The sequence below is a fragment of the Streptomyces atratus genome, from assembly GCF_040655115.1.
GTDB lineage: Bacteria > Actinomycetota > Actinomycetes > Streptomycetales > Streptomycetaceae > Streptomyces > Streptomyces atratus_D.
This window is the reverse complement of record NZ_JBFAJH010000026.1, coordinates 1-94,399: the sequence shown is the minus strand read 5'-3', so window position 1 is coordinate 94,399 and position 94,399 is coordinate 1. Positions and strand designations below refer to the sequence as shown.

The 94,399-nt window shown below is 69.6% G+C and carries 83 protein-coding genes and 2 pseudogenes; 40 read left to right on the top strand and 45 right to left on the bottom strand.

What is annotated here, in order from left to right:
* The 7 genes from AB0I23_RS25245 to AB0I23_RS25215 all read right to left on the bottom strand — a co-directional run.
* On the bottom strand, positions 1-143 hold a 143-nt coding region (locus AB0I23_RS25245), incomplete at its 3' end, for an anti-sigma factor family protein (protein WP_359112458.1).
* 461 nt (positions 144-604) lie between these two features.
* The gene (locus tag AB0I23_RS25240; protein ID WP_359112453.1) at positions 605-1,417 is read right to left on the bottom strand and encodes an ABC transporter permease; all 813 of its coding nucleotides are present in this window, start codon (positions 1,415-1,417) and stop codon (positions 605-607) included.
* Positions 1,414-2,352: an ABC transporter ATP-binding protein gene (locus tag AB0I23_RS25235; protein ID WP_359112452.1), complete on the bottom strand. Its 939-nt coding sequence runs from the start codon at positions 2,350-2,352 to the stop codon at positions 1,414-1,416. The genes AB0I23_RS25240 and AB0I23_RS25235 overlap by 4 nt, the downstream gene beginning before the upstream one ends.
* A gap of 149 nt (positions 2,353-2,501) precedes the next feature.
* The gene (locus AB0I23_RS25230; RefSeq protein WP_359112450.1) at positions 2,502-3,197 is read right to left on the bottom strand and encodes a response regulator transcription factor; all 696 of its coding nucleotides are present in this window, start codon (positions 3,195-3,197) and stop codon (positions 2,502-2,504) included.
* Positions 3,169-4,440 (bottom strand): sensor histidine kinase, encoded by a 1,272-nt coding sequence (locus AB0I23_RS25225; RefSeq protein ID WP_436846994.1) that lies wholly within the window; start codon positions 4,438-4,440, stop codon positions 3,169-3,171. Before AB0I23_RS25225 ends, AB0I23_RS25230 begins: the two co-directional genes overlap by 29 nt.
* Positions 4,441-5,295: 855 nt before the next feature.
* A complete protein-coding gene (locus AB0I23_RS25220; protein WP_359112446.1) occupies positions 5,296-6,336 on the bottom strand; it encodes a M4 family metallopeptidase in 1,041 nt (346 codons plus the stop codon).
* A gap of 217 nt (positions 6,337-6,553) precedes the next feature.
* Positions 6,554-6,889, bottom strand: a complete 336-nt coding sequence (locus tag AB0I23_RS25215; protein WP_359112445.1) for a hypothetical protein — start codon at positions 6,887-6,889, stop codon at positions 6,554-6,556.
* 215 nt (positions 6,890-7,104) lie between these two features.
* Between AB0I23_RS25215 and AB0I23_RS25210 the strand changes: the two genes are divergently transcribed.
* A complete protein-coding gene (locus AB0I23_RS25210) occupies positions 7,105-7,569 on the top strand; it encodes a Crp/Fnr family transcriptional regulator (RefSeq protein ID WP_359112443.1) in 465 nt (154 codons plus the stop codon).
* 31 nt (positions 7,570-7,600) lie between these two features.
* On the opposite strand, the gene AB0I23_RS25205 is transcribed toward AB0I23_RS25210, so the two are convergent.
* Entirely contained in the window at positions 7,601-8,467 is an 867-nt protein-coding gene (locus AB0I23_RS25205) for a CBS domain-containing protein (protein WP_359112441.1), read from the bottom strand.
* A 520-nt stretch (positions 8,468-8,987) separates the two neighbouring features.
* Positions 8,988-9,866, bottom strand: coding sequence for a universal stress protein (locus AB0I23_RS25200; RefSeq protein WP_359112439.1), 879 nt, complete (start codon positions 9,864-9,866; stop codon positions 8,988-8,990).
* Between the two features lie 250 nt (positions 9,867-10,116).
* Here AB0I23_RS25200 and AB0I23_RS25195 point away from each other — a divergent pair, with 250 nt between their 5' ends.
* On the top strand, positions 10,117-10,539 hold the full coding sequence (locus AB0I23_RS25195; RefSeq protein WP_359112437.1) for an Hsp20/alpha crystallin family protein: 423 nt from the start codon (positions 10,117-10,119) through the stop codon (positions 10,537-10,539).
* 331 nt (positions 10,540-10,870) lie between these two features.
* Here AB0I23_RS25195 and AB0I23_RS25190 read toward each other — a convergent pair whose 3' ends face one another.
* A complete protein-coding gene (locus AB0I23_RS25190; protein WP_359112435.1) occupies positions 10,871-11,584 on the bottom strand; it encodes a TetR/AcrR family transcriptional regulator in 714 nt (237 codons plus the stop codon).
* Between the two features lie 136 nt (positions 11,585-11,720).
* Here AB0I23_RS25190 and AB0I23_RS25185 point away from each other — a divergent pair, with 136 nt between their 5' ends.
* The gene (locus tag AB0I23_RS25185; protein ID WP_359112433.1) at positions 11,721-12,941 is read left to right on the top strand and encodes a saccharopine dehydrogenase family protein; all 1,221 of its coding nucleotides are present in this window, start codon (positions 11,721-11,723) and stop codon (positions 12,939-12,941) included.
* 502 nt (positions 12,942-13,443) lie between these two features.
* Here AB0I23_RS25185 and AB0I23_RS25180 read toward each other — a convergent pair.
* Both AB0I23_RS25180 and AB0I23_RS25175 read right to left on the bottom strand, forming a co-directional pair.
* On the bottom strand, positions 13,444-16,839 hold the full coding sequence (locus tag AB0I23_RS25180; protein ID WP_359112431.1) for a pyruvate carboxylase: 3,396 nt from the start codon (positions 16,837-16,839) through the stop codon (positions 13,444-13,446).
* A 267-nt stretch (positions 16,840-17,106) separates the two neighbouring features.
* The gene (locus AB0I23_RS25175) at positions 17,107-18,519 is read right to left on the bottom strand and encodes an aminopeptidase P family protein (protein ID WP_359112457.1); all 1,413 of its coding nucleotides are present in this window, start codon (positions 18,517-18,519) and stop codon (positions 17,107-17,109) included.
* Positions 18,520-18,760: 241 nt separating this feature from the next.
* Between AB0I23_RS25175 and AB0I23_RS25170 the strand changes: the two genes are divergently transcribed.
* From AB0I23_RS25170 to AB0I23_RS25160, 3 genes are all read left to right on the top strand, one after another.
* A complete protein-coding gene (locus AB0I23_RS25170; protein WP_359112429.1) occupies positions 18,761-19,744 on the top strand; it encodes a LuxR family transcriptional regulator in 984 nt (327 codons plus the stop codon).
* A 162-nt stretch (positions 19,745-19,906) separates the two neighbouring features.
* Positions 19,907-20,137 (top strand): FCD domain-containing protein, encoded by a 231-nt coding sequence (locus AB0I23_RS25165; protein ID WP_359112427.1) that lies wholly within the window; start codon positions 19,907-19,909, stop codon positions 20,135-20,137.
* A gap of 157 nt (positions 20,138-20,294) precedes the next feature.
* Positions 20,295-21,566 (top strand): DUF4032 domain-containing protein, encoded by a 1,272-nt coding sequence (locus AB0I23_RS25160; protein WP_359112425.1) that lies wholly within the window; start codon positions 20,295-20,297, stop codon positions 21,564-21,566.
* A gap of 284 nt (positions 21,567-21,850) precedes the next feature.
* On the opposite strand, the gene AB0I23_RS25155 is transcribed toward AB0I23_RS25160, so the two are convergent.
* The gene (locus tag AB0I23_RS25155; RefSeq protein WP_359112462.1) at positions 21,851-22,261 is read right to left on the bottom strand and encodes a hypothetical protein; all 411 of its coding nucleotides are present in this window, start codon (positions 22,259-22,261) and stop codon (positions 21,851-21,853) included.
* Positions 22,262-22,384: 123 nt separating this feature from the next.
* Positions 22,385-23,014: a hypothetical protein gene (locus AB0I23_RS25150; RefSeq protein WP_359112460.1), complete on the bottom strand. Its 630-nt coding sequence runs from the start codon at positions 23,012-23,014 to the stop codon at positions 22,385-22,387.
* Between AB0I23_RS25150 and AB0I23_RS25145 the strand changes: the two genes are divergently transcribed.
* From AB0I23_RS25145 to AB0I23_RS25130, 3 genes are all read left to right on the top strand, one after another.
* A complete protein-coding gene (locus AB0I23_RS25145; protein ID WP_359112423.1) occupies positions 23,013-23,195 on the top strand; it encodes a hypothetical protein in 183 nt (60 codons plus the stop codon). The genes AB0I23_RS25150 and AB0I23_RS25145 overlap by 2 nt on opposite strands.
* A gap of 691 nt (positions 23,196-23,886) precedes the next feature.
* Positions 23,887-25,587 carry an aa3-type cytochrome oxidase subunit I gene (gene ctaD / locus AB0I23_RS25135; protein WP_359112421.1) on the top strand — a complete coding sequence of 567 codons (1,701 nt, stop codon included), beginning with the start codon at positions 23,887-23,889 and terminating at the stop codon, positions 25,585-25,587.
* A 43-nt stretch (positions 25,588-25,630) separates the two neighbouring features.
* Positions 25,631-25,984, top strand: coding sequence for a hypothetical protein (locus AB0I23_RS25130; protein ID WP_359112419.1), 354 nt, complete (start codon positions 25,631-25,633; stop codon positions 25,982-25,984).
* Positions 25,985-26,000: 16 nt separating this feature from the next.
* Here the strand turns inward: AB0I23_RS25130 and AB0I23_RS25125 are convergent, their stop codons facing one another.
* Entirely contained in the window at positions 26,001-26,543 is a 543-nt protein-coding gene (locus tag AB0I23_RS25125) for a MarR family winged helix-turn-helix transcriptional regulator (RefSeq protein ID WP_359112418.1), read from the bottom strand.
* Between the two features lie 296 nt (positions 26,544-26,839).
* Here AB0I23_RS25125 and AB0I23_RS25120 point away from each other — a divergent pair, with 296 nt between their 5' ends.
* From AB0I23_RS25120 to AB0I23_RS25095, 6 genes are all read left to right on the top strand, one after another.
* Positions 26,840-28,924, top strand: coding sequence for a DUF4139 domain-containing protein (locus AB0I23_RS25120; protein WP_359112416.1), 2,085 nt, complete (start codon positions 26,840-26,842; stop codon positions 28,922-28,924).
* A gap of 8 nt (positions 28,925-28,932) precedes the next feature.
* A complete protein-coding gene (locus AB0I23_RS25115) occupies positions 28,933-30,495 on the top strand; it encodes a mucoidy inhibitor MuiA family protein (protein ID WP_359112414.1) in 1,563 nt (520 codons plus the stop codon).
* Between the two features lie 143 nt (positions 30,496-30,638).
* Positions 30,639-30,986, top strand: a complete 348-nt coding sequence (locus AB0I23_RS25110; RefSeq protein WP_359112412.1) for a hypothetical protein — start codon at positions 30,639-30,641, stop codon at positions 30,984-30,986.
* The gene (locus AB0I23_RS25105; protein ID WP_359112410.1) at positions 30,983-32,080 is read left to right on the top strand and encodes a baeRF2 domain-containing protein; all 1,098 of its coding nucleotides are present in this window, start codon (positions 30,983-30,985) and stop codon (positions 32,078-32,080) included. Before AB0I23_RS25110 ends, AB0I23_RS25105 begins: the two co-directional genes overlap by 4 nt.
* A gap of 130 nt (positions 32,081-32,210) precedes the next feature.
* A complete protein-coding gene (locus AB0I23_RS25100) occupies positions 32,211-32,465 on the top strand; it encodes a hypothetical protein (protein WP_436846993.1) in 255 nt (84 codons plus the stop codon).
* Positions 32,455-33,099, top strand: coding sequence for a protein-L-isoaspartate(D-aspartate) O-methyltransferase (locus AB0I23_RS25095; protein ID WP_359112409.1), 645 nt, complete (start codon positions 32,455-32,457; stop codon positions 33,097-33,099). The genes AB0I23_RS25100 and AB0I23_RS25095 overlap by 11 nt, the downstream gene beginning before the upstream one ends.
* A 5-nt stretch (positions 33,100-33,104) precedes the next feature.
* Here AB0I23_RS25095 and AB0I23_RS25090 read toward each other — a convergent pair whose 3' ends face one another.
* On the bottom strand, positions 33,105-33,557 hold the full coding sequence (locus tag AB0I23_RS25090; RefSeq protein WP_359112407.1) for a YbhB/YbcL family Raf kinase inhibitor-like protein: 453 nt from the start codon (positions 33,555-33,557) through the stop codon (positions 33,105-33,107).
* Positions 33,558-33,668: 111 nt separating this feature from the next.
* On the opposite strand from AB0I23_RS25090, the gene AB0I23_RS25085 reads away from it, so the two are divergent.
* Entirely contained in the window at positions 33,669-34,229 is a 561-nt protein-coding gene (locus AB0I23_RS25085) for a nucleoside-triphosphatase (RefSeq protein WP_359112405.1), read from the top strand.
* Positions 34,230-34,547: 318 nt separating this feature from the next.
* Here the strand turns inward: AB0I23_RS25085 and AB0I23_RS25080 are convergent, their stop codons facing one another.
* Positions 34,548-35,141: a TetR/AcrR family transcriptional regulator gene (locus AB0I23_RS25080; protein WP_359112403.1), complete on the bottom strand. Its 594-nt coding sequence runs from the start codon at positions 35,139-35,141 to the stop codon at positions 34,548-34,550.
* A 277-nt stretch (positions 35,142-35,418) separates the two neighbouring features.
* On the opposite strand from AB0I23_RS25080, the pseudogene AB0I23_RS25075 reads away from it, so the two are divergent.
* Together AB0I23_RS25075 and AB0I23_RS25070 are read left to right on the top strand one after the other, a co-directional pair.
* A pseudogene (locus tag AB0I23_RS25075) lies at positions 35,419-36,060 on the top strand (carbohydrate binding domain-containing protein); the annotation flags it as partial.
* A gap of 238 nt (positions 36,061-36,298) precedes the next feature.
* Positions 36,299-38,629, top strand: coding sequence for an isoamylase (locus tag AB0I23_RS25070; protein WP_359112401.1), 2,331 nt, complete (start codon positions 36,299-36,301; stop codon positions 38,627-38,629).
* A gap of 72 nt (positions 38,630-38,701) precedes the next feature.
* Here the strand turns inward: AB0I23_RS25070 and AB0I23_RS25065 are convergent, their stop codons facing one another.
* The 5 genes from AB0I23_RS25065 to AB0I23_RS25045 form a co-directional block, all read right to left on the bottom strand.
* A complete protein-coding gene (locus tag AB0I23_RS25065; RefSeq protein ID WP_359112399.1) occupies positions 38,702-38,839 on the bottom strand; it encodes a hypothetical protein in 138 nt (45 codons plus the stop codon).
* 321 nt (positions 38,840-39,160) lie between these two features.
* A complete protein-coding gene (locus AB0I23_RS25060; RefSeq protein ID WP_359112397.1) occupies positions 39,161-39,457 on the bottom strand; it encodes a trypco2 family protein in 297 nt (98 codons plus the stop codon).
* Positions 39,458-40,380: 923 nt separating this feature from the next.
* Complete coding sequence (locus tag AB0I23_RS25055; protein WP_359112395.1) at positions 40,381-40,782, bottom strand: hypothetical protein; 402 nt, start codon at positions 40,780-40,782, stop codon at positions 40,381-40,383.
* A complete protein-coding gene (locus AB0I23_RS25050) occupies positions 40,782-41,933 on the bottom strand; it encodes a hypothetical protein (RefSeq protein ID WP_359112393.1) in 1,152 nt (383 codons plus the stop codon). Before AB0I23_RS25050 ends, AB0I23_RS25055 begins: the two co-directional genes overlap by 1 nt.
* A gap of 95 nt (positions 41,934-42,028) precedes the next feature.
* Positions 42,029-43,177, bottom strand: coding sequence for a PAS domain-containing protein (locus AB0I23_RS25045; RefSeq protein ID WP_359112391.1), 1,149 nt, complete (start codon positions 43,175-43,177; stop codon positions 42,029-42,031).
* A 160-nt stretch (positions 43,178-43,337) separates the two neighbouring features.
* Between AB0I23_RS25045 and AB0I23_RS25040 the strand changes: the two genes are divergently transcribed.
* Positions 43,338-43,958 (top strand): transposase, encoded by a 621-nt coding sequence (locus AB0I23_RS25040; RefSeq protein WP_359112390.1) that lies wholly within the window; start codon positions 43,338-43,340, stop codon positions 43,956-43,958.
* Positions 43,959-44,108: 150 nt separating this feature from the next.
* Here AB0I23_RS25040 and AB0I23_RS25035 read toward each other — a convergent pair whose 3' ends face one another.
* The 17 genes from AB0I23_RS25035 to AB0I23_RS24955 form a co-directional block, all read right to left on the bottom strand.
* The gene (locus AB0I23_RS25035) at positions 44,109-44,816 is read right to left on the bottom strand and encodes a GntR family transcriptional regulator (RefSeq protein WP_359112388.1); all 708 of its coding nucleotides are present in this window, start codon (positions 44,814-44,816) and stop codon (positions 44,109-44,111) included.
* A 132-nt stretch (positions 44,817-44,948) separates the two neighbouring features.
* The gene (locus AB0I23_RS25030; RefSeq protein ID WP_359112387.1) at positions 44,949-46,331 is read right to left on the bottom strand and encodes an acetate--CoA ligase family protein; all 1,383 of its coding nucleotides are present in this window, start codon (positions 46,329-46,331) and stop codon (positions 44,949-44,951) included.
* On the bottom strand, positions 46,328-47,134 hold the full coding sequence (locus AB0I23_RS25025; protein WP_359112385.1) for an enoyl-CoA hydratase/isomerase family protein: 807 nt from the start codon (positions 47,132-47,134) through the stop codon (positions 46,328-46,330). The genes AB0I23_RS25030 and AB0I23_RS25025 overlap by 4 nt, the downstream gene beginning before the upstream one ends.
* Positions 47,131-48,288, bottom strand: a complete 1,158-nt coding sequence (locus AB0I23_RS25020; RefSeq protein WP_359112384.1) for a CaiB/BaiF CoA transferase family protein — start codon at positions 48,286-48,288, stop codon at positions 47,131-47,133. The genes AB0I23_RS25025 and AB0I23_RS25020 overlap by 4 nt, the downstream gene beginning before the upstream one ends.
* 18 nt (positions 48,289-48,306) lie before the next feature.
* A complete protein-coding gene (locus AB0I23_RS25015; RefSeq protein WP_359112382.1) occupies positions 48,307-49,518 on the bottom strand; it encodes an acetyl-CoA C-acetyltransferase in 1,212 nt (403 codons plus the stop codon).
* Positions 49,519-49,564: 46 nt separating this feature from the next.
* The gene (gene fabG / locus AB0I23_RS25010) at positions 49,565-50,302 is read right to left on the bottom strand and encodes a 3-oxoacyl-ACP reductase FabG (protein ID WP_359112380.1); all 738 of its coding nucleotides are present in this window, start codon (positions 50,300-50,302) and stop codon (positions 49,565-49,567) included.
* Positions 50,303-50,331: 29 nt separating this feature from the next.
* Complete coding sequence (locus AB0I23_RS25005) at positions 50,332-51,495, bottom strand: acyl-CoA dehydrogenase family protein (protein WP_359112378.1); 1,164 nt, start codon at positions 51,493-51,495, stop codon at positions 50,332-50,334.
* The gene (locus AB0I23_RS25000; RefSeq protein WP_359112376.1) at positions 51,492-53,444 is read right to left on the bottom strand and encodes an AMP-binding protein; all 1,953 of its coding nucleotides are present in this window, start codon (positions 53,442-53,444) and stop codon (positions 51,492-51,494) included. The genes AB0I23_RS25005 and AB0I23_RS25000 overlap by 4 nt, the downstream gene beginning before the upstream one ends.
* A 25-nt stretch (positions 53,445-53,469) precedes the next feature.
* Positions 53,470-53,943 (bottom strand): MaoC family dehydratase, encoded by a 474-nt coding sequence (locus AB0I23_RS24995; RefSeq protein ID WP_359112374.1) that lies wholly within the window; start codon positions 53,941-53,943, stop codon positions 53,470-53,472.
* A 22-nt stretch (positions 53,944-53,965) separates the two neighbouring features.
* Positions 53,966-54,868 carry an HpcH/HpaI aldolase/citrate lyase family protein gene (locus tag AB0I23_RS24990; RefSeq protein WP_359112373.1) on the bottom strand — a complete coding sequence of 301 codons (903 nt, stop codon included), beginning with the start codon at positions 54,866-54,868 and terminating at the stop codon, positions 53,966-53,968.
* A gap of 72 nt (positions 54,869-54,940) precedes the next feature.
* Complete coding sequence (locus tag AB0I23_RS24985; RefSeq protein ID WP_359112371.1) at positions 54,941-56,191, bottom strand: MFS transporter; 1,251 nt, start codon at positions 56,189-56,191, stop codon at positions 54,941-54,943.
* A 2-nt stretch (positions 56,192-56,193) separates the two neighbouring features.
* Positions 56,194-57,939, bottom strand: coding sequence for an ABC transporter permease (locus AB0I23_RS24980; RefSeq protein WP_359112370.1), 1,746 nt, complete (start codon positions 57,937-57,939; stop codon positions 56,194-56,196).
* Complete coding sequence (locus AB0I23_RS24975) at positions 57,929-59,116, bottom strand: ABC transporter ATP-binding protein (RefSeq protein WP_359112368.1); 1,188 nt, start codon at positions 59,114-59,116, stop codon at positions 57,929-57,931. Before AB0I23_RS24975 ends, AB0I23_RS24980 begins: the two co-directional genes overlap by 11 nt.
* A gap of 115 nt (positions 59,117-59,231) precedes the next feature.
* Positions 59,232-60,659, bottom strand: coding sequence for an MmgE/PrpD family protein (locus AB0I23_RS24970; protein ID WP_359112366.1), 1,428 nt, complete (start codon positions 60,657-60,659; stop codon positions 59,232-59,234).
* Between the two features lie 41 nt (positions 60,660-60,700).
* On the bottom strand, positions 60,701-61,732 hold the full coding sequence (locus AB0I23_RS24965) for an ABC transporter substrate-binding protein (RefSeq protein ID WP_359112365.1): 1,032 nt from the start codon (positions 61,730-61,732) through the stop codon (positions 60,701-60,703).
* Positions 61,733-62,007: 275 nt separating this feature from the next.
* Positions 62,008-63,183, bottom strand: coding sequence for a CaiB/BaiF CoA transferase family protein (locus tag AB0I23_RS24960; RefSeq protein WP_359112364.1), 1,176 nt, complete (start codon positions 63,181-63,183; stop codon positions 62,008-62,010).
* A gap of 114 nt (positions 63,184-63,297) precedes the next feature.
* Entirely contained in the window at positions 63,298-64,107 is an 810-nt protein-coding gene (locus AB0I23_RS24955; protein WP_359112363.1) for an SDR family NAD(P)-dependent oxidoreductase, read from the bottom strand.
* Between the two features lie 198 nt (positions 64,108-64,305).
* Here AB0I23_RS24955 and AB0I23_RS24950 point away from each other — a divergent pair, with 198 nt between their 5' ends.
* Together AB0I23_RS24950 and AB0I23_RS24945 are read left to right on the top strand one after the other, a co-directional pair.
* The gene (locus AB0I23_RS24950; RefSeq protein ID WP_359112362.1) at positions 64,306-65,505 is read left to right on the top strand and encodes an acyl-CoA dehydrogenase family protein; all 1,200 of its coding nucleotides are present in this window, start codon (positions 64,306-64,308) and stop codon (positions 65,503-65,505) included.
* 235 nt (positions 65,506-65,740) lie between these two features.
* A complete protein-coding gene (locus AB0I23_RS24945) occupies positions 65,741-66,445 on the top strand; it encodes a GntR family transcriptional regulator (protein WP_359112361.1) in 705 nt (234 codons plus the stop codon).
* A 43-nt stretch (positions 66,446-66,488) separates the two neighbouring features.
* Here the strand turns inward: AB0I23_RS24945 and AB0I23_RS24940 are convergent, their stop codons facing one another.
* The 3 genes from AB0I23_RS24940 to AB0I23_RS24930 form a co-directional block, all read right to left on the bottom strand.
* A complete protein-coding gene (locus AB0I23_RS24940) occupies positions 66,489-67,274 on the bottom strand; it encodes an SDR family NAD(P)-dependent oxidoreductase (RefSeq protein WP_359112359.1) in 786 nt (261 codons plus the stop codon).
* A 17-nt stretch (positions 67,275-67,291) separates the two neighbouring features.
* Entirely contained in the window at positions 67,292-68,614 is a 1,323-nt protein-coding gene (locus AB0I23_RS24935) for an MFS transporter (protein WP_359112358.1), read from the bottom strand.
* Positions 68,615-68,737: 123 nt separating this feature from the next.
* Positions 68,738-69,673 carry an acyl-CoA thioesterase gene (locus AB0I23_RS24930; RefSeq protein WP_359112357.1) on the bottom strand — a complete coding sequence of 312 codons (936 nt, stop codon included), beginning with the start codon at positions 69,671-69,673 and terminating at the stop codon, positions 68,738-68,740.
* A 122-nt stretch (positions 69,674-69,795) separates the two neighbouring features.
* Between AB0I23_RS24930 and AB0I23_RS24925 the strand changes: the two genes are divergently transcribed.
* From AB0I23_RS24925 to AB0I23_RS24900, 6 genes are all read left to right on the top strand, one after another.
* On the top strand, positions 69,796-70,596 hold the full coding sequence (locus AB0I23_RS24925; protein ID WP_359112356.1) for an SDR family oxidoreductase: 801 nt from the start codon (positions 69,796-69,798) through the stop codon (positions 70,594-70,596).
* Positions 70,597-70,679: 83 nt separating this feature from the next.
* Positions 70,680-71,441 carry an electron transfer flavoprotein subunit beta/FixA family protein gene (locus AB0I23_RS24920; RefSeq protein ID WP_359112355.1) on the top strand — a complete coding sequence of 254 codons (762 nt, stop codon included), beginning with the start codon at positions 70,680-70,682 and terminating at the stop codon, positions 71,439-71,441.
* 95 nt (positions 71,442-71,536) lie between these two features.
* Positions 71,537-72,499 (top strand): electron transfer flavoprotein subunit alpha/FixB family protein, encoded by a 963-nt coding sequence (locus tag AB0I23_RS24915; RefSeq protein WP_359112354.1) that lies wholly within the window; start codon positions 71,537-71,539, stop codon positions 72,497-72,499.
* A gap of 41 nt (positions 72,500-72,540) precedes the next feature.
* Entirely contained in the window at positions 72,541-73,977 is a 1,437-nt protein-coding gene (locus AB0I23_RS24910) for an MmgE/PrpD family protein (protein WP_359112353.1), read from the top strand.
* 40 nt (positions 73,978-74,017) lie between these two features.
* Entirely contained in the window at positions 74,018-74,881 is an 864-nt protein-coding gene (locus AB0I23_RS24905) for a hypothetical protein (RefSeq protein WP_359112351.1), read from the top strand.
* Positions 74,878-75,675 (top strand): HpcH/HpaI aldolase/citrate lyase family protein, encoded by a 798-nt coding sequence (locus tag AB0I23_RS24900; protein ID WP_359112349.1) that lies wholly within the window; start codon positions 74,878-74,880, stop codon positions 75,673-75,675. Before AB0I23_RS24905 ends, AB0I23_RS24900 begins: the two co-directional genes overlap by 4 nt.
* Before the next feature lie 51 nt (positions 75,676-75,726).
* Here AB0I23_RS24900 and AB0I23_RS24895 read toward each other — a convergent pair whose 3' ends face one another.
* Positions 75,727-76,947: a CoA transferase gene (locus AB0I23_RS24895; protein ID WP_359112348.1), complete on the bottom strand. Its 1,221-nt coding sequence runs from the start codon at positions 76,945-76,947 to the stop codon at positions 75,727-75,729.
* Positions 76,948-77,083: 136 nt separating this feature from the next.
* Here AB0I23_RS24895 and AB0I23_RS24890 point away from each other — a divergent pair, with 136 nt between their 5' ends.
* The 5 genes and pseudogenes from AB0I23_RS24890 to AB0I23_RS24870 all read left to right on the top strand — a co-directional run bounded on the left by AB0I23_RS24890 (position 77,084) and on the right by AB0I23_RS24870 (position 80,000).
* Positions 77,084-77,632 carry a nuclear transport factor 2 family protein gene (locus tag AB0I23_RS24890; RefSeq protein ID WP_359112346.1) on the top strand — a complete coding sequence of 183 codons (549 nt, stop codon included), beginning with the start codon at positions 77,084-77,086 and terminating at the stop codon, positions 77,630-77,632.
* Positions 77,633-77,805: 173 nt separating this feature from the next.
* The gene (locus AB0I23_RS24885) at positions 77,806-78,717 is read left to right on the top strand and encodes an LLM class flavin-dependent oxidoreductase (RefSeq protein ID WP_359112345.1); all 912 of its coding nucleotides are present in this window, start codon (positions 77,806-77,808) and stop codon (positions 78,715-78,717) included.
* 30 nt (positions 78,718-78,747) lie between these two features.
* Positions 78,748-78,999, top strand: a complete 252-nt coding sequence (locus tag AB0I23_RS24880) for an SDR family NAD(P)-dependent oxidoreductase (protein ID WP_359112344.1) — start codon at positions 78,748-78,750, stop codon at positions 78,997-78,999.
* Positions 79,000-79,099: 100 nt separating this feature from the next.
* Positions 79,100-79,623 (top strand): annotated as a pseudogene (locus tag AB0I23_RS24875) (IS5 family transposase); the annotation flags it as partial.
* Positions 79,624-79,661: 38 nt separating this feature from the next.
* Positions 79,662-80,000, top strand: a complete 339-nt coding sequence (locus AB0I23_RS24870; protein ID WP_359112343.1) for a hypothetical protein — start codon at positions 79,662-79,664, stop codon at positions 79,998-80,000.
* 141 nt (positions 80,001-80,141) lie between these two features.
* Here AB0I23_RS24870 and AB0I23_RS24865 read toward each other — a convergent pair whose 3' ends face one another.
* Positions 80,142-82,385, bottom strand: a complete 2,244-nt coding sequence (locus AB0I23_RS24865) for a serine/threonine-protein kinase (RefSeq protein WP_359112341.1) — start codon at positions 82,383-82,385, stop codon at positions 80,142-80,144.
* 296 nt (positions 82,386-82,681) lie between these two features.
* A complete protein-coding gene (locus AB0I23_RS24860) occupies positions 82,682-84,883 on the bottom strand; it encodes a S8 family serine peptidase (protein ID WP_359112340.1) in 2,202 nt (733 codons plus the stop codon).
* Positions 84,884-85,816: 933 nt separating this feature from the next.
* On the opposite strand from AB0I23_RS24860, the gene AB0I23_RS24855 reads away from it, so the two are divergent.
* The 8 genes from AB0I23_RS24855 (at position 85,817) to AB0I23_RS24820 (ending at position 94,326) form a co-directional block, all read left to right on the top strand.
* Positions 85,817-85,963: a hypothetical protein gene (locus AB0I23_RS24855; protein ID WP_359112339.1), complete on the top strand. Its 147-nt coding sequence runs from the start codon at positions 85,817-85,819 to the stop codon at positions 85,961-85,963.
* A 54-nt stretch (positions 85,964-86,017) separates the two neighbouring features.
* The gene (locus tag AB0I23_RS24850) at positions 86,018-88,039 is read left to right on the top strand and encodes an outer membrane protein assembly factor BamB family protein (RefSeq protein ID WP_359112337.1); all 2,022 of its coding nucleotides are present in this window, start codon (positions 86,018-86,020) and stop codon (positions 88,037-88,039) included.
* A gap of 122 nt (positions 88,040-88,161) precedes the next feature.
* Positions 88,162-89,268, top strand: coding sequence for a substrate-binding domain-containing protein (locus AB0I23_RS24845; protein ID WP_359112334.1), 1,107 nt, complete (start codon positions 88,162-88,164; stop codon positions 89,266-89,268).
* Between the two features lie 114 nt (positions 89,269-89,382).
* Positions 89,383-90,687: an ABC transporter substrate-binding protein gene (locus AB0I23_RS24840; RefSeq protein ID WP_359112332.1), complete on the top strand. Its 1,305-nt coding sequence runs from the start codon at positions 89,383-89,385 to the stop codon at positions 90,685-90,687.
* Between the two features lie 96 nt (positions 90,688-90,783).
* Positions 90,784-91,680 (top strand): carbohydrate ABC transporter permease, encoded by an 897-nt coding sequence (locus AB0I23_RS24835; RefSeq protein WP_359112330.1) that lies wholly within the window; start codon positions 90,784-90,786, stop codon positions 91,678-91,680.
* The gene (locus AB0I23_RS24830) at positions 91,677-92,621 is read left to right on the top strand and encodes a carbohydrate ABC transporter permease (protein ID WP_436846992.1); all 945 of its coding nucleotides are present in this window, start codon (positions 91,677-91,679) and stop codon (positions 92,619-92,621) included. Before AB0I23_RS24835 ends, AB0I23_RS24830 begins: the two co-directional genes overlap by 4 nt.
* Positions 92,622-92,642: 21 nt before the next feature.
* Positions 92,643-93,653: a hydroxyacid dehydrogenase gene (locus AB0I23_RS24825; protein ID WP_359112329.1), complete on the top strand. Its 1,011-nt coding sequence runs from the start codon at positions 92,643-92,645 to the stop codon at positions 93,651-93,653.
* Positions 93,654-93,741: 88 nt separating this feature from the next.
* Positions 93,742-94,326: a ThuA domain-containing protein gene (locus AB0I23_RS24820; RefSeq protein ID WP_359112327.1), complete on the top strand. Its 585-nt coding sequence runs from the start codon at positions 93,742-93,744 to the stop codon at positions 94,324-94,326.
* The last annotated feature ends 73 nt before the right edge of the window (positions 94,327-94,399 follow it).

The following is a 94,399-nucleotide window of genomic DNA, read 5'->3' as shown; positions in this document are numbered from 1 at the left end:
AGGCAGTCGTGTTCGTCCCGGCAATCGGGGCAGGTTGTCAGGTGGGCGCAGACCCGAGTGGCTTCCTCGGGCGCGAGGGCGTTGAGTGCGTATCCAGCCAGCAGCTCACGGACCGTGCGGCATTCCTGCGGGGAGGTGAACATGGCGGGTGTCCTTTCGGTACTGCGGGTCCGCGCGGACGGCGCGGCCATGGGGTTCAGGCGGGGGCGTCATCCGGGTCCTGCCTCGGCGACGTCCGTGGCGGACGTTGTTCGGCGACGACGTCCTGATGGGTGTGGAGCGCCTTCGATGTGCGCGTGAGCCCGACGGGCCGGGCTACCGGATCGTGTGCGGCCGGCGGCGTGTCCCCGTGGCCGAGTGGGGAGGGCGGCAGTGGCACGCGGTGCCGTGGCCGCCGAGCAAGGTGCCTGGCGCGGGCCACACCCGGGGTCCCGCGCCGGCCGTTGGGCGAGCCCCTGCGTCACCTGATGTTCGGGTGTGCCCGCTGCCGGGACCGCAGCCCGAAAGAACGGTGGTGAACGGCGAGGCATGTGCCCCGCGCCCTCCGCCCCCCCGGCGCGGGGACGAGCCTGTGGCGCTCTGGTACGGCTTCCTCGCGCGCTGGTCAGGCGTCGCGTCGCTTGAGGAGCCAGGCGGCGATGCCCAGGAGGGCGGCTGCGTATCCGGCGAAGAGTGACAGACCTGTCCAGGGGGCCATCGCGGGATCGGGGACGACAAGGAGCACGGCTTGTCCGGCGTTGCTGGGCAGGTAGGGGTCGACGAGCTGCGCCCAGTCGGCCGGAAGCAGGGCCCCCAGTCCGGGCAGAACGAGCAGGATGCCCGCCAGCGTGGCGATGGCTCCCGCGGAGCTGCGGATGATGGCGCCCAGCGCGACGCCGAACAGTCCGACGACGGTGAGGTAGAGGGCGGTACCGAAGACCACGCGGGTGACGCCGGGGTCGGAGAGATGCGTGGCCAGGTGAGCGGAGGACAGGACAGCCTGGCCCCCGAAGAAGGCGGCGAAGGAGGCCGCGGTCATCAGGACGAGGACAACACCGGTGAAGACGGCGGCCTTGGCCACCAGCATGGGCAGCCGCCTGGGGACGGCCGTGAGTGTCGCATGAATCATTCCAGTGGAGTACTCGCCCGTGAACACCAGGACTCCGAGAACACCGATGGCCAACTGCGCGGGCCGGTACATGCTCAGGCTGACCTCGGCTCCGTTGAAGTGCGCCAGTTCCCGCGCGTCGAGGTGGCCCGCCCGCAGGTGACTCACCAGCATGCCCAACCCGACCATCGCCGCCACGGCGGTCAGCAAGGTGATCGACGTGGAACGCACGGTGCGCAACTTGATCCATTCGGACGTGAGAACCCGCGGCAGAGTCACCTTGCCGGGGCGCACTGCCGAGGTGGGCGGGCGCGTGAGGCTCGTGGTCATGACGCGCTCCTTGCTGCGACCGGCTCGTCGGTGGTGTTGGCGCGGTACTCGACCGCGTCCCGGGTCAGTTCCATGAATGCCTCCTCCAGGGAAATCCTCTGGGGGGACAGTTCGAGCAGGGTGAGCCCGTGACCGGCGGCGATTGAGCCGATCTGGTCGCTCGTCAGGCCGACGACCTCCATGGTGTACGGCGCGCAGGTGGTGAGAGTGACGTCCGGACCAGCCAGCAGACGCTTCAAGCGAGCGATGTCCGGGCACCGCACGCGCACCACGGTGTGGGCCGCGCTGCGGATGAATTCCTCGACCGAGGTGTCGGCGATGAGCCGGCCACGCCCGATGACGACAAGATGTTCGGCGGTGAGCGCCATCTCGCTCATCAAATGCGACGAGACGAACACCGTGCGCCCCTCCCCCGCCAGGCTCTTCAGGAGATTCCGGATCCACTGGATGCCCTCCGGGTCGAGGCCGTTGACCGGCTCGTCGAGGATGACAGTGGCGGGGTCGCCGAGAAGCGCGCTGGCGATGCCGAGGCGCTGGCCCATGCCCAGGGAGAACCCGCCGGCCCGCTTGTTGGCGACCTCCCGCAGGCCGACGAGGTCGATGACCTCGTTCACGCGCCGGCGGGGGATGCCTGTGGTGGCAGCCAGGGCCAGCAGGTGGTGGTAGGCGGTACGGCCGGTGTGGATGGCGCGGGCCTCCAGCATCGCCCCGACCTCGTGCAGGGGCGCTTCGTGCGATGCGTAAGGACTGCCGTTGACGGTGACATGCCCGGCGGTTGGGGCGTCCAGGCCCAGGATCAGCCGCATGGTGGTGGATTTGCCGGCCCCGTTGGGTCCGAGGAACCCCGTCACGATGCCGGGGCGCACCGTGAAGGACACGTCCTCGACGGCTGTCCTGTCGCCGTACCTCTTGGTCAGGCCGTGGGCCTCGATCATGGCGAAACCTCCGTTCACGACCTCACTTTCGCCCGAAACCGGCCCCTCGCGCATCGTCCCCGCGCAGCGATTCCCGGATACCACGTCCGTGGTACCGAAGACTCCGGCCTACGGCTGGGACGGAACGCGGCGCGTACCCGTGCCGGGGACTACACGGATGCTGATGGACGTTTTGGCTCCATCGCCGTGCTGACCAGACCGCACTGGTAGGCGATGACCACCAGCTGGGCCCGGTCACGAGCCGCCAATTTGGTCATGGCCCGGTTGACGTGGGTCTTGGCGGTCAGCGGGCTGATGACCAGGCGATCGGCGATCTCATCGTTCGACAGGCCCAGTGCGACGAGCCCCAGGACATCGCGTTCCCGTGGCGTCAGGCACTTCAGTCGCTCGTGCATGGCCGCCGGGAACGGTTCCGGCTGCGTCAGGAATCGCGTGATCAGCGCTCGGGTGGCCGACGGGGACAGCAGCGCCTCCCCGGCGGCGACCGTGCGCACGGCATCGAGAAGTTCCTCGGGCCGCGTGCCCTTGCCGAGAAAGCCGCTCGCACCCGCACGCAGCGCCTCAGCAACGTACTCGTCGTTCTCGAAGGTGGTCAGGATGAGGACCTTCACCCCGGCGAGGTCCTCCGACTCACTGATCAGCCTCGTCGCGCCGAGACCGTCCATCTCGGGCATGCGGATGTCCATCAGGAGCACATCCGGGCGCTGCGCATTCGCCAGCTCCACCGCCTCGCAGCCGTTGGACGCCTCGCCCACGGTCTCCATGTCGTCCGCGGAATCGAACAGCATCCTGAACGTGCCCCGTAGCAGGGCCTGGTCATCGGCGAGCAGTACCCGGATCGTCATACCCATCTCTCCTCGGCTGTCTGTCCGTTGCCGGATCGCCCGTTGCCGGATCGCCCGTTGCTGTGCCGGCTCGCAGGGGCAGATCGGCAGTCACGGCGAAACCGCCCTGCGGGCGGGCTCCCGCGTACAGCGTGCCCCCGACGATGGCAGCGCGCTCACGCATGCCGATCAGCCCGTGGCCGGTCCCCTGCTGGGGGTGGTGGTGCGGTCCGACGCGTCCGTCGTCCTCGACGGTGATCGTCAGCCATTCGGGTCGGTAATGCAGGAACAATCGGGCGTGGTCCGCACCGGCGTGCTTGTGCACATTGGTCAGGGCCTCCTGCACGATGCGGTACGCGGCCAGGTCCACCGCCGGCGTCAGCGGTTCGCTGATACCGCGCTGGCTGTGCCGGACAGCCAGGCCGGCGCCTTCGAACGACGCAAGGAGGGCCGGTAGCTGCGTCAGACCCGGCATCGGATCGCGCGGCGCCGCCGGATCACCGGACTGCCGCAACAGGCCTACGGTCACCTGCAGCTCGTCCAGTGCCGACCGGCTGGTGTCCCGGATAGTCTCCAGGGCGGCGAGTGTCTGTTCCGGCTGCCGCTCCGCAAGATGGACGGCGACGCCTGCCTGAGCGTTGATCAAGGCGATGTGGTGCGCGACGACGTCGTGGAGCTCGCGCGCGATCCGGACCCGCTCGGCCGCCACCCGCTGCTGCGCCTCCTGCTCACGGGTCCGCTCCGCGTTCTCCGCCCGTTCCTCCACGGCCGCCACATAGGCGCGGCGCGACCGCACCGCGTCCCCGATGGCAGCCGCCAAAGCCGTCCACGCCAGCATCACCGCCTTCTCCGGCTCCAGCCAGGATCCCGGGGCAAACACCACGGCCGCCCCCACCAGGACGGCAGCCGTGACCCCCACCGTGGTCCAGGTGGTGCGCCGGTCGGTCCGCACGGCCACGGTGTAGACGGACACCACGACCGGGCTCGACACCAGTGGACTTTCCCGGAATCCGAGCACCTGAAATGCGACCCCGCAGCCAACCGCGACAGCCAGTACGCCGAACGGGTGACGACGTCGCCACATCAACGCCGCGCAGCCGATGGCCGCCAGCACCACGCCTGGCCACCGGAACGCAATCCGGTGCTCGTCCGGCACAACAGCAGAAGCCACGCTCGACAACACGAACAGCACAGTCGACACCAGCGCGTCCACCGCGCCAGGCCGGGCTCGTGCTCCGCGTCTCCAACCGTTGATCACTGCCATCCCACCACCGTAAGGGCGGCGACTGGGTCAGGCATCGTGTCGGTTCGGCAGCGCAGCCCCTGGGAGAGGTGAGAATCCCGGCTTCCTGATCGGATTGCGTGAGGGCCTGAACGCCGGGTGACGGCCTCCATCGTGATGGCCTCACCGGTCCGCTCCGACCAGCGGCAAAGCCTGCCGCGGGTGCGGATGGGAGCCCGCGCACTCTGTTGCCCGAGAACGTGAAGGTCTTGTGAAGGCAGTTGTGCGGCACATGCCCAGAACCACTCAAGTGCGAGGCGCAGCCGTTGAATTGGCGGGGACGTACACAGGTCGATGCCGGGTGGTCGGTCGACTTGCGGACCTACACCTCGCACCACGGCGCGACGTCGGCAAGCAGCGGTATATCGTGTCCTGACCTGCGCTTTCGGTAGCGCTCCGGCGCGCGGTGGCATCGTGGTGCCGTCCCCAGGCGGACCAGGTCAGTGCGTCCGTTCCTCCGCCACAGGCCTGACATGACGCGTGCCCCACATGACGGATCGAAGTTGGTCAGTGGCTCCCGACACTCGCAGAGTTGCGCACAGAGCCCGGCCCGCTGCCCGGTGCCGTGGAGGACTGATCCCATCCCGTGCCGCTCGTGTCGGCCGCATCCGCAAGGGGGCCTGGAGTCTCCTCCTGGGAGAACCACGTACCGCTGATGACCGCGTACCGACGCACGAACCTGACAACCACGGCTGCTCTCGCCGCTCTTCGGAATCTCGAACTCCGCGGCCGATCGCATGATTGATCCGGTCGGCGCGTGGCCTCGCAACGGACTTCAGCCCGACGCGAGACCACGCCGAGGGCCGCCGAGGGAAGGGGCGACCGCCGCGGCTCTCCTTACCGGATGCCAGGGATCTCGCGGGCCTTGAACGCGGCACGGGCCGCGTCCGCCGCGCTCTTGCCGTACATGCGCTGCGCCGTCGCGATCGTCGTCAACGCCGCGTCCTCGAAGCTGGTGTCGGGCGCGAAGCCGAACTGCGCGTTGACAATGATGCGGTCGGCCACCCTGGGGCCGAGCGCTCCCCGGATGTCCAGGAGTGCGCGGGACCAGATCTCGCCGTCCGCGTGCACCTCGCCCATCCGGTCCCCGTACACCTTGTTCCCGTCGATGCGGCGCAGGCAGTGCGGGGCGGCACTGTAGGTGACCGAGTCCCAGTCGGCGACGCATGCCAGGTCGGTCTTCATGGGCCAGCCGTACCGGGCGTCCGCATGGGCGCCGACCTCGACCGCCAGGTAGTCGCCGAAGGCCTCACCGATCGCCCCCGCCTCCGGTGAGGTACCGAAGCCGGGCACCTGGGCGTTGTGCACCGCGTGTCCGTACTCGTGAACGATCACCTCGGCGTCCTCGGCGTCGTCCACGCCGCCCTTGCCGAAGCGGATCTCGGCCTTCTTGTCGGTGAAGAAGGAGTTGTCCGCACCCCACTGGTTGATACGGACGGGCTGCGCACGGTTGTTGGCACCGGGCAGTTCGCTGCCAAAGCCGAGGCCCTGCAGGTACTCCTGTGCCTCGTTGACCCAGAAATAGGCCATGACCTGCTCGAACTGGTCGTCGTGCCGGGTATACGTGCCGGCGTCGGCAGTCCTTACGGGGGCGCCGGTCTCCGACCTGATGGAGGCCCATCGTCCGGAGAGTCCGCCACTGCCGTCGAGATTGCGCAGCGCGGCGGAGGCATAGCTCGAGGCGGGGACCGCGTCGGCCGAGTCCTTCGCATCGGAGAGCGACTGATCGCCCGAGGACTGGACGGGGTTGACCATGAATATGCGGGCCTGTGGGTCGGCCGGGGCGGTGCCCGAGGCCGAGGCCGCTCCGGCCGGAGCGAGCAGAGCCACGGTGGCGGTGGCCGCGGCGATCAGGCCGCGGGGTGTGCGGCGAGCCATGTACACCTCTCGTGGTGGGATGTGGTGCGTGGTGTGTCGAACAGCGGGGGGTGACTTCGTGGTGCGAGCGTGATCCTTGCGCACGGGCCCTTCTTTGGCCAGGCCTTGAACGCGATTGCGACTCGCAGCGGCGAGTGCCCCACCACGCGGCGGGGCTCTGTTCGTGTGCCGGGACAGTGAGTGTCAAGTCGCCTGTGGTTTTCCTGCGGCGCATCCCTCACCCGAGGGTTCCGCCGGCCGCGGCAGGGGCGGTGGCGATGCCCGTGATCGGTCCGACGGAGGTGCTGGAGCAGGTGTCGACGAGGTCACCGTCCGGTCCCTCGCCTGGCGGCGTGGACGGGGCCCGCAGGGCGGGGCGCAACTCGGCGCCGAGGAACACGTCAGGTTCGACAGCCGACTGCAGGCGGGTGCACGCGGGCGCGCCGCCCGGATGCTCCTCGAGCAGGGACGCGGAGGGGGCTTCCGCGACTTCGAGCGGATTGCCGAGTGGGCCGTGCGCATCGCCGCCGGCCTGGTGGCGATCGAACCGTGACAGCGCTGAGCGGATGGCCACCCGGCTGTGGTGAGAGTTCCCCGGAGCACTGCTTGCAGGCCACGCTGCAGCCCCTGGCCCAAGGAATCGTGGACGTGGACAGCTACCGGGTTCCGGCACGACCGGGCCGTGACGGGTCGCGGGTGGGCCATTCGGCCCCTGCCCGGCGGTCGACCGCTCGACGACCCTGGGAGCAGAGCAGAGACAAGGCGCCGCACTCAAGACGGAGGCCCGCGATGAGCACCCCCACCCCCACCCGCATGACGGCCGTCCTGTCCGCCGAGCACCGTGCACGGCTGCTCGGGATCGCGCGGGAGGTCAACATTCCCGAGGGGACCCACATCTTCGAGGAAGGCAGTCCCGCTGATCATTTCTGGATCATTCGCTCGGGAACAGTCACGCTCGACGTCCCCGTCCCCGGACAGCGCCCTGCTGTGATCGAGAGCCTCGGCTTCGGTGAACTCGTGGGCTGTTCCTGGCTGTTCCCACCGTATGTCTGGCAGTTGGGCGCCAAGGCGATGACACCGGTCCGCGCCGAGAGGTTCGACGCCGTGACCGTACGCATGATGATGGATGCCGACCCGGCGTTCGGCTCAGCGATCGGTCAGTGGGTGGGCCGGGTTCTCGCCCACCGGCTGCAGGCGGCACGTATCCGCCTCCTTGATCTGTACGCGCCCCACGGGAGCGGCAGCACACTGTGACGCCGAGCGCACGCGCCCTCGTCGGCCTGTCTCACACGCGGCTCACGTGATCGATCACTTCGGTCACGTCTCCGATGCCCTTGATCTGCGCAAGGAGCCGCGGAACATCGGCTTCCGCCATCCGGCCACCGAGGTCCACCACGCCGTCGCGTACGGTGACCTCCAGGGTGGTCCGCGCGTCCGGGAAGTCCTTGGCGAGGATCCTGGAATCGATCTCCTCGCGAATCCTCGTGTCATCACGTATCAGGGCGTTGAGCAGCGCGTTCCTGTGGACAACACCGACCAGACGACCATCCTGGTCCGTCACCGGCAGACGCTTGAGGCGGGACAAGGAAACCAGCCAGGCCGCTTCCGCGACCGCCGATCCGGGGAACACGGTGACAGCCGGAGTGGTCATCAGAACTTCGGCGGTTTCCGCGCGGGCCTTGTCGTGCAGCCGCCTTTCCCTCAGCCGGCCGATCGGGCCCGGGCTGTACCCGGACGCCTCCACCGCGGCCTTGGCCAGCAGGTCGGATTCCGACACCACGCCCATCACCCGGCCCTCGCCGTCGACCACCGGCAGGGACCCGACGTGTTCACGGCTCAGGCTCCGGGCGATGTCCAGGAACGGCATGTCGCCCCGCACCGACGCGGCCGGTACGTCCATGACGTCACGCACCAGTAGCGGGGCGGGTTCGACGCCGGACACGGCGGCGGCTTTCTCTCCCACCTGCTCGGTCGGAGCCGCCTCGGGAGCTGTCGGGCGCCGTGCCGCGGCCCGCTCCGCAGACACCGTGGTGACCGCGCCGAGGTAGCGGAGCAGCATGTCCTGCCGCAGCGGTTCGTCGGGCCGCGGCGCCTTCCCCGGCGCCTCGCGCCGGGCGTCGGCCCCTGCCGAGAATTTCTCGTGCTCAGACACGGTGGGCTCCTTACTCGGCCGGGTTGGCCTACGTTCCCAGTCTTCCGCTGCCGGGGCCGGGGCCAAGGGCCGGTCGGCCCATGCGCCGCGGCGGACGGCCCCATCAGGAGCGACAGGACACAAACGGGTGGCGAGAAGGGAGAAGGGGCCGAATGACACGAAGCGTCGCAGGCGTCCCGTCAGGACGTGCGGGACGCCTGCGCCTGCGGCGCAGCCTGGGCACCGCTGGAGCGCACGCTCCGAATCCTGCTGGACCGCGCACACCTCCTCGCGGCGGGCCGAGGAGACGGCGGGCCTCGCCGGGCACCAACAGCTGGCGGAAGCCGGGACCTGGCTGCAGCGCGGACTGTTGCCGGGCGGGGAGCAGGCCTGTCGGCGGCAGCGTCGGAACGGGGCGAGGTCACCGTCGACGGGACCACCTCCATGGGGCTGCGCCACCCCGTCCCACCTCTTCTCGGCGCCCGCTGAAACGCTCGTCGGTCGCGCAGTCGGCCGGTGCGGTAAGCGGTCGGACCCGGTCTCAGATCCCTTCGTCGGCCGGCGGAGGCACAGTGATCACGGGGCAGGCGGCCCTGTGGAGCAGACCGTGCGGGACGGAGCCCAGCCGCATACCGGTGAAACCCTCCCGGCCACGGCGGCCGACGACCACAGCGAGCGCATGCTCCGAAGCCTCCGCCAACGCCTCGACAGGATGCCCCCGCAGCACCGCGTGGCTCAGCGGAACATCTCGGTAGGCAGGGGACCGCCCCGCGGTTGCTTCATGCAGCTGCCTGTGGCAGGCCTCAAGCGCAGCGTCCTCATCGAAAAGCCCCGGCAGACGCCTCTGCCACACCCACACCGCACGCACGGAGGCGCCTCGCGAGGCAGCGGCCTCCAAGGCGTGATCCAGCGCGGCATCGGCCGACCGGCTGGCGTCCACCCCGACCACCAGGTACGGCGGCTCGTCCTCAGTGCGCCCGGCTTCCGGCACCACGGCCACCGGGCACGCAGCGTACGCACTGACCGGAACGGTCGTCGAGGCAGCACTGAGCATCTCCCCCAGCCGGCCCAGCCGACGCGAGCCGAGGACCACCAGCCGCGCGTGAGCAGACCTCCGAACCAGGACCTGGGCCGGATTGCCATCCGTGATGAAGGTCGTCACCTCAAGACCCGGATGCCGCTCATGGGAACGAGCCGTCGCCTTGTCGAGCGCCTCGTCGCCCAGCTGGCGCAAGGCCTTGTGGTGTGCCGTCTCCTCGACGCCGCGTACGTGATGGGTCACGGGCAACACCGCGTGGACCAGATGAAGGCGCACCCCACGGCGGGCGGCTTCGTCGGTGGCCCAGGCCAGGGCCGCATCGGCCGGCTCCACGGCGTCGATGCCGACCATGATCGGGAGTGGTTCACTGGCAGCTGTCATGGCTTCCTCCACTGTCTGCGTGCGCGGGGCAGCAGCCATGGGCTGCGGCCACAGCTCATACCTGCACGGTACGCACATGGACGGCGAGGCGGAGGACCGAGCGGCCCCCGTTCAGAGAGCTGTTCCCCCAAAGAAAGGGCGAGCTCCAGGGACCTTCGGACCCACGTTGCGGACTGTTCGGCCCCTGCGTTCGAGAGCCTGGCGCGGTGGACTGGACATGTCGTAACCGCAAAACCGAGGAGGTCTGGGCATGGCTGTACTCGCACGCAAGCAGAAGTTCCCGTTCCCAGATCTGCCGGACTGGTTCGAGGCCTTCCCCACTCGATTCACCATGCCGGCAATGGCCGATCTGTACACCATGAGAATCGAGGAGTTCACCGAGAACGGCCGGTACGTCGTTCGCGCGGAACTCCCGGGCATCGAGGTCAAGGATCTGGACGTCACGGTCGAGGACGGCATCCTCACCATCAAGGCCGAGCGCACCGAGCGCGAGGTGGACAAGAATCGCAGCGAGATCCGCTACGGATCCCTCACGCGCAGTCTCACCCTGCCCAAGAGCGCGGACGAGAACGACGTTCAGGCCGAATACGTCGACGGCATGCTGACCGTCAGCGTCGGCCTCGGCGAGGAGAAGGCGGAGGCGAAGCACATCGAAATCAAGCACACCACGTGACCTGCACGGCGTGGTCGCCCGGCTTTCCGGCCGGGCGGCCCGCGTCGGGCCGAGCAAGCCCGTCCGGCCCTCCCGCGTGGCCCTGGCAGCCGGTATGCTCCGGCGCCCGCTTCCGGCAGGTCGGTTTCCCGATGAGCCGGCTCCCCTGGCGAGATGCCACCTTCATGACGCCGCTGCTCTCGCCCTGTGCGCGGCCGGCAGCGGTGGCCGCGGCCTGCGCCGGCCCGGTCGCGACGACCGACCGCATGGCCGGGGGCCTGGGAGTGCCAGGAAGGCCTCTGGGTCGGCCGGGGCGGAGGGGTCCGCCGCAACGACCCCGGACGATCCTCCTCTATCGCCGGGCACTCAGTGCCTCCCACTGCGCTGCGGCGCCGTCCAGCAGCATCTCCAGGGCCGTGGGATAGGCGCTGTCGACCATGCGGGTCGCCAGGAGGGGCGCCGCCTCGGCGATCCGGGGGTGTGTGGTGCGCGGCAGGCGGGCGTACGTCGAGCGCCACATGTCCTCGTCGGCGCTGAGGCTTTCGCGTGGCAGGGCCAGCGAGGCGGCGTCGAGCGCGGCGAAGGCCAGGGTCTGGTCGATGAAGGCGTGGTAGATCCGTACCGTGTCCGGCAGCGGGAACCCCGCCGTGCGGAGTACGTCAAGGATGGCCTCGTCGGCCGCCAGCTCGTGGGCCCGGCCTGTGACCCGGTTCGCGGTCAGCAGTGCCGCCTGCGGATGCCCGACATACACGGCGTGGATGCGCAGCCCGAGGCCGCGCAGATCCGACCGCCACTCCCCCGTGGGCCGCCAGCCCTGCAGGGCCTGCCCAACGAGGGCGTCGCCGATGGCAAGGGTCAGATCGTCCATGCCGCGGAAGTACCGGTAGAGGGTGCTGGGGTCGGCGTCCAGAGCCAGGCCGAGACGGCGGGCGGTGAGTCCCGCGCTGCCGTGCTCGCGCAGCATGCGCAGGGCGGTCTCGACGATCAGTTGCTCGGACAGCACGGTGCCGCTCCTGGTGGGACGGCGGCGCCGCCGTTTCTCCTCGGGCACCACCGCTTTCGCCACTGCCGCCTCCTCTCCCGGTCCTTATGCCAACACCATTGACCTTATCCGAGTACCCGGCGTTGGATCTCCCGGCAGGGGCGCCGCATCTCCGGTCCGCGCGGGCATGCCCCTTTTCCACAGAGAGGAAGTCCGTGTCATGCGTGTTCTGCTTGTGGGAGCCGGCGGAGTGGGCACCGCGATCACCCGGATCGCGGCCCGGCGATCGTTCTTCGACGAGATGGTCGTGGCCGACTACGACCTGAGCCGGGCCGAGGCGGCGGTCGCTGCCCTCGCGGGCAGCGCGGGCCGCTTCCGTGCCGAGCACGTCGACGCGTCCGATCAGGACGCGGTGACGGCGCTGCTGACGCGGCACGGGTGCGACGTCCTGGTCAATGCCACCGACCCGCGGTTCGTGATGCCGCTTTTCCAGGCGGCGCTCGCGGCCGGCGCAACCTATCTCGACATGGCGATGTCTCTGTCGCGCCCGCACCCCGAGCGGCCGTACGAGGAGTGCGGGGTCATGCTCGGCGACACCCAGTTCGCGCAGGCCGCCGACTGGGAGAAGGCGGGCGCGCTGGCCCTCGTCGGCATGGGCGTGGAGCCGGGGCTGTCCGATGTCTTCGCGCGGTACGCGGCCGACGAACTCTTCGACGAGATCGAGGAGATCGGCATCCGCGACGGCGCGAACCTCACCGTCGACGGCTACGAGTTCGCACCCTCCTTCAGCATCTGGACCACCATCGAGGAGTGCCTCAATCCGCCGGTCGTCTACGAAGCGGACCGCGGCTGGTTCACCACCGCGCCCTTCAGCGAGCCGGAGGTGTTCGACTTCCCCGAGGGCATCGGCCCGGTCGAGTGCGTGAACGTGGAGCACGAGGAGGTGCTGCTTGTCCCCCGTTGGATCGACGCACGGCGCGTGACCTTCAAGTACGGCCTGGGCGAGGAATTCATCCAGACCCTCAGGACGCTGCACCTCCTGGGCCTGGACCGCACCGACCCGGTGACCGTGCCGAGCGCTGCGGGCCCGGTGGGTGTGTCGCCCCGCGACGTCGTGGCCGCCTGCCTGCCGGACCCGGCGACGCTGGGCGAGCGCATGCACGGCAAGACCTGCGCGGGCACCTGGGTGCGCGGCACCAAGGACGGCGCGCCGCGCGAGGTCTACCTCTACCACGTGGTCGACAACCAGTGGTCGATGGCCGAGTACGGCTCCCAGGCGGTGGTGTGGCAGACGGCCGTCAACCCGGTCGTCGCCCTCGAACTCCTGGCCACGGGCGCGTGGACCGGCTCGGGAGTCCTCGGCCCGGAGGCCTTCCCCGCCCGCCCCTTCCTGGACCTGCTCAGCGCGTATGGCTCTCCGTGGGGCATGCGGGAGCAGTGACCGTCCTCGGCTCACGAGGGGATCTGACGTCCCTCGGTGAGGGCGGGCGTCAGACAGCCGATCCACTCGCCACTGTCGGGGTACTCCCCGTTGTCGGCGTCGGCCGGGAGCACCGGCAGTTCCTCCCCTGCAAGGGGCGTGCCGTGCCGGCAGCCGTGCCTCCCGTCGGGAGCGGTCCAGGGAATGACAGGGCACGCCTCGATCCAGCCCCGGTCGACGATGGGCGGCAGGGCGGCCGCCGGCTCCGCGGCAGGTGCGGGAAACCAGCGGCTCGTCCAGTCACCTCGTACACCGGGCAGGATGTCGACTCCAACGCGTTGGTCATGAAGGCGCGCTCTGCGACGGAATGACGGTCGGGAGGATTCACCGCGGGATCGTCGCATGCGCGGTGAACCCTCCCGGCCGGTGCATCTCCCGGCCATGGCGTCCCGGAGCGGGGCGGGCGACTGCACGGCCCCTGAGTCCCTGGCGATCACTCTCACAGGGTCCAAGGGCTGTGCCGTCATCCCTGGCGGGACAGCCCTTGGTCGATCACCATCAGGAGGTCACCCGCCTCGACCTGTTGAACGGAGTTGATGGCCAGACGGTGCACCGCTCCGGCGACCGGAGCGGTGATGGCGGCCTCCATCTTCATCGCCTCGATCGTCGCGATGGTCGCGCCCGCCTCGACGCGGTCTCCGGCCGCGACCGACAGCGTCACCACCCCGGCGAACGGCGCGGCAACATGTTTCGGGTCGGACTTGTCGGCCTTCTCCGCGGCCGGCAGTTCCGAAGCCACCGAGCGGTCGCGCACCTGGATGGGCCGGAGCTGCCCGTTGAGCGTGGCCATCACGGTGCGCATACCGCGCTCATCCGCTTCGCCGATCGCCTCCAGTGCGATGAGCAGCCGCACCCCGGGCTCGAGGTCCACCTCATGCTCCTCGCCCGGCCGCAGGCCGTAGAAGAAGTCCGTGCTCGGCAGGACTCCGGTGTCTCCGTAGGCCTCGCGGTGCGCCTCGAACTCCTTCGCCGGTCCGGGGAACAGCAGCCGGTTGAGGGTGGCGCGCCGGTCCTTTTCCAGTCCGTCGCGGTCCCCGGCGGACAGTTCGGCGACCGGCCTGGGCGCGGCGCGGCCCTTGAGGGCCTTGCTGCGGAACGGCTCCGGCCAGCCGCCGGGCGGGTCGCCCAACTCGCCGCGCAGAAACCCGATCACGGAGTCCGGGATGTCGTACGCGCCGGGCTCGGCCGCGAACCGCTCGGGTGGGACGCCGGCGCCGACGAGGTGCAGGGCGAGGTCGCCGACCACCTTGGACGACGGTGTGACCTTGATCAGGCGGCCGAGAATACGGTCGGCCGCGGCGTACATCGCCTCGATGTCCTCGAAGCGGTCGCCGAGGCCCAACTCCCTTGCCTGGACGCGCAGGTTGGACAGCTGGCCGCCGGGGATCCCGTGGTCGTACACACGCCCGGTGGGCGAGGCCGGGCCGGCCTCGAACGGCGCGTAGATCCTGCGCACGATCTCCCAGTACGGTTCGAGGTCGCCGACCGCCCGCAGGCTCAGCCCGGTCGGCCGCTCGGAGTGGTCGGTGGCCGCGACGATCGCCGACAGCGAGGGCTGCGAGGTGGTGCCCGCCATCGAGGCCACCGCTCCGTCCACGGCGTCGGCGCCCGCGTTGATCGCGGCCAGGTAGGTGGCCAGCTGACCGCCGGCCGTGTCGTGGGTGTGGAGGTGGACGGGCAGCTCGAACTCCCTGCGCAGCGCGGTCACCAGTTTCGCGGCGGCGGGTGCCCGGAGCAGCCCGGCCATGTCCTTGATCGCCAGGACGTGCGCGCCGGCCTCGACGATCTGCTCGGCGAGCCGGAGGTAGTAGTCGAGGGTGTAGAGATTCTCGGCCGGGTCGGACAGGTCCGAGGTGTAGCACAGGGCCACCTCGGCGACGGCCGATCCGGTCTCGCGTACGGCGTCGATCGCCGGCCGCATCCGGGCGACGTCATTGAGCGCGTCGAAGACGCGGAAGATGTCGATACCGGTCCGGGTGGCCTCCTCGACGAAGGCAGTGGTGACCTCCGTGGGGTACGGGGTGTAGCCGACCGTATTGCGGCCGCGCAGCAGCATCTGCAGGCAGATGTTGGGCACCGCCTCACGCAGGCGGGCAAGGCGGTCCCATGGGTCCTCGGACAGGAAGCGCAGGGCTACGTCGTAGGTGGCGCCGCCCCAGCACTCCAGCGAAAGCAGTTGCGGCAGCGTCTGAGCCACGGCCGGGGCAACGGCCAGCAGATCCTTCGTCCGCACCCGGGTGGCCAGCAGGGACTGGTGGGCGTCCCGGAAGGTGGTGTCGGTGACGGCCACCGCGGGTGATTCCCGCAGCCGCCGCGCGAAGCCCTCCGGCCCCAGCTCGGTCAGCTGCTGCTTCGACCCGGCGGGCGGTACGCCGTTCGCGATGTCCGGCAGTTTGGTCGTGGGGGCGATCAGGTGCGGGCGCTCGCCGTGCGGCTTGTTGACCGTGACGTCGGCGAGGTAGGTGAGCAGGCGGGTGCCGCGGTCGGCGGAGTGGCGCGCGGTCAGCAGATGCGGGCGCTCCTCGATGAACGACGTGGTGACCCGGCCCTCCTGGAAGTCCGGGTCGTCGAGGACCGCCTGCAGGAACGGAATGTTGGTGGCCACGCCGCGGATGCGGAACTCGGCCACCGCACGCCGGGCGCGTCGCACCGCGGTGGCGAAGTCGCGTCCCCGACAGGTCAGTTTCACCAGCATGGAGTCGAAGTGGGCGCTGATCTCCGAGCCGACGAAGGCGGTGCCGCCGTCCAGCCGGATGCCGGAGCCGCCCGGCGAGCGGTACGCGCTGATGGTGCCGGTGTCCGGCCGGAACCCGTTGGCCGGGTCCTCGCTGGTGATCCGGCACTGCAGTGCGGCACCCCGCAGGTGGATCCTGTCCTGCGCGAGACCGAGGTCGGCCAGGGTCTCGCCGGAGGCGATACGCAGTTGGGCCTGGACCAGGTCGACGTCGGTGACCTCCTCGGTCACCGTGTGCTCGACCTGGATGCGCGGGTTCATCTCGATGAAGACGTGGTTGCCGTCCCGGTCGAGCAGGAACTCGACGGTGCCGGCGTTGCGGTAGCCGATGCTGCGCGCGAAGGCGACCGCGTCGGCGCAGATGCGGTCCCGGATCGCAGGGGCGAGGTTGGGCGCCGGGGCCAGTTCGACGACCTTCTGATGGCGTCGCTGCACCGAGCAGTCCCGCTCGAACAGGTGGATGACGTCGCCCTGTCCGTCGGCGAGGATCTGCACCTCGATGTGGCGGGGGTCGACGACGGCCTTCTCCAGGAACACCGTGGCGTCGCCGAAGGCGGACTCGGCCTCGCGGGACGCCGCCTCGATGGCCTCGCGCAGGTGCGCGGGGTCGTCCACTCGCCGCATTCCGCGCCCGCCGCCTCCGGCGACCGCCTTGACGAACAACGGGAAGCCGATCGCCTCCGCGGCCGCCGTCAGCTCGTCCACGTCGGTCGACGGCTGCGACGACCCCAGGACCGGCACGCCCGCCGCACGGGCCGCGGCGACCGCGCGCGCCTTGTTGCCGGTCAGCTCCAGCACGCCGACGCCGGGACCGATGAACGTGATCCCGGCGTCCTCGCAGGCCCGGGCCAGATCCGGGTTCTCGGACAGGAAGCCGTACCCGGGGTACACGGCGTCCGCCCCGGCCCTGCGCGCCGCGTCGACGATCTCCTCGACCGACAGGTAGGCGCGCACCGGGTGCCCCCTCCGGCCGATCTCGTAGGCCTCGTCGGCCTTGAGACGATGCAACGAGCCGCGGTCCTCGTGCGGGAACACCGCCGCCGTTCCCGCGCCCAGTTCGTAGGCGGCGCGGAACGCGCGGACGGCGATCTCACCACGGTTCGCGACAAGTACCTTCCGGAACATGCACAGTCCCTTCCTGACGTTCGCGACGTGCGCGCCCGACGGGCGCCCTCGTGACTGATGCCCTGTCTACACCCGCACAAGTGCGGCTCGGGCCCAATCACCACCGGCAGGTCGCTCATCCGCAGGTTCGCGAAGGTCTTCATCGATCGGTCGGGCAAGCCTCGGCTCGGTGTGCGCGGTGCTGATCAGCCACGTCGAGCGACCTGCCGCCTGTGGACCGGGCGGCTCAGGTCACGGGAAGGGCGATTCGCCACGTCGACGACCCGGTCAGCCCGCGAACTGGGCCATCCACACCTCGACCTCGTCCGCGGCGCGCGGCAGGCCGGCCGACAGGTTCACGTGGCCGCCGTCGGTGACGAGCAGGTCGTCCTCGATCCGGACGCCGATGCCGCGCCATTCCTCGGGCACGGTCAGATCGTCCGCCTGGAAGTACAGGCCCGGCTCGACGGTGAGTACCATGCCCGGCTCCAGCACGCCGTCGACGTACTCCTCGTTGCGGGCCTGCGCGCAGTCATGGACGTCCAGACCGAGCATGTGACCGGTTCCGGCCATGGTGAAGCGGCGCTGCAGGCCGAGTTCGTACGCGCGGTCGACGGGGCCGTCGATGAAGCCCCACTCGACCAGCCGCGCCGCCAGGTAGCGTTGCGACGCCTCGTGGAAGTCGCGGTACAGGGCACCCGGCTTGACCGCCGCCATGCCGGCCTCCTGGGCCTCGTACACCGCGTCGTAGATCTCGCGCTGCAGGGGCGTGAAGGTCCCGTTGATCGGAAGTGTGCGGGTGATGTCGGCCGTGTAGAGGGAGTGCGTCTCCACGCCGGCGTCGAGCAGGAGCAGATCGCCCGGGCGCACCGGTCCGTCGTTGTCCGTCCAGTGCATGATCGTGGCGTGCTCGCCCGCGGCGCAGATCGAGCCGTAGCCGACGGCGTTGCCCTCCAGACGTGCCCGGCGGAAGAAGGTTCCCTCGATCCACCGCTCGGACGACGCGACCGCCCGGGAAAGCTCCCCGATGACGTCGGTGAATCCGCGCACGGTGGAGTCCACAGCCTTGCGGATCTCGGCTGTCTCCCACGCGTCCTTCACGAGGCGTAGATCGCTGAGCGCCTCCTCCAGCGCGGCGTCGCGCTCTTCATCAGTGGTGACGGCGGCCTCAAGGGACGGGTCGATGCCACGGACGATCCGCGTCGGTGCGCCGGAGGCAGCGGCCAGGTCGCGGGCCGCCGTGCGGACGTCCCGGCAGGGCAGACCGAGCACGAGTTCCGACTCGGCGAGGGAACGGCGCCGGCCCATCCACAGCTCCGCCGTCGCGCCGGTCCAGAAGTCGTCGTTGTCCCTGCTGTCCCGCGGCAGCTGGTAGCAGTACGCGTCGTGGCCACCGTCCGCGCGGGGTTCGAGCACGAGAGCGCCGTCACGAGCCTGGTCCCCGGTCATGTGCACATAGCCGGAGTACGGCCGGAACGGGTAGCTGTCGTCGTTCGAGCGGGCCTTGAGGTTCCCCGAGGGGATCACCAGGCGTTCGCCGGGGAAACGCGCGGAGAGCGTGGCGCGGCGGCGGGCCGCGTACGGAGACTGCTCGCTGAGCTGCAGACCGTGCCGCTCGGTGTCCGCCCACCCCGTCCGCATCAGGGCGGACAGCTCCTCGGAGATCCCTTGGTAGAGACCGTTCTTTCGACCTTTCGCCACTTCATACACCTTCTTCTGGGTGGGTTCCTCAGGGGCGAGGGGCAGAGAGGCGCGTACGGACAGACCGAACTCCCTCCTGGTGCAGCCCCAGGCGCCCTCGCTGCCACCGATCACCGGCGGCTCCCGGACGGTACCCCGCACCGCGCTCACCGGGTGCCGAAGACTGCCACTGGCACAGATCGGCCACCGGACATCCGGGCCGCCCGCGCGGACCGAACGGGAGCCGTCGATAATGCGGCACATGGCGAACGCAAAGCTCAGCGAGGCTCTTCGGCTTCTGGGGATCGATCACGAGGCAGGCCGGGTCTATATGGCTCTGCTGGAGCTGGCGCCCGCTCCGCTGAGCGCGATCGGGGCCGCGGCCGCTTTGGACGGCGCGGAACTCGCCGCGGCGTACGGCGAACTGGTCGACGCAGGCCTGGCGAGTGCCGCCGTGGAGGGCCGGGACGTGGTGGCCCCGGTTCCGCCCGCCGCAGGGCTGGAGATCCTCGGCCGGCACCGGGCGGCCGAGCTCGACGAGTCGCGCATCACCGTCGGGGGCGCGTTCGAGTCGTTCCGGCGGCAGCGGCTCGCCGCGTACAACGACGATCTCGTCGAAGTCGTCACCGGGGAAGCCATCGGTCCCAGGATGCGCCATGCCTGGGCCAGTGCCCGCGAGCAGATCCGGCAGTTCGACTCACCGCCGTACTTCCCCCTCCCCGGCGCCACCGACGATGCGCTGGCCACCCTCGCCCGTGGTGTGACGCAGCGTGTCGTGTACTCGCGGGAGTCGCTGGAGCATCCGGGCCAGCTGGAGGCGGTCATCGAACCGTGCATCAAGGCCGGTGAACAGGCCAGAGTGCTGCCGTCGGTGCCGGTCAAGCTCGTGATCATCGACGAGGCGTACGCGCTCGTGTCGTTGTCGATCAAGGAGGCCGATGTGCACAACACCATGCTGGTCGTGCAGCCGTGCGGGCTGCTCTCCGCGCTCGTGGCACTGTTCGAGCAGGCATGGCAGAACGCGCTGCCCTTCCACGGCCGCACCGCCCGGCCCGCCGGCCTGCTGCCCGCCGACCGCCGCCTGCTGTGGCTCCTTGCCGGCGGTGCGAGCGACGAGGTCATCGCCCGGGAGATCGGAATCAGCCGCCGCACACTGTTCCGCCGGGTGCAGATCCTGATGGCCCGGCTGGGTGCCACGAGCCGGTTCCAGATGGCTCTGCAGGCGCAACGTTGCGGATGGCTGTGACTGGAACATGCCCGTCCGCCCCGGCAGGGACGACGCGTCGCCCCTGACCGGTCACGCTGCTCGTCGGTGGTGGTTCGGCGTCGTGCCGAAGCGCGCTGGTAGACCTCAAGTCGATCACGACTCAAGCCGGGTCGGCACGCATAGGGGCAAGGGGACCGCCTGATGAAGGCGATCACCTCCCTGACGGTGACGATGCACCGCTTCGAACGGGTGGCCCTGGGCGACCAGGACATCCTGGAGCGTTCCGCGGTGGAGCACGAGCGGATCGCCGAGTGCCTCCAGCGCGGCGACCTCGACGCGGCGGTCGCGGCACTCAAGGAGAACTGGAACAGCGGAACGCACCGGATCCTGGAACACCTCACGGACCGACCCCGTGCGGCGGGTCCCTGGTGAAGCCGTGGTGCGGGTCGGGCCCCGGGCTTGACCCGCACCGTCCCTTCGGGGTCCGATCACCGTGGATCGGACGTGAGGAGCCGCTGTCCCGGCGGCGCCAACGCGTCCCGGCCGGCCCATCCGTGGACCCGACGCGCGACCCAGGGACTGTGACCGCATGACTTTGCAGATCAGCGCCACCAACCCCGAACACCCGGCCCTGCTCCTCGAACTCCCCTGGCACATCCCCCTGGAGGAGTGGCCGGACGAATACCTGGTGCCACTCCCCCGGGGCATCTCGCGGCACGTCGTCCGCTATGCGCGCGCCGGCAGCGAGGTCGTGGCCGTGAAGGAACTCGCCGAACGGCCCGCGCTGCGCGAGTACGAACTCCTGCGCACCCTCGACCGTCTCGCGATACCCGCGGTCGACCCCTTGGCCGTGGTCACCGGACGCGGCGACGCCGACGGCACACCCCTCGAACCCGTCCTCATCACCCGCCACCTGGGCGGTTCGCTGCCCTACCGGTCGATGTTCGAAACGACGATGCGTCCCGGCACCGTGCACCGCCTCATGGACGCCCTCGCCGTCCTCCTCGTACGGCTGCATCTGGCGGGGTTCGCCTGGGGGGACTGCTCGCTGTCCAACACCCTGTTCCGGAGGGACGCGGGAGCGTACGCCGCCTACCTCGTGGACGCCGAGACCGGGGAGACGCACACCCGGCTCAGCGATGGGCAGCGCGCGTACGACATCGAGCTCGCCCGGGTCAACATCAGCGGCGAGATGCTCGACCTGGAGGCGGCCGGCGCACTGCATCCGTCCATCGACCCGATCACGTTCGGCACGGAGATCGGGGAGCGCTACGAGGCGCTGTGGACGGAACTGACGCGCACCTCCGTCTATCCGGCGGGCAAGCACCATTACATGGAGCGCCGCATCCGCCGCCTCAACGATCTGGGCTTCGACGTAGCGGAGATGCAGATCTCGCACTCGGACCACGGGGACACGGTCAGGTTCGTGCCGAAGGTCGTGGACGCGGGGCACCACCAGCGCCAACTCCTGCGCCTCACCGGCATGGACGCCGAGGAGAACCAGGCGAGACGGCTCCTGAACGACCTGGAGAGCTGGATGGCCACCCAGGACGACTACGCTCCGAGCGATCCATCCCCAGGTCCTCGACTGCGTTCGAACAGGGGAGACCCCATCGGCACCCGGGCCGAAGTGCTCGCCCACCGCTGGGTCCGCGCCGTGTTCCGGCCCACCGTGCGCGCGGTACGCGACCGCGTGCCGGACCGCATGGACGCGGCCGAGCTCTACCACGAACTCCTCGAACACCGCTGGTACCTGTCCGAGCGGGCCCAGCACGACATCGGGCTCGACGCAGCGGTCGAGGACTACATCAAGAACATCGCCGACCGGCCGCGCCCCTTCGACTCGCCGTCCGCGAACTGACACGGCCTCCTCCCTGCGGAAGCCGCCCAACGGCGGGCGGCTCGCACGGGAGGCCAGGCGACATGACCCTTTACCCAGCGCCCGGTACCAACGGCTCCGTCGTCTCCTACCAGGGCCGCTGGGCCCACGTCATCGGTGGGGAGTACGTGCCGCCGGCGCCGGGCCAGTGCTTCGAGAACCCGAGTCCGGTCCACAGTCGGCCTCGGCCCCCGGCGGGTCGGCCTTCAACCAAGCGATGTACACACCGGGTTCGGGACTCACCGCGGCGGCCTGCACCAAGACCGTCACGGCTGCCGCCGCACGGCAGAACGCCCCCTCCGCCGCCTGGCCGCGATCGCCGATGCGCAGAGGCCGGCGTGCTGTGCGGGAGTGCTCTGCAATGCCCGCTCGGCGAGTTCGACGGCCCTGTCCGCGTCGCTCTCCTCGCCGAGGAGGCGGTAACGGCTGTACAAGACGCTGCTCAGGTCCAGCAGGTGGATGCCCAGGTCCAGGTCCCTGGGGCCAGCGCCTGCCACGGCGCGCAAGCACGCCGCATGGGCTTCTGCGAGATTCTGCAGTCCGCCGAGTTCCGCCGAGAACAGCTCTGGCCCCTCAGCGTTCCGCATCTGCTCCCATTGGAGCCGCGCCGCATCGGCGCGCAGCTCGCTGACGCCGAAAGGCGTGATGTCGTCCCGCAGGCGGAACTGCCGGTCCATCAGTGCCTGACCGAGGCTCGCTTCGCAGGGCGCCCGTCTCGGATGGTCGGGCCCCAGCCCGTCCAGCGCCAGGCGGAAGGCGTCGATGGCCTCGTCGAGGACCCGCGGCTCGTGGGTGTGCGCTTAGGTGGCACACAGCACCCGCCCCCATGTGTACAGCCGCCCGGAGCGCCGTGGATCCCCGGTCCCTGCCTCCTTGACGGATTCCTCGCCAGAGTAGACGGCGTGGTCCAGGTCTTGCTGGCTGCCGGTCTCCTGGAAGCGGCTGAGCAGAACGGAGCTGGGGTCGGACAGAGCGTCGAGCCGGACGCTGGGAAAGGGACTCCTGTCGGCCGCCTGGGTCAGCAGCTCGACCGCCTGCCCGAGCTGGTGCGGGTCGCGGGTGAGCGCAAAAAGGGGCATACGCAGCGCCAGACTCAGATTGGACATGTCTCCGGGCCAGAATCTGTGCTCCTGCGGGTAGGCCTCGACCGTCCCGCCGAACAGCTCGATCGCTTCGTCCAACTCTGTCCGGCCCTCTGTGACCTGGCCCTCCTTGAGCAGCCGGATCGCCAGGCGACCCCAGTGCTCGGGACCGAGGAAGCTGGCCCTGGTCTGGCCCCGTCTCTGGCTGCTCCTTCCGGAGACGGTGCGGCCCGTGATCAGCGACGCGTCCAGCCGGTACCAGCGCTCGGCGGAGACCCGAGCGTGGGGGCTGCTGACGGTGGCGCTGGGTGCGGTCTGGTGGCCGGCTCTCCCCGTGGGGCTGGCCATGATACTGATCGGCTGCCGTAGGGGCCGGGCGGCGGGTGCGGCCCTGGCGGACCTGGCCGAGGCTGCCGTCGACACGCAGCAGCGTCAGCTCGCCGAGGCCCTGGGGATCGAGCTCCCACACGGCCGCGTCACGCCCGCGGAGGGATTGCGAATCAACGACGTTCTCAACAAGCGCGCGTGACCTCAGCTGAAACCTGTGCGAGGACGCGAGACTCCGCCTCCGCGCTCACCCGTGGCGATGCTGGGGAGCTCAGTCATGAGGCGGGGCGCCACGGCCCGGGGGGCAGCAGCGGGATCGCCGCCTACTTCGAGCAGGAGTTTCTGGCCGAGGGTGGGAAGAGGTCCGCGACCGGGTCGACGCCCACTGGCGGTCCACCATGCGCCTGGCCGGCCGTGAGGCCCTGCATCGCAGCGCGGTCAGCCTCACCCGCGACACCATACCCACCATGCGTGAGTTTCTGCTGGACCTGAAGATTCCCCGAACGTACCTGTTGCCCCGGCCGACGGCTCGCTCGCCGCATGCTGGGCACACCGAGACCGTGCGCGAATTGTTGGCGCACGGCGCCGATCCGAACCCCAGCGGAGATCACGGCATAGGAAGACCGCATCTCCTCGCCGTCTATCGAGATCACCAGTGCACGCGGCTCCGCCACCGTACTGTGCTGCGCACCGCCGCGGGTCCCGTGCCGGACACCGCGCGGCGGGTCGCACATCGCCCATCTCAACCCGGGCCGACGATCCGCGGCGGTCAGCTTCGGCGTACACATGACCCGTGAATTCATTTCTCTCGCGAGCGAGATACTGTGTTTCCAAGGTCGGACGTCGGCGCGCACGCCGCATGCCCGGACGCATCGCACGCATGGAGGACTGCCGTGACCCTGCCCGCTCCATCACCGCCCCTCCCGCCACCGACAGCTCTTCCGCGGCGGCACCGCTCTCCCGGCCACCTTGCGGTCGAGTGGTTGACCAGCACGGATCACAAGCGGATCGGGACGCTCTATCTGGTCACCTCGTTCACGTTCTTCTGCCTCGGTGGCCTCATGGCACTGCTGATGCGCGCCGAACTGGCCCGTCCGGGCACGCAGATCATGTCGAACGAGCAGTTCAACCAGGCTTTCACGATGCACGGCACCGTCATGCTGTTCATGTTCGCGACGCCGGTCTTCTCCGGCTTCGCGAACTGGATCATGCCTCTGCAGATCGGCGCACCCGACGTGGCGTTCCCCCGGCTGAACATGCTGGCCTACTGGCTGTACCTGTTCGGCTCGCTGATCGCCGTCGGTGGCTTTCTCACCCCGCAGGGCGCAGCGAGCTTCGGTTGGTTCGCCTACAGCCCGCTCTCGGACGCGGTCCACTCGCCGGGCGCCGGCGGCGACATGTGGATCATGGGGCTGGCGCTCCAGGGCTTCGGTACCATCCTGGGCGCCGTCAACTTCATCACGACCATCGTCTGCATGCGGGCACCCGGCATGACCATGTTCCGCATGCCCATCTTCACCTGGAACGTCTTGCTGACCAGCGTGCTGGTCCTGCTGGCGTTCCCGGTCCTGGCCGCCGCACTGTTGGCGCTGGAGTTCGACCGGAAGTTCGGCGCCCACATCTTCGACCCTGTCAACGGCGGCGCTCTGCTGTGGCAGCACCTCTTCTGGTTCTTCGGCCATCCCGAGGTGTACATCCTCACCCTGCCGTTCTTCGGCATCATCAGTGAGGTCGTCCCGGTCTTCTCCCGCAAGCCCATATTCGGCTACATGGGCCTGATCAGCGCGACCATCGCGATCGCCGGCCTCTCGGTGACGGTGTGGGCGCACCACATGTACGCCACCGGCGGGGTGCTGCTGCCGTTCTTCTCCTTCATGACGATGCTGATCGCCGTCCCGACCGGTGTGAAGTTCTTCAACTGGATCGGCACCATGTGGAAGGGCTCGCTCAGCTTCGAGACTCCGATGCTGTGGGCGACCGGTTTCATGATCACCTTCCTGTTCGGCGGGCTGACCGGCGTGATCCTGGCGTCGCCGCCGCTCGACTTCCACGTAACGGACTCGTACTTCGTGGTGGCGCACTTCCACTACGTCGTGTTCGGCACCGTGGTGTTCGCGATGTTCTCCGGCTTCCACTTCTGGTGGCCGAAGTTCACCGGCAGGATGCTCGACGAACGCCTCGGCAAGATAACCTTCTGGACCCTGTTCATCGGCTTCCACAGCACCTTCCTGGTCCAGCACTGGCTGGGCGCCGAGGGCATGCCGCGCCGGTACGCGGACTACCTCGCGGCCGACGGCTTCACCACCCTGAACACCATCTCGACCATCGGATCGTTCCTGCTCGGCCTGTCGATCCTGCCGTTCTTCTACAACATCTGGAAGACAGCCAAGTACGGCAAGCCGGTCGGCGTCAACGATCCTTGGGGCTGGGGCCGTTCGCTCGAGTGGGCGACCTCCTGCCCGCCGCCGCGGCACAACTTCCTCACCCTGCCGCGCATCCGCAGCGAGTCGCCCGCCTTCGACCTTCACCACCCCGGCATCGCCGTCGGCGAGGACTCCGGGGACAGCCCGATCGCCTCCCGCGACCAGGGTTGATCCGCACCGACCGCCGCCTTCATCACGTACTCAGGAGTTGTCCATGGACGCCAGTTACGAAGCGGCCCTCGGGTTGCATCAGATCGAGGGCTTTCTTCACCAGGAGGCCAACCGTCGCGAGGCACACCGCAGGGCCCGGGACTTCGCCTGGGAGCTGCCCGGCCTCACCACCGATCAGCGACTCGTGATCGAGGAGGCCTACGCGCGGAAGGAGGTGGAGAACGCGCGCCGAGTCTCCCAGTACATCGCGGACCGCATCAGCCAGGTCGAGGCTCAGCACGAGGCCCGTCACCGCCGATTTGCCCGGGGCGCGGCTGTCGCCATGGGTGTTGTCACGATGGGGCTGATCGGCCTCTGCATCGCCGTGATCCTGGGGACGGCAGTCGGCGCTGCCTGACCCCGCGCGACCGAGGTCAGCGGGCGTCCTGCTCGAGGGAGGCGAGTATTTTGCGCAGTGCGTCCGCCACCACGGCGCGTTCCTCCGGCTCGAGAACGGAAAGAACGTCACGTTCCAGGCTGAAATGCTGTTCCACCAAGCGGTCGAAACTCGCTCGCCCCTCTTCCGTCAGGCCCACCAGCGTGCTTCTGCCGTCGACAGGAGAGGCCCCCCGGGCGATCCATCCCTCCCGTTCCAGCCGGTTGAGCCGCCCGGTCAGTCCGGCCGATGACACCACCAGCGCCTGGCGCAACTGGCCGGGCGTCAGAGCATAGGGAGGGCCGCTGCGGCGTAGCGCCTGCAACAGATCGAAGTCGCCCACGTTCGCGAGGGGCATGCCGGCCGAGCGACGCAGCCGGGTCGCGAACAGCTCGTCCAGAAGCCGAGCCGCACGCAACAGACGCGCCACCACCGCACTGGACGACACGTTGAGATCGGGCCACTCGTTCCGCCACTCGGCCAGCATCGTGTCCACGCTGTCGGCGCCGCCTGCGGCCTTGGTGTCGTCATCCTCGTCCATTGCGGGACCAGGATAGCGGCACGGTCGCCGAGGGCCGTCGCACGCGGGAAAGGCACCTCATGCAGTTGAGCCGAACCGCTCGGCGCCGCTGGAGCTTACGTGCGTCGTCTTCTCACGCTTCAAAGCCGTCCGCTGCACTGCAGTGCATGCCACCCGCCCCCCTGTAGGAGGCCGTGAAACGGCTGCTCAGCCAACAGGGCGTGTGGTCCCGGACACCGTCCTCCTGATTCGACGCGGACACGCGGACCGCCCGGGCGTAGGCTTCGCTCAGCATGGATGCGGCGGGGGCGGAGCACATGACGGCTGAGTCAGCACAGAGGTGGGGATCGACCCTCGATTCGGTCGTGGTGTACGCGCAGGGCGCGGTCTGCCGACGCCTGGCCCGGGGCAGCGTGTCGCCTGACGGCCGGGTGCGGGTGACGGGACTGTCCCGCTCGTTGGACCCGGGCTCGCTGCGGGCCCGAGTCCTGGGCGCCCCCGGGGTGCGCGTCACCGAGGTCCGGCTGGAAGTCGAGGCCGAGCCGCTCGGCACGGGCACGCCCGACGAGTTGCGGCACGAGGTCGAGCGGCTGAGCGACGAGTACGCGGCGGCGCAGGGACGCCGGGACCGACAGCTGAGCCTGATCGAGGAGGTCAGCGCTCTCCACCCGGTCCCACCCGCCCGCAGTCGCGAGGACCCGCACCGCCGCACCCCGGTCGACGCGTGGCTGGAGCTCGCCGACTTCGTCGACGAGCGGCTGACGGGACTGCACAACCGCCTCGTCGAGCTGGAGGAGGCACTGCGCAACGTCGAGCACGAGCTCACCGTCGCCGCCGACAGGCTCGCCCGCGCCTCCACCGACGTGCCGTCAGCGCGGGTGGGGACCACGGTCTGCGCGGTCCTGACCCTCGACGGCACCGGTGAGGCGGAGGTGGAGCTGGCGCTGGCGCTGGAGCTGGAATACGGGGTGCCGGGCGCCGTCTGGGTGCCGACCTACCGTCTCACTTACCGTCAGGGCGACGGCAGCGGCCGTCTGGTGCTGCGCGCCGCGGTCGCCCAGCGGACCGGCGAGGACTGGACCGGCGTGCGCATCGCCTTGGCCACCGCCGATCTTCGGCGCCGCACCGACCTGCCGAGGCTCCGCTCGATCCGGATCGGACGCAGTCAGCCCGCCCCCGCGCCTTCTGGCTGGCGCGAGCCCCCGGGCGGGCTCGTCGACCTGTTCTCCGGGTACGACGCGGCAGGCCCTGGCCCAGCCACGACCGCCGCACCCGCGGCTGTCGGGGCCGGCTCCGCACCCGGTCCCGTTCCGCCATCGCCGCCTCCCCCGCCGCCGCAGAGCTACGGCGGTCCGGCGGCCGCGGTCCCGGTGCCCGGCGGCGCAGACGGCACTCCCCCGGAAGTCTTCGGCGGCGGGATGCCCGCCCTCGCGCAGCCGGCCGGATCACGACCGGGCGACAGGCCGCGTACCGGCGGCAGGTCCTTCGCGGGTGCCCCCGCCGCCATGGCGCCCGCGGCTCCTGGCCGGGCTGCGCCGCCTCCCCCTCCCGCGCCGGTAGCAGGTCCGCCGCAGCCGAGCGGCGCCGAGCTCGACTATGCCGCCCTTGTCCTGTCCGGCCCCGACGAGCAGGGCGGTCGCAGAGGCCGGCTGTTTCCCGACTCTCCCTTCGACCCGGTGGCGGCCGAGTACCGCCGCCGCGCCGAAGCGGTGGCCGCGCTGCCGTTGCCCGGACAGGCCGTACGGCCCCGCGAGTCGGCGGGTTCCTTCGACCACCGCTTCGATGCCACCGCCCGCGCCGATATTCCGTCGGACGGCACTTGGCACACCGTCACCGTCGGCGAGATCCCGGTCGGCCTGCGGACCGAGTACCTCTGCGTGCCGTCCGTGGAGCAGACCGTGTACGCGACGTTGCTGCTCTCCAACGCCACCGACCAGGCACTGTTGGCCGGCCCGGTGGAGGTCACCGTCGACGACGACTTCCTCCTGACCGCCGCACTGCCCACGCTTGCCCCCGGCGGTGTCCGCCGGATGGGGCTCGGGCCGGCCGAGGGCATCCGGGTCACCCACCGTACGAACCTGCACGAGTCGACCTCCGGCCTGCGCAACAACACCACTGTGCTCGACCACCGCGTCCACGTGGAGCTGGCCAACCGGCTCGCGAGGCCCGTGACCGTGGAAGTCCGCGAGCGGGTGCCGGTCAGTTCCGACCCGGACGTCCGGATCGAGGAACGGGCCGACTGGACGGCACCCGAGGAAGCCACGGGGCCCGATCGACATGCGTCGGGCACCCGCGTATGGCGACTGGACCTGCCCGCAGGCGCCACTGCCGCCCTCGACGGCGGCTACGAGATCCGCATCCCGACCGGCAAGGCCCTGGTCGGCGGCAATCGCAGGAGCTGACACACGCCATGTCCACGGCCCCGAAGCCGATCGCCCTCCCCGTCACCGCCGTCACGTGCCTTGAGGATCGCGCCCACATCGAACGCGCCGTCGTGCTCGACCTGGAGGCCGGGGTCCAGCGGCTGCGTCTCGGGCCGGTCAGTGCGCTGGCCGTCGACCGCACCCTCCATGCCGAGCTGACCGCCGATCACCCCGCGACCGTGCTCGACGTGCGGATCGTCCGCAGCTGGACGCCGCGCGGGCCGCTGCCGTCCACCGACGACGACTCCGCCCTGCGCCGTCGCGTACACACCCTCGAAGAGGAGCGGCTGGCCCTGGGGCAGCGACGCGACCGGCTGCATGCCCGCCTTGACCTGCTCGGCCGCCTCGCCGCCGATCTGCTGCGGGAGATCGGCGAAGGCGCCGGCTCCGGGGAGGCCGAACGGCCCCGCTGGGCACGCGAACTGGACCGGGTGGACGACGAGCGCGACGCGCACGGCGAGCAACTCCGCACCGTGGAGGCCCGGCTGACCGCCCTCGCTGTCGAACTCGGGGACGCCCAGCGGGCCATGCGTCTCTCCGAGGAGGAGCCCGCCGAGCTGGTCGGTCACATCGAGTTGACCGTGGAGGCCACGGTCGCCGGGCCGGTCGGGCTGCGCCTGAGCCACCTCACCCCGTGTGCGCTGTGGCGGCCCGCCTACCGGGCCGTGCTCGACGGGGACTCCCTGACACTGGAGACCGACGCGATGGTCTGGCAGCGCACCGGTGAGGACTGGTCGGACGTACGGCTGACATTGTCGACGGCCCGCTCGACGCTGGCCACCGATCCGCCACGGCTGGGCGAGGACCGGCTGACACTCAAGGACCGCTCCGCAGCGGAGCGCCGCACAGTCGACGTCGAGCTGCGCGAGGAGGAGATCGGGGCCCTCGGCCCGGCTCCGGTGCTCGGCCTGCCGGGCGTGGACGACGGCGGCGAGGCGCGGGTGTTGAGATCCCCCGCGCCGGTCTCGGTGCCCGGTGACGGCCGCGCCCACCGAGTGCTGCTCTCCGCATTCACCACGGCCGCGCCCAGTGAGTACGCCTGCTCACCGGAGTTGTCCCCCCTGGTCACCCAGGTGGTGCGGTTCGACAACCTGTCCAGCCACGCGCTGCTCGCCGGGCCCGTGGACCTGGTCCGCGGCAGCGGATTCAGCGGCCGCGGCACGCTGGACTTCACTGCCCCCGGCGCCCCCGTTGAGCTGGCCTTCGGCAGCTGCGACGACTACAGGGTGGTCCGGCATGCTGAGGAGTCCCGCGAGTCCGCCGGTATCACCCAGCGGACCGTGGTCACCCGCACGGTCCGGCTGCACCTGTCCCGGTTCTCCGCCCCCGGGGAGCACGGCGAGCGGGTGGTCGTCCTTCGGGAGCGGATCCCGGTCTCGGAGGTCTCGGCGGTGGACATACGCCTGCACAAGGATTCATGCTCCCCGGCGCCCGACGTGGTCGACGCCGAGGGCATCGCCCGCTGGGACGTCACCCTCCCGCCCGGCAGCCGCCGCACGGTCACCCTGGTCTACGAGCTGTCGGCGAGCGCCAAAGTCACCGGGCTCTGAGTTCGGTGGGCCGCTGCGCGCCTGCTGGTGCAGGCGTGATCTTGGCTCCCGCCCCCAGCCGGGGGCCGTCTCGCACACCCGAAGGTGCCGCGCGCCCCGGGGTCCGTGGCCTGCACGTGGCCGCCTTCGGACGGGCACCAAAGGTGCCTGGTCACAACGGGCACGGCGAGTCCGTCTTCGCCTTCGACGACAAGATCTGCCACAGCTGCCGACCGGGGTGGGTCGAACAGCCTTCCACCGGCCTGTCCGGCCTGACCTGGTTCACCACCCTCGGCTACGGAGCCCGGCTGCTCAGCGGCCTGCTGTCCCGGCACGCGACTCGGCGGTGCTGGACGGCCCGGTCGCCACCACCACGCTCACGATGGGCCGGTTGCCGCCGGCCGGAGCCTGACCGTCCCGCGTTCCGTACCGCTTTGCCGCTCGTCGAACTCCATCGCCTCCCGGGGCGCATCATGAAAGGAGGGGAGACCATCGACGAGGAGTGGCGATGAGGTTGTCGTTCCTTGATCCCCTCTACGCGGAGCCGGGCCCGTTCGCCTCCGTGTACCTGGACACCTCCCGAGACGTCGAGCATCCCGAGCGGGCGATCGCGCTGCGCTGGCGGCGGCTGCGCGAGAGTCTCTCCCGTCAGGGCTCGGACCGGGCGCTGCTGCACGTACTGGAGGAAGTGGTCGGCGCCGACACAGAGGTGCCGGGGGCGCACGGTCAGGCCATCTTCGCCGCCCACGGCACGCTCGTCCTGGACGGGGAGCTGCCCAGGCCGCCCGAGCACGACTCCGCGCGCTACAGCACCCTGCCGGACGCGATGCCCCTGGTCACCCAGCACGTTCCGGAGATCCCCTACATGGCCGTAGTCGTCCACTACAGCGGCCTTCCGACCGCCGAGACCCACGGCTGGGTAACTCTGGAGGCGGAAACCGGCACGTGGCCGGCGTCCACCGTCACCCCGGGTGAGCGGCTGCACCGCAGAGTCGCGGTGGCGACCTGGCACCGCACCTCCCTACGGCTCGGCCACCGGCTGGACGAATGTGCGCGGCGCGCCCACGCCGACGCCGTTGTCGTGGGCGGGGACGAGTGGGCGTGCAACGTACTGATCCGCCGCCTGCCGCACACCCTTCGGGACAAGGTCGTACGCGTGGGCGGCCGGACCCCCACCGACACCGGACGCGCCCTGTTGGAGCCGCAGCTCGACGGCGTCTTCCGCGGCCGCATGGCCGCGCACGACCGGGAACTCGTGGACATCTTCATCGGCCGGCGTGCCCTGGACGGAGCGATGACGGAGGGGCTGGCCGCCACCGTCGCCGCCCTCCAGCGCGGCCAGGTCGCGGCACTGCTGCTGAACCGGCCACCAGGGTCCTCGCTGCGGCTATGGACGGGCTCCCAGCCCACTCAGCTCGCCCTGACCGAGGCGGAGCTGATGTCCTTCGGCGTGCGGGCCCCGCGCGAGGAACGCGCCGACGAGGCCCTCGTCCGGGCCCTCGTCGGCACCGGTGCCGAGCTGGTCGTCGTACCGGAGAGCGCGCTGAGACTGTACGAGGGCGTGGGCGCCTTGCTGCGGTACACCGACCCGGGGACCCCGTCCTGACGCCGGCGCCCTGCGCCTCCCGGATCACGGATCGCCCCTTGCGCGCGACCGCCCCGGATCGCGCCGCGCGCGGAACGTGCCGACACTGGGCTGGAGCGGCAGCGCGGTGGATGAGCGGCGGAGGGGACACATGGACAGGAGCAGGAGCGGCGCGGAGGATACGGACGTCTCGATCACCCCGCCCAACGTCCAGCTGGTCGCCTACCCGACCGCACCCGGCTGCGCCGCCGCCTCCTGCCCGGAGACCGATGACCTGGTGCCGCTGGACAGTACGGCCGAGATCAGCAACAGGCCGACGTCGAAGGGGATCGTGGTCGGACTGGAACGCACCACGACCGGGGCCGCCTGCGCCACCGCCACGGCCCCACGGTCCGATGGCTCATGAAGGGACCCCCGAGGACCTGGTCCGAGCGGCCCTCGCCGTGGGCGTGACCGACGACCGTCTCCTGGCGGCCGTACGGAGCATCCCCCGGGCGGAATTCGTCCCCGCGGACGAGGTGGCATCCGCGTATCGGGACACGCCCGTTCCGCTCCCCCACGGGCAGGTGACCACCCAGCCCTCGCTGATCGCCATGATGGTCTCCGCTCTCGGCCTCACCGGAGACGAGCAGGTCCTGGAGGTCGGGACCGGATACGGCTGGCAGACTGCGCTGCTGGCCCGCTTGGCCGCGTACGTCGTCAGCGTCGAGCGCTGGCCCGACCTGGTCGACGAGGCCCGCCTGCGGCTGGCCGGGCAGGGCGTCGGCAATGCCGAGGTCGTACTCGGCGACGGGACCCTCGGGATGCCGACCCGTGCCCCCTACGACGCCGTCATCGTCTGTGCGGCCTTCCCGCGAGTGCCTGAGCCGCTCGTGGATCAGCTCCGCACCGGTGGCCGACTCGTCCAGCCGATCGGGCAGGGCGGGCAGGAGCGCGTCGAACTGTACGAGCGGCGGGCCCGCGGCCTGGTGCAATGCAGGACGGTCTCCGCGGCCCGGTTCGTCCGGCTGTACGGCGCCCATGGCTACGACCAGCGGTGACGCGCTCAGCGCTGATAGGTCCCAACCAGGGTGCCGGAGGCCAGCTCCCTGCCCTTCAGGGCACGGTGCACGTCCTCGGCGCCCGGGTGGTCGTGCAGCGGCAGCGGCCCGGACAGGGCGTACAGGCGGAAGAAGTAGCGGTGCGGCCCGTGCCCCGGTGGAGGCATCGGCCCTCCCCAGCCCACGCGGCCGAAGCCGTTCGGCCACGGCAGGCCCCCCAGGGGCTTCTGGCCCTCCACCGCGCCGGTGGTCCCCGGATCGATGCCGGTCACCAGCCAGTGCAGGAAGGTCGTCCCCGGCGCGTCCGGGTCCTCGCACAGGAGCACCAGCTCCGTGGCCTCGTGGGGCACTCCCGACCAGGTCAGGGGCGGTGAGATGTTCTCACCCTCCCCGCTGTACCGACGGGGGATCACGGTTCTGTCGTCGAACGCGGTGCTGCTGAGTTCAATTCCGCTCATGCGCGCCGCCATACCCGCAACGGCGGCACCGGCACCGGTCCGCACTCCCAAATCCCCCGTTCGGCCGAGCCCACCCGGGCCGCCGCCGGAAGCGGGGGTGAAGATGGCAGTGTGCCGACAAGGATCCTGCTCGAGAGCCGCCCTGGCGCGGGCAAGACGACCGCCCTCCATCGGCTGGCCGCGCTGCTGTCCACCCGCGCGGCCACCGGCTTCACCACCGAGGAGATCCGGCAATCCGGCGCCCGCGTCGGATTCGCCCTGGAGACTCTGGCAGGCCGGCGGGAGGTACTCGCCCATGTCGACCTGCCCGGTCCGCCACGGGTAGGGAAATACGGCGTCGACCTGGGCGTCGTGGAACGACTGGCGCTGCCGTCGCTTCGGCCGGCAGCGACCGAGGAGGCTACAGGGCGGCTGGTGCTCATCGACGAGCTGGGGCGGATGGAACTGGCGTGCACGGCGTTCCGGCACGCGGTCGACGCGCTGTTCGTCGCAGAGGTCGACGTCGTCGCCACGGTCCACACGCACCGCGATCCGTTCACCGACGCCCTCAAGCGGCGCGCCGACATCGAGGTCGTCCAGCTCACTCCGGCAAACCGGGACGTCCTGCCGGGGGACCTCGCGGCCCGGCTACAGCAGCCCCGGCCGCACGGAAGGCCCCCCTCTCACGGATGAGAGACCGGCCCGCCTCATGGAGGCGTACGCGGCCGTCGGCTTCGAGGATGTCCACCTCATGCCGTTCGGCCCCGACCCGCGACCGGCCGTCTCCTTTCTCGGCGAGCACGTCGTCCCTCGCCTTGACCAGCTCTGACCACGAAGGAAGAACCACCCCGTGACCGCCCCGCGCACCCTCCCGGACACCTATGGCAGATCAGCGCAGAACTCACCGGCCTCGCGGCACACTGACCACAGCGGGCCGGCGCGCACAACGCCCCTCAACTTCCGACGATCACACGCGCGCCCGTAATCCGATACGGCTCCGCTTCCCAGCGGTCACGCCTGCGCAGGGCTCAGGCCGGTCAATACGAGATTCACAGCGTCCTCGGCCCAGCCCATCCTGCCGCCTCGCCCTGCCATGTAGTCGGCGTAGAACGGGCCGAGCAGCGTCGAGACCGCAGCCTCCAGGTCAGCATCCCTGCGGACCTCGCCGCGCGTGCGGGCCTGCTCCAGAACGTGGCCGAGCAGTGCCCGCCGGGGCAGGACGGTGCGCTCGCGCAGCAGTGCGAGGAGTTCGGGGGTGTGGGCCTCCTCGGCCAGGCAGGTGCCAATCAGCGCCATGCCCCGGACCCGTTCCACCGTGGCCGCGAAGTCGCGGAGGATGGCCACCAGATCGGTTCGGGTGTCCCCGGTCTCCGGTGGGGCCTCGGCCATGCGCGCCGCTTCCAGGGCGGCGGTGAGAAGGTCCGCCTTGGTCTTCCAGCGCAGATGGATGGTGGACTTGCTCACCCCTGCGGCCTTCGCTACCTGGTCCAGGGTCATACGGGTGTACCCGTGCGAGGCGAGCAGCCGCAGCGCAGCATGCAGAATGGCCGAATCCTTCTCCGCGGAGCGCGGCCGCCCAGAGCTCCTGATCTGCTTCTCACCCATCCTGCGAGTATAAGCGGATTCGATACGGAACCGTTCGGTATGGGGCGGCGGATCGGAGTGGAGGTGGACTGAGCACCTCCGTATCTGGCGCAAGGGCTTTACACAGCTGTCTCCCCTCGCTAACTTGCAGGAAATTCCAGCAAGAACTTGCAGGAATTATCCGGCTGTTGGCGCGACGGCCTCTTCTTGGGACGCGAAGGAGACCGTGCGTATGCGTATGCGCAGAAGGTTGGCCGTGTCCGAGCCGGCGGACGCGGGGCTGATGGCCGAACTGCTGCCCGGCCCGGCGGTTGCCGCCAACACGGCCACCGTCTACTACAAGCCGCCCAGCGGATGGAGCACGGCCAACATCCACTGCTCGAGCGGCAGCGGCCCCTGGACGGACGTGCCCGGCGTGGCCATGAACGCAGCCGCCTGCACCGGCTGGGGCAAGAAAACCATCGACCTCGGATCGGCGACCGGCCCGAAAGCCGCGTTCAACAACGGTTCCGGCAGCTGGGACAACCACGGCACTCAGGATTACGCGATCGGTACAGGCCGCACCACCATCGTCGACGGCGTACTCACGTCCGACGCGGCCGACCCGTGCGCGAGCGACCCTGACCCGTCCCCCGCTGCTCCGGCGACCATGCTGGGCGGCGATCCGCGCAAGGACTCCATCTACTTCGCGATGACCGCCCGCTTCCACGACGGAGACACGTCCAACCACCGCGGTGGCAGCCAGCACGTGACGTCCGGCAATGCCGCCAACAACCCCATGTTCCGCGGTGACTTCAAGAGACTGGCCGACAACCTCGGCTACATCAAGGGCCTCGGCTTCTCCGCGATCTTGATCACCCCGGTGGTGATGAACCGCTCGGACTACGACTACCAAGGGTACGACTTCTACACGATCGACCCGCGCCTGGAGTCCGACGGTGTCTGCGCGCATACGTGCTCGACCTGCCTGGCAACCCGACCCCCGGCAAGGTCGGCACCGACGGCCCGTACCTGAAGCAGCCGACCGTGAATTCCGGGGCCCGCGCCGGGGGCGGGCCCCCGGGAACGGGCGCTCCAGACCCCATCCGCCGGGCTCGGGACGACGTTGGTCCAGGCTGACGCCGCCGATCCCCACTGCTCGACTTCGCACACCCGCCCGCACCGCGAGGAGATCACCCTTGAGACGCTTCCGCACAGCACGTTGGGCGGTCGTAGCCGTCCTACTGACCGCTGCCATCGGATTCCTGCCACCCGGTCAGCCTGCGCATGCCGCGATCGACGCCGCCACCCTCGGGGCGCGGTATGACGGCACCGCCTCGAACATCACTTTCCGGGTGCATTCCTCCAGGGCGACCCGGATGCTCGTCGCCGTCTACGACTCCGCGTCCGGAAGCCAGGAGAAGGCCAACCTGCTCCTGGCCAAGCAGTCCGGTACGGACATCTGGGCGACCACCGTCAGCGTCGCCACCCTGCGTGACGCCTACGGCATCACCGGGACGGTCTACTACGGTTACCGGGCCTGGGGGCCCAACTGGCCCTACGACGCGGCCTGGGCGAAGGGTTCGACCGCGGGCTTCGTCTCCGACGTGGATTCCGCGGGCAACCGGTTCAATCCCAACAAGCTGCTCCTCGACCCGTACGCACGGGAGGTCAGCCACGACCCCCAGCGGCCGGGCATGACCGACGGCACGATCTACGGCTCCGGCCCCGCGAACCGCGCCAAGGACGACGGGACGCAGGCACCGAAGGGTATCGTGCTCGCCGCCCCGACGGCCGGCGGCATCGGTACCAAACCCGTCCGCCCCCTCAAGGACGACATCGTCTACGAGGTGCATCTGCGCGGTCTGACGATGAACGACACCTCTGTTCCGGCCGCCGAGCGCGGTACCTACAAGGGCGCCGCGGCCAAGGCCGCGGGCCTGGCCGCGCTGGGTGTGACCGCGGTGGAGTTCCTGCCCCTGCAGGAGACGCAGAACGACACCAACGACGTCGATCCGACGACCACCGCGGGCGACAACTACTGGGGCTATGCCACGCTCAACTATTTCGCCCCGGACCGGCGGTACGCCGCCGACAAGAGTCCGGGCGGGCCGACACGTGAGTTCCGCGCGATGGTCAAGGCCTACCACGACGCCGGCATCAAGGTCTTCACGGACGTGGTCTACAACCACACCGGCGAAGGCGGCCCCTGGAACGCCTCGGACAAGAACACCTACAGCCTGCTGTCCTTCCGCGGCCTGGACAACCCGACCTACTACTCTCTGACCGCCGACCGCCAGAGCCCCTGGGACAACACGGGAGTCGGCGGCAACTACAACACGTACAACCCCGTGGCCCAGAACCTGATCGTCGACTCCCTGGCCTACTGGAAGGACACTCTCGGCGTCGACGGCTTCCGCCACGACCTGGCGACCGTCCTCGGCAACACCTGCCAGCACGGCTGCTTCCAGTACAGCAGCACCGACCCCGCCACCGCGCTGCGCCGCATCACCACCGAGATGCCGCCCCGCCCGGCCACAGGCGGCACCGGAGCGGACTGGATCGCCGAACCGTGGGCCATCGGCAACGGCACCTACCAGGTCGGCAACTTCCCTCCCGGCTGGTCGGAATGGAACGGCATCTACCGCGACACCCTGCGCCGCGACCAGAACAAGATGGGCGTCGACCAGGTGACACCCTCCCAACTCGCCACGCGCTTCGCCGGCTCCTCCGACCTGTACCAGGACGACGGGCGGCGCCCCTTCAACTCCATCAACTTCATGGTCGCGCATGACGGCTTCACCCAGAAGGACCTCTACTCCTGCAACACCAAGAACAACAGCCAAGCCTGGCCGTACGGACCTTCGGACGGCGGCTCGGACGACAACATGTCCTGGGACCAGGGTGGCGCGGCAACGGACCAGCGGAAGGCCGCCCGCAACGGCTTCGCGTTCCTCATGCTCTCGGCCGGCACGCCGATGATGTCCGGCGGTGATGAGACCCTGCGTGGTCTGCGCTGCAACAACAACCCCTACAACCTCGACTCCGCCGCCAACTGGATCGATTACAGCTGGGACACCGACGAGAGCACGTTCCGCACCTACACCCAGCGGCTGCTCGCCTTCCGCAAGGCACATCCGGCGCTGCGGCCCGCGGACTTCTACACCGCGTCCGACACCAACGGCAACGGCATGGGCCAGCTGAACTGGTTCACCCCCGCCGGCACCGCCCCCGACAGCGCCTACTGGAGCAACGCCAACAACCACGCGCTGGCCTGGCGGATCGACGGTACCGAGCTCGGCGACTCCGCCGGCGCGCTGTACGTGGCGTACAACGGCTGGTCGGGGGCGGTCGACTTCACGCTCCCCTCTCCCGGCAGCGGAAAGCAGTGGTACCGCGTCACGGACACCTCGGCCTGGGCCGAAGGAGCCAATCAGGTCGCGCAGCCCGGCTCCGAAGCCTTCATAGGCGGCAGCGGCACCATGTACAGCCTCGGTGCACGCGCCACCCTCGTACTGATCGCCAAGTAGGCGACAGGGCTGCGACCGCCGCGGTTCGCCTGCGGTGGGCGCAGCCCTGTCACTGCCCAGTGGTGGAGTGGATCAGAAGCGATCGATGTTGTCGTGAACCCACTCGCGGAACGTGCGCGCGGGGTGGCCAGTGAGCTCCTCGACAGCCGGGGAGACCGAGAGGGCGGCAGCGTCCGGGCCGAGGACCTCCAGGACGGAAGGCACGAGCATGTCGGGCAGGTGGCCGGCGCCGCGAAGAGCTTCGGCCGCTCGACGCCGATCTCCTCGTAACGCGCCTCAAGGCCAAGCGCGTCGGCGACGATTCCGGTCTGCCATGCGGTGGTCAGCGCCTCGGGGCCGGTGAGCGTGTAGGCCTTGCCGTTGTGGCCCGGCTCGGTCCCCGAGGAGCTCGGGGTGCACAGGGTCGACCGCAGGGCCAACAGCCGACTGGATACGTCCAGTTGCTCGGGCAGCCAGTCGCTCTGCACCATCTGCGTCCAGGTCCGCGGGCGTCTTGTCGATCGACAGGCTGGGCGTGGACGACCCTCGTGGTCACCCCGCACGGGCAGGTGGTCGTCCTCGACCTGCTCGAAGCGGACCGGCTCGGGGCTCTCTCCAGTAGCGGCCGACACCGGGGTTCATGGCGCACACCCATCGCGTGACGCTCAATCTCACCGCTTGCGCTCCGCGTCGGCCGTGACGACCCACGCCCTGATGCCGCCCTTGGCGGTCGCGTCGTGGGTCAGCGAAAACAGTCAACTCCAACTGGATCGGGCCCACCTGGAAGTGAATGTCCGAGTCGGGGTCTGATGCGGCCGCCTCGGTGATCTGCGCGCGGAGTGCTCGCACAGCAGACCCAGTTCGACGGGGGCGTCATCGGGACCGTCGTCCGGCTTGCCATGAGAGAACCACATCTCTTCAACTCCTCGGAGACCGAAGCATTTGGGGTACATCATGATGAGCACCGCGACGGTGGCGAGCAACAGGAAGACCGCTATTCGCAGTGCCCGTACCGACTTGGAAAAACTGGGTGTGAATCGAAGTCACGCGTGTGTGACTGTCGAACGTCAAGAGCAGGTGCGCCCAACTCACCACGCCCGCCCGGCCCGGCCGGCGCCCGCCGCGGAGCGAAGAGGCCGGGTCGCCGAGCATCCGATGGACTGAGGTTCGGGGCCGGTGTATGCCTTCGTCGGCGACGAGTTCCGGCGGGCCAGCGCCTGCAAACCGCACTCGATGCGGGCTGTGGGGCGTCCAGGTCGGCCGGCTCGGCGCACGGTGAGAGGTGCGACCACGGCGACGGGCAGCGGGAGAACCCGGAACGGCTCGATATCGTCCCGCTGTCCCCAAGAACGCGCCTGCGTGATGCCGGCGGAGTCGCGCGTGAAGGGACCGCCCACCCCACCGAAGCGACTCACTGGCCGAAGAAGCTCAACCGGACCTTACGGTTGGTGTTGCTGATGTTCGTGTCCACCAAACTCCGTTAAGTCAACCTCAGCGTAGCCGCAAAGTCTCGAGACCACGAGGGCCTTGGAGGGAGGCTCCGGAGAAACTTCAACCCTCGACCTCTTTCTTCGGGACGAAGAGGTCGTGGGTTCAAATCCCGCCGCCCCGACAGAGGAACACCAGGTCAGGGGCCTGATCCGCATCGCGGGTCGGGCCCCTGAGTGGTTTGTGGGACCGTTCTGGGAGCCACTTTGGGAGCCAAGTTCGGGATGCGGCTCCCCGCCGGCCCCTCATCACTCCGGTCGTACGAGTGCGTGCGCTCCCCAGATTCAGCTCAGCAGCCCACCAATGGCATGGGCGAGAGCTTCTCCGCTCTGCTGGACGGCGGTCCCGAGGACAAGTGCGGGCAGCGCCTGTGCGATCCCCCTCAACGTGGTCGCCCCCTCGGCCGGAGCCTCAAGCGAGCCGTCCACCGTGCCCGCCATGGCCCTCAACGCCTCCGTGTGCTGCAGACCCGTCGCATTGCGGTCGAGGTCCTCGCGGAACGCGACGAGGAGTGCCCGTACGGAGTCGACGTCGGTGGTCCCGTGGGCTGACGCGACCTGGTGCACGTGGGAGATGTTCTGTCCGACGACGTTCTGCAGTGGAGCGTTGTTGTTGCCGCCGATGCTGATGCCTGCCCCGTGCCCCGGTTCGGGCGTGGGGTCCGGTCGGCGTCGTCCGATGGCCATCACTTTCCTCCTTGGCTGGTGGAGCCCTGCCCGATGTTGCTGTTGCCGTTGCCGACGACGTTCTGGATGGGGGCGTTGTTGTCGCCGTAGATCTGGATGTTGTTGGTCACGGCGGCCACCTGCTGGTCGTAGGCGGTGGTGTCGATGCCCAGGTCGCGCAGGTAAGCGGCGACGGTGCGGAATACACAGGTCTCCATGAGGACGACGTGTCGCTTGGCGTCGTCGCTCTGGTGCATGTCGGTGACTTCTTCGGTCGAGTACCGGTCCCGCAGGCTCACCGGGTCCTCTTCCTCCGCACGGTTCTCGATGCTCTCGCCGAGCCCGATCCGGGCGATCAGCCGCCACAGAGCCAGGGGGCCGACAGCGGCGTCCAGGAGGGCTCGGGCCGTCACCCACCTGAGCAGCCGCACACCGCGCTTGCCGACGGGGGTCGCCGTCATTCTCAGCTCGTTGTAGAGCGGGGTCATGACATGCGGCCGCACGGTCAGTCGCAACTCGCCTGCTTCCAGCGCGGCGTGCACGAACACGCTGACCACGACCTGACCGTCCCAGGTGATGCACTGCGCGCGCAGATAGAGCCGTGTCGGCTCGCTGGAGGGCGACTTTCGGCCCCGGCCCGTCAGGTCCGGGGCTTCCCCGTTCGCCTCCCGGGTCCGCTGGAGCCAGAGGTGAGACGGCAGCCCGAGCACCCGCTCCATGGAGAACCCCGGCAGCGGGTCCGTGATCTCCCTTACGCCACGGCCCAGTTCATCGAGTGCGGCGCCCACGCGCCGTAGCAGTTCGGCCTCGCCGAAGGGCTTGACCGGCTCCTCGGGGTCTTTGGGTTTCAAAGAAATGTTGATGTGGGCGGCTCCCCAGTGGTCGCGCCCTGCGCCGATGAAGTGCTGCGAAGCGTCGTAGGGCAACCGACGCCCCTCCTGCTCCTCCCCGAGCGCCGACATCCTCCGTGTAGCCTTCGGCGTCGCCCACGGCAGCGTGTCACGGGAGACCTGCCTGCGGCTCAGTACGGACAGCGCGGACCTCGCCACCAGCCGGTCCCCGGCGTACACCACCGCCATCCCGGCGAGAAGGCCGAACGGCACTACGGCCAGGCCGAGTCTCGGCGCCGACACCACGTCCGCACCCGGGTTGTACGGCACCAGCGCGAGCATCCACGGAATGACGAGAGGCAGGTATGCCAGACGTGGACGACGGGCCAGTCGACTGTTGAACTTCTGCCTTCGTTGGGCTCGAAACGCCGCCCACCTCATGGTGAGGGCGACCACGACGACACCCACCCAGATCGCCGTCGCCCATGGAGAGACGTACACCCGGCCGCCGCCAGGAGCAGCAGGAAGCACAGACGCCGCAGCAGCGACGCCGCGGCGTCGGGCAGCACTCGCCGGCGCCCCTCGACGTCGTCCGCCAGCGCGATCCGCAGCTGGGACAGGTCCGACACGGCCAATGCGGAGCGCTGGTAGACGAACTCGTTCTCCGGATCCCGGACCCGCAGTGAGGCCCCGACCGGCAGCAGCTCGGCTGGCCAGGCGCCGCCCCTGGCGGTTGCCGCGACGCGCCGCAGCGGAGCCCCGAAGGAGAAGTCGCCGGGCTCCTCACCGACCAGCGCTGCCTCCGCGAGGTCCACCGCCGCCAGGTCGGCGTACTCGGGCACCAGCACCCCGGCCAGCCCTTCGGCGGTGCGGACGATGTCGAGCGAACCCAATAGCAGCTTCTCCGACCCTCTGACCAGAGCCAGTCCGCGTTGCGCCTGTTGCCGGTCGGTGATGTCGTTGAAGATGACCGCGACCCCGGTACAGCGGCCCTCCTGTTCCTCCAACCGCAGTGCCGACAAGGAGATGGTGCGCTCTTGCTCGGGTGCCTTCTGGTAGCGCGCTCGGACCACCTGGTTGGTCATCGGCTTCCCGGTCTCCGCGACCTGGCGCAGCTGCTTCACGAGGGCCACTGCGTCCGCCGATACCAACACCTCGTCGAGGGCCACACCGACCGGCCCGGCCCCGGTGCGGGCGAGCGGGCCGACGGCGTCGGGCGGGTGGTTGGTCCGGATAATCCGCAGATCGGCGTCGTGCAGCGCCAGCCCTATTTCGGTCTGCCTGAACAGCGCGCGCACCAGGGCGTCGTCCTGTTCCCGGTCTGCGGCCGCCGCCGCCGGAACCGCCCACACCAGGCAGAGAGCCTGGGAATCGCCGCTCAGCGGTAGCGCCTCGAGGAGCACCTGCACGGCCTGGCCGCCGTCGTGGCGCAGCGTCGCCGGTCCGCCGGGCGGGAGCAGCCACTCGCCGGGCTCAGCGAGCAGGTCAGCGAACGGCCGGCCGATCAGCTCCCTGACCTCTACGCCGAGCAACTCCTTGACCGCGGGCGTGCAGGCCACCATGGTCCCGCGGTCGTCCAGCACCATCGCCGCTCCGTCGCTCAGCAGTCGCCCGGCGATATCGGATACAGGGTTCGCACTCGTTTGCCTCACCCTCTTGCATAGCGGTTGCCTGCTTTCCATTCAACGCGCCTGCACGTGTCACCTGCATCCCGGAACGGGCTGTTCGGTTGCCGGGTGGCCGGGAGTGCGCCCGGGGCAGGAGCTGAGCAAGACCGACATCGCCGCGTCCATGATCCGCTTCCTGGCGGCCTGCCACTACGGCCGACGCATCCACGTCGTCGCGGACGCCGCCTACCACGGCAAAGCCCTGCGCGATCTGCCCGCGACCTGCACCTTCACCACCCGGCTTCCCTCATCCTCGGTCCTGTCCGCCCTGGCCCCGCCCAGAACCGGCAAACGCGGGCGCCCCGCACTCAAAGGCGCCCGCCTGGGCACGCCCGCCCAGCTCGTGGCCACCGCCGACTTCGCTCCCGTACGGGTCACGCGCTACCAACGCACCGACACCGTGCCCCTGGCCGAGATCACCTGCCTGTGGTACGGCTCCTTCCACACCCGCACCGTGCGCGTGATCCTGCTGCGCGACGACACCACCGACACCGGTTACGACCTCGCCCTGGTCACCACCGACCTGACCAGCAGCCCAGCCGAGCTGATCACCCGTTACGCGATGCGCTGGTCGATCGAGGTCACCTTCGCCGAGGTCCGCGACCTACTCGTAGCCGGCCAGGCCCAAAGCCGTACCCGGGCCGCGGTAGAGCGCACCGTGCCCTTCGCCCTGTACTGCTACACGATCACCGTGGCCTGATACGCGCTGCACGGCCACCACCCCCGCGACGTGGCCGAGCACCGCGAGCGCGCACCCACGGGAGTGGTCACCGTCCACCATGGCACCGGCACCTACGTGGACCTGCCGGTCTCACCGATGGACTGAGCAGATGTGGCGGCCGCACCCGCCTCAGGCGACGGACTCCTCCTGATCCCGCCACAGCCCTCGCTGGGCGAGGGTCTCGATCAGGGCGTCACCGCCGCTGAGGATGTGGTCGACCATGAGTTTGCGGGCGCGGCGGGCGTCGCTGTTGTGCAGCGCCTCGACGATCTGCGGATGGTCGTCGCTGGTGTGCTCCACCTGGCCCTCGATGGCTGCGTAGAAGGTGTTGGGCAGGTGCTTGACGACCGAGCCGAGCAGCCGCGCGAGCCGGTGGGAGTCGGCCACCGTGTTGACCGTCCGGTGGAATTGGTGGCCCAGGTCGGCGAGGGCGCGGTCGTCGCCCTTGTCGACAGCCACCTTGTACCGCTCACAGATCGCTTCCAGCTGCGCGATCTCGGCGGACGTGATTGCCTTCGCCGCCCGGGCCGCCAGCTCGCCCGCAAGGGTGGCCTGCGCCCAGAAGAGGTCCCGTACGTCCTGGCGGGTGAAGGGCTCCACGACGAAGCCCTTGCGGGGCACGAGCTTGACGAAGCCCTCGCTCCGCAGCGCCAGGAGCCCTTCGCGGACCGGGGTGTTGCTCACGCCGACCGCCTCGGCGATGGGCTCCATACGGAGGAAGTCGCCCGGGCGCGCCTCACCGGAGATGATCATTTCGCGCACGTACGAGGCAACCTCCTCCGGGAGCTGCTGCCTGGCGCTGCGCGCGTTCGCCTTGATCACATACGGGTCCGGCATGCGTCACCCTTCACGTGCCCCAGAAAAGATATTCAATATATTGTACGGCACATCCTTGTGCTCGAGAGACGCCTTCGGACACCGCCAGGGTGGCCGGCAGGTCCGGCTTCCCGCCGACCGCCGATGCGGAGGTCATCGCCGGCGGCTGTGCGTCACCACATGGCTCATGCACTGCACGGCCCGGTCGGGCTCGCTGTACGTCGGGACCCCGGCCCTCAGGAGTTCCAGCCGCGGCCGTCCGCTGCCCCCGGTCCAGGCGACCAGGAAGGGCTTCTCCGTACTTCGGTACGCCTTGGTCAGAGTCGCGACGATCTCGTCGGAGCCCTTGTCAGCGTTGCCGAGCACCACCAGGACAGCATCGGTGTCGTCGTTCTCATTGACGACCCGCAGCGAGCGCTCCAGCAGCGACAGGTCGTTGATCATCGCCCCAGTCATGTCGATCGGGTTCTTGACCGCGCCGAAGTAGGGGAGTCCACCGGCGAGGGCCTCCCGGTCCGCGTCACTCGCCCAGGTGTCCACCTGCAGGCCCAGCTCGACCGCTCGGTCGGCGGCCAGAGCGCCCGCGCCACCACTGAGCGTGACGATCGTCAGTCGGCGGCCCGCTGCGCGGCGCCCGTCGGCGAAGGCCAGGGCCGCGTCCGACAGCGCCTCCATGCTGCGCACCCGGATTGCCCCCTCGGCGACACTGGCCGCTTCGAACTCCGCGTCGTCCCCGGCGACGCTGCCGGTGTGCGCGGCAACTGCCCGAGCCCCGGCCGCGCTGCGCCCGGACTTCAGCAGTACGAGGGGCTTGTCCTTCGCCTTCGCGGACCTGGCGAGGCCCCGCAGGGCCTCCAAGTCCCTGACGCCCTCGATGTGTCCGAGGAGGACCTGCACGTCGTCCGCGTCGACCAGTGCCGACAGCACCTCGGGGACGGTGACGTCGGCTTCGTTGCCGGTGTTGCCGAAGTAGGTGACACCGAGGCCGAGGCTGTTCATCGTGCTGTAGGTGAAGGTGCCGACCGCGCCGCTCTGCGAGACCAGGGCGATCGGCGAGACCGGTCGCTCGCTCTCGTCGTCGAAGGCCGTGGAGAAGGTGGCGAAGGCACGGTGGGCCAGCGCGAAGGTGCCCAGGCAGTTCGGGCCGACCACGCGCATCCCGGCGCGCGCCGCGATGTCCGATATCTCCTGCTGCTCGGGGTGGCCCTTCTCACCGATCTCTGAGAAGCCGGAGGCGAAGACGGTGACGGCTCCGACCCCGGCGTCCGCGCACGCGCGCACCGCTTCCACGACCGCGGGCGCCGGGACCACGACGATCGCCAGGTCCACCGGACCGGGCACCTCCCCGACCGTGGCGAACGTCTTGACGCCCTGGACCTCGCTGCGGCGCGAGTTCACTGCGTACAGGTCGCCCTCGTAGCCGAACTTCTTCAGGTAGGCGAGCGGCCGGCCGGACAGCTTGTCCGGGTCGGAGGAGGCGCCCAGCACCACGATGCTGCGTGGCCGGAAGTACAGGTCGGCGACCGAGCGTGTCACGAGTGGGCCTCCGGACGGAAGACGGGCTCGCGGCGCTCGCGGTGGGAGGCGACGCCCTCGCGGACGTCGGGCCCGCCGAAGCCGAGGAACTCCAGGCCGAGGGAGGCGTCGAAGATCGACCCCTGCTGGCGGTACCACTGGTTCATCGAGTACTTGGTCCAGCGGATGGCCTCCTGGGCGCCGCCACTGAGCTCGCCGGCGATCCCGCGGGCCTTCTCCAGCAGTTCCTCCGGAGCCACGGACAGCGATACGAGGCCAGCGCTCTCGGCGTCGGCGCCGGAGATCTCCCGGCAGGTCAGCAGGAGGTACTTGGCCTTCGCCATGCCGCACAGCAGCGGCCAGACCATGGCGGCGTGGTCGCCCGCGGTGACGCCCAGCCGGGTGTGGCCGTCGATGATGCGCGCGTTGGTCGCCGCCACGGAGATGTCGGCCATCAGTGCGACCACCAGGCCCGCGCCGACCGCCGGGCCGTGGATCGCGGAGATGATCGGCTTGGAGCAGTTGATGATGTTGTAGAAGAGGTCGCGGGACTCTCGCATGACGCGCATGCGCACGTCGTAGTCCTCGATCTGTGCGTCGATCAGGGCGAAGTCCCCGCCGGCGGAGAACGCCTTGCCCTCGCCGCGGACCAGCACGGCCCGCACCTCGGGGTCGCGGTCGATGACGGGCCAGATCGCGGGGATCTCGCTGTGGGTCTCCTCGTCGACGGCGTTCAGGTTCGGGCCGTCGAAGATGACCTCGAGCACGCCCGGCTGGTTCCGCTCGAACCGGAGCCGCTTGAACTGGCTGTAAGGGTCGGTCACGGGATGTCCTTTCGGTCGGCGGTCGGCGCGATATCGCGCCAGACCTTGATGAGCTTCGCCACGTCGGTTGGGGCAGCCGTGGGGGCGGCCGGTTCCCTGGCGGGCGTGCGGCTGAACCGCGGAGCGGGAGCGGGGTGGAGCACATCCCCCAGCTGCAGGTAGAACCCGCGGTCGGTGTTGTGCGGGTGCGCCGCGGCCTCGTCGAAGTCGAGTACGGGCGTGACGCAGGCGTCGGTGCCGCGGTAGATCTCCGCCCACTCGTCGCGACTGCGGGTGCGGATGGCACCGGCGATGAACCCGCGCAGCCGCGGCCACTGTGCACGGTCCTGCTGGTCCGGCCAGTCGGCCGTGTCGACGCGGAGGTGCTTGAGGAACTCCGCGTAGAAGTCGTCCTCGAGCGCCCCGACGGCCAGGTACTTGCCGTCCGCGCACTCGTAGGTGTCGTAGAACGGGGCGCCGCCGTCGAGGTAGTTGGTGCCCGCCTCGTCGGAGTAGGTGCCGGCTGCGCGCAGACCCTGGATGCGGGCCGTCAGGGCGGCCACCCCGTCGACCATCGCGGCATCGACGACCTGGCCCTGCCCGGAGCGCTTCGCCTCGAGCACGGCGCAGACGATGCCGAAGGCGGCGAAGGTGCCGCCGCCCGCGTAATCGCCCAGCAGGTTGATCGGCGGCATCGGTGAGACGCCCGCGCGGCCGAGTGCCTGCAGGACGCCCGACTGCGCCACGTAGTTGATGTCGTGCCCGGCCGTGTGGGAGAGCGGCCCGGACTGGCCGTATCCGGTCAGCCGCGCGTACACCAGCTCGGGCCGGTGGCGGAGCAGCTCGCCGGGGCCGAGTCCCAGGCGCTCGGTGACGCCCGGGCGGAAGCCCTCGACGAAGACGTCCGCCTGCTCGACGAGGTCGAGCACCGCAGAGCGGCCCTCGCTGCTCTTCAGGTCCAGCTCGGCCGTGTCGACTCCGCGGTTGGAGATGTCGTGCGCGGGATCCATGTTCTGCATCTGCGCCAGGGCGCGCGCGGGACGGGTGGCCGGGCGGGCGACCCGTACGACGTGCGCGCCCATGTCCGCGAGCAGCATGGAGGCGTACGGCGTCGGCCCCATGCCCGCAAGCACCACGACCCTGATGCCGGTCAGTGGCCCGGTTACCCTGTCCATATCGGTCTCCTCCCCGCCTCAGGCGACCCGCTCGAAGATGGCCGTCAGGCCCTGGCCGCCGCCTATGCACATGGTTTCCAGGGCGTAGCGGCCCTCCCTGCGGTCGAGTTCGCGCAGCATGGTGGCGAGGATCCGCACCCCCGTGGCCCCGACGGGGTGGCCGAGCGAGATGCCCGAGCCGTTGACGTTGAGGCGGTCGAAGTCCGCCTCGGCCAGACCCCATTCCTTGGTGACTGCAAGCGCCTGGGCGGCGAACGCCTCGTTGAGCTCGATGATGTCCATGTCGTCCAGGGACAGGCCCGCCCGGGCAAGCGCCCGCTCGGTGGAGGGCACCGGGCCGATGCCCATGCGGTGCGGCTCGACGCCGGCCGCCGCCCAGCTGACCACCCGGCCCAGCGGCCGCAGGCCGAGCTCCTCGGCCTTCTCCCGCGTGGTGACGAGGCATGCGGCGGCGCCGTCGTTCTGGCCGCTGGCGTTGCCGGCGGTGACGGTGGCCTTCTCGTCGATCCTGCCCCGTACGGGCCGCAGCTCGGACAGGCTCTCCAGCGAGATGTCCGGACGCGGGTGCTCGTCGGTGTCGACGACGACCTCGCCCTTTCGGGACTTGACCGTCACGGGGACGATTTCCTCCTTGAACCGGCCGTCTTGTTGGGCCGCCACCGCCCGCTGGTGCGAGGCCAGCGCGAGCCGGTCCTGCTCCTCGCGGGTGACGTTGTACTCGCGGCGCAGGTTCTCCGCGGTCTCAAGCATGCCGCCCTCGACCGGGTAGAACTTGCCGCCGGAGGTGATGCGGCCGCGGGCGATCCGGTCCCACAGCGGGCTGGAGTCGCCGCGGATGCCGAAGCGCCCGCCGATCACGTAGTGCTCGGCCTGGCTCATGCTCTCGGCGCCGCCAGCGATGACGACGTCGCAGGCCCCGGTCTGCACGCGCATGGCCGCGTCCAGCACCGCCTGCAGCGCCGAGCCGCAGCGCCGGTCGAGCTGGGTGCCCGGCACGGTGATCGGGAAGCGGGCGTCCAGCGCCGCAATGCGGCCGATGGCGGGGGCCTCGCCGTTCGGGTAGCACTGCCCGAACAGCACGTCGTCGATCTGGCCCGGGTCGATGCCGGTACGGCTGACCAGCTCCGTCAGGACCGTGGCGGCCAGCTCCGCCGCCGGCAGGCTCTTGAAGACCCCGCCGTAGCGGCCCACCGGCGTGCGCAGCGGCTCGCAGATGACTGCTTCGCGCATGTCGTCCTCTCTTCGTTCGGGTCCGTGGTGCGGGTGGGGCGGGTCCTCAGATCCCGCGCCCGCCGGTGACTTCGAGGACGGCGCCGTTGATGTACGACGCCATGGGGCCGGCCAGGAACGCCACCGCGTCCGCCACCTCGTCGGGCGTGCCCGCACGCCCCATGGGGACTTCGGCCTCCTTGGAGGCGAAGATCTCCGGCTTCATGGCGAGCGTCATGTCGGTCCGGATCAGGCCGGGCTGGATCGCGTTGACCCGGGCGCCGGAGGGGCCGAGCTCCTTCGCGGCCGCCTTCGTGAGACCGATCAGACCGGCTTTCGCCGCGCTGTAGTTGGTCTGACCGGGGTTGCCAATCTTCCCGGACAGCGAGGAGACGTTGACGACTGCGCCGCTGCCCTGCTTGCGGAACAGCCCTGCCACGGCCCGGGTGCCCAGCCAGGCACCCCGGAGGCTGACGTCGAGGACCAGGTCGAAGTCCTCGGGCGTCATCTTCGTCATGTACCGGTCGCGGGTGACGCCGGCGTTGTTGACGAGGATGTCGACGCCGCCGAACTCGGCCAGGCAGCGCGCCACCAGCTGCTCCTGGTCGGTCTCGTCGGTGACGTCGCACGGGGCGGCCAGCACCGGCGCCCCGTCCGCCCTCCACGGTTCGACGGCAGCGGCAGCCTTCTCACCGTCGATGTCGGCGATCAGGACCTTGGCGCCGTGGTCCAGCAGAGTCTCGGCGATCGCAAGGCCGATGCCCTGCCCGCCGCCGGTGACGATGGCAACCTTGCCCTCGAGCATGCGGCCTTCCTTGCTCATCCGCCCCTTCATCAGTACGACTTCGGGAGGCCGAGGATCTTGGTGGAGACGTAGTTGAGCACCATCTCCTGCGAGATGGGCGCGACCTTGAGCAGCCGCGACTCTCGCCAGAACCGCTCGACGTAGTACTCCTTGGCGTACGAGTAACCGCCGAGGGTCTGCATCGCGCGGTCGCACGCCTGGAAGCCGGCCTCGCTGCCGAGGAACTTGGCCGCGTTGGCCTCGGGGCCGCACGGCTGCTCTGCGTCGTAGAGTTGGGCGGCCTTCATGGCGATCTGCTCGGCGGCCTGGAGGCGGATCCAGGAGTCGGCGAGCGGGTGGGCGACGGCCTGGTTCTTGCCGATGGGGCGGTCGAAGACGACCCGGGAGTTGGCGTACTTCACGGCCTCGTCCAGGGCGGCGCGGCCCAGGCCGATCTGCTCCATGGCGACCACGATGCGCTCGGGGTTCAGGCCGTCGAGCAGGTAGGAGAAGCCCTTGCCGACCTCGCCGACGACCTCGTCGTCACGGACCTCGAGGTTGTCGATGAACAGCTCGTTGGAGTCGATGGCCGAGCGGCCCATCTTGTCGATCTCGCGGACGGTGATGCGCTCACGGTCCAGGTCGGTGAAGAACAGCGTCATGCCGTCCATCGGCTTCTCCTCCGACCGCGGGGAGGTCCGGGCCAGCAGGAGGATCTTCTTGGCGTTCTGGGCGTTGGTGATCCACACTTTCTGGCCGTTGATCACCCAGCCGCCGTCTGTCTTGACGGCGCGGGTGCTGATGCGCGAGGTGTCGACACCGGCGGTCGGCTCGGTCACGCCGAAGCACATGAGCAGCTCGCCCTTGGCGATCTGCGGCAGGAACTCCCGCTTCATCTCCTCGGAGCCGTGCCGGATGATGGGCCCGGGCGGGAAGATGTAGAAGTGGATCGCCGAGGCGCCGGAGGCGCCGGCGCCGGAGTAGCCGATCTCGTGCAGCATGACCGCGGACTCCACGAGGCCGAGACCGATGCCGCCGTACTCCTCGGGGATCATCGCACCGAGCCAGCCGCCGTCGGCGAACGCCTTGACGAACTCCCAGGGGTACTCGTGCTTGGCGTCCTTCTCCCGCCAGTACTCCAGGTCGAACTTGCGGGCCAGTTCACGCGTTGTCTTGCGGATCAGCTCGAGGTCCGCGGGGTCCTTCTCGGTCATCGCTTCTCTCCTGCTTCGTGGTGGTGGGGTATGTCTTCGAGCGGGGTGGCGGGATCGAGCGACGACATGTCTCCGGGCGGCAGGCCGAGGTGGCGGGCCCTGATCGCGCGGCGCATGATCTTGCCGTTCTTGGTCTTGGGGAGGGTCGGTACGACGACGACGTCGGGGGCGAAGGACCTGCCAACGTGGTGGACGGCAGTTGTGACGAGGTCGTCGTGGTCGACGTCGTCACGAACGACGACGAAGGCGACGACCCGCTGGCCCCGGTCGGGGTCGGGCACGCCGACCACGGCCGCCTCGGCGATCCGGGGGTCCTTGAGCAGCGCCGCCTCCAGCTCGGCGGGCCCGACCCGGCGCCCCGACACCTTGATCGTGTCGTCGGAGCGCCCGTGGATCCGCCACGTCCCGTCGGCGTCCACGCTGGCCATGTCTCCGTGGCACCAGATCTTCGGCCACCGCTGCCAGTACGTCTTCAGGTAGCGGCTGCGGTCCTGCCAGAAGGCGTGAGTCATGCCGGGCCAGGTGTTGCGTACGGTCAACTCGCCTACGGAGCCGGTAACGTCCTGGCCGGAATCGTTCAGGACGGCGACATCCATGCCGGGCAGCGGGCCGTTGAAGCCCGCCGCCTCGCTGGCCAGGAAGGGGTAAGTGACCAAGATACCGCCGCCGGTCTCGGTGCCGCCGCTGTAGTTGACGATGGGGCGGGAACCACCGCCGACGGTCTCGAACAGCCACCACCAGGTCGGCTCGTCCCATGCCTCGCCCGTGGAGGCGAAGGACCGTATGGCCGGCAGGTCCGAGAAGTCCCCGCCGCCGGCGTTCTTCACCGCCCGGGCGGCCGTCGGTGCAATGCCCTGGAAGGTGACGCCGTTGCGCCGGGCTATCTCCCAGAGCCGGTCGGGTCCGGGGTGGGTCGGCACCCCTTCTGTGAGCACAATCGTGGCGCCCAGCTGCAGCCCACCCATGACCAGGAGCGGGCCGAGCATCCAGCCCATGTCGGCGATCCAGGCGATGACATCGTCCTCATGGATGTCGAAGCCGTACGCGAAGTCGACCGCCGCCTTGACCGCGAAGCCGGCGTGCGAGTGCACGATGCCCTTGGGCGCGCCCGTCGTCCCGGAGGTGTAGATGAGCGTCAGCGGGTCCTGGGCGTCGGCGTCGACGGTCTTGACCGGGGCCGGGCCCGCAGGGAGGTCGTCCCAGTGGATGTCGCGGCCCGCCGTCATGTCGGTGCCGTCACCGAGGTGCTGCACCACGACGACGTTCCGTACGGAGGGTGCGTCCTGCAGGGCCTCGTCGGCGGTGGCCTTGAGCCCGACCTTCTTGCCGCGGCGCGTGGTGCCGTCGGCGGTCACCAGGACCACTGCCTCGGAGTCGCGCAGCCGCATGGCCAGAGCCTCCGCTCCGTACCCGGTGAAAGCCGGCACCGAGATCGCGCCGATCGCGGCGCAGGCCAGGAAGGCCACGACGGACTCCGGCACCACCGGCAGGAACAGGACGACGCGGTCGCCCCGCCCCACGCCCAGGCCCGCGAGGTTGGCCGCGAACCGGCGCACCTCCCGGTCGAGTTCGGCGTAGGTCAGCGTGCGGCGCTGGCCCGCGTCGCCCTCGTAGACGACGGCCGTCCGGGTCGCCCGGTCGCTCATGGCGTGCCGGTGGGCGCAGAGTTCGGCGGCGTTCAGCCGGCCCCCGACGAACCAGCGCGGGAACTCGTGGCCGTCCGAGTCGTCCCGTACGGCCTCGAACGGGGTGGTGAAGGTGATGTCGAGGTCCTCGACCACGGCCCGCCAGAACCACTCCGGGTCCCGGAGCGACCTGGTGTGCAGCTCCTGGATGTCGGAGATGCCCCAGCGCTCCATCGCCCGCAGCAGCCGGCTGCGGCCGCGCTCGGCGTCGCCGGGAACCCAGGCGGGCTCCGCCGGCGCGGCGAACCGTCGCGGCTGTGTCATCAGCTCTCCCCTGTCGACTAGTGGCTCAGGCGGCGGTCTCGACGGCGGCGCGCTTGAACATCAGGCCGGCGCGCGCGCAGTCGCACACGACCTCGTCGCGCTGGTTGATGCCGTAGTGCCGGAACTGGACGATCCCCGAGTCGTTGCGGCTGCGGGACTCCCGCTTGCTCACGATCTCGGTGCGCACCCGGACGGTGTCGCCGTGGAACAGCGGCTTGGGGAAGGTGATCTCGCTGAAACCGAGGTTGCCGAGGGTGGTGCCCTGGGTGGTGTCCTGCATGGAGATGCCGGTCACCAGACCGAGGGTGTAGAGGCTGTTCACGATCCGCTGGCCGTAGATGCTGTCCTTGGCGTACTCCGCGTCCAGGTGGAGCGGCGCAAGGTTCAGCGTCAGGGCGCAGAAGGTGATGTTGTCGCTCTCGGAGATGGTGCGACGGGTCTGATGCTCGATCACCATGCCGGGTTCGAACTCTTCGAAGTAGAGGCCGGGCATCTTCATTCCTCTTTCCTTGGTGCAGGGCTCAGTTGGCGGTGGCGCGCTCGGCGAGGAGGCGGCTGTAGGCGAGCACGTCGCGGGCGGTCTTGATGTGGGCGTAGTCGACGTGCATGCCCTCGTAGAGCACGGCGGCGGCGCCCCCGGCCTCGGCCTCCTCGAAGGCGGCGATCATGCCCTCGTAGAACTCGACCTCGAACCTCGAGGGGCTGAAGACCTCGTTGGCCACCGCGATGTGCGAGGGGTGGATGAGGACCTGGCCACGGAAGCCGAGCTCGCGGTTCTGCTCGGAGAAGCGGCGGGCGCCGTCCGGGTCGGAGAGGTCCTGCCATACACCGACCAGCGGGAACTCCAGGCCGGCGGTGCGGGCCGCCAGGACGGCGCGGCTGCGCAGGTAGAGCGTCTCCAGCCCCTCGGGGGTGAACTGGAACCCGATGGAGCGGGACACGTCGGCGTCCCGGGCGGTGCCGGCGAAGAGGGTCGCCACCCGCGGGGATGCCTTGGCCATCTGCTCGCAATGGGCGTACGCCTCGGCGGTCTCGAGGTTGCAGATGAACTCCACCGAGCCCGGCTCGACGCCGTTCTTCAGCTCGAAGTGGGTCACCAGGGCGTCGAACCGGACGATGTCCTCCGGCCCGAAGGTCTTCGGCAGGCTCAGCCCGTTCAGGCCCGGCACGACCACCGCGGCAATGTCGTCGCCGGCGATGCCGGTGTCCAGCGCGTTGACCCGTACATACAGACCAGCCTGGGAGCCGGCCTTGTGGAGGCGGGCGATCGAGCGGGCGACCTCGGCCCTCGCCTCGTCCTTCAGGCCGGCCGGGACCGAGTCCTCCAGGTCGAGGATCACGCCGTCGGCGCCGGCGGCCAGGGCCTTGTCCACCCAGGTGTCGCGGTGGCCGGGCACGAAGAGAACGGAGCGCATCGGCTTCATCGGAACCTCCTTTTCACGATGCAACATACATTATATATCCTGCATGCTAAGGCTTTCGAATATCATATATCTTCAATCGTGATGTGGATCACTGTGGTGAGCGGGCGCATCGGGCCTCTGCGCAGGTGTGCCCGCCTCCGGCGCGGGAGTGACCTCGATTCGCCGTACGACGCTCCACACCGCTATGGCGGCGAACGCCATCACCGCGGCCGCGCCCAGCCAGGCCCAGGTGAACGAGGCGTACGTGACGGCCAGTCCGAAGAGGGCCGGGCCCAGCAGGCCGCCCAGGAAGGTGCCGCTCTGCAGACGAGTCGTGGTCCGTACGAGGTGCCGCGGATACACCTGAATCGCCGCGTAGTGCAGCAGCCCCGGCCACGCCCAGCCCAGGCCGAACGTCACCACCGCGGCCGCGCCGACCACGAGCGGGCCCCGGCCCAGTGCCAGGCTGACCATGCCGAGGCTGCCGGCCACCAGGCTGATGATGACGCCGGCGAGATGGAGTTGCGGGCGCGGCAGCCGGTCGGAGAGCACACCGACGACGATGCGCGCTCCCATACCCAGCCAAGACCCCACCGCCAGGAAGATGGCCGCGGTACCGGCCGTGACACCACCGTGGACCATGCCCTCGACCAGGAACGGCGGGAGAACGGCCCCGCCCGAGGCCGCCAGGAGACCCGCGGTCGCCAGCAGCCCCAGACCCCGGGCCTGCCCCGCGCCGTCACCGGCGCGGTGGGGCTGCAGCGCCTCGGGGGAGGATCGGGCGCTGTGCCCGATCCAGCCCATGGCAGCAACGGTGGCCAGGCAAAGCACGGAGTATCCGGCGTACACCGCCCGCCAGTCGTGCCCGTGGCCGACCACGAAGTAGGCCGCCAGCGCGGCCAGCGACGCACCTCCCGGTACGGCCGACATCCGCACTCCGAAGGCGAGGCCACGTCGGTGCGAGGGAACCACCCTGGCGATGAGTAGGTTGACGGCCGGCGTGGACAGGCCGTTGGCGGCCCCGCATATCCCGGCTGCCGCGAAGAGCTGCCATCGGCCGCTCCACAGGGCGACGGTGACGGCGACCGCGGCACACAGGGCGAGGCCGAGGCGGATCAGCGTGAGCTGACTCCATCTGGCCATCAGCCGCCCGGCGAACTGGGCGACCACTGCCGAGGCGAGGTAGAAGCCGGCGAAGCTGAAGCCCACGTCGCTCGCGGTGAACGCGAAGTCCTCGCGGATCGCGAACACCAGGGCGCCGGGCAGCGGGCCAGTCATGCCGATGACGGCGCTCGCCAGTCCCGGCAGGACGACGAGCGCCGTCGTTCGCGGTGCGGCTGCCATCCTCAGAGCCGCTCTAGCGCCCGGCGGCCGCCGAACGCCATCGCCAGCGCGACGCCGAGACCCGTCACCACGGTCATCAGCAGGGCGATCACCGCGACCTGGGCGTAGGTGCCGCCGCCATACTCGTCGAACAGGACGACGGACAGGACCTTGGTCGTCGGCCCGCGCAACAGCAGCGAGACGCCGAACTCGTGGGTGAGCAGCACGAAGACGATCGCCGCCGAGGAGGCGATGCCCGCCCGGGCCAGCGGCAGCAGCACCTGAAAGAAGGTACGCAGCGGATGCGCCCCGCTGACCTGCGATGCTTCCAGCGTCGGGCGGCCCAGCGACATGATCGTGGCCAGCTGGTAGCGGACGGAGTACGGCAGCATGATCGTCACATACGCGATGATCATGCTTGTCTGGCTGCCATAGAGGCCGATGCCCGGGTGGGAGAACGCAAAAAGGAAACCGAAGCCGAGCAGCGCGGCCGGAACGGTCAGCGGCATGTTCGCCACCAGGTCGAGGACCGCCGGCACCGGGCGCCACATGCGGTCCCGATTGTAGATGGCCAGAGAGATCAGCATGCCGAGCGGGATGACTATCGCCACGCCGGTCAGGGACACAGTGAGCGTCGTGGTTACGGCCTGCAGGATCTGCGGGTCGTTCAGCACGGCCGAGAAGTGCTCGGTCGTCATGGCGCCGAAGGAGGGCGTGCCGCTCCAGTACGGCGACAGACCGACGAAGGCGATGGCCAGCAGCGGCAGGAACGCCGCGATCGTCGTGTACGCCAGCACGATGCACGCCGACACCGCGCTGCCCGTACGGGTCAGCTGCCGGTTGTCGAGGGAGGAGGCACCCTGCCCCACGAAGCGGTTCTGGTTCGCCAGCGAACGGGTCTGGAAGATCACCAGGAAGATGGCCAGCAGGAGCAGCGGCGTGCCGAGTGCGGAGGCGAGCTGGTAGTCGACCGGGTACTCCGCGCTCAGCGTGTACATCTTGGTCGTCACGACGTCCAAGCCCTCGCGGCGGCCGAGCAGGAGCGGGCCGGTGAACTGGCCCAGGGCCAGGAGGAAGACCACCACGGAGGAGTAGACCAGGGTGGGGCGCAGCAGCGGCAGGGTGATCGTGAACAGTGCCCGGACGGGGCCCGATCCGTTCACCCGGGCGGCGAGCGCGTAGTCGGAGCCGAGGTTACGGAGGCCGGTGTAGACGAACAGGTAGACGAACGCGGCCAGGTGGGTGCCCGTGTACACGATGATCCACTCAAACGTGTACACGTTGATCGGCCCTGAGGCCCCGTCGAAGAACGGCGTGGCGCGCAGCAGGGTGTTGGCGTAGCCGTTCTCCGGTGAGAAGAGGAACACGAAGCCGACGACGTGTGCGACGGACGGCACCACCATCGGCAGCACGGGCAGGAGCTCGAGCTTCTTCCGCAGCCGCGGCCGCATCGAGTAGGACGCGAGGGCCAGCACCGTCCCGAGCACCATGCCCACGACCAGCGCACCGATCCCGAGGGTCAGCGTGTTGACCGCGACGTTCTGCAGGTCGGACATGCCGGCCAGGCGGCGCATGCCGTCAGCGCCGTCGCTCCATGCCTGCCATTGCAGGGGGATCACCGGCACCAGGACCAGGGCGGTGGTGACGACTGTCAGGAGGACCCACGGCCAGTGCGGGCGGGCGGCCCGGCCCACACGGATCATCGCGGTGCTGCGGTCCGGGTGGTCGGCCGCCTCCGGCGCCGGACGTGTCTGCAGGTCAGGCGCCATGGGTCCAGCCCTCCACGAGTTTGCCGTCGGCGTCGTAGCAGAGCGTGTGCCGGGGGTCGATCCCCAGCTCGACGTCCGTCTCGGGCGCGTACCGCTCCTTGCTCGCCGGGATGCCGACCCAGAACCGGATGCCGTTGACGCGCACCACGTGCTCGTTGTGGTTGCCGCCGGGCAGCACCTCGTGGACCGTGCCGCCGGTGAGCCAGGAACGGCCCGCCGCGCCTTCGTTGCCGCCCGCGCCCCGCAGTTCGAGGTCCTGGTCGCGGAAGAGGAGGGTGTAGGTGCCGGGCATGCCGGGGCGGAAGAAGCCGCGCAGGGTCCGTCCGTCGACTTCGGCGGTGCCGAGGTCATCGACCTTGACCTCCAGGCGGTTGCGGGCCCCGAGGAAGTCGGCGACGTACGCGGTCGCGGGGCGCCGGTAGACCTCCTCGGGGTCGCCGATCTGCTCGAAGCGGCCCTCGCGCATCACGGCTACGCGGGTGCCCAGCGCCAGAGCCTCCTCCTGGTCGTGGGTGACGTAGACGCCGGTGAAGCCCAGCTGGCGGTGGAGGGAGCGGAGTTGGGCGCGCAGTTCGATGCGCAGCAGCGCGTCCAGGTTGCTGAGCGGCTCGTCGAGCAGGAGCAGGCCAGGGTTGGAGGCCAGTGCGCGGGCCAGCGAGACGCGCTGCTGTTGGCCGCCGCTGAGCTCGGGCGGGTAGCGGTCGGCGAGGTGGTCGCACTGGACGAGCTTGAGGACCTCCTCGACGCGGCCGCCGCTCAGCAGATTCTTCAGGCCGCGCGACTTGAGCGGGTAGGCGACGTTGCGGGCGACATCCATGTGCGGCCAGAGCGCGTAGTTCTGGAAGACCATGGCGACGTCGCGCCGGTTGGGCTGCACGAAGGTGCGGGTGTCGGCGTCGACCACGGTCCGGCCGGCGAGGTCCACGCGCCCGCCGTCAGGGCGCTCCAGCCCCACCAGGCAGCGCAGCAGCGTGGTCTTGCCGCAGCCGCTCGGCCCGAGGAGGACGAGGAGTTCACCGTCGACGATCTCCAGGTCGATGCCGTGGAGGACCTGGACGGACTCCTTGCGCCGGCGGAAACTCTTGGTGAGCTTCGAGACCTGCACCTTGGCTGTCGGCGCGGGGCTTTCCGGCTCGGCTGCCACTGTGGGCGGCGCTGCGGTGCTCTTTGTGGTCACGGCGGTGTCCTCCTGGGGTGCGGTCGGGCTTGCGGGGTGGCTCCGAAGCGCCGGAGCCTGTGCATGATGTATTCGGTGCGCTGGGACGGTGGCGCTGCAGAGAAGCGGTGGCGGTTCAGTCCGGTCGGCCGGCGGCCTGGCGCAGCAGCGGCCGGACGTCTTCGGCCTTGTCGAGCCCGAGGACGCCCTCGATCAGGGCCTCGGTGTCCGCGTCGGTCAGCACGCCGTCGGCGTTGGCCCGGAACTTGGCGGCCAACTCGTCCGTCGTCATCGTGGTGTCCGGGTCGGGCGAGGGACTGCCCTTGGGAAAACTGCGCTCGGCGGCGTAGGTCGTACCGCGGGCGTCGACCTCGATGCGGGTGGGCCGGGCCGACGGATGCTGCGCGAGCTGCGCCGTGTACTCGGGGTGCACCTCGAAGGTGACCTTGTTCATCAGGCCGAGGACCGAGTCGCCGAAGACGAACTCCGGGGCCTGCCAGGCCCGGCTGGGCGGCAGGTCATGGGCGCCGGCGGCGAGCCCGTGCGCAATGCTGAACTGCGCGTCCTGCACGTGCTCGATGCGGTTGTTCAGCCAGACCGGCTCCTTGATCCACCCCTCGCCCCACAGCCGGATCGCATCGATCTCCGCGGGGGCGATGCCGTGCTCGCGCACGAGCCCGATCAGGGCATCGAGCGGCGCGTGCAGCACCCGGCAGTGGGGGTAGGGCTTGTACGTCGCCTCCGTCGGGAAGCGCCATTCGGTGCCCAGCCCGTCGGTGAGATGGGACGGCTCCCAGCGCGCGGTGGCAATGAAGCGCCGGTAGCCGAACTCGGCGTCGTCCAGGATCTGCCGGTCGCCCCGGTGCCCGAGCTCCGCCATCAGCGCCGCGCTGATGGCGGCCTGCACCAGTGGTCCGGCCGGGGTGTACTTGACGGTCGAGCTCGGGGCGTGACGTATCCAGGCACCGTGGGAGTTCACCGGTGAGAGGGCCCCGGCGATGCCGAGCGCGTGGGCGATGGTCTCCGCGGGGTTGCCGCGGACCATGCTCACCGCGGCGGCGGCGCCGAACACCGAGCAGGCGTAGCCGACGACCGGGGCGAGTTTCGTCTCGCCGTCCGTCATGTCGCGGACGTAGTCCATGGCCTTGCCGAAGCGGTAGGTCATCTCGTGGGCGACCGCGACCGCTTCGATCAGCTTCCTGCCGGTGACGGCGCCGCTCTCGGCGAACGCCAGGGTCCCGGGAAGGACGTACGGCGAGACATGGCCCGGAGGCAGCACGGCGTCGAAGTCGAGCGCACTGACGAGCTCGGCGTTCGCGAAGGCCGCGCCCACGGGAGACGAGCGGCGGGGTGTGCCGAACACCGTGGCCTCGCCCGCCGAACCGCCCAGCAGCACGCCGTAGTCGATGCCGATCCGGCCCTTGGGTTCGGTGACACCACCCAGTGCGCAGCCGAGAGTGTCCAGGACCAGCCGCTTGGCCTCGTCCACGACCTCGTGCGGCATGGCGCCCATGTCGGCGGTGGCGGCGAACTCGCCGAGTACCTCGGTGAGAGTCTCGTTCATGTCTGTTACGTCCTTGCCGGAGTGCCCTGCGGGCCACGTGGTCAGTGGAACCACTTCTTGAACTTCCTGTTGGACTCCTCGATGCGCTCCGGGGTGTACGAGGAGGAGTCGAGCATCGCCGCGTCCTCGGCCGGCTCGATGGCGCCCTCGACGCCGTCGCGCCCGGCGGCGCCGAAGCCGTCGCCGTTGATCGCGGCCTGACCCTTCTCGGACATCATGAAGTCGAGGAAGACGCGTGCGGAGTTGGGCCGCTGCGTCTTGTTGAGGGCCGCCGCCCCCCACTCGATCCAGTAGCTGGGATCGGGCACGGTCGCCTCGATCGGCGCGCCCTGGGTCTGCAGCTCCTTCACCGTGGAGGGGGTGGAGGCGTTGGTCACGCCGATCTCTCCCGAGGCGACGGCCTGCGTCATCGTCACGACCGAGGGGTAGAACTTGGGGCTGAGCTTGCCGCTCTTGACCAGGTGTTCCTCGCCCAGCTCCTTCTCCTGGAAGTCCAGGTAGCCGGCGAGCGACGTGGTGACGTCGGTGCGCAGGCCGAGCTTGCCCTTGACCGAGGGATCGACGGTGTCTTCCCACTTCTTGAAGCCCTTGGGGAAGATCTTCTTGTTCCACACGAACATCGAGTAGGGGTAGGCGGAGGGAACGATCACCTTGCTCTTCACCGCCCAGGCCTCGTCGTTCCAGCCCTTGAGCGACGGACCGTCGACCTCGAGGAAGGCGCCCTTCTGGTTGGAGAACCAGGCCGGGTCGCTGTAGAGGAAGACGTCGGCGCCCTCCGACTTCGACTTGATCTCCGACTCGACCCGCGCCGGCAGCTCACCCGCACCGCGGGTGAGGTTGACGGTGATCTTCGGGTACTCCTTCTCGAAGGCGTCGACGAGGCGCTTGTTCTGCGCGCCGGGCATCACCGAGTAGAAGCTGACGGCGCCCTCCTCCTCGGCGGCCGCGACCACGTCCTTCCAGGGACCCTTGACCGCCGCGGCCTGGGGACCACCGCCGCACGCTGTCAGCCCACTGGCACCCAGCAGAACGGCCAGCGCTGCGGCCGTACGCCGCACTGAAGTGTGCTTCATGTTTCCTCCATGGTGTCTGCGGCGGTGCAATCGCCATCTCCGTGCAACATACTTTATATATAATGTGCGTCAAGGCTTCAGGTTGAACCCGGAAGACAATCCGCGGGAAATTCAGTGCAGCAGAATTGCTGTAACGCCCCTGAATATCGGGCAGTTGCTGAAGCATTCAGGAGAACTGCTCGCAGCAAAGGTCGTGAACGCGAATCACGGCGCCTGTACGCGCTCCCGGTGCGGCCCTTTCACCCGGGCCGCCCCCCCTTCCGGGCGACCCGCCGTCAGGCGCCTGCGAAGAGCACTCCGGAGTCGAGCAGGGCTTTCACGCGCGCCTCGTCGTACACCTCCGAGGCAATCTCCCAGGTGTGCTCCCCCACCAGGGGAGCCTTGCCGGGACGCTTGGGGCGGGTGCCGCCGAACCGCCAAGGCGGGCGCAGCAGGGAAAGGCCTTCTCGCTCCGGTTCCATCAGCTCCAGCCACTGGGTCTGGGGGTGCTCGATGAAGCCCGACATGGTGAGCACCGGGGCGAAGGGCACGTCGGCCTGGGTGAGCCGCTTCTCCCACTCGGCGGACGTCTTGGTGGCGAACTCCGTCTCGATGATCGCCATGAGCGCGGCGTAGTGCTCCATCCGCAGGTTGTACGTTGTGAAGCGCGGGTCGTCCGCGAGGTCGGGCCGGTCCATGGCCTCCAGGAGGGCGAGCCAGAACTTCTGGGAGGACGACAGGTGCAGGGCGATGTCGTCGCCGGCCGCGGTCTTGAGGCAGAAGTTCTGCGCCTGCGGGTGGCGGCTGCCGCAGTACGGGTCCTCGTGGCCGTTGTCGAAGTACTGCGTCATCGCGTCGACCGTGAGGGTGCTGACCGCCTCCATCAGCGAGGTTTCCACCCGCTGTCCGCCGCCGGTCGCGGCGCGCCCGACCAGGGCGGCAAGTACGCCGGTCAGCGTGGTGACGCCGGTGATGAGGTCGGCGAGGCAGGAGCCGGTCAGCGTCGGGCGTCCGGCCTCTCCCAGCACCGTGTACAGGCCGCCGAATGCCTGGCCGATCGTGTCGTAGGCGGGCCTGGTGCGCAGCGGTCCGCCGTCGCCGAACCCGGACGCGGAGGCGTAGACGAGGTCGGACCGCTCGGCGCGGCACTCCTCCTCCCCCAGGCCCAGGGCGGCCAGCTTGTCCGGCCGCATGTTCTCCAATACGACGTCGGTGCGCGGGAGCAGGGCCTTCACCGCCTCAATGCCCTCGAGGCGCTTGAGGTCGACGGCGAAGCTGCGTTTGCCGGCGTTGTACTGGATGAAGTAGGGGCTGCGGTTGTCGACCCCCCGCCGGAAGTCCTCACCGTCCCCCGGTTTCTCGACCTTGATCACGTCGGCGCCCAGGGCGCACAGCATGGAGCTCGCGTATGGGGCGGATATGTACCCCCCGAACTCCAGGACGCGGATGCCCTTGAGAGGCAGGTGCTGCATCGCTGACCTCGCTCTGGCTCAGGCGTCGGCGAATTTGCCGGTCGCACGAGGAAATATTTCGGAAACTTGCTGGTAGCGGAACCCCCGTTTCAGGGGCTGAGCCGCCGCGGGCCGTCAGCCGGCCATCAGGCTCTGGCCGCCGTCGACCACGAGGGAGGCCCCAGTGATGAACGCGGCCTCGTCGGAGGCGAGGAACAGAGCGGCGCGGGCGACGTCCCAGGCCGTCCCGCCTGGGTGCCGCAGGGGCACGCGGGCGTTGCGCTCGGCGATCACCTGCTCCCGGCTGGCCCCCGACTGCCGCACGCGGGGCTCCACCGCCATCGGTGTCTCCATCAGCCCCGGCAGAATCGCGTTGGCCCGGATGCCGTAGGAGGCGTTGGCCGCGGCCACGTGCTCGGTCAGGGAGAGGACGCCGGCCTTCGAGGTGCGGTAGCCGACGTTCGGATAGTTGATGAGCACCGCGTTGGAGGCGATGTTGGTGATCACCCCGCCGCCCTGTTCCCGCATGACGGGGAGGGCGTGCTTGCAGGTGAGGACCATGCCCTGCAGGTTGACGGCGAGGATGCGGGAGAAGGCCGCGGGCTCGATCTCCGTCACCGGGGCGTCGCCTGCGGCAGCGGCCGCCACCCCGACGTTGTTGTGCAGGATGTCGAGGCGCCCGTAGGCGTCGACGCATGCGGCGACCGCTGCCTCGATGTCGGCCTCGCTGGTGACGTCGGCCCGTACGGCCAGCGCCCGGCCACCCTCGTCGACAATCTCCTTCGCGGTCTGCTCCGCGGAGGCCGCGTCCCGGTCGACCGCGACCACCGCAGCCCCCTCGCGGGCCATCAGCAGCGCGGCGGCCCGGCCGTTGCCGACCGTGGCCCCCTCGGTCTGCCCGGCGCCCACGACCAGGGCCACCTTGCCGGCTACTCGTTGCCCCATCGTTGTGGCTCCTTCCTGCTCACCCGGCCCAGTAATCATGCAAGATACGTAATATATTTTGCCCATACAAGGGTTCACGCACAGCCTTTCAGTAGCGCACTTTATATATGATGCATGTCAGTGGGGACCACTCCGCGCCTCACCTGCACGGCCTGGAGACCACTCCCCGCACCCCCCATGACCAGGAAGGAAGCGCGCATGGGCCGCCTCTGCGAGACCGAGGGTCTGACGGATGTACAGGAGGAGATCCTCCGGACCGTCCGCAGCTACGTGGACGACAAGATCCTCCCCGTCGCCTCGGAGTACGAGCACAAGGACGAGTACCCGACCGAGATCGTCGAGGGCCTGAAGGATCTCGGCATCTTCGGGCTCACCATCCCCGAGGAGTACGGCGGCCTGGGCGAGTCCCTGCTCACCTACGCCCTGGTGGTCGAGGAGCTCTCCCGGGGGTGGATGAGCATCTCCGGCGTCATCAACACCCACTTCATCCTCGCCTACATGATCTCCCGCCACGGCACCGAGGAGCAGAAGCGCTCCTACCTTCCCCGCATGGCCACAGGCGAGATACGCGGAGCGTTCTCCATGTCGGAGCCCGACTGCGGCTCGGACGTCTCGGCCATCAGGACCAAGGCCGTCAAGGGCGCCGACGGCACGTACACCATCGACGGCCAGAAGATGTGGCTCACCAACGGCGCTTCGGCGAACCTGGTGGCCGTACTGGTCAAGACGGACGAGGGACACGACACCCCGCACCGGAACATGACCACGTTCCTCGTGGAAAAGAAGGAGGGCTTCGGCGAGACGGCGCAGGGCGTCACCGTCCCCCGCAAGATCGAGAAGATGGGCTACAAGGGCGTCGACACCACCGAGCTCCTCTTCGACGGCCACCGCATCGGCGCCGACCGCATCCTGGGCGGCGCCAACGGCAAGGGCTTCTACCACATGATGGACGGCGTCGAGGTCGGCCGGGTCAACGTCGCGGCACGAGCCGTCGGTGTCGCCCACCGCGCCTACGAACTCGCGGTCGCCTACAGCCAGCTGCGGGAGACCTTCGGCAAGAAGATCGCCCAGCACCAAGCCGTGCTGTTCCGGCTCGCGGAGATGGCTACCAAGACCGAGGCCGGGCACCAGATGATGGTCCGCGCCGCCCGCAAGAAGGACTCGGGCGCCCGCAACGACCTCGAGGCCGGCATGGCCAAGTACCTCGCCTCCGAGTACTGCGCGGAGGTCGTCGAGGACGCGTTTCGCATCCACGGCGGCTACGGCTACTCCAAGGAGTACGAGATCGAGCGGCTCTACCGCGAGGCGCCGATGCTGCTCATCGGCGAGGGCACCGCAGACATCCAGCGTATGATCATCGGACGTCGCCTGCTGGAGGACTACAAGGGCGAGGGCTGACGCCCGGCAAGCGCCGGGAGGTGCACAGGGCCCGGGACCGGAGGTGTGTACGGCGCCCCGGTTCCGGGCCCTGCCCTTCCCGGGCCGTGGCCGGACCCACTACCGTTACCGTGTGCCATGCGAAACAGGCTAGAATACTTCATTTCCTATATGATGTTTGCGGACGCTCCCTCAACGAAGTCGGTGACTGCCACCATCTACGGAAGCGACGCCGACGAACACGGAGCCGGAGACAGTGAAGAGCAGCCCCACGGCCACCAGGCGGACCCCCCGGAACAAGCGCCAGCAGCTTCCCGAGGAAGTGGCCGCCTACGTACGCGAGTTGGTCATCTCGGGAGAGGTCAAGGCCGGCGAATTCCTCCGCATGGAGCCCATCGCCGAGGCGGTGGGGGTCAGCATCACTCCCGTCCGTGAAGGGCTGCTGCTCCTGCAGAGCGAGGGCTTCGTGCAGCTCGTGCCGCGGCGCGGTTACGTCGTCGCGCCATTCACCCGCGGCGACATCGAGGACCTCTTCTGGGCGCAGGCCCGCCTCGGGGGCGAGCTCGCGGCCCGCGCCGCCAAGCGGATCACCCCTGCCGCCATCGCGCGGCTGGAGACCAACATCGAGGAGTACGAGCGCGCCGCCGAGTCGGGTGACACAGACGCCCTCACCGACCTGGGCCACCTCTTCCACCGTGAGGTCAACCTGGCCGCAGACTCCCGACGGCTCGCACTGCTGATGGGCACGGTGGTCAAGCAGCTGCCCAACCAGTTCTACGCGACCATCGAAGGGCGGGTGGACAACTCACGTACGGAGCATCCGCTGCTGCTGGACGCGCTGAAGAACGGCGATGCGCGCAAGGCGCGTTCGGTCTTCGAGAAGCACATCCAGGGCGCGGCCGCCCGGCTGATCGACACTCTGGAGAAGCGGGGCATGTGGGTGGAGGAGCGAGCGGTCTGACACCGTGGGCGGAGGAGCGGCCGGACCACCCCTCCGCCCACCCTCACTCGGGCCGGTTCGCTGCGTAACCGGCGTACAAGGCGTGCGTACCTCCGTCGACCTCGGCAATGAGGCCCGAAACATACGAGGCTTCATCCGAGTTGAGGAACAGGGCGACGGCCGCCTGCTCCTCGGACGTTCCCGCCCGGCGCAGCGGGACGACGGCCTCCCGGGCTTCCCAGTAGCCGCTGTTCCCCGTCCGCAGCCGGGTGTTCATCCCGGTCGCCGTCAGGCCGGGGCACAGGGCGTTGACCCGGATGCCGTGCACGCCCCACTCGACGGCGAGCGCGCGAGTCAGGCCGACGGCGGCGTGCTTGGAGACGACGTACGGCACGTTCCCGGGCAGGCCGTGGGTTCCGGCGACTGACGCCGTGTTGAGAACCGCCCCGTGCCCCTGCTCGATCATGACCCGGCCGACGGCGGTGACGACGTGGAAGGCAGCGTCATTGTTGACACCCATGACGAGCGACCACGTCGCATCGTCGATTTCCGCGGCGGGGCGGGGCCGGCTGATGCCCGCGTTGTTGAACAGCGCGTCGATGCGGCCGCCCCCGAGCTCCCGGGCGGCAGCGACCAGTTGCTGCGCGGCACCGGGTTCCCGGACATCGGCGGCGACGGTCGCCACCTGGTCGGCCTGCAGCTCCGAGAGCGCCCCGGCATTCACGTCGTTGGCAACGACCAGGGCCCCTTCAGCGACGAGGCCCTCGACGATCGCCCGGCCGATGCCGGAAGCCGCCCCGGTGACGACGGCCACCTTGTCGGAGTAGCGCTGCGGTCCACGGGTGGTCATGAAATCTCCTTCAGCGGTCACGAAATCTCCTTCAGACGGCCCAGCAGCGCCAGCGGAATCAGACCCAGCACCGCAGCTGCGGCAACGTACGCCGACACCAGGAAGGTCCCGTCCCCCGCGTCGAGGAGGGCGACCATGATGAGCGGTGCCCAGCCGCCACCGACGATGTTCGCCACCTGGTGCCCGAGTGAGGCACCGGTGTAGCGCACCTGGGGCGGGAACATCTCGGCGAACATCGCGACCGCCGGCCCCTGCATCGCACCGACCGCGGCGAGTCCGACGAACAGGCCGAGGACCAGCAGCGGCAGCTCCCCGGTGTCGGCCAGCGGGAACACCACGAACGACCACGCCCCCGCGACGACGGCTCCGGCGGCGAACACGGGGCGGCGCCCCACTTTGTCGGACAGTGCGGCAAAGCCGATCGTGCCCGCGGTCCACCCGGACATGGCGATCAGTACCGCGGTGAGCACGGTGTTCTTGCCCATGCCGAGCTCGTGCACGCCGTAGTCGAGCATGCCGGTGGTGATGATGTAGAAGCTGATGGTGGCCGGGGCGAACGTGCCGGCGGCCAGCAGCACGGCCTTGGGGCGCCGCAGCACTTCCAGGAGCGAGGACTTCGGCACGGCCTGCGCGCGGTTCCGGCGTTCCTGCTCGGCGCGGCGGAACTCGGGGCTGTCTTCGATGTTGCGGTGGATCGCGTAGGCGAGCGGCAGCATGACGATGCTGAGCAGGAACGGGATCCGCCAGCCCCAGCTGTCGAACGCCTCCTGGCCCACCAGGACGCCGACGAGGATGAAGACGAGATTGGCAGTAATCATGCCGAGCGGCACGCCCAGCTGGGGAATGGCTCCGTAGAGTCCGCGCCGGTTCGGGGGCGCGTGCTCGAGGGCCAGCAGGGACGCGCCACCCCACTGCCCGCCGACCGCCATCCCCTGCGCGACGCGGAGCAGGACGAGCAGGAGCGGCGCCATGATCCCGGCCATGGCGAAGTTGGGCAGCAGGCCGATGAGCGTGGAGGCCACGGCCATCAGCACCATGGCACCGACCAGGGCGGGCTTGCGCCCGTGTCGGTCGCCGATGTGCCCGAACACTGCAGCGCCGAGCGGTCGGGCGGCGAAGCCCACGGCGAAGGTCGCGAAGGAGGCCAGGATCCCGGCCGTCGGGCTCACTTCGGGGAAGAACTGGCCGTGGAAGACCAGAGCGGCGGCCGTACCATAGATCATGAAGTCGTAGTACTCAATGGCCGACGCGGAGATGGCCGCGGCCAGGGCCTTGACCCGGGGCTTACGGTCCGAGACGGCCGACACGGCAGTGCGCGGCACGTCCACCTGGATGTTCACTCTGCTCTCGATTCCGTGGTGACAGCCGGTGCGGCTCTCTTCAGGAGCGGCCGGCGGGCTTCGTCCTCGGCCGGACACGGAAACCCAACTGCGCACGATATAAAATGTATGGGTGCAGTTGTGTCAATAGGTGCGCGGCGAGCGTACGGGAACGGGGCGCTCGGAGTGCACGCCGTGCGGGCGGATCAGCCCTTCCTGGGCGACTGTGGCGACCATCCCCCGGGTAGGGCTGTACACATGGGCTGTGGCCAGCCCGCGGCTGCCGCCGGCCCAGTCGGAGGACTTGTCGTACAGCAGCCACTGGTCGGCGGGGACGATCTGGTGGAACCACATGGTGTGGTTGATGGTCGCCCGCTGCACCTCTGGCGCCAGGAACGGGTAGCCGTGCGGCCGCAGCGTGGTGGACAGCAGCGTCAGGTCGCTGATGTAGGCCAGCAGACAGGAGTGCAGGGCCACCTCCTGACTGTCGAGGGGGTCGTGCACGCGGAACCACAGACGCTCCGTCGCCGGCCCCAGGCGCCGGCCGCCTGCCACGGCCAGGTTCTTCGCGGGCGGTGCGGCGGCCTCGCGTTCCTGGATGACGCGCAGGTCGAGGGCCTTCCACTCCTCGCGCCAGAACGCCCGGGTGTCGCAGTCCGCCCGCTCGAGCGCGTCGACCAGCGGGACCGCGTCCCCCGGTACGGGCACGCGCGGCATCGGTGCTTGGTGTTCGTAGCCCGCCTCGTCGCGGTGGAAGGAGGCGGTGAGTTCGAAGATCTGGTGCCCGTGCTGATGGCCGCAGACCCGGCGCGCGGTGAAGGACCGCCCGTCCCGCACGCCGGTCACGTCGTAGCGCACGGGCTCCTTCGCGTCACCGCCCCGAAGGAAAGAGGCGTGCAGGCTGTGGACCGGGCGGCCGGACGGGACCGTGCGGTACGCGGCCATCAGCGCCTGGGCCAGCAACTGCCCGCCGTAGGTGCGGGCCATCCTGCTGGGGCAAGCCGCCTGCCCCAGAAAGCAGTCGGTTCCGACCTCCTGAAGGTCAAGCAGGTCCACCAGGTCCTTCCCTGATGCGGGCATGGGTGCGCCTCCATGGTGCGGGTCCGTCGGTAGGATGACCATTGTAGCCAGAGAATATATTTTGTATCATGCGTGATGAGCTACCGGTTCACGGATCGATGACGCCCCGCGAAAGGCCGCGCATGACCACCACCGACTCTGACTCTCCCCTCTCCACACTCTTCTCCGTCGCGGGGAAGAATGTTCTCGTCACCGGCGGCAGCCGCGGCATCGGCCTCGCCATCGCCGAGGGCTTCGTCCGTGCGGGTGCCCGCGTCTACATCTGCTCGCGTAGTGCGGAGGCCTGCGCCGCCGCGGCCAAGGAGCTGTCGCAGTACGGCGAGTGCCACGCGCTGGCGGCCAACCTGGGCAGCGCCGAGGAGTGCCGCTCCCTGGCCGCGCAGCTCGCCGAGCGCGAGACCCGCTTGGACGTGCTGGTGAACAATGCCGGCGCGATCTGGGCCGAAAAGCTCGAGGAGTACCCGGAGTCCGGGTGGGACAAGGTCTTCAATCTGAACGTCAAGGGCCCGTTCTTCCTCGTGAAGTCGCTGCTGCCGCTGCTGAAGGCGGCTGCCGCTCACGAGGACCCGGCCCGGGTGATCACCGTCGGCTCGATCGACGGCCTGCACATTCCGTCCCACGAGACGTACGCGTACTCCTCGTCAAAGGCCGCGGTGCACCAGCTCAGTAGGCATCTCGCGGACCAGCTGGCTCCGTTCTCCATCACCGTCAACGTGATCGCGCCCGGCATGTTCAACAGCAAGATGCTCAAGGGGACGCTGGAGCAGCGCGGCGAGGAGGCCATGCTGGCGCCGGTCCCGCTGAAGCGCTTCGCGAACGACGCCGACATGGCCGGCACCGCCATCTTCTTGGCCTCGCCCGCCGGTTCGTACATCACCGGAGCCGTGCTGCCGGTCGACGGCGGCACCGCCACCACCCTCTGACGAACCGCTCTCTTTCCCGTACGTCCGCATGGGGCCGACGGCCCCGAGCATGAAAGGGCCCTGCCTTGAGGATCGTTGTCTGTGTGAAGTACGTGCCCGACGCCACCGGCGACAGGCACTTCGCCGATGACCTGACCGTCGACCGCGACGATGTCGACGGCCTGCTGTCGGAGCTGGATGAGTACGCGGTCGAGCAGGCGCTGCAGATCGCTGATGAGGCGGACGACGCCGAGGTCACGGTGCTGACGGTGGGTCCGGAGGATGCCAGGGACGCGCTGCGCAAGGCGTTGTCGATGGGTGCGGACAAGGCCGTTCACGTCGAGGACGACGACCTGCACGGCACCGACGTGATGGGCACGTCGGTGGTGCTGGCCAAGGCGATCGAGAAGACCGGCTACGACCTGGTGATCGCGGGTATGGCCTCGACCGACGGCACGATGGGTGTGCTGCCGGCGATCCTGGCCGAACGTCTGGGCGTTCCGCAGGTGACGCTGCTGTCCGAGGTGTCGGTCGAGGACGGCAGGGTCACGGGCCGCCGTGACGGCGACAGTGCGTCCGAGCAGCTCGAGGCGTCGCTGCCGGCCGTGGTATCGGTGACGGATCAGTCGGGCGAGGCGCGTTACCCGTCCTTCAAGGGCATCATGGCCGCCAAGAGGAAGCCGGTGGAGTCCCTGGACCTCGAGGACCTGGAGATCGACGCCGGCCAGGTCGGTCTGGAGGGGGCCTGGACCAAGGTCGACTCCGCGGCCGAGCGTCCCGCCCGCACCGCCGGCACGATCGTCAAGGACGAGGGCGAGGGCGGCAAGCAGCTGGCCGCCTTCCTCGCGGAACGGAAATTCGTCTGAGCAGCCTGGCCGCCGGACGTTCGTCTGAGGCTTCGGCCCCTATCGGCCACCAACCGCCCCCCTTCATACTTCGCAAGCAGGAGAGAAGAAGTCCCATGGCTGAAGTCCTCGTCTACGTCGACCACGCAGGCGGCGCCGTCCGCAAGCCCACCCTGGAGCTGCTGACGCTGGCCCGCCGGATCGGTGAGCCGGTCGCCGTCGCCCTCGGCTCCGGCGCCGAGAACACCGCCGCCGCGCTCGCCGAGCACGGCGCGGTGAAGGTGCTCACCGCGGATGCGCCCGAGTTCGCCGACTACCTCATCGTCCCGAAGGTCGACGCGCTGCAGGCCGCGTACGAGCAGGTGTCCCCGACCGCCGTGCTGGTGCCCTCGTCCGCCGAGGGCAAGGAGATCGCCGCGCGCCTCGCGGTCCGGATCGGCTCGGGCATCATCACCGACGCGGTCGACCTCGAGGCCGGCGAGGCGGGCCCGGTCGCCACCCAGTCCGCGTTCGCCGCCTCCTTCACCACCAAGTCCCGCATCACCAAGGGCACCCCGGTCATCGCGGTCAAGCCCAACAGCGCCGCCGTCGAGGCCGCCCCGGCCGCCGGTACGGTCGAGGCACTGACCGTCTCCTTCTCCGAGAAGGCGACGGGCACGAAGGTCGTCTCCCGCACCCCGCGCGAGTCGACCGGGCGCCCGGAGCTGACCGAGGCCGCGATCGTGGTCTCCGGCGGCCGCGGCGTCAACGGCGCCGAGAGCTTCGCCGTCATCGAGGCCCTCGCCGACTCCCTCGGCGCGGCCGTCGGCGCCTCGCGTGCCGCCGTCGACGCCGGCTGGTACCCGCACACCAACCAGGTCGGCCAGACCGGCAAGAGTGTCTCCCCGCAGCTGTACATCGCCTCCGGTATCTCCGGCGCGATCCAGCACCGGGCCGGCATGCAGACCTCGAAGACCATCGTCGCGATCAACAAGGACGCCGACGCCCCGATCTTCGACCTGGTCGACTACGGCGTTGTCGGCGACCTCTTCGACGTCGTCCCCCAGCTCACCGAGGAAGTCAACAACCGCAAGGGCTGACCCGCTTCCGGACCACCCACTCCTCGGAAAGGACGTCTTCCATGACACCCACGCTGACCCAACGCCTCGCCGACTTCACCGCCGCAACCTCGTACCACGACCTGCCGGAGGAGGTCGCGGACGACAGCAAGCGGGTGCTCCTCGACTCGATCGGCTGCGCCCTCGCCGCCGTCGGTGAACCCCGCGGCCGCATCGGCATCGAGTACGCCGGCCTGCAGAGCGGAACGGACGAGTCCGCCACTATCCTCGGCTCGGACCGGCGCAGTTCGGTGTTCGGGGCGGCGTTCGCCAACGGCGAACTGATCAACACCCTCGACTTCGACGCCGTACTCCCGCCCGGCCATGTGGCACCGTATGTGATCCCCGGAGCGCTGGCCGTCGCCGAGGAGCGCGGCGCGAGCGGCAAGGACCTGATCACGGCCGTCGCCCTCGCGCACGAGATCACGCACCGCTTCGGCAAGTCGATGGACTACCTGCGTGACACCAAGGACGGGAAGACCGCGCTCTCCCCCGTGGTGGGCTTCAGCAGCACCATCTTCGGCGCCACCGCCGCCATCGGCAAGCTCCGCGGGCTGTCCGCCCCGACTCTCGCGCACGGCCTCGGCATCGCCGCCACCTCCTCCCCCGTCAACGCCCACCGGGCCTGGATCGCGCACGCACCCAGCTCCACCGCCAAGTACCACCTCCAGGCCGGGACCCTGGCGCAGACCGCGCTGACCGCGAGCTGGATGGCCGAGCTGGGCCACCGAGGCGACCTGCACGTACTGGACGACGCCGAGGTCGGCTACCGGCGCTTCATCGGCACCGATCGCTGGGTCCCCGATAACCTGACCGACGGGCTCGGCACCCGCTGGGACTTCCCCGCGCAGCACAGCTACAAGCCGTACCCGCACTGCCGCATCCTGCACGCCCCGCTGGACGCGCTCATCGAGATCGTCGAGAAGCACGACATCAAGCCACAGGAGATCGAGTCCATCCGCGTCTGGGGCGAGGGCTGGGTCATGGAACCGGTGTGGCTCAGCCGCGAGGTGGAGCATGTCCACGACGCGCAGTTCACCATCGCGCACGGCATCGCCGTCGGCGCCCACCGCATCACCCCCGGTAACGGCTGGCAGGACCCGAACCTGGTCTTCGGCTCCTCCGTACGCACCCTGATGGACAAGGTCACCTACGCGCCGCACCCCGACTACGTGACCGCGCTGGAGGCCAACCCTTCCGCCCGCCCCACCCGCGTCGAGGTCACCGCCCGGGATACCACGTACACCGCCGAACGCAGCTTTCCCAAGGGCAGCCTCTCCCCGGACCCCGCAACGTACGCGACGACGGCGGACCTGGTCGGCAAGTTCCGGCACAACGCCTCGGGTGTACTCAGCGAGGCGGACACGGACCAGGTCGTCGACGCGCTGCTCAACCTGGAGTCGGCAGGCGACGTACGTACCGTGCTGCGTGCGCTGACCCCTTCCGACTCGCGCCGGTAGTCCCGGACGACCGAGCCCGACCGCACAGATGGAGACAAGGATGCCGCTCACCGCGGACGAACTCGCCGCCCACGTCGAGTCCTGGGCCCCGACCGCGCTGGTGCACGAGGACGACCTGTCCCCCGGGCCGGCAGCCGCCTTCGCCGCGCTGCTCGGCCGGCCTGAGGACGGGCCCGCCGCCAGAGATCCACTGCCGCCGCTGTGGCACTGGCTGTACTTCCTGGAGTGGGTGCCGCAGCAGGACCTCGGCCCGGACGGCCATCCGCTGGACGGCCACTTCCTGCCGCCGGTCCCCGACCGCCAGCGCATGTTCGCGGGCGGCCGTTACGAGGTGCGCCGCCCCCTGCTGACCGGCGTCCGCACCCGACGGAACAGCAGCCTCGGCTCGGTGATGGTCAAGCGGGGCTCCTCCGGCCCCCTGCTGTTCATCACCGTGCGGTACGAGTACGCCCAGGAGGGCGAGGTCTGCGCCGTCGAGGAGCAGGACATCGTGTACCGCTCCGGCCCTGCCCCGGCAGCACCGGCCGTACCCACGGCGTCGGAGGAGCCCGAGTCCGAGGAGGACTGGCAGCTCGCACTGGCCCCGGACCCGGTGCTGCTGTTCCGCTTCAGCGCGCTCACCGCCAACGCCCACCGCATCCACTACGACGCCCCGTACACCCGGGAGACCGAGGGCCACGCCGGGCTGGTCGTGCATGGTCCGCTGCTGGCCCTGCTGATGCTGGAGCTGCCCCGCCGCAACGAGAAGCGCCCCGTCCGGAACTTCTCCTTCCGGCTCCGCAGCCCGATCTACGGGTACGAGCCGATGCTCGCCCACGGGACCTCGGAGGGCGACCGCGCCGCCCTGCGGGTCTCCACCGGCCGCGCGGACCGGCACAGCACCGGCGAGGTGACCTTCGCATGACCAGCTCCCTCACCCGGGCCCGCACCCTGCTCTTCGTACCGGCCGACCGCCCTGACCGCTTCGCCAAGGCGGCCGGGAGCGGCGCCGGGGCCGCCATCCTCGACCTTGAGGACGCAGTGGCCCCGGAACGCAAGGACGAGGCCCGTCAGCATGCGGCCGCATGGCTCACGTCCAACGGGCACTCCCTCGTCCGCGTCAACAGCCCGGGAACGCCCTGGTACGAGGAGGACGTGACGATGGCCGCCCGGTGCGGGGCACCGGTCGTCGTGCCCAAGGCAGAGGACCCCGCGGCCCTCGCGGAACTCGCCGACCGCCTCGGCCCCTCCGGGATCGTCGTCGCTCTCGTCGAGACGGCACTCGGCGTCGAGCGGGCCTTCGAGGTGTGTTCCTCGCCCGGCGTCGTACGGGCCGCGCTGGGAAACGTTGACCTCGCCGGTGAGCTGGGGGTCTCCCCCGACGACCACACGGCACTGGCCCACGCCCGCAGCCGGCTGGTGTGCGCCTCGGCCGCAGCGCAGCTGGTGCCGCCCGTGGACGGGGTCACCACCGCCATCCGGGACGCGGCCGCCCTGACCGCCGATCTGGCCCACGGCCGCCGCCTCGGTTTCACCGGGAAGCTGTGCGTCCACCCGTCCCAGGTGGTGCCGACCGAGAAGGCGTTCGCCCCCACCGAGGAGGAGCTGATCTGGGCCCGGGAGGTCACCATGGCGCAGGACGGGGTGTCCGTGGTCGACGGGAAGATGGTCGACAAGCCCGTTCTCGAGCGGGCCCGCCGCATCCTGGCCTCCTCCTGAAAGCGCGGACGGGCCCTGGCCCTGCAGCGCGCCAGGGCCCGTCCGTCTCTCTCAGAACGGGGCCACGACACCCCGGTCGACGAGCCCGCCCAGCTCCGCCGAGCCCAGTCCGAGCACCTCGCTGAGCACCTGCTCGGTGTGTTCGCCGAGCCTGGGTGCCGCGGCCACCGGCCCGTACTCCTCGCCCCGGCGCAGGGGCGAGCGCGCGGTCAGCACCTCACCGATGCCGGGCTGCTCCACCTGCCCGATCACTCCGGATCCGCCACCCTCGCGGATTTCGGCGGCCACCTCTCCCATGGTCCGGTACGCGCTCCACAGGACGTGGGCCGCGTCCAGCTCGCGCGTCACCTGCTCCAGCTCACGGGCCTCGAACCAGGGGCGCAGCACCGCTGCGATCGTCTCGCGCAGCCGGAAGCGCTCGGACTCCTCGTCCAGGTCGATGCCCAGGGCGTCCTCCAGTGCGGCGAACACCTTCTCAGTCCCAGTGACGGTGCGCAGCGCCGCCCACTGCCGCGGAGTGAGGGCCACGACCATCACGCGTCGCCCGTCCCCTGTGGCGAAGTCAACGCCGAAGCTGCCGTAGAGGTGGTTGCCGTGGCGCGACCGGTCCCCCTGTTCCTCGGCCTCGGCGAGCCAACCCATGCCGGCCACTCCGGCCAGGGCCACGTCGTGCAGGGCCAGCTGCAGGAAGGCTCCCTCCCCGTTGCGCTCCCTTCCGTGCAGCGCAGCGAGCAGGCCGGTCACGGCGGTCATCCCGGCAAGGAGGTCCCAGGCGGGCAGAACGTGGTTGACCGGGTCCCCCGATCCGGCAGGGCCGGTGAGATCGGGCACACCGACCTCGGGGTTCACGGTGTAGTCCACCGCCGGGCGGCCGTCGGCGTAGCCCTGGATGTGGACCTGGATCACGTCGGGGCGCCGCTCGGACAGGACGTCGTACGACAGCCAGGGCCGGCCCGCGTTGTTGTCGACGACGATGCCGTTGTCCCTGCCCGCGGCGGTGGCGAGTGCGATGACCAATTCACGTCCCTCCGGGCTGCGCAGGTCGACGGCGACGGAGCGCTTGCCCTTGTTCAGTGCTGTCCAGTACAGGCTCTGCCCCGTGCGGTCCGACACCGGCCACCGCTGGTGGTCGGGGCCGCCCCCAACGGGGTCGACCCGAATGACATCGGCACCGAGCTGGCCCAGCGTCATGCAGCCGGAGGGACCCGCGACAAAGCTCGCGCACTCCACAACTCGCAGCCCCGCAAGGGGCGTTCCTGTCGTACCGGGCATCGTCACAGCAGACCTCCAACTGGCGCGCATGCGGAGCGGGCGCTCGGCCCGAGCATGCAAATCTATTACACATGATATATCTTATGTCACTAGTGGATGCACCGTACGGATGAACAATCGGAGGCGAGCGTTCGCGATGACGTCAGCACCAGAGGCGCTGCAGCGCCTGGTCGACCGGCAGGAGATCCAGGACGCGCTGGCGCGCTACGCCCGCGGGGTGGACCGCGGCGACTGGGAACTGGTCAGGTCCGCCTATCATCCCGACGCCCACGACGAGCACGGCTCCTTCAGCGGTGGCGTCGACGGCCTGATCACCTGGCTGACCGACCGCTTCGAAGGGGTCGACAACTCCGTGCACTTCCTGGGCAACTGCCTGATCGAACCAACCGGCCCGGACTGCGCCCTCGTCGAGACGTACTTCGTCAGCGCGCGCCTCACCACGAAGGACCCGCAGCGCGCGATCGACGCCGGTGACGCGCTCAGCCGCCAGGCATGGGGTCGTTATGTGGACCGCTTCACCCGGCGCGAAGGCGCCTGGCGCATCGCGTTGCGCACGGTCGTCGTCGACGGCCGGTTCCAATCCCCCGCGCTCGGCGGTGCCCGCACGGCCGGGGACTCGTGGGGCGCCCGGGACTGGACCGACCCGCTGCACGCCGCACGCTCCGCCGCGGGGCTGACCTGCTGAACGGGGCGCCGGTCTGATCTTTGGTGCCCGCGACGTCGCCCAGCTCCTGCTCGACTCCGTCAAGACCCCGCCCGCCGAGCCCGAGGTGGAGCCCGCGAGGAGTCATACCAAGCACATCAATAACTTTCAGCGTTCTCGCTGAAGCTCCGCATTGCGACAAACCGAGGAATCCCATGGTCAGCAAACCCAGCATCCCGGTCGGCGTCCGACTCCCTCTTGCCAGCGAGAAGCTGCCACCGGCCGAGCTGCTCGCCACCTGCCGCGCCGCACTCGAACTCGGTTACAGCTCGTTCTGGGTGGGCGACCACGTGCTACTGCCCGAGTCCAGCGCCTCGGCGTACCCCCACACCGAGGACGGGCAGCGCCCTTTCCGAGCCGACACCTCGTGGCTCGACCCTCTCCTCCAGCTGACCTGGCTCGCCGGCCAGCTCCCCGAGGCGCGGTTCGGGACCAGCGTCATCATCACGACGCTGCGCCGCCCGACCCTGCTCGCCAAGCAGCTCGCCAGCATGTCGTGGCTCACCGAACGTCCCCTGTCGCTCGGCGTCGGCACAGGGTGGCTCCGCGACGAGTACGACGCTGTCGGCATGCCCTTCGAGAGGCGGGGCGTCCGGGCCAAGGCGGACATCGCCGAGATCAGGGAGCTGCTGACCTGCGGCCGGCGCACCTACGTGGTGCGCGGTGACAACGACCAGCCTGTGAAGAAGTCATTCGTCATGTTGCCCACGGCTCCGGCACCGGTCGAGTTCCTGTGGGGAGGCTTCAGTCCGATGGCCATGCGCCTCGTCGCGTCGACATGCGACGGCTGGCTGCCCGCGAAGCAGAGCCTCGAGGCGCTGGAGGGCCACATCGCCCGGCTCAAGGCCGCGTGCGACGACGTCCACCGCGACTTCAACGAGCTGAAGCTCGTCGTGAAGCCCGGTTCCGGGCCCGATCCGAAGTCCGGCGCGATCGAAAAGGACAACCTGGCCGGCTATGCGGAGCTCGGCTTCCATGAGGCGATCCTCGAGATGCCTTACGAGCCCGACAGCGCGGCAGACGCGATCGGCACGCTGGAGCGCGTGGCGGCCCGCAGCTGGCTGTAATCCCCACCGAAGCGACAGGAAGAGCCGGCATTGACAGGCAACAGGGTGATCCACGACCTCTTCGATGTGGAAGGCAAGGTCGTCCTCGTGACCGGCGGCAGTCGCGGCATCGGTCTGGCGATCGCCACAGGATTCGTCAAGGCCGGTGGGCGCGTCTACATCTGTTCGCGGAAGGCCGGAGCCTGCGCCCTGGCGGCCAAGGAGCTGTCGCAGTGCGGCGAGTGCCACTCCCTGCCCTCGTCTCAGGCCGCACAAATCATCCAGCAGGATTTCGCTGTCTGAGCTCCGGGTTTCGCTGGGCGGCTGGAGTACTAACTAGGTGTTCTGTCCATGGAGGTTGGTGACAGCGATCACGGTCGGGTGATCTCTGTCACCAACCTCCATGGACAGAACACCTAGTGCCCCTCCCGGCAAGCTTTGCCCCGTCACGGCACTAGTTCCTGATGACCTCTGGGAGCGCATAGCTCCGCTTCTTCCTACTCGGCCGACTCGACGCCATCGGCACCCCGGGCGGCTGCCGGTATCGGACCGCGTGGCACTGACCGGCATCGTCTACGTGTTACGCAAGGGAGTCGCCTGGCGAGACGTGCCCGAAAGGTCGTGGGCTGTTCGGGGGTGACAGCCTGGCGACGTCTGCGGGACTGGGCCGAGGCCGGCGTCTGGCTTCGCCTGCACGAGGTACTGCTCACCGAGCTGAGGGTCAACGGCCGCCTGGACATGGATGATTGCGCGGCCGACGGCTCCCACGTCAGGGCACTGAAAGGGGGATCATGTGGGCCCCGCGCCCGTCGACCGCGCACGTCCAAGCTCCAAGCTCCAAGCTCCAAGCACCACGTGATCGTGGACCGGCACGGCACCCCACTGGCCGTGCCGCTCACCGGCGGAAACCACCAAGACGTCACACAGTCACCGCGGAGTACGACCGGTGGTTCGACACGGACGGGGTGCAGGCGCGCGGCCGGCTGAACGTTCTGGAGCTCGACGCGACCGGGCGTCTCGTCGTGGTCGAGCTGAGGCGCGGAACGGCCGACCGGGACGTGCACCTCCAGGCGATCACCTACACCGCTCTGGTGTCCCGGTTCGACCTCGGCACCCTGGCCCAGGCGCACCTCGACTTCCTGTCGCGCAGGGGGCAGGACCTCGACATCGACGCGTGCAAGCAGCGCCTGCTCGACCACGTGGACGGGGGGGTGGAGCCCGGAGCTGCTCCAGCGCCCCCGGCAAGTGATCACCGCCGCCGACTTCCCCAAGCAGGTCACCTACTCCGTGGCCCGGCTGTCTGAGACGAGCCTCGACACCGACCTCATCCAGATGGGTCCGTGGAAGGTGGAAGTGCACCTCGTCGCCTGCTGCATAGGCGACCGAGTGAGCCGCTGAGGTGTCCGCACGGCAAGGAAAGCGGCCGGCGTCCGGTGCCGCCCGGGTCAGCCCGACTTCGGCGGCTTCTGCGCGTCGAAGGCGAAGAGAGTGTTCTTGGCCGCGGCCACGATCACCGCACGCCCCGCAACGGTCACGCGCGGGCTTGCGCCCTGCTCGCCCGTCAAACCATCGGCCTGCGGGTCTGTTGTCCACAGGGGTTTGCCATCGTACGGCGACAGCGCGACCACCCGGCCGGTGGCCGAGCTGAAATACAGCGCGCCGGCTCCCGCAACGGGACCCGACGCACCCTCCACGCTTGTCTGCCGCGACCACTTCTTCCAGCCGGTCGCGGGGTCGAGCGCTGTGACGAGACCGGTCTGTCCGCTCACGTAGACGGTGCCGTCCGCCATGCCGGGCGTCCCCGCGTATGTCTTGGCCAGTCGGGAGTACATGACCTTCCGCGAGGCCGGGTCGACGCGCGCCACCCCCTCGTAGCCGGCCAGCGCCGCTCCCTCCCTGTGTCCCTGAAGGAGTACGAGCCTGCCGTTGGCGACACCCATCGGCACGGCGGGGCCGTCAACCGCGATGGGCCTGCCCAGTGTCCCCGAGGCGCGGTCGACCGTGTACAGGGTGGGGTGGCGCACCTCTACGGCATCCACCTCCGCATCCGTCGCGCACATCGCGAAGAACTGTGGGCCCACCGGGACGGGAGCGCACTGCGTACCCGCGGGGAACGACGTCGTCCAGGTGACCTCGCCGCTGTGCGCGTCCCGGGCCTCGAAGCGGGAGTTGGAAGCGTCGACCGTCACGACGGCGGAGCCGACCACAATGGCGTCCTGAGTCCGACCCGTGACGGCCGTCGACTGGGCACCGGACGGCACGGACCACAGCTCCCGGCCGTTGTTCGCGTCGATGGCCACCACCTCGCTGGGAGGGTCCTGCGGGGCGTCCTGGGCGGCGAAGCGGTAACCGAGCACCGTGTCGTCGGTGGCGCCCACCAGGTGCATGCCCTGGACGGGGACGCCCGGGCTCTTCGCCGTCCACACCCGCGAGCCGTCCAGGGTCCTGATACGGGTCGCGACAACACCGCCGCCCCCGCAGAACAGCGCGTCGCCGCGCGCGACGCAACGCAGCTCGTCGGGGATGTCCTCGCGACCGCCCTGCACGGTCTTGCGCCACGGCCTGAAGCCGTCCGGAAGTGCGGCACCCGGCACCGCAATGCTGTTGCCCTTGTCGCCGCCGCTGTTCCCACCAAAGCCGCCCGCCTTCAGTGCGGCGACTCCCCCGCCGATCGCTGCCACCGCGACCGCGGCCGCGAGCACAGGACGCCATCGGCGACGCAGACGGCGGCCGATGGGGGTGCCGGTGCTCCCTGTATCGGGACCGGCCGGGGCGGTGGTCGGGGCAGTCTGCGCCGGGGTGGCCCGCGTCGCGAAGTGATGCTGGGTGATCATGTCGCGCGTGCAGCCCGCGCCAACCCCGTTCGCGTCGGTCCCACCGAGGTCGGTCGGCAGGTCCCGCAGCAGCACGAGGAGTTCGTCCGCCGAGGGGCGCCCCTCGGGCTCCTTGTCCAGGCACGACTCGACGACCGCGCGCAAAGCCACCGGGACGGCACCCAGCGACGGCTCCTCGTGCACCACCTGATACGCCGTCATGTATGGGCTGTCCGCGTCGAAGGGCCCGTGGCCCGTCGCTGAGTACACCAGCAGCGTCCCCAGCGAGAAGACATCGGACCGCGGCCCCACACCACGCGGCGCCTGCAATTGCTCCGGCGACATGAAGGGCGGCGTACCGATGACCCGCCCTGTCATCGTCAGCGTCTGCTGGTCCATGGCGCGCGAAATGCCGAAGTCGATGACGCGCGGGCCCTCGGGCGAGAGCACGACGTTCGAGGGCTTCAGGTCACGGTGGACGACCCCCACCCGGTGGATGTCGCGCAGCGCCTCCGCCAGCCCGATGGCGAGCCTCCTCAGCTCCGCTCCGTTCAGCGGGCCCTTCGTGGCGATGCGTTGGGCGAGCGTGTGCCCCTCGATATAGGTCGTCGCCATCCACGGCTGCTCGGCCTCAGGGGCAGCGTCGACCACGGCGGCGGTGAACGCGCCGCTCACCCGCCTCGCCGCCGCCACCTCCTGCCGGAAACGGATGCGGAACTCGTCGTCCCCCGCGAACTGTTGATGGATCAGTTTGATCGCGACAGGTCGCCCCGAACTCGTACGGGCCAGAAAGACCGTGCCCATACCACCCGAGCCGAGCCGCGCCTCAAGCGGATAGCCGCCGATCTCGGCTGGATCGCCTCCGCGCAGCGACACTCTTCCCGACCTCCCGTCCCCCGTGCACCTCTGCCACCACGGGCCCGCGTACCTGTCCTGCACACAAACTAGCCGCAGGGCCATACCGCAGAGCAAAGCGGGTGACGATCAGCGAGCCCAGGGCTGCTCCCGTGCCGCACACGACGACACCCCGCCAAGAGCATGGCGGGGCGTCGTCGTGTCGTAGAACACCGCACGGTGCGGCCCATCGCCACACACAGACCCCGTCGGCACAAGCCGACGGGGTTCGTGACCTTTCACACGCGTTGAGCCGAGTTGGGTTGACGGGGAACGGCTTACACCGCGCGCATGACGGTCAGCGTCATGCTGTTGTTCTGGTAGGACACCCGGAACAGGTAACCGCCCACATTCAGGACCCGGTTCTCCGGCAGCGCGTGGAAGGCGCCCTTGATCGAGCTACCGCTCATGATCGTGAACACGGTGCCCGGGGTCAGCTTGCCCCGCACGTCCAGGTCCAGCTCACCGTCCAGCACAAGGTTTCCCGCCGCCCGGACGCTCGTGTAGTCCCGGTCGCCGGAGATCGTGACGGCAACGCGGCCCTGCTCGCCGATGGTCGCGTTCCCGCCGACGTTCAGGACATTGCCCGCGGCGCCGGAAGCGCCGGTGTTCTGCGCGGCCTCGTCGGCCGTGACACCGGGCCGCAGCACGCCGCCGCTGACGTTGATGCTGTCCCCCACGGTGCCGCTGCCGCCGAGCGTTCCGCCGCGCACGTCGATAGCGCTCGCGTGCGAGCCGACGACCGAGAGTTTGCCGTCGAGGACGGTGCTCGTCCCGTGCCAGGTCTCGCTGCCGGTGAGGAACAGGGTGCCGGCGCCACGCTTCGTGAGGCTGCCCTCGTAGGCGCGGGCCTCGCGGGTCTGCTCACGGCGGACCCCGATGGCGTAGTCCGACTTGTCGGCGTCGCTCGCGTCGGCCGGCAGGCCCTCGGTCCAGCCCTTGGCGGCCTTGGTCGCCGTCCAGGCGGCCGCCTCGGCGGCGTCCTCCTGCCGGCGGGCCCGGATCGCGACGTCCGAGATGTCGTTCGACCACACGTCGTCGCGCCCCTGCGTGTCGACGACGAACGGCCCCAGGAACTGGCCCGGGCCATTCATGGCCTCCCGCAGGCTGACCGTGCCCCAGCCGTTGCGGCTGTCCGGCACCTGCACGATCTGGCCGCCGGTGGGGTTCAGCACGGCGTTGCCCGCCGCGTCACTGATCGTGTTGTTCTGCCGGCCGGTGGTGAACATCGTGTAGAGCGCCTGCTCGTTGGTCATGTAAGGGAAGCGCTGCATGATCAACGACAGTGCGGCCGCCGAGTGCGGGCCGGCCATCGACGTCCCCGACGAACTGCCGTAACGGGGCTCGGGCACGCCGTTGACGACCGACACGGTCGTGCTGTTGATACTGTTGGCCGGCGCCGTCACGCAGGACCACTTCGCGACGCCGCACTGATTGAACGTCTGCTGGCCGGGGACCCGGACGGAGCCGTCAGGGTTGAACGTGCGCCCCTGGGTGGGGTTGATCCCCGACGTCGTGTACCAACTGCCCTCCAGCTCGGGCATGAAGTACGGCGCGGCGCCTCGCGGCGACGGGTTCACGTAGCCGCTGTTGCCGGCGGTGAACTGGATGACCGTGCCGGTACGCGCGGCCTCGATGGCACCGTTCAGCCAGCGGGCGGCGCTGCCGTTCGCGTCGACGACGCCGTCCGGAGTGGACCAGAGGCGCCATGCCGTGTTCAGACCGAAACCCGCCGGGCTGCCGGGCGGCGTGTCATACGTGTTGTAGTTTTCCGTATTGGGCTGGCTACCCCAACTGCTGGTGATGATCCTGACGGGCTCGCCGTTCGCCGTCTTGGCGGAGTTCACGGCCCGGTAGACATTGCCGATGTAGGCGTCGTCCGGCGTCTGCGCGGCGGTCGCGTTCGCCGGCAGGAGACCGTAGAGCACACCGTCCTTCTTGCCGGTGTTGCCCATGTACACGTTGCTGTTGAACGCGACGCCGTGCATGTTGGCATCCGGCCCGGCCGGTTGCGTCTCGCCGACGCCGTCGCGGCTCGCACCGATGGTCCCGCTGACGTGGGTGCCGTGGCTGTCGTTGAGCGCCGGGTTGTAGAACCCCGGCGTGGGGCCCGTCTGGCCGCCCTGGGCCTCCACTGAGAAGTAGCGGTCCCCGACCGCGTAGTTCGTGTCCAGGCTTCCGTGCTCCCGGACGTGCCCGGCGAAGACGCCCGAGTCGACGACGCCGATGTTCATCCCGGTGCCGGAGTAGCCGGCAGAGTAGGCGAATTCGGCTCCCATCGACACCAGGCCGGCGTCCCGGTTGAACTCAGGGGTACGCCAGCTCGCCGCGTCGTCGAGCCGGCCGGGATCTCCCTCGTAGGTCTTGATCGGCGGTGGCACGGGCACCTGCCCCATCGCCGGCTGCGCGGCGACTCCGAGCACCACCATCGGTATCAGCGCTGCTATCAGCGCCGGCTTCACGCGTTTTGTGTTCGACACTCCGAGCCCCTCCAAGATCGATTGCGCCGGATGCTATTCCTGCTTCCGGAACTGATCAAGGTGTCGGCGGAAGCGCTGTCTATCTACGTTGGACGTAAGCACCAGAGGCCGGGCGATCCGTGACGTGGCAGCGCTGGCGGACGTGCCATGGACGGTGCGTGCCCGGCAGGCCGCCGGTTACCGGCACCGCTGGCCAGGAACAGGACGGCCGTGACGAGCAGCCAGCGTGTGAGGAACGGCCGTTGGTCCTGCCCGGACGCGGCCAGAAAGGTCGGCCGACCCAACCGGAGGTTGCCCGGCAGGCAGACCAGGAACAGCAGCCCTGAGTCCAGTGCCGACACGCGGACGTGGTTCAGCGGCGCGGGACCCCATGCCGGCACCGCGGGAGCCCAGCACGCGCCGCGCCGCGGCCGGCCCGTAGATCGGGACCAGCATGAACCGCCCTGGGTTCGGTAGAGATCTCAGGCTGCAAGTCCGTCGGCGCCGGCGCGGCAGCTGCTGAAGTGCCTCACGCCGCGCCACCCGGCGCAGCTGGCGGCGTTCATCAATCTCCGGGCCCTCAAACCGGAGCACGAGCACTGGCGGCGCGGCACTTGCCGTCGGGGCCGCCCGCGTGGTGGGCCCGGTCGGGCGAGGAGGCGCTGGCCCATTCGGTGATGACGAGGCCATCACTTTTGTGTCATTCGACATCGACACCTGTCGAACGATGGACGTTTCACAGCGAGCACGACTGCGGAGCTTCGGGTCAACCCTCTTCCCTGCCTGAGAAAACATGGCAACAATCCGATCCGGCCTTGACTTATGTCGATCTACGTCACCGGGCTTCCGCTTTCATTCGGAACCGTGCCAGCATGCAGGCAACGCAGACCACCCCAACACAGAGGTCAAACGATATCGTTTCATCGCTTTAGTTTCGGTCACACCACGCGCTGAATGGACACCACCTGCCGGCCGGACAACCCGGCCGAGCACGGATACATCAAGTGGGGGCTCTACCGTCCCTCGGAGTCGATCGAGAACGGTGACATCCCCACGCGGATCGTCCAGCACGACGACATCCGCATTTTCGACCTGTCCTGACGTGGATCCGTGGATCCGTGATTCAGCAGACTCAACACACCCTTTGGAGTACAGATGACCCACTCTCGTTCCCTGAGCAGACGCCGGCTGCTCCAGGCCGGCAGCGCGCTCGGGCTGGCTACTACCGCCGGATCTCTTCTCGCCTCGCAAGCCGGCGCGTCACCCGCGGCGGCGGCAACGACGAAGGTGACGGACCTGGGGCCGGGTCTGGTCCAGTTCTCCCTGATGAGCGGCCTGCTGGTCGGCGACACCGTCTACATCGGCTCGCGCAACCTGAACCCCTCCAGCGTCGTCGGGTTCCATCTGCCGAGCCGGAAGGTGGTGTCGTACACGAACCTCGACGCTGGGCCCGAGCCCTCCATCCAGGCGTTGGCGGCGGACCCCACCGGGCGGTACCTGTACATCGGCGTTCTGGTCAAGTCCGACCATGGCAAGCCGAATCTCTACCGGTGGGACCTGACGACGCCGGACCAGCCCGCCGTGGCCATCGGCAGGACCGAGGACCGTGACATCCGTGATCTGGCGGTCGCCCCCGACGGCACGGTCTTCGCCGTGGGCGGGGTCCCGGACAAGCCGCCCGTCCTGTGGCAGTACGACCCCGCCACCGGTGCTGTGAGCAATCTGGGCGCCCCCGACCCGAAGGCAACGCTGGCCAGGGCGGTCGCGGCCACGGACACCACCGTCTTCTTCGGAGCGGGCAGCGTCCTCGCCGGCGGGAGCGGCGCGAGCAGGGCGTCTCTGTTCGCCTTCGACCGGAAGAGCCGCGAGTTCACCTCGATCGTGCCCAAGGAGATGGAGAAGGACCCCAGCCTGCGGGAACTCGCCGTCCAGGACGGGAAGCTGATCGTCGGCACGTCGGGCGGGGTCGATCCCGCGAAGCTCGCCGTGATCGACCTGGCGGACTTCTCCTCGTACACGCTGGTGGCCACCGAGGGCAAGGTCATCAAGATGTTCGCCTCCGACGCCGAGCGGATCTACTTCGCCTCCGAATCGGGAGTGGAGGCCTACTCGAAGGCCGACAAGACGATCTCCCGCGTGGAATTCACCGGGCCCGACCTCGGTGAGATCTGGGGCGTGGACCACATCGACGGAAAGCTCGCGGTCGTCTCGGGTTATGGTTTCGTCGCCGAGATCGATGTGGCGGCCCGTACGTCGGTGGTCACCGACCTGCACGACGCGGGAGCGAAGGCGGGTCCGCAGGCGGGCATGGGGATCGCCGCCGGCCACGGCTATGTGTACCTGGGCGGCAACGGTGCCATCTCCCGGCGCAATCTGAAGTCCGGCGAGGTCGTCAACCTGCAGGCACCCGGCGAGGCCAAGGACGCCGAAGTGATCGAGGGCGTCCTGTACACCGGCCAGTACAACTCGCAGGGCATCTGGCGGTACGACCCCTCCCGGCGGCGGCAGCCGGAGCAGGCCGCGAAGTTCCCCAGCGAGCAGAACCGCCCGCTGGACGTCTCGTGGGACCCGGACAACAAGCTGCTCCTCGTCGGTGTGCAGTCCGACACCGAGGGCGGCGGCGCCCTGTGGACCTACTCCCCCAGGACCGGGGCGTCGGCCGCCTACCCCAATCCGATCGACGACGTCCAGCTCGTCCGGGCCGTGGCCAACCGGGACGGTGTCGCCTACCTGGGCGGCGACAACGCCTCGAAGGAGGGGCCGCGCGCCACGGTCGTCGCCGTCGATCCGGTCACCGGAAAGGAGCAGTGGCGCGTCGACACGAAGCAGTCGGCGGGCGTGGCGGCCTTGGCGGTGCAGGGCCGGAACCTCTACGGACTCACCACGAAGGGCGGTCTGTTCGTCGTCGACCGGCGGACGCGGAAGGTGGTGCACACCTCGGACGTCAGCAGTGTCAGCAAGGGCTTCGCCGCCATGGTCACCAACCGGGGCATGGTGTACGGCGTCTCGGACACGACCCTCTTCCGTTTCCACCCGGAGACGTTCGCCGTCAGCACGGTCGTCGCCGACATCAACGGGGCCTGGTACAGCGGCCCGCATGTCAACGTGCACGGGGGCTTGCTCTATACGCTCCGCGGCGGCAACCTCGTCGCGGTCGACGACAGGCCGTCGCACTGACCCGGCCAGGAGGTCGCTGTTCCCCGGATCCACTGGTCCCGGCCAACGTTGACTTTTGATTGATATCTTTCGGTTGTCGAGTGAAAGGCGATGGTTCACTCGTTACCGAGAGGGGACTGAAGGTGTTGGCTGACGAACGGCGGGAGGCGATCCTGCGTGCGGTGGAGCGCCAGGGTTCGATCACTGTGAAGGCGCTGGCCGAGGAGATGGGAGTCTCCGCCGTGACCCTGCGCCAGGACGTGCGGGAGCTGGCCGGCCGGGGTCTGCTGACCCGGGTGCACGGTGGCGCCAGGGCCCTGGCCCCGGACGCTGCCGCGCCCACACGCGTTCCCGCCGAGTTCCCGGCCTCCGCTCCGGTGCCCGCCGCGGACAAGGAGAAGTACGCCGTCGGGCTGGTGGTGCCGCCGGGCGGCTACTACTACGCGGAGGTGATCCGCGGTGTCCAGAAGGCGGCCCGCGCGCTCGGTGTCCGTGTCGTGCTGGCCGTCTCCGGGGAGTCGCTGGCGGAGAACCAGGAGCAGGTCCGCCAGCTCATGGCCGACGGGGTCAACAGCCTGCTGCTGATGCTGCACCCGGGCCTGCGCCCGCTGGACGAGACCGAGGAGTGGCTGAGCACTCTGGAGGTGCCGGCCGTGCTGGTGGAGCGCAGGGCGGGGATTCGGGCCGGCAGGCTGGAGCAGGTGGCTTCCGACCATGCCTACGGCGCGGCCCTCGCCGTACGTCACCTCGCCTCGCTCGGGTACGACCAAGTGGCCTTGGTCGCCAGGGTCGAGAGTCCCAACACAGCTCTGCTCAGTGTCGGTTACGCCGACGCCGTGAAGGCCATGGGGCTGAGGCCCGGGCCGGAGTACCGCATCGTCACCAACGGTGATGCGGCTCCGGCCGACGCGCGTTTCGACGAGGTGGTCCGGGCCGTAAAGGCGGGCAAGGTCCGGGCGGCGCTGGTGCACAACGACATCGATGCCATTGCCCTCGTCGGCATCCTGCGCGCTCGGGGGCTGCGGGTGCCGGAGGACCTGGCCCTGGTCACGTACGACGACGAGGTCGCCGAGATGAGCGAGGTGCCGCTCACCGCGGTGGCCCCTCCCAAGCAGGCGGTGGGCTCGTGGGCGCTCGACCTGGCGGTACGTCGGCTGTCCGACCCTGCCTCGCCGCTGGCGGAGATTCTGCTCCGCCCGGAACTGCGGGTTCGCGCGTCCTGTGGTGCCGACCGGCGGACGGATGCGTAGCCATGCGATGACATTTACTGTCGTTTGAAAAAGATCGAAAGTGAATGCATTGACTCGCTGTCGTACGTAACGAATGATTGCGGTGACACCCAAGCAAACGATCGGTGGCACATCATGTTTCGTAGACGGCTGACAGCGCTGGTCTGCTCCGTCGCAGCAATCGGCCTGCTCGCCACGGGATGTGGAGACTCGGACAGCGGGACATCCACGGCGGAGAGGGGCACCGGGAAGGTCACCTTCTGGTCCTTCGTCAAGGGCTCCCAAGAGGTAGCGAAAGCATTCAACCGGACCCACCCCGACATCAAGGTGACGTTCGAGGCGGTGCCCTCGGGCCAGGAGTACTACTCCAAACTCACGAACGCAGTGAAGGCCGGCACCGTCCCGGATGTCGCGGTGGTCGAGTACCCGCAGCTGCCGGAGTTCGCCACTCAGGGCAAGCTGGAGACACTGAGCGCATCGCTCGGGCCCCTGGTCAAGGACCACTTCCCGAAGTCCGTACGGCAGTTGGTCGAGCTGGGAGGCCAGACGTGGGGTATTCCCCGCGACGCCGCGCCACTGATGCTGTACTACCGGAACGACTTCTTCAAGAGCCACAAGATCAGCGTCCCCAGGACGTGGGACGAGTACCGGAGCATGACCGGTCAGGTGAAGAAGGCGGACCCAAAGGCCCGGGGCGGGGTGCTGTACACCGACAACCCGGGACTGCTGACCGCCCTCTCCTGGCAGGCCGGATCCCAGTGGTTCGGTACGGAGAAGGACTCCTGGAAGGTGTCGCTGACCGACGCTCCCGCCCGGAAGGTTGCCGACTACTGGGGTGACCTTGCCCGGGAGGACCTCGTCCACTCGCTCAGCTCGCTCGACCCGTTCTGGACGAGCGTGCAGCAGAACCGGACCGTCGCCTACGTATGTGCGAGCTGGTGCGCGGGAGCCCAGCAGGCGACCGTCGCCGACCAGAAGGGCAAGTGGTCGGTGGCCCCGGTCCCGACCTGGGACGCCAAGCCCGCCTCCGCCATGTATGGCGGCTCCTCCTTCGTCATCCCGAAGGGCGCCAAGAACAGCGCGGCCGCCGCTGAGTTCATCAAGTGGATCACCACCGACCCCGAAGGCATGAAGGCGTGGGTCTCCTCCGGCACCAGCAGCATGTTCCCCGCCGATCCCCGTCTCGTGCCGGTCACCAAGGCCGCCTTCCTCACCGACTACTACGGCGGCCAGGACGTGTACGCCGTGGGCAGCACGTCCTACGCAGCGGTCCGGCCCGGCTGGACGTGGGGTCCCGTCATGGGGACCACCAACACGGCCATCGTCGACCAGCTCCCGAAGGTCGCCCAGGGCAAGGTGAAGCTCTTCGACGTTCTCACCAGTGCCCAGCAGGCCACCGTGAAGGACATGGAGCGTCGCGGGATGAAGGTCGCCCCGTAGTACGCGACCCCTGGTGGGCCGATGCCCGCCCCGCCGGTCGAGGCCGGCATCGGCTCCCGCCCCGAAGCTTCCCGCTCCCATCGAGAAAGGCCCGGTATGACAACTCCGTCAGCCCGCGCCCAGCGCCGTACCGCCGCGCTGCTCCTGGCACCGTTCTTCATCCTCTTCACCGCCGTCACACTCGCCCCACTGGTCTACGCCGGCTGGATGAGTCTGTTCACCACCCACACCTCCGGCCTCGGCTTCGGCGGTACGGAAGAGGTCTTCGCCGGACTGGACAACTACGTACACGCGTTGTCGGACCCGGCGTTCCGTGGCGGCTTCATCACCATCGCCGCGTACGTCGCGATCTACATCCCCGTGATGATCGGCGGCGCACTCGTCCTCGCCCTGCTGCTGGATACCGCGCTGGCCAAGGCGCGGGCCTTCTTCCAGCTGGCTCTGTTCCTCCCGCACGCGGTGCCCGGTCTGATCGCGGCACTCATCTGGGTCTATCTCTACACGCCCGGGCTGAGCCCGGTGATCGACTTCCTGAGCGCCGGCGGTCTCGACATCGACTTCCTGTCGGCGGACAACGCGGTCTTCTCCGCGGCGAACATCGCCGTCTGGGAGTGGATCGGGTACAACATGGTCATCCTCTACGCCGCCCTCCAGGCGGTGCCGGCCAAGGCCCTGGACGCGGCAAAGATCGACGGTGCAGGTGGTATCCGTACCGCCTTGTCGATCAAGGTGCCGATGATCCGTCCGGCCATCGCGCTGGCCGTGCTGTTCACCGTGATCGGATCGGTCCAGCTCTTCACGGAGCCGAAGGTCATCTACAGCGCGTCGAGTTCGATCGGCAGCAGCTGGACGCCCAACATGTTCGTCCAGACCGCCGCCTTCACCCACAACGACTTCGGTCTGGCAGCAGCGGCCTCGCTACTCATAGCGCTGTTCGCCGCGGTGCTGTCATTCCTCGTCACCCGCTTTTCGCGCAGCAGGAGCAAGCCGTGACCAAGACCATCACACGCGTTGCCCCCGTCGGCACCCGTCCGGATCCGGAGCGGACGGACACGGGCACGCCGGCCCGGCGGGGCCCCGGGAACCGTCCATCGGTCCTGCTGTCCAAGGCCGGTGTGACCGCGATGCTGGGGCTCGCCGCCCTCTACACCCTTCTGCCGATGCTCTGGCTGGTGCTGTCGTCCACCAAGAGCCGCGAGGACCTCTTCGCCACGAACGGCTTCGCATCGGGCAAGGACTTCGCGCTCGTCGACAACCTCAGGTACCTGTTCGAGGTCGACGACGGGATCTTCCTGCGCTGGCTGCTCAACACGATCCTGTACGCCGGTGTCGGCTCGCTGCTGGCGACGGTGTTCAGCGTGGCCGCCGGGTATGCGTTCGACAAACTGAACTTCCCCGGCAAGGAGAAGCTCTTCTCCTTCGTTCTGCTGGGCGTGATGGTGCCCGGAACGGCGATGGCGATACCGCTCTACCTGCTCGCGGCCAAGGCCGGTCTGGTGAACACCTTCTGGGGTGTGTTCCTCCCCGGCCTCGTGTTCCCGTTCGGGGTGTACCTGGCCCGGGTGTTCAGTGCCTCGTACATCCCCAACGAGGTCCTCGAGGCCGCCCGTGTGGACGCGGCAGGCGAGTTCGGGACCTTCTGCAGGATCGCCCTGCCCATGATCGCGCCGGGCTTCGTGACCATCTTTCTTTTCCAGTTCACCCAGATCTGGAACAGCTTCTTCCTGCCCTTGGTGATGCTGTCCGGCAAGGACCTCTTCCCGGTCAACCTCGGTCTGTACGTCTGGTACTCCTCCGCGCTCTCCCAGGGGCACCCGCAGGACTACCTCCTGGCCATCGTCGGATCGCTGGTGTCCGTGGTCCCGCTGGTCGTCCTTTTCCTGATGCTCCAGCGGTTCTGGAAGTCCGGCATGACAGCCGGCGCCGTCAAGTAGGCCGTCGTCCTGAGGATCCCCATGTCATCCACTCCGCCCCGCCCGCGCGCCCTGTTCGCGATGGGCCGCCGGCACCGCGACGCCCTGTTCCCGTCGGCCGCGGTCGACCGGCTGACCCGTCTCGTCGACATCGACCCGCATGTCGTCGCCGAGGACTTCGACCCCGTTCCGCACCTGGCAGCTGTCGAAATCCTGATCACGTCCTGGGGATGCCCCCCGCTCGACGACGCCGTGCTGACGCGCATGCCCGCGCTGAAGGCAGTCGTGCACGCAGCGGGGAGTGTCAAGCACCATGTGACGGACGCCTGCTGGGACCGCGGCCTTCTCGTCTCCACCGCGGCCGCCGCGAACGCCGTACCCGTCGCCGAGTACACGGTCGCTGCCATCCTCTTCGCCAATAAGCGCGTCCTCGAAATCGGCGGGCTCTACCGCGAGCACCGAAACGCCCTGGACTGGACAGCGCGCTTCCCCGGCTTCGGCAACTACCGCCGGACGATCGGCCTGGTGGGCGCGTCACTGGTGGGACGCAGGGTGCTGGAGCTGCTCCGGCCCCACGACTTCGACATCCTGCTGGCCGATCCGCACCTCGACCCCGAGGCGGCCCGGTCGATGGGCGTTCGGCTCGTCGAACTCGATGAGCTGCTGGCCGCCTCCGACGTCGTCTCGCTGCACGCCCCCGCGCTGCCCGAGACCTACCACCTGCTGGATGCCCGCAGACTGTCGCTCCTGCGGGACGGTGCCACACTCGTCAACACGGGGCGTGGCTCCCTCATCGACACCGAGTCCCTCACCGCCGAGGCGTTGTCGGGACGCATCCACGCCGTCCTCGATGTCACCGAACCCGAAGTGCTGCCGGCGACCTCACCGCTCTACTCGCTGCCGAACGTGCTGCTGACCCCGCACATCGCCGGCTCACTCGGCGGTGAGCTCCTGCGCATCACCCGCAGTGCGCTGGACGAGGTCGAACGCTACTGCTCCGGGCGGGAGTTCGCCTATCCCGTGACCCGAGCGGCCCTGACCACTTCAGCCTGAGCACCCAGGGTGCTGCCCCACCGCCCCCGTTGCGCGACAGCGCCGATCACCGCGACCATCCTGCGTGTCAGAAACCCGGAGTGCCAGTATGTCCCAGACCGGCCGCCTGTCGGATGTTCTCGTCTTCACCCGCACCACGGCCTACCGCCACGACTCGATCCCTGCCGGGCAGGCGGCTCTGCGCGAGCTGGGCGAGGAGCACGGCTTCACCGTGGAGACCTCCGACGACCCCTCGGTCTTCACCGCCGCTTCCCTGGCGGGGCGCAGTGCGGTGGTCTTTCTGTCCACCAGCGGCGAGGTGCTCACCCCGGACGGACGGCTGGCGCTGCGGCGCTGGATCTCGGCGGGCGGCGGCTTCATGGGCGTTCATTCCGCCGCCTGCACCGAGTACGACTGGCCGTACTACGGGGAGTTGCTCGGCGCACGCTTCGCCGGCCACCCGGACTTCCAGCCCGGCACCGTGCTGGTCGAGGACCGGAGCCATCCGGCGATGTGCCATCTGCCGCCGCGGTGGGACTGGAACGATGAATGGTACGACTTCCGGAGCAACCCGCGACGCCCCGGTGTACGGGTCCTCGCCACCATCGACGAGACCGGTTACGAGGGAGGCGGCATGGGTGCCGATCACCCCCTGGTGTGGTGCAAGGAAGCCGGTGCCTGTCAATTCCGGTGAGACACGTCAGGCTGCGGGTTCTTCCTGATGCTCCTCCTTGGCGGGTTGGTTGATCCAGGCCGCCTTCGGGAGG

What these genes read in the sequence shown, in the direction of transcription:
- AB0I23_RS25240 (WP_359112453.1), bottom strand. Translation starts at nt 1,417, where the DNA reads ATGACCACGAGCCTCACGCGCCCGCCCACCTCGGCAGTGCGCCCCGGC.
- AB0I23_RS25235 (WP_359112452.1), bottom strand. Translation starts at nt 2,352, where the DNA reads ATGATCGAGGCCCACGGCCTGACCAAGAGGTACGGCGACAGGACAGCC.
- AB0I23_RS25230 (WP_359112450.1), bottom strand. Translation starts at nt 3,197, where the DNA reads ATGACGATCCGGGTACTGCTCGCCGATGACCAGGCCCTGCTACGGGGC.
- AB0I23_RS25225 (WP_436846994.1), bottom strand. Translation starts at nt 4,440, where the DNA reads ATGGCAGTGATCAACGGTTGGAGACGCGGAGCACGAGCCCGGCCTGGC.
- AB0I23_RS25220 (WP_359112446.1), bottom strand. Translation starts at nt 6,336, where the DNA reads ATGGCTCGCCGCACACCCCGCGGCCTGATCGCCGCGGCCACCGCCACC.
- AB0I23_RS25210 (WP_359112443.1), top strand. Translation starts at nt 7,105, where the DNA reads ATGAGCACCCCCACCCCCACCCGCATGACGGCCGTCCTGTCCGCCGAG.
- AB0I23_RS25200 (WP_359112439.1), bottom strand. Translation starts at nt 9,866, where the DNA reads ATGACAGCTGCCAGTGAACCACTCCCGATCATGGTCGGCATCGACGCC.
- AB0I23_RS25195 (WP_359112437.1), top strand. Translation starts at nt 10,117, where the DNA reads ATGGCTGTACTCGCACGCAAGCAGAAGTTCCCGTTCCCAGATCTGCCG.
- AB0I23_RS25185 (WP_359112433.1), top strand. Translation starts at nt 11,721, where the DNA reads ATGCGTGTTCTGCTTGTGGGAGCCGGCGGAGTGGGCACCGCGATCACC.
- AB0I23_RS25180 (WP_359112431.1), bottom strand. Translation starts at nt 16,839, where the DNA reads ATGTTCCGGAAGGTACTTGTCGCGAACCGTGGTGAGATCGCCGTCCGC.
- AB0I23_RS25170 (WP_359112429.1), top strand. Translation starts at nt 18,761, where the DNA reads ATGGCGAACGCAAAGCTCAGCGAGGCTCTTCGGCTTCTGGGGATCGAT.
- AB0I23_RS25165 (WP_359112427.1), top strand. Translation starts at nt 19,907, where the DNA reads ATGAAGGCGATCACCTCCCTGACGGTGACGATGCACCGCTTCGAACGG.
- AB0I23_RS25160 (WP_359112425.1), top strand. Translation starts at nt 20,295, where the DNA reads ATGACTTTGCAGATCAGCGCCACCAACCCCGAACACCCGGCCCTGCTC.
- AB0I23_RS25155 (WP_359112462.1), bottom strand. Translation starts at nt 22,261, where the DNA reads ATGGACCGGCAGTTCCGCCTGCGGGACGACATCACGCCTTTCGGCGTC.
- AB0I23_RS25145 (WP_359112423.1), top strand. Translation starts at nt 23,013, where the DNA reads ATGATACTGATCGGCTGCCGTAGGGGCCGGGCGGCGGGTGCGGCCCTG.
- AB0I23_RS25150 (WP_359112460.1), bottom strand. Translation starts at nt 23,014, where the DNA reads ATGGCCAGCCCCACGGGGAGAGCCGGCCACCAGACCGCACCCAGCGCC.
- AB0I23_RS25130 (WP_359112419.1), top strand. Translation starts at nt 25,631, where the DNA reads ATGGACGCCAGTTACGAAGCGGCCCTCGGGTTGCATCAGATCGAGGGC.
- AB0I23_RS25125 (WP_359112418.1), bottom strand. Translation starts at nt 26,543, where the DNA reads ATGGACGAGGATGACGACACCAAGGCCGCAGGCGGCGCCGACAGCGTG.
- AB0I23_RS25120 (WP_359112416.1), top strand. Translation starts at nt 26,840, where the DNA reads ATGACGGCTGAGTCAGCACAGAGGTGGGGATCGACCCTCGATTCGGTC.
- AB0I23_RS25115 (WP_359112414.1), top strand. Translation starts at nt 28,933, where the DNA reads ATGTCCACGGCCCCGAAGCCGATCGCCCTCCCCGTCACCGCCGTCACG.
- AB0I23_RS25105 (WP_359112410.1), top strand. Translation starts at nt 30,983, where the DNA reads ATGAGGTTGTCGTTCCTTGATCCCCTCTACGCGGAGCCGGGCCCGTTC.
- AB0I23_RS25100 (WP_436846993.1), top strand. Translation starts at nt 32,211, where the DNA reads ATGGACAGGAGCAGGAGCGGCGCGGAGGATACGGACGTCTCGATCACC.
- AB0I23_RS25095 (WP_359112409.1), top strand. Translation starts at nt 32,455, where the DNA reads ATGGCTCATGAAGGGACCCCCGAGGACCTGGTCCGAGCGGCCCTCGCC.
- AB0I23_RS25090 (WP_359112407.1), bottom strand. Translation starts at nt 33,557, where the DNA reads ATGAGCGGAATTGAACTCAGCAGCACCGCGTTCGACGACAGAACCGTG.
- AB0I23_RS25080 (WP_359112403.1), bottom strand. Translation starts at nt 35,141, where the DNA reads ATGGGTGAGAAGCAGATCAGGAGCTCTGGGCGGCCGCGCTCCGCGGAG.
- AB0I23_RS25065 (WP_359112399.1), bottom strand. Translation starts at nt 38,839, where the DNA reads ATGCTCGTGCCTTCCGTCCTGGAGGTCCTCGGCCCGGACGCTGCCGCC.
- AB0I23_RS25055 (WP_359112395.1), bottom strand. Translation starts at nt 40,782, where the DNA reads ATGGCCATCGGACGACGCCGACCGGACCCCACGCCCGAACCGGGGCAC.
- AB0I23_RS25050 (WP_359112393.1), bottom strand. Translation starts at nt 41,933, where the DNA reads ATGCTCGCGCTGGTGCCGTACAACCCGGGTGCGGACGTGGTGTCGGCG.
- AB0I23_RS25045 (WP_359112391.1), bottom strand. Translation starts at nt 43,177, where the DNA reads ATGGTGCTGGACGACCGCGGGACCATGGTGGCCTGCACGCCCGCGGTC.
- AB0I23_RS25035 (WP_359112388.1), bottom strand. Translation starts at nt 44,816, where the DNA reads ATGCCGGACCCGTATGTGATCAAGGCGAACGCGCGCAGCGCCAGGCAG.
- AB0I23_RS25020 (WP_359112384.1), bottom strand. Translation starts at nt 48,288, where the DNA reads ATGGACAGGGTAACCGGGCCACTGACCGGCATCAGGGTCGTGGTGCTT.
- AB0I23_RS25015 (WP_359112382.1), bottom strand. Translation starts at nt 49,518, where the DNA reads ATGCGCGAAGCAGTCATCTGCGAGCCGCTGCGCACGCCGGTGGGCCGC.
- fabG (WP_359112380.1), bottom strand. Translation starts at nt 50,302, where the DNA reads ATGCTCGAGGGCAAGGTTGCCATCGTCACCGGCGGCGGGCAGGGCATC.
- AB0I23_RS25005 (WP_359112378.1), bottom strand. Translation starts at nt 51,495, where the DNA reads ATGACCGAGAAGGACCCCGCGGACCTCGAGCTGATCCGCAAGACAACG.
- AB0I23_RS25000 (WP_359112376.1), bottom strand. Translation starts at nt 53,444, where the DNA reads ATGACACAGCCGCGACGGTTCGCCGCGCCGGCGGAGCCCGCCTGGGTT.
- AB0I23_RS24995 (WP_359112374.1), bottom strand. Translation starts at nt 53,943, where the DNA reads ATGAAGATGCCCGGCCTCTACTTCGAAGAGTTCGAACCCGGCATGGTG.
- AB0I23_RS24990 (WP_359112373.1), bottom strand. Translation starts at nt 54,868, where the DNA reads ATGAAGCCGATGCGCTCCGTTCTCTTCGTGCCCGGCCACCGCGACACC.
- AB0I23_RS24985 (WP_359112371.1), bottom strand. Translation starts at nt 56,191, where the DNA reads ATGGCAGCCGCACCGCGAACGACGGCGCTCGTCGTCCTGCCGGGACTG.
- AB0I23_RS24980 (WP_359112370.1), bottom strand. Translation starts at nt 57,939, where the DNA reads ATGGCGCCTGACCTGCAGACACGTCCGGCGCCGGAGGCGGCCGACCAC.
- AB0I23_RS24970 (WP_359112366.1), bottom strand. Translation starts at nt 60,659, where the DNA reads ATGAACGAGACTCTCACCGAGGTACTCGGCGAGTTCGCCGCCACCGCC.
- AB0I23_RS24965 (WP_359112365.1), bottom strand. Translation starts at nt 61,732, where the DNA reads ATGAAGCACACTTCAGTGCGGCGTACGGCCGCAGCGCTGGCCGTTCTG.
- AB0I23_RS24960 (WP_359112364.1), bottom strand. Translation starts at nt 63,183, where the DNA reads ATGCAGCACCTGCCTCTCAAGGGCATCCGCGTCCTGGAGTTCGGGGGG.
- AB0I23_RS24955 (WP_359112363.1), bottom strand. Translation starts at nt 64,107, where the DNA reads ATGGGGCAACGAGTAGCCGGCAAGGTGGCCCTGGTCGTGGGCGCCGGG.
- AB0I23_RS24950 (WP_359112362.1), top strand. Translation starts at nt 64,306, where the DNA reads ATGGGCCGCCTCTGCGAGACCGAGGGTCTGACGGATGTACAGGAGGAG.
- AB0I23_RS24940 (WP_359112359.1), bottom strand. Translation starts at nt 67,274, where the DNA reads ATGACCACCCGTGGACCGCAGCGCTACTCCGACAAGGTGGCCGTCGTC.
- AB0I23_RS24930 (WP_359112357.1), bottom strand. Translation starts at nt 69,673, where the DNA reads ATGCCCGCATCAGGGAAGGACCTGGTGGACCTGCTTGACCTTCAGGAG.
- AB0I23_RS24925 (WP_359112356.1), top strand. Translation starts at nt 69,796, where the DNA reads ATGACCACCACCGACTCTGACTCTCCCCTCTCCACACTCTTCTCCGTC.
- AB0I23_RS24915 (WP_359112354.1), top strand. Translation starts at nt 71,537, where the DNA reads ATGGCTGAAGTCCTCGTCTACGTCGACCACGCAGGCGGCGCCGTCCGC.
- AB0I23_RS24910 (WP_359112353.1), top strand. Translation starts at nt 72,541, where the DNA reads ATGACACCCACGCTGACCCAACGCCTCGCCGACTTCACCGCCGCAACC.
- AB0I23_RS24905 (WP_359112351.1), top strand. Translation starts at nt 74,018, where the DNA reads ATGCCGCTCACCGCGGACGAACTCGCCGCCCACGTCGAGTCCTGGGCC.
- AB0I23_RS24900 (WP_359112349.1), top strand. Translation starts at nt 74,878, where the DNA reads ATGACCAGCTCCCTCACCCGGGCCCGCACCCTGCTCTTCGTACCGGCC.
- AB0I23_RS24895 (WP_359112348.1), bottom strand. Translation starts at nt 76,947, where the DNA reads ATGCCCGGTACGACAGGAACGCCCCTTGCGGGGCTGCGAGTTGTGGAG.
- AB0I23_RS24890 (WP_359112346.1), top strand. Translation starts at nt 77,084, where the DNA reads ATGACGTCAGCACCAGAGGCGCTGCAGCGCCTGGTCGACCGGCAGGAG.
- AB0I23_RS24885 (WP_359112345.1), top strand. Translation starts at nt 77,806, where the DNA reads ATGGTCAGCAAACCCAGCATCCCGGTCGGCGTCCGACTCCCTCTTGCC.
- AB0I23_RS24855 (WP_359112339.1), top strand. Translation starts at nt 85,817, where the DNA reads ATGGACACCACCTGCCGGCCGGACAACCCGGCCGAGCACGGATACATC.
- AB0I23_RS24850 (WP_359112337.1), top strand. Translation starts at nt 86,018, where the DNA reads ATGACCCACTCTCGTTCCCTGAGCAGACGCCGGCTGCTCCAGGCCGGC.
- AB0I23_RS24840 (WP_359112332.1), top strand. Translation starts at nt 89,383, where the DNA reads ATGTTTCGTAGACGGCTGACAGCGCTGGTCTGCTCCGTCGCAGCAATC.
- AB0I23_RS24835 (WP_359112330.1), top strand. Translation starts at nt 90,784, where the DNA reads ATGACAACTCCGTCAGCCCGCGCCCAGCGCCGTACCGCCGCGCTGCTC.
- AB0I23_RS24825 (WP_359112329.1), top strand. Translation starts at nt 92,643, where the DNA reads ATGTCATCCACTCCGCCCCGCCCGCGCGCCCTGTTCGCGATGGGCCGC.
- AB0I23_RS24820 (WP_359112327.1), top strand. Translation starts at nt 93,742, where the DNA reads ATGTCCCAGACCGGCCGCCTGTCGGATGTTCTCGTCTTCACCCGCACC.